General features: G+C 58.4%; 102 protein-coding genes and 6 pseudogenes (1 of these 108 cut by a window edge). 49 read left to right on the top strand and 59 right to left on the bottom strand.

Features of this window, described 5'->3' with window-relative positions; genetic code table 11:
- Window positions 1-88: 88 nt before the first annotated feature.
- Complete coding sequence (locus AO388_RS16065) at window positions 89-1,729, bottom strand: DNA cytosine methyltransferase (RefSeq protein WP_058416731.1); 1,641 nt, start codon at window positions 1,727-1,729, stop codon at window positions 89-91.
- 28 nt (window positions 1,730-1,757) lie between these two features.
- On the opposite strand from AO388_RS16065, the gene AO388_RS16060 reads away from it, so the two are divergent.
- Together AO388_RS16060 and AO388_RS16055 are read left to right on the top strand one after the other, a co-directional pair.
- Window positions 1,758-2,177, top strand: a complete 420-nt coding sequence (locus tag AO388_RS16060; RefSeq protein ID WP_058416730.1) for a very short patch repair endonuclease — start codon at window positions 1,758-1,760, stop codon at window positions 2,175-2,177.
- A gap of 339 nt (window positions 2,178-2,516) precedes the next feature.
- Window positions 2,517-3,071, top strand: coding sequence for a BRO-N domain-containing protein (locus tag AO388_RS16055; protein WP_058416729.1), 555 nt, complete (start codon window positions 2,517-2,519; stop codon window positions 3,069-3,071).
- 52 nt (window positions 3,072-3,123) lie between these two features.
- On the opposite strand, the gene AO388_RS16050 is transcribed toward AO388_RS16055, so the two are convergent.
- The 12 genes and pseudogenes from AO388_RS16050 to AO388_RS30315 form a co-directional block, all read right to left on the bottom strand.
- Complete coding sequence (locus tag AO388_RS16050) at window positions 3,124-3,414, bottom strand: hypothetical protein (RefSeq protein ID WP_058416728.1); 291 nt, start codon at window positions 3,412-3,414, stop codon at window positions 3,124-3,126.
- 322 nt (window positions 3,415-3,736) lie between these two features.
- Window positions 3,737-4,105, bottom strand: coding sequence for a hypothetical protein (locus AO388_RS27650; protein WP_222944501.1), 369 nt, complete (start codon window positions 4,103-4,105; stop codon window positions 3,737-3,739).
- Complete coding sequence (locus AO388_RS16045; protein WP_058416727.1) at window positions 4,086-4,766, bottom strand: hypothetical protein; 681 nt, start codon at window positions 4,764-4,766, stop codon at window positions 4,086-4,088. Before AO388_RS16045 ends, AO388_RS27650 begins: the two co-directional genes overlap by 20 nt.
- Before the next feature lie 98 nt (window positions 4,767-4,864).
- On the bottom strand, window positions 4,865-5,197 hold the full coding sequence (locus tag AO388_RS16040) for a hypothetical protein (protein ID WP_058416726.1): 333 nt from the start codon (window positions 5,195-5,197) through the stop codon (window positions 4,865-4,867).
- 42 nt (window positions 5,198-5,239) lie between these two features.
- Complete coding sequence (locus AO388_RS29380) at window positions 5,240-5,521, bottom strand: hypothetical protein (RefSeq protein WP_058416725.1); 282 nt, start codon at window positions 5,519-5,521, stop codon at window positions 5,240-5,242.
- A 133-nt stretch (window positions 5,522-5,654) separates the two neighbouring features.
- Entirely contained in the window at window positions 5,655-5,978 is a 324-nt protein-coding gene (locus AO388_RS16030) for a hypothetical protein (RefSeq protein WP_058416724.1), read from the bottom strand.
- A gap of 160 nt (window positions 5,979-6,138) precedes the next feature.
- Window positions 6,139-6,747: a GAD-like domain-containing protein gene (locus AO388_RS16025; RefSeq protein ID WP_024648680.1), complete on the bottom strand. Its 609-nt coding sequence runs from the start codon at window positions 6,745-6,747 to the stop codon at window positions 6,139-6,141.
- 11 nt (window positions 6,748-6,758) lie between these two features.
- The gene (locus tag AO388_RS16020) at window positions 6,759-8,105 is read right to left on the bottom strand and encodes a DUF6861 domain-containing protein (protein WP_058416723.1); all 1,347 of its coding nucleotides are present in this window, start codon (window positions 8,103-8,105) and stop codon (window positions 6,759-6,761) included.
- Between the two features lie 592 nt (window positions 8,106-8,697).
- The gene (locus tag AO388_RS16015; RefSeq protein WP_058416722.1) at window positions 8,698-11,814 is read right to left on the bottom strand and encodes an autotransporter serine protease; all 3,117 of its coding nucleotides are present in this window, start codon (window positions 11,812-11,814) and stop codon (window positions 8,698-8,700) included.
- 90 nt (window positions 11,815-11,904) lie between these two features.
- Window positions 11,905-14,919, bottom strand: coding sequence for an autotransporter serine peptidase EprS (gene eprS, locus AO388_RS16010; RefSeq protein ID WP_058416721.1), 3,015 nt, complete (start codon window positions 14,917-14,919; stop codon window positions 11,905-11,907).
- 640 nt (window positions 14,920-15,559) lie between these two features.
- A complete protein-coding gene (locus AO388_RS16005) occupies window positions 15,560-16,594 on the bottom strand; it encodes a methyl-accepting chemotaxis protein (RefSeq protein ID WP_442963821.1) in 1,035 nt (344 codons plus the stop codon).
- A gap of 249 nt (window positions 16,595-16,843) precedes the next feature.
- A pseudogene (locus AO388_RS30315) lies at window positions 16,844-17,113 on the bottom strand (PAS domain-containing protein); the annotation flags it as partial.
- 255 nt (window positions 17,114-17,368) lie between these two features.
- Between AO388_RS30315 and AO388_RS16000 the strand changes: the two are divergent.
- Complete coding sequence (locus AO388_RS16000) at window positions 17,369-17,716, top strand: topoisomerase DNA-binding C4 zinc finger domain-containing protein (RefSeq protein ID WP_054082171.1); 348 nt, start codon at window positions 17,369-17,371, stop codon at window positions 17,714-17,716.
- Between the two features lie 32 nt (window positions 17,717-17,748).
- Here AO388_RS16000 and AO388_RS15995 read toward each other — a convergent pair whose 3' ends face one another.
- The 3 genes from AO388_RS15995 to recQ form a co-directional block, all read right to left on the bottom strand.
- The gene (locus AO388_RS15995) at window positions 17,749-19,959 is read right to left on the bottom strand and encodes a FimV/HubP family polar landmark protein (RefSeq protein ID WP_058416719.1); all 2,211 of its coding nucleotides are present in this window, start codon (window positions 19,957-19,959) and stop codon (window positions 17,749-17,751) included.
- 95 nt (window positions 19,960-20,054) lie between these two features.
- On the bottom strand, window positions 20,055-20,489 hold the full coding sequence (locus tag AO388_RS15990) for a MarR family transcriptional regulator (protein ID WP_003363288.1): 435 nt from the start codon (window positions 20,487-20,489) through the stop codon (window positions 20,055-20,057).
- A gap of 93 nt (window positions 20,490-20,582) precedes the next feature.
- Window positions 20,583-22,712, bottom strand: a complete 2,130-nt coding sequence (gene recQ / locus AO388_RS15985; protein WP_003363290.1) for a DNA helicase RecQ — start codon at window positions 22,710-22,712, stop codon at window positions 20,583-20,585.
- Window positions 22,713-22,889: 177 nt separating this feature from the next.
- Between recQ and AO388_RS15980 the strand changes: the two genes are divergently transcribed.
- Window positions 22,890-23,477: a UPF0149 family protein gene (locus AO388_RS15980; RefSeq protein ID WP_003314545.1), complete on the top strand. Its 588-nt coding sequence runs from the start codon at window positions 22,890-22,892 to the stop codon at window positions 23,475-23,477.
- A gap of 10 nt (window positions 23,478-23,487) precedes the next feature.
- Window positions 23,488-23,901, top strand: a complete 414-nt coding sequence (locus AO388_RS15975) for a YbaN family protein (RefSeq protein ID WP_024661652.1) — start codon at window positions 23,488-23,490, stop codon at window positions 23,899-23,901.
- 38 nt (window positions 23,902-23,939) lie between these two features.
- Here AO388_RS15975 and pap read toward each other — a convergent pair whose 3' ends face one another.
- Window positions 23,940-25,436: a polyphosphate:AMP phosphotransferase gene (pap, locus tag AO388_RS15970; RefSeq protein ID WP_058416718.1), complete on the bottom strand. Its 1,497-nt coding sequence runs from the start codon at window positions 25,434-25,436 to the stop codon at window positions 23,940-23,942.
- 148 nt (window positions 25,437-25,584) lie between these two features.
- Here pap and mnmC point away from each other — a divergent pair, with 148 nt between their 5' ends.
- The 4 genes from mnmC (at window position 25,585) to AO388_RS15950 (ending at window position 31,959) form a co-directional block, all read left to right on the top strand.
- Window positions 25,585-27,567: a bifunctional tRNA (5-methylaminomethyl-2-thiouridine)(34)-methyltransferase MnmD/FAD-dependent 5-carboxymethylaminomethyl-2-thiouridine(34) oxidoreductase MnmC gene (mnmC, locus tag AO388_RS15965; protein ID WP_058416717.1), complete on the top strand. Its 1,983-nt coding sequence runs from the start codon at window positions 25,585-25,587 to the stop codon at window positions 27,565-27,567.
- A gap of 174 nt (window positions 27,568-27,741) precedes the next feature.
- Window positions 27,742-28,410, top strand: coding sequence for an ABC transporter ATP-binding protein (locus AO388_RS15960; protein ID WP_058416716.1), 669 nt, complete (start codon window positions 27,742-27,744; stop codon window positions 28,408-28,410).
- The gene (locus tag AO388_RS15955) at window positions 28,410-30,890 is read left to right on the top strand and encodes an ABC transporter permease (protein WP_024661725.1); all 2,481 of its coding nucleotides are present in this window, start codon (window positions 28,410-28,412) and stop codon (window positions 30,888-30,890) included. Before AO388_RS15960 ends, AO388_RS15955 begins: the two co-directional genes overlap by 1 nt.
- On the top strand, window positions 30,880-31,959 hold the full coding sequence (locus AO388_RS15950) for a lipocalin-like domain-containing protein (protein ID WP_058416715.1): 1,080 nt from the start codon (window positions 30,880-30,882) through the stop codon (window positions 31,957-31,959). Before AO388_RS15955 ends, AO388_RS15950 begins: the two co-directional genes overlap by 11 nt.
- A 16-nt stretch (window positions 31,960-31,975) precedes the next feature.
- Here AO388_RS15950 and AO388_RS15945 read toward each other — a convergent pair whose 3' ends face one another.
- Together AO388_RS15945 and AO388_RS15940 are read right to left on the bottom strand one after the other, a co-directional pair.
- On the bottom strand, window positions 31,976-32,380 hold the full coding sequence (locus AO388_RS15945; protein ID WP_024661723.1) for a type II toxin-antitoxin system HicB family antitoxin: 405 nt from the start codon (window positions 32,378-32,380) through the stop codon (window positions 31,976-31,978).
- 35 nt (window positions 32,381-32,415) lie between these two features.
- Entirely contained in the window at window positions 32,416-32,598 is a 183-nt protein-coding gene (locus AO388_RS15940) for a type II toxin-antitoxin system HicA family toxin (protein WP_054082163.1), read from the bottom strand.
- 283 nt (window positions 32,599-32,881) lie between these two features.
- Between AO388_RS15940 and AO388_RS15935 the strand changes: the two genes are divergently transcribed.
- The 4 genes from AO388_RS15935 (at window position 32,882) to AO388_RS15920 (ending at window position 37,977) form a co-directional block, all read left to right on the top strand.
- Window positions 32,882-34,654: an N-acetylglutaminylglutamine amidotransferase gene (locus tag AO388_RS15935; protein ID WP_024661722.1), complete on the top strand. Its 1,773-nt coding sequence runs from the start codon at window positions 32,882-32,884 to the stop codon at window positions 34,652-34,654.
- Window positions 34,655-34,657: 3 nt separating this feature from the next.
- Window positions 34,658-36,406, top strand: a complete 1,749-nt coding sequence (gene ngg, locus AO388_RS15930; RefSeq protein ID WP_054082162.1) for an N-acetylglutaminylglutamine synthetase — start codon at window positions 34,658-34,660, stop codon at window positions 36,404-36,406.
- A gap of 79 nt (window positions 36,407-36,485) precedes the next feature.
- Entirely contained in the window at window positions 36,486-37,682 is a 1,197-nt protein-coding gene (locus tag AO388_RS15925) for an osmoprotectant NAGGN system M42 family peptidase (protein WP_003412697.1), read from the top strand.
- Window positions 37,683-37,749: 67 nt separating this feature from the next.
- Window positions 37,750-37,977: a YheU family protein gene (locus AO388_RS15920; protein WP_058416714.1), complete on the top strand. Its 228-nt coding sequence runs from the start codon at window positions 37,750-37,752 to the stop codon at window positions 37,975-37,977.
- A 79-nt stretch (window positions 37,978-38,056) separates the two neighbouring features.
- On the opposite strand, the gene csrA is transcribed toward AO388_RS15920, so the two are convergent.
- The 4 genes from csrA to AO388_RS15900 all read right to left on the bottom strand — a co-directional run bounded on the left by csrA (window position 38,057) and on the right by AO388_RS15900 (window position 40,289).
- Complete coding sequence (gene csrA, locus AO388_RS15915; RefSeq protein WP_003363316.1) at window positions 38,057-38,251, bottom strand: carbon storage regulator CsrA; 195 nt, start codon at window positions 38,249-38,251, stop codon at window positions 38,057-38,059.
- A gap of 170 nt (window positions 38,252-38,421) precedes the next feature.
- Window positions 38,422-38,754: a YnfA family protein gene (locus tag AO388_RS15910; RefSeq protein ID WP_058416713.1), complete on the bottom strand. Its 333-nt coding sequence runs from the start codon at window positions 38,752-38,754 to the stop codon at window positions 38,422-38,424.
- Window positions 38,755-38,992: 238 nt separating this feature from the next.
- Window positions 38,993-39,808, bottom strand: coding sequence for an SDR family oxidoreductase (locus AO388_RS15905; RefSeq protein WP_003363320.1), 816 nt, complete (start codon window positions 39,806-39,808; stop codon window positions 38,993-38,995).
- 103 nt (window positions 39,809-39,911) lie between these two features.
- Window positions 39,912-40,289 carry a DUF2784 domain-containing protein gene (locus AO388_RS15900; protein WP_003363321.1) on the bottom strand — a complete coding sequence of 126 codons (378 nt, stop codon included), beginning with the start codon at window positions 40,287-40,289 and terminating at the stop codon, window positions 39,912-39,914.
- A gap of 315 nt (window positions 40,290-40,604) precedes the next feature.
- Between AO388_RS15900 and AO388_RS26790 the strand changes: the two genes are divergently transcribed.
- Complete coding sequence (locus tag AO388_RS26790) at window positions 40,605-40,763, top strand: DUF3309 family protein (protein WP_002552554.1); 159 nt, start codon at window positions 40,605-40,607, stop codon at window positions 40,761-40,763.
- Between the two features lie 117 nt (window positions 40,764-40,880).
- Here AO388_RS26790 and AO388_RS15895 read toward each other — a convergent pair whose 3' ends face one another.
- The 3 genes from AO388_RS15895 to AO388_RS15885 form a co-directional block, all read right to left on the bottom strand.
- A complete protein-coding gene (locus AO388_RS15895) occupies window positions 40,881-42,539 on the bottom strand; it encodes a cation acetate symporter (RefSeq protein ID WP_003363323.1) in 1,659 nt (552 codons plus the stop codon).
- Window positions 42,536-42,847 carry a DUF485 domain-containing protein gene (locus AO388_RS15890; protein ID WP_003314526.1) on the bottom strand — a complete coding sequence of 104 codons (312 nt, stop codon included), beginning with the start codon at window positions 42,845-42,847 and terminating at the stop codon, window positions 42,536-42,538. Before AO388_RS15890 ends, AO388_RS15895 begins: the two co-directional genes overlap by 4 nt.
- A 234-nt stretch (window positions 42,848-43,081) precedes the next feature.
- Window positions 43,082-43,936 carry a glycine betaine ABC transporter substrate-binding protein gene (locus tag AO388_RS15885; RefSeq protein WP_003434310.1) on the bottom strand — a complete coding sequence of 285 codons (855 nt, stop codon included), beginning with the start codon at window positions 43,934-43,936 and terminating at the stop codon, window positions 43,082-43,084.
- A 1,180-nt stretch (window positions 43,937-45,116) separates the two neighbouring features.
- On the opposite strand from AO388_RS15885, the gene AO388_RS15880 reads away from it, so the two are divergent.
- The 3 genes from AO388_RS15880 (at window position 45,117) to AO388_RS15870 (ending at window position 47,947) form a co-directional block, all read left to right on the top strand.
- The gene (locus AO388_RS15880) at window positions 45,117-46,415 is read left to right on the top strand and encodes a hypothetical protein (RefSeq protein ID WP_003363327.1); all 1,299 of its coding nucleotides are present in this window, start codon (window positions 45,117-45,119) and stop codon (window positions 46,413-46,415) included.
- Complete coding sequence (locus AO388_RS15875; RefSeq protein WP_003363329.1) at window positions 46,408-47,220, top strand: MlaA family lipoprotein; 813 nt, start codon at window positions 46,408-46,410, stop codon at window positions 47,218-47,220. The genes AO388_RS15880 and AO388_RS15875 overlap by 8 nt, the downstream gene beginning before the upstream one ends.
- A gap of 136 nt (window positions 47,221-47,356) precedes the next feature.
- On the top strand, window positions 47,357-47,947 hold the full coding sequence (locus AO388_RS15870; RefSeq protein ID WP_003434309.1) for a hypothetical protein: 591 nt from the start codon (window positions 47,357-47,359) through the stop codon (window positions 47,945-47,947).
- Between the two features lie 33 nt (window positions 47,948-47,980).
- Here AO388_RS15870 and AO388_RS15865 read toward each other — a convergent pair whose 3' ends face one another.
- A complete protein-coding gene (locus tag AO388_RS15865; RefSeq protein WP_003434308.1) occupies window positions 47,981-48,889 on the bottom strand; it encodes a LysR family transcriptional regulator in 909 nt (302 codons plus the stop codon).
- Between the two features lie 110 nt (window positions 48,890-48,999).
- On the opposite strand from AO388_RS15865, the gene AO388_RS15860 reads away from it, so the two are divergent.
- Both AO388_RS15860 and AO388_RS15855 read left to right on the top strand, forming a co-directional pair.
- Entirely contained in the window at window positions 49,000-50,202 is a 1,203-nt protein-coding gene (locus tag AO388_RS15860) for an MFS transporter (protein WP_054082160.1), read from the top strand.
- Window positions 50,203-50,499: 297 nt separating this feature from the next.
- A complete protein-coding gene (locus AO388_RS15855) occupies window positions 50,500-51,576 on the top strand; it encodes a diguanylate cyclase (protein WP_054082159.1) in 1,077 nt (358 codons plus the stop codon).
- Between the two features lie 4 nt (window positions 51,577-51,580).
- Here AO388_RS15855 and AO388_RS15850 read toward each other — a convergent pair whose 3' ends face one another.
- From AO388_RS15850 to AO388_RS15835, 5 genes are all read right to left on the bottom strand, one after another.
- A complete protein-coding gene (locus tag AO388_RS15850) occupies window positions 51,581-52,450 on the bottom strand; it encodes a hypothetical protein (RefSeq protein WP_003363341.1) in 870 nt (289 codons plus the stop codon).
- Window positions 52,451-53,144: 694 nt separating this feature from the next.
- Window positions 53,145-53,876 carry a hypothetical protein gene (locus tag AO388_RS15845; RefSeq protein WP_058416712.1) on the bottom strand — a complete coding sequence of 244 codons (732 nt, stop codon included), beginning with the start codon at window positions 53,874-53,876 and terminating at the stop codon, window positions 53,145-53,147.
- A gap of 182 nt (window positions 53,877-54,058) precedes the next feature.
- Window positions 54,059-54,328, bottom strand: coding sequence for a helix-turn-helix domain-containing protein (locus AO388_RS27635; RefSeq protein ID WP_003363345.1), 270 nt, complete (start codon window positions 54,326-54,328; stop codon window positions 54,059-54,061).
- Between the two features lie 486 nt (window positions 54,329-54,814).
- Window positions 54,815-56,131, bottom strand: coding sequence for an MFS transporter (locus AO388_RS15840; protein WP_003434304.1), 1,317 nt, complete (start codon window positions 56,129-56,131; stop codon window positions 54,815-54,817).
- 462 nt (window positions 56,132-56,593) lie between these two features.
- Entirely contained in the window at window positions 56,594-58,768 is a 2,175-nt protein-coding gene (locus AO388_RS15835; protein ID WP_058416711.1) for a TonB-dependent siderophore receptor, read from the bottom strand.
- 303 nt (window positions 58,769-59,071) lie between these two features.
- On the opposite strand from AO388_RS15835, the gene AO388_RS15830 reads away from it, so the two are divergent.
- Window positions 59,072-59,380, top strand: a complete 309-nt coding sequence (locus AO388_RS15830; RefSeq protein WP_003363351.1) for a PepSY domain-containing protein — start codon at window positions 59,072-59,074, stop codon at window positions 59,378-59,380.
- A gap of 93 nt (window positions 59,381-59,473) precedes the next feature.
- Here the strand turns inward: AO388_RS15830 and AO388_RS15825 are convergent, their stop codons facing one another.
- From AO388_RS15825 to AO388_RS15790, 8 genes are all read right to left on the bottom strand, one after another.
- A complete protein-coding gene (locus AO388_RS15825) occupies window positions 59,474-60,637 on the bottom strand; it encodes a PQQ-dependent sugar dehydrogenase (RefSeq protein WP_003431049.1) in 1,164 nt (387 codons plus the stop codon).
- A gap of 55 nt (window positions 60,638-60,692) precedes the next feature.
- A complete protein-coding gene (locus AO388_RS15820) occupies window positions 60,693-61,013 on the bottom strand; it encodes a hypothetical protein (protein ID WP_003431051.1) in 321 nt (106 codons plus the stop codon).
- Window positions 61,014-61,243: 230 nt separating this feature from the next.
- A complete protein-coding gene (locus AO388_RS15815) occupies window positions 61,244-62,428 on the bottom strand; it encodes a GAF domain-containing sensor histidine kinase (protein WP_054082156.1) in 1,185 nt (394 codons plus the stop codon).
- A 113-nt stretch (window positions 62,429-62,541) separates the two neighbouring features.
- Window positions 62,542-63,729, bottom strand: a complete 1,188-nt coding sequence (locus tag AO388_RS15810) for a PAS domain-containing sensor histidine kinase (RefSeq protein ID WP_003363358.1) — start codon at window positions 63,727-63,729, stop codon at window positions 62,542-62,544.
- Complete coding sequence (locus tag AO388_RS15805; RefSeq protein ID WP_003431055.1) at window positions 63,719-64,540, bottom strand: alpha/beta fold hydrolase; 822 nt, start codon at window positions 64,538-64,540, stop codon at window positions 63,719-63,721. Before AO388_RS15805 ends, AO388_RS15810 begins: the two co-directional genes overlap by 11 nt.
- 289 nt (window positions 64,541-64,829) lie before the next feature.
- The gene (locus tag AO388_RS15800) at window positions 64,830-65,267 is read right to left on the bottom strand and encodes a nucleoside deaminase (RefSeq protein ID WP_044309772.1); all 438 of its coding nucleotides are present in this window, start codon (window positions 65,265-65,267) and stop codon (window positions 64,830-64,832) included.
- A 31-nt stretch (window positions 65,268-65,298) separates the two neighbouring features.
- Window positions 65,299-65,799: a hypothetical protein gene (locus AO388_RS15795; protein WP_003349900.1), complete on the bottom strand. Its 501-nt coding sequence runs from the start codon at window positions 65,797-65,799 to the stop codon at window positions 65,299-65,301.
- A 133-nt stretch (window positions 65,800-65,932) separates the two neighbouring features.
- Complete coding sequence (locus tag AO388_RS15790; protein ID WP_058416710.1) at window positions 65,933-66,946, bottom strand: ABC transporter substrate-binding protein; 1,014 nt, start codon at window positions 66,944-66,946, stop codon at window positions 65,933-65,935.
- Between the two features lie 120 nt (window positions 66,947-67,066).
- Between AO388_RS15790 and AO388_RS15785 the strand changes: the two genes are divergently transcribed.
- Window positions 67,067-67,477, top strand: coding sequence for a GNAT family N-acetyltransferase (locus AO388_RS15785; RefSeq protein WP_003363364.1), 411 nt, complete (start codon window positions 67,067-67,069; stop codon window positions 67,475-67,477).
- A 24-nt stretch (window positions 67,478-67,501) separates the two neighbouring features.
- Here the strand turns inward: AO388_RS15785 and def are convergent, their stop codons facing one another.
- The 3 genes from def to AO388_RS15770 form a co-directional block, all read right to left on the bottom strand.
- Window positions 67,502-68,041 carry a peptide deformylase gene (def, locus tag AO388_RS15780; RefSeq protein ID WP_003363366.1) on the bottom strand — a complete coding sequence of 180 codons (540 nt, stop codon included), beginning with the start codon at window positions 68,039-68,041 and terminating at the stop codon, window positions 67,502-67,504.
- 50 nt (window positions 68,042-68,091) lie between these two features.
- Window positions 68,092-69,060: a YihY/virulence factor BrkB family protein gene (locus AO388_RS15775; protein ID WP_003363368.1), complete on the bottom strand. Its 969-nt coding sequence runs from the start codon at window positions 69,058-69,060 to the stop codon at window positions 68,092-68,094.
- 226 nt (window positions 69,061-69,286) lie between these two features.
- Window positions 69,287-69,478: a CsbD family protein gene (locus AO388_RS15770; protein WP_003363370.1), complete on the bottom strand. Its 192-nt coding sequence runs from the start codon at window positions 69,476-69,478 to the stop codon at window positions 69,287-69,289.
- A gap of 220 nt (window positions 69,479-69,698) precedes the next feature.
- Between AO388_RS15770 and AO388_RS15765 the strand changes: the two genes are divergently transcribed.
- Complete coding sequence (locus AO388_RS15765; protein ID WP_003363371.1) at window positions 69,699-70,079, top strand: hypothetical protein; 381 nt, start codon at window positions 69,699-69,701, stop codon at window positions 70,077-70,079.
- 93 nt (window positions 70,080-70,172) lie between these two features.
- Here AO388_RS15765 and AO388_RS15760 read toward each other — a convergent pair whose 3' ends face one another.
- Entirely contained in the window at window positions 70,173-70,574 is a 402-nt protein-coding gene (locus AO388_RS15760; protein ID WP_003363373.1) for a DUF2177 family protein, read from the bottom strand.
- Window positions 70,575-70,718: 144 nt separating this feature from the next.
- On the opposite strand from AO388_RS15760, the gene AO388_RS15755 reads away from it, so the two are divergent.
- On the top strand, window positions 70,719-71,351 hold the full coding sequence (locus AO388_RS15755) for a DsbA family oxidoreductase (RefSeq protein ID WP_024663706.1): 633 nt from the start codon (window positions 70,719-70,721) through the stop codon (window positions 71,349-71,351).
- 69 nt (window positions 71,352-71,420) lie between these two features.
- Here the strand turns inward: AO388_RS15755 and AO388_RS15750 are convergent, their stop codons facing one another.
- Window positions 71,421-72,257 carry a CvfB family protein gene (locus AO388_RS15750; protein ID WP_058416709.1) on the bottom strand — a complete coding sequence of 279 codons (837 nt, stop codon included), beginning with the start codon at window positions 72,255-72,257 and terminating at the stop codon, window positions 71,421-71,423.
- A gap of 306 nt (window positions 72,258-72,563) precedes the next feature.
- On the opposite strand from AO388_RS15750, the gene AO388_RS15745 reads away from it, so the two are divergent.
- The 4 genes from AO388_RS15745 (at window position 72,564) to AO388_RS15730 (ending at window position 75,238) form a co-directional block, all read left to right on the top strand.
- Window positions 72,564-72,752: a hypothetical protein gene (locus AO388_RS15745; RefSeq protein WP_002554403.1), complete on the top strand. Its 189-nt coding sequence runs from the start codon at window positions 72,564-72,566 to the stop codon at window positions 72,750-72,752.
- A 167-nt stretch (window positions 72,753-72,919) separates the two neighbouring features.
- Window positions 72,920-73,432 carry a hypothetical protein gene (locus AO388_RS15740; RefSeq protein ID WP_003363378.1) on the top strand — a complete coding sequence of 171 codons (513 nt, stop codon included), beginning with the start codon at window positions 72,920-72,922 and terminating at the stop codon, window positions 73,430-73,432.
- Window positions 73,433-73,576: 144 nt separating this feature from the next.
- Complete coding sequence (locus tag AO388_RS15735; RefSeq protein ID WP_003363380.1) at window positions 73,577-74,305, top strand: TorF family putative porin; 729 nt, start codon at window positions 73,577-73,579, stop codon at window positions 74,303-74,305.
- A gap of 69 nt (window positions 74,306-74,374) precedes the next feature.
- Window positions 74,375-75,238, top strand: coding sequence for a DUF6279 family lipoprotein (locus AO388_RS15730; RefSeq protein ID WP_003363382.1), 864 nt, complete (start codon window positions 74,375-74,377; stop codon window positions 75,236-75,238).
- 254 nt (window positions 75,239-75,492) lie between these two features.
- Here the strand turns inward: AO388_RS15730 and AO388_RS15725 are convergent, their stop codons facing one another.
- Window positions 75,493-75,795 (bottom strand): hypothetical protein, encoded by a 303-nt coding sequence (locus AO388_RS15725; protein ID WP_003349651.1) that lies wholly within the window; start codon window positions 75,793-75,795, stop codon window positions 75,493-75,495.
- Window positions 75,796-75,978: 183 nt separating this feature from the next.
- Entirely contained in the window at window positions 75,979-77,316 is a 1,338-nt protein-coding gene (locus tag AO388_RS15720) for a DEAD/DEAH box helicase (protein WP_003431067.1), read from the bottom strand.
- Window positions 77,317-77,604: 288 nt separating this feature from the next.
- Between AO388_RS15720 and AO388_RS15715 the strand changes: the two genes are divergently transcribed.
- Genes AO388_RS15715 through AO388_RS15685 form a run of 7 tightly spaced genes read left to right on the top strand, consistent with a single transcriptional unit; the run spans window position 77,605 to window position 83,910 of the window.
- Window positions 77,605-78,282: a thermostable hemolysin gene (locus tag AO388_RS15715; protein WP_003363386.1), complete on the top strand. Its 678-nt coding sequence runs from the start codon at window positions 77,605-77,607 to the stop codon at window positions 78,280-78,282.
- Window positions 78,272-79,753, top strand: a complete 1,482-nt coding sequence (locus AO388_RS15710) for an AMP-binding protein (RefSeq protein WP_058416708.1) — start codon at window positions 78,272-78,274, stop codon at window positions 79,751-79,753. The genes AO388_RS15715 and AO388_RS15710 overlap by 11 nt, the downstream gene beginning before the upstream one ends.
- On the top strand, window positions 79,750-80,439 hold the full coding sequence (locus tag AO388_RS15705) for a TenA family transcriptional regulator (RefSeq protein WP_024663476.1): 690 nt from the start codon (window positions 79,750-79,752) through the stop codon (window positions 80,437-80,439). The genes AO388_RS15710 and AO388_RS15705 overlap by 4 nt, the downstream gene beginning before the upstream one ends.
- Window positions 80,426-81,235, top strand: a complete 810-nt coding sequence (locus AO388_RS15700; protein ID WP_058416707.1) for an SDR family oxidoreductase — start codon at window positions 80,426-80,428, stop codon at window positions 81,233-81,235. Before AO388_RS15705 ends, AO388_RS15700 begins: the two co-directional genes overlap by 14 nt.
- Window positions 81,232-81,873, top strand: a complete 642-nt coding sequence (locus AO388_RS15695; protein WP_003431073.1) for a tetratricopeptide repeat protein — start codon at window positions 81,232-81,234, stop codon at window positions 81,871-81,873. Before AO388_RS15700 ends, AO388_RS15695 begins: the two co-directional genes overlap by 4 nt.
- A gap of 10 nt (window positions 81,874-81,883) precedes the next feature.
- Window positions 81,884-82,546, top strand: coding sequence for a response regulator (locus tag AO388_RS15690; protein WP_003393295.1), 663 nt, complete (start codon window positions 81,884-81,886; stop codon window positions 82,544-82,546).
- Window positions 82,543-83,910 (top strand): ATP-binding protein, encoded by a 1,368-nt coding sequence (locus AO388_RS15685; protein WP_058416706.1) that lies wholly within the window; start codon window positions 82,543-82,545, stop codon window positions 83,908-83,910. The genes AO388_RS15690 and AO388_RS15685 overlap by 4 nt, the downstream gene beginning before the upstream one ends.
- 39 nt (window positions 83,911-83,949) lie before the next feature.
- Here AO388_RS15685 and AO388_RS15680 read toward each other — a convergent pair whose 3' ends face one another.
- Together AO388_RS15680 and AO388_RS15675 are read right to left on the bottom strand one after the other, a co-directional pair.
- Window positions 83,950-85,185 (bottom strand): HAMP domain-containing sensor histidine kinase, encoded by a 1,236-nt coding sequence (locus AO388_RS15680; protein ID WP_054082147.1) that lies wholly within the window; start codon window positions 85,183-85,185, stop codon window positions 83,950-83,952.
- Between the two features lie 11 nt (window positions 85,186-85,196).
- Window positions 85,197-85,886, bottom strand: coding sequence for a response regulator transcription factor (locus AO388_RS15675; RefSeq protein ID WP_003363397.1), 690 nt, complete (start codon window positions 85,884-85,886; stop codon window positions 85,197-85,199).
- Between the two features lie 216 nt (window positions 85,887-86,102).
- Between AO388_RS15675 and bamA the strand changes: the two genes are divergently transcribed.
- A complete protein-coding gene (gene bamA / locus AO388_RS15670) occupies window positions 86,103-88,475 on the top strand; it encodes an outer membrane protein assembly factor BamA (protein WP_058416705.1) in 2,373 nt (790 codons plus the stop codon).
- 119 nt (window positions 88,476-88,594) lie between these two features.
- Window positions 88,595-89,008, top strand: a complete 414-nt coding sequence (locus AO388_RS15665; protein WP_058416704.1) for a hypothetical protein — start codon at window positions 88,595-88,597, stop codon at window positions 89,006-89,008.
- A 19-nt stretch (window positions 89,009-89,027) separates the two neighbouring features.
- On the opposite strand, the gene AO388_RS15660 is transcribed toward AO388_RS15665, so the two are convergent.
- A complete protein-coding gene (locus tag AO388_RS15660) occupies window positions 89,028-89,927 on the bottom strand; it encodes a LysR family transcriptional regulator (RefSeq protein WP_058416703.1) in 900 nt (299 codons plus the stop codon).
- 88 nt (window positions 89,928-90,015) lie between these two features.
- Here AO388_RS15660 and AO388_RS15655 point away from each other — a divergent pair, with 88 nt between their 5' ends.
- Window positions 90,016-90,816: an NAD(P)H-dependent oxidoreductase gene (locus tag AO388_RS15655; protein ID WP_044309759.1), complete on the top strand. Its 801-nt coding sequence runs from the start codon at window positions 90,016-90,018 to the stop codon at window positions 90,814-90,816.
- Between the two features lie 82 nt (window positions 90,817-90,898).
- On the opposite strand, the gene AO388_RS15650 is transcribed toward AO388_RS15655, so the two are convergent.
- Both AO388_RS15650 and AO388_RS15645 read right to left on the bottom strand, forming a co-directional pair.
- Window positions 90,899-91,927, bottom strand: coding sequence for an alpha/beta hydrolase (locus AO388_RS15650; protein ID WP_058416702.1), 1,029 nt, complete (start codon window positions 91,925-91,927; stop codon window positions 90,899-90,901).
- Complete coding sequence (locus tag AO388_RS15645) at window positions 91,924-93,186, bottom strand: MFS transporter (protein WP_058416701.1); 1,263 nt, start codon at window positions 93,184-93,186, stop codon at window positions 91,924-91,926. The genes AO388_RS15650 and AO388_RS15645 overlap by 4 nt, the downstream gene beginning before the upstream one ends.
- Before the next feature lie 106 nt (window positions 93,187-93,292).
- Here AO388_RS15645 and AO388_RS15640 point away from each other — a divergent pair, with 106 nt between their 5' ends.
- Window positions 93,293-94,186, top strand: coding sequence for a LysR family transcriptional regulator (locus AO388_RS15640; RefSeq protein WP_003363413.1), 894 nt, complete (start codon window positions 93,293-93,295; stop codon window positions 94,184-94,186).
- 15 nt (window positions 94,187-94,201) lie between these two features.
- On the opposite strand, the gene AO388_RS15635 is transcribed toward AO388_RS15640, so the two are convergent.
- Window positions 94,202-95,314: an XAC2610-related protein gene (locus AO388_RS15635; protein WP_058416700.1), complete on the bottom strand. Its 1,113-nt coding sequence runs from the start codon at window positions 95,312-95,314 to the stop codon at window positions 94,202-94,204.
- Between the two features lie 158 nt (window positions 95,315-95,472).
- Between AO388_RS15635 and AO388_RS15630 the strand changes: the two are divergent.
- The 3 genes and pseudogenes from AO388_RS15630 to AO388_RS15620 form a co-directional block, all read left to right on the top strand.
- Window positions 95,473-96,770: pseudogene (locus AO388_RS15630) on the top strand (mechanosensitive ion channel family protein).
- 525 nt (window positions 96,771-97,295) lie between these two features.
- Window positions 97,296-99,416, top strand: a complete 2,121-nt coding sequence (locus AO388_RS15625; RefSeq protein WP_058416735.1) for an alpha/beta hydrolase domain-containing protein — start codon at window positions 97,296-97,298, stop codon at window positions 99,414-99,416.
- A 16-nt stretch (window positions 99,417-99,432) separates the two neighbouring features.
- Window positions 99,433-99,695, top strand: a pseudogene (locus tag AO388_RS15620) (DUF1963 domain-containing protein); the annotation flags it as partial.
- A gap of 397 nt (window positions 99,696-100,092) precedes the next feature.
- Here AO388_RS15620 and AO388_RS15615 read toward each other — a convergent pair.
- Both AO388_RS15615 and AO388_RS15610 read right to left on the bottom strand, forming a co-directional pair.
- Window positions 100,093-101,223, bottom strand: coding sequence for a tetratricopeptide repeat protein (locus AO388_RS15615; protein ID WP_236713910.1), 1,131 nt, complete (start codon window positions 101,221-101,223; stop codon window positions 100,093-100,095).
- A 138-nt stretch (window positions 101,224-101,361) separates the two neighbouring features.
- Window positions 101,362-101,736: a hypothetical protein gene (locus AO388_RS15610; RefSeq protein ID WP_046719085.1), complete on the bottom strand. Its 375-nt coding sequence runs from the start codon at window positions 101,734-101,736 to the stop codon at window positions 101,362-101,364.
- Between the two features lie 560 nt (window positions 101,737-102,296).
- Between AO388_RS15610 and AO388_RS15605 the strand changes: the two genes are divergently transcribed.
- Both AO388_RS15605 and AO388_RS29660 read left to right on the top strand, forming a co-directional pair.
- On the top strand, window positions 102,297-102,755 hold the full coding sequence (locus tag AO388_RS15605) for a GNAT family N-acetyltransferase (RefSeq protein ID WP_046719084.1): 459 nt from the start codon (window positions 102,297-102,299) through the stop codon (window positions 102,753-102,755).
- 50 nt (window positions 102,756-102,805) lie between these two features.
- Window positions 102,806-102,981, top strand: a pseudogene (locus tag AO388_RS29660) (DUF3757 domain-containing protein); the annotation flags it as partial.
- A gap of 56 nt (window positions 102,982-103,037) precedes the next feature.
- Here AO388_RS29660 and AO388_RS29655 read toward each other — a convergent pair.
- Both AO388_RS29655 and AO388_RS15595 read right to left on the bottom strand, forming a co-directional pair.
- Window positions 103,038-103,115, bottom strand: a pseudogene (locus AO388_RS29655) (DUF1349 domain-containing protein); the annotation flags it as partial.
- A 749-nt stretch (window positions 103,116-103,864) separates the two neighbouring features.
- Window positions 103,865-104,440 carry a DUF1349 domain-containing protein gene (locus AO388_RS15595; protein ID WP_058416699.1) on the bottom strand — a complete coding sequence of 192 codons (576 nt, stop codon included), beginning with the start codon at window positions 104,438-104,440 and terminating at the stop codon, window positions 103,865-103,867.
- Between the two features lie 234 nt (window positions 104,441-104,674).
- Between AO388_RS15595 and AO388_RS15590 the strand changes: the two are divergent.
- A pseudogene (locus AO388_RS15590) lies at window positions 104,675-104,923 on the top strand (BRO-N domain-containing protein); the annotation flags it as partial.
- Between the two features lie 78 nt (window positions 104,924-105,001).
- Complete coding sequence (locus AO388_RS15585) at window positions 105,002-105,736, top strand: SDR family NAD(P)-dependent oxidoreductase (protein ID WP_003314465.1); 735 nt, start codon at window positions 105,002-105,004, stop codon at window positions 105,734-105,736.
- A 1-nt stretch (window position 105,737) separates the two neighbouring features.
- Here AO388_RS15585 and AO388_RS15580 read toward each other — a convergent pair whose 3' ends face one another.
- Window positions 105,738-106,616 carry a carboxylate/amino acid/amine transporter gene (locus tag AO388_RS15580; RefSeq protein WP_058416698.1) on the bottom strand — a complete coding sequence of 293 codons (879 nt, stop codon included), beginning with the start codon at window positions 106,614-106,616 and terminating at the stop codon, window positions 105,738-105,740.
- A 267-nt stretch (window positions 106,617-106,883) separates the two neighbouring features.
- Between AO388_RS15580 and AO388_RS15570 the strand changes: the two genes are divergently transcribed.
- A complete protein-coding gene (locus AO388_RS15570; protein WP_058416697.1) occupies window positions 106,884-111,716 on the top strand; it encodes a M10 family metallopeptidase C-terminal domain-containing protein in 4,833 nt (1,610 codons plus the stop codon).
- Between the two features lie 186 nt (window positions 111,717-111,902).
- Here AO388_RS15570 and AO388_RS15565 read toward each other — a convergent pair whose 3' ends face one another.
- Entirely contained in the window at window positions 111,903-112,217 is a 315-nt protein-coding gene (locus AO388_RS15565) for a hypothetical protein (protein ID WP_058416696.1), read from the bottom strand.
- A 67-nt stretch (window positions 112,218-112,284) separates the two neighbouring features.
- Here AO388_RS15565 and AO388_RS15560 point away from each other — a divergent pair, with 67 nt between their 5' ends.
- The 3 genes from AO388_RS15560 to AO388_RS15550 form a co-directional block, all read left to right on the top strand.
- Complete coding sequence (locus tag AO388_RS15560; protein ID WP_003363464.1) at window positions 112,285-113,208, top strand: LysR family transcriptional regulator; 924 nt, start codon at window positions 112,285-112,287, stop codon at window positions 113,206-113,208.
- Window positions 113,209-113,430: 222 nt separating this feature from the next.
- Window positions 113,431-113,994 carry a peptidylprolyl isomerase A gene (locus tag AO388_RS15555; RefSeq protein WP_003363466.1) on the top strand — a complete coding sequence of 188 codons (564 nt, stop codon included), beginning with the start codon at window positions 113,431-113,433 and terminating at the stop codon, window positions 113,992-113,994.
- 102 nt (window positions 113,995-114,096) lie between these two features.
- A protein-coding gene (locus AO388_RS15550) for an ABC transporter ATP-binding protein (RefSeq protein WP_058416695.1) crosses the window boundary here: on the top strand, window positions 114,097-115,343 show its 5' portion. Its footprint extends 586 nt past the window's final position; only the first 1,247 of its 1,833 coding nucleotides appear in the window; it begins with the start codon at window positions 114,097-114,099; its stop codon lies beyond the right edge, outside the window.

The raw sequence follows: 115,343 nt of genomic DNA, 5'->3' as shown, positions 1-115,343 counted from the left end.
TCCTCATATGCATGATCCGGGTGCTTCGCCCTCAAAAAAAGGAGTTTTGCACCTAATGTCAAGAGCCACCCTTTCGCCAGTATTCATCTCATAAAATAAGAGGGAGCGCAAGCTCATATTCGTCCTTAAATCCTATATCTGCGGCAGTGCTTTTCTGAGCGATAATGCGCTCAATCACGGTGGCGATTTTTCTTGCTAGGAGAGGGGGGACGGCGTTACCGACTTGATGGTATTGCTGAGTACGGTTGCCCAGGAAAAAGTAATTGTCTGGGAAGGTTTGAAGACGGGCAGCCTCTCTAACTGTCAAGCTCCTACATTGATTAGGATCATAATGAATAAAATAGTGGCCGTCTTTGGAAATATGACTCGTGATGGTGGATGACGTTTGGTTTTTCACTTGAACCCTAAAGCGGTCGCTAAACTTTCCAGTCTCCCAATTTTTGTGCAAAGGTGCTAAACCCGGCAAATCGAATTGATGATGACCTTTTGGCGATATGTTGTGCGCCTGAGCATATGTTGCGGCATATACATAACGCTTTAAATCTGCGCTCATATGACCGCGCGCTTCATGATTTAACCAAACCCCCAACTGAGAATCCAGAAACCACTCATTTAAACCGCTATCTTTTATACTACCATCCCAAAACTTGTCTTTCTTTACCCGTAAACCACCGTTATTAAGTCGCCCACCTGAGAATGACTCTCTTACAATTTTCAACTCTATTTCAAGTGAAAGATCACGCTTCCCCGATGCAGCTAAATCTTTATACAGGCCATCTAGGTGCGTTAGAATGTCACCACACCATACATCGGCGTTATCTTTTCCTCGGGATAAGATACTACGAAGTGGTGGTAAGGTACCAATCATCTCGCTTACGGTAGCACCCTTAGTTGGTACTAGCTTAAGGTTGTCCAATCCACTTACATAGTCTTCAGAAATCCCGACTAATATTACTCGATGTCGACTCTGAGGAATCCCGTAGTTTTCTGAGCGAACGACAAAACTGCTCAGGTTAATATCATCAGTATTCATCCCAGATTCATATACATCATCGGAAGCCAATGAAAAAATCTTATACTTAGAGCCGCTATCGGTTTTAACTCCTAGAGCAGCGTCAGGATCTGACAAATCTTTCAGTATCTGGGGAAATATTTGTTCTCCTGCTATTTTCGACGAGAGAATACCTTTTACGTTCTCCATCACAAATACGGCAGGCTTTTTACTTTGAATTATTCTCAAATACTCTCTATACAAAAAGTGGCGACTATCGTCCTCAGCTTTATATTCAGAGTTTCCTTTATTCCGTGCACGTCCTACAAGAGAATAAGCTTGGCATGGAGGCCCACCAATTAAAACCCATGGTTTGCTAGTATCTAACCTGTCCTCGAGTATTGCATCAAGTTCTGCATTTCCCTCAATGCTGCCCAACTTTATTTGACGCGCTTCGCTGTCAGCATACTTCCACTGCTCGAAACTATCTCCTGTCCATGGTTGGACAGCGCTGTTTGTTTCACAAAATCTATAATAGTCTTTTAAAGCATCCGGGTTTTGTTTTTTCAAAGCACGGTAAAAAGCCCTAAGTCTCAGCGTATTTCTTGCGAACGGATCCATCTCTGCGGAGACTAATACCTCAAAGCTTTTTCCATTATTTAGGGAAGAAAAGCCTTCGCCAAGGCCGCCAGGACCAGCAAAAAGGTCCACAACCTGCAAAGGTTCAACTGTTTTCATTTGTCAAGTCTGCCAAGGGGTGAACGTAATGGACATCGTAGACAGTGCGACGCGATCGAGAATGATGTCTGGTATCAGGGGGAAGAACACTCGTCCCGAGCTGTTGGTGAGAAAATTTCTTCATGCTCATGGCTTTCGATTCCGGCTCCATCGGAAGGACCTACCTGGAAATCCCGACATTGTACTGCCGAAACTAAAGACCTGTATATTTGTACATGGATGTTTTTGGCATCGGCACCCGGGATGCCGGTACGCAACGATGCCTAAGACAAGACCCGAATTCTGGGCAGAAAAATTTTCCAAGAACGTTGCTAGAGATGCTAAGTCAATCTTAGCTCTCAGACAGCTCGGCTGGAGGACAATAATAATATGGGAGTGTCAGCTCAAGGCGCCAGAGCTAACCACAAGCGCCTATCTTCAGGATTTAAAGAAGGCCTTGGACGAATGATTTCGCAGACCTCAGCATCACTCACGCTAGGCATTTGATACGACGATTTTTCAGAAAAATCCTACGCGTTAGCACCTTGTCCATCTATCTGATGCCTAATACCCTTACACCGCGCCTAAGAAACGCCCAAGAAACTCAAATGTAGCGGCCTGACCGCTTCCGATAAAATGCGGCTTTTTGTACCTGCGGCCTTCGGCTGCGCGTTCTAAAATCTCTGATATGTCGGGAGTGGACCAATACAAGACCCGCAAGGGGAATACGTCCGGCCTTTTCTACATTGGGGTTTCTTAGCTCCCGACGCCTAGCTCTCAAAAAGCTAAAAATGTAGAGATTACCTAGATGCCGCACATCACAAACCTAAATCAGACGACGCCCCTCACCCCAACCCCCTTCCACCGCCACAACCGCCAACTCCTCGCCCTCCTACTCGAAAACCAACCCTGGTTCAGCGCCCGCGATCTGGGTCGCATGATCGGCTGGCCTTTGAACGAGCGGACGCTGCGCAAGCTGGACGCTGACCAGCACCGGATGATCACGCTCGACCTGCACGGCGAAGCACAGTCAGAGCTGATCGTCAGTGAGTCGGGGGCGTACGCGATGATGGTGCATCACTATCACGCGGAGAATCGTGGGTTACGACAGTGGCTTACCCATGAGGTGGTGCCTGCGTTGCGGGATGGGCAGGTGCCGTTCGATGACCGCACGCCGAACCTGAGCATGCTGCAGTGGCCGGGGTTGTCGGTGAGTCTGTTGCACTGGCACAGCGAGCCGTGGATACGGTTGCGGGATATGCCGATGCTGTTGGCGCATCCGCAGATGCAGGTTGAGGGGCGTCCGCGCAGTTTAGGCAGGCCTTGGTGGCGGGCGGTGTTGCCTGCTTCTCGGTTGGGTTGAATGCGGCGTGATGGCCGTGCCGTGTGGGTGACGGCCATTGTGTCTCGTCGGATCAGTCTTTCAGGCGGCGTCGGTAGTCGTTGATCATTTCTTGGGTGACATCGTCCTTGTAGCAGATGGGCGCGTAGCCGCCTTTGCGGCTGTACGCACTGCGCTTGCCACATTGACTACCATTGCGGGCAGAGTTGTAGGGGCATGGGCAGTTGCCGGGGTAGCTGTCGATGGATTCCTGGATGATGGCTTTGACGATTGAGGCGTCTGTTACCTGGTTTTCTCTAGCCTGCACGGTGAAGGCGCAGAGCAATGCGAGTATGGCGAAGAGGCCTGTCCCTGTCTTTTTCATGGCTATTCCTTAGCGAGTACAGACGAGCGTCTGTTGCAAGGTTTTACCATGATGGTATTGAGCCATCAATTTTTTGTTTGCAGACGTCCGTCAAGGCCATCTACCAAGTCAATTTGTACGAAACTGGCATTGGCTTGAGGTGGGCAAGAAGAAAGCTCGCAACGCTTCACCATGATGAAATTTATAGTTTTTCTCCAGCGCTATGCTTGGTGAACCTGCATCCCTTGATGCATGTAAAAAAACTAAAAACAGTAGAGCATTTAATCCAGTTGCCGAATCTGTTGCAGCGATGGCGACACATCGGCAGCATCATCTTTAAAAATCAGGAAATCACATCTATACGCCCACAGCTGAAACTGATCATATCCCCGAGGCTTATGTCTCCAGGCAAAGGATCATCCAACTCAACAATGAATGTACCCGCAACCACTAAAGATTTTTCTAGATTAGTCACCTCAGCCAAAAACTCATGTGCCAAACTATCTCTAAGACATCGTATGTATGGTTGAGAGTCCGACCTCATCTTGGCTATGTTTTTTATTGATACGGCGAGTAGAGGTTCAAGCAGCACATCTCCAGCACTTCTATAACATGGATGAGAAAAAGCTGCGCAATGCATTTTACCGTCACTAATTATCAGCATTGCCTCTTTAGCATCTTTAGAGATCCACTCACACTGCTTGACTATCATTTAGAAGTCTCCGCACCTCAGTATTTATACCTTCCAGGTCTGACTCAGTAACCTCATGAGAGGTATAGATTAAAAGAATGCCATTCTCAAATTCACTAGCAATCTCAACGCCACCTCTTAAACGCTCGATTATTTGACTTGGAGTCAAATTAAACTCTAAGCGACACAGTGCATCATCAAAATAGTTGACTGAGTTTATTCGATAAATCCCATCTCTACCATTCACGTCCTTACCCGTGGCCTCGCATGCATCAAGAACCTTGGGCCAGTCGCGCCTTGTCAAAGCCCAGTTATGCAGGGTGGCACGATAGCAGCCGAATGCTTTAACGTATGAAGGAAATAGTCTTTTCACGACACCCGAGAAATCAACTCTCTCCGATGAGAACTCTATGAAAAGCGTATCGTCGTACTGAGCGTTATTTTCTAGATAGCCTTCATGTCTATATTGATAACTCAACCGACCTCTGATGCCTGGCGGAAGGGAACTATCAAGAATCACGGACAGAACAAGCTCGGAGCCTATATCAGGCAACTTACCCAACTCCTTCAAATCCCAGCCGTTACCTAATGTAGAGATTTCTTTAATGAACCGCATATGGCGAGTTTCGATAGAATCGCCGTGATAGGCTCTATGACGAAATTCTAGCTTATGCATGGCCATTGCTGAGCAACCCTCGTTTTAACACTCTATTCAACCAAGGCATTTAGCGCCTTCCCAGCTTTCAACCGAAGCGGTCAAGTAGTTCCTTTTGAAGACTCTTATTTTTCAGGTATAAAGATTTCTGCATGACAAGCAACCTCTTCGATTTCGCAGGCTTCAGAAAGCAAAGCCAGACCGTTATCAAAAGTTTGGAAATAAATGCTCTCTACTTCATTAGCGCTGTCAAAAAAAATCGACATGTTTACCTGATTACTTATATACCTTCTGATGCCCGTATACTCCTCTATAAACTCAAGATTTAGAAGCTCAGCTAAATATCCTCCCGTGCTTTCAGGAAGTCGCTCACCGCTATCAAACTCCCACCCATCATCACCTAAAACCTTGGATGCCCCAAGAGGGATTATGAAAGCAGCTTGGTAATTTCTCTTCATAAGGCCGCGCCCAAATTTTTATCGAAAGCTTGAAGCCCTGACTTAGATTTTTTCATCTAAGGATGCCCAGAGCACTCTCCTTATGTAAGCTTTGGCTTCCTGCTCGGTTTCGAAATTTAACACTTCATATTCATCATTCGCAAGCAGGCCCCGCCAAGATATATCCTGATCATCGAAGCAGTCAGCCAGCTCTCGCATCATCTCGTGTTTTTTGCTGCTGGAATTCAGGCTATTAATATATATGTTTATGGCAACATTTTCTGGCAGATTGAAGTCGGAGCAGAAAACTGTTTTTAGCATGTGTCGGATATTTTTATGTTTCACAGATATTTGACATCCTAAAATAGCAGAGCCTAAGCACCCAAGTCACCCCTCAAAACACATCACCAATTAAAATAAAACCTGCCTGCAATCTTACATACGCACTGAACCATCTAATAAAAACCCTTAAAGCAAGTCACTTACCCAATTTACAATCACGCCTATCGAACTTCATATCTACTTCCATCTCTGTCTTGAACCCAAAGATCAAGCCAACCTCCAATAGCTTTACCGATGCCCTCCCAGACAATTTAAATGGCAACCTCTCAAGCAGGGACACAATACTTTCGTAAACCAACCCATACTCTCCAGCATCGTGCAGCCACTCAGACAACTGTTCAACCTGATCACTATAGGAAAGCGATTCGCTCGAAGTATAAAAAGCAATTTCCGGCTGGCTTTTAATTTCGTTAAGCAGTAACACGAGATTATTCTCGATGAGCCTGTAATCAAATTTCATGGTTTAGGACACCTTAAAAAACCCAATAAACCTCGTGACTCAACACCTATCCGCTCTAACTCCGGCACATCAATCTGTGGGAGCACAGATTAAAAATAGATACTAAGCCACACAGAACATCATCAAAATAATTGATCCTATCTAATCGTTTTACATTGCATTAAAAATCGTACACTTCAAGGTCAGAAAGTTGAGATAGGAAAACAAGATGCTCTACTGACCTTACTTTCTTCAAATTATCTAGCGCATCACTCCCACCCAGCATAATAGCAGGAACAAAACCGTACATCTCATCGCGACTCAAAGTACCCAGCTTCTTCTTCGCAGGCTGAAACAGATCATCAAAATCGTTGTACTCCACTTCCGCCGACAATAAAAAATTTTGAAACCGTTTATCCATTTGATCTTTGGGCAGACTGGATACAAAGGTCGTGCAGCGGGAAACAATGCTAGTTATTTTAAGCGACGCTCCTGTCTCTTCTCCCCAAAAATAAAGTTCGCCAAACGCGCTTCGAGCGATCAAATGATAAGTGTCTTGATTTTCAAACTCGGTGCCTTGAATCCATGATGCTGTCACACCCTCATATTCCTGCGGGTTCACCATCCAGAAAATCCCCTCGCCGTAGCCGCACCAGCCGTGCTCGCTCCAGTAATGCAACAGCAGGTCAGGTAATTTCCCCTTATAGCGCTCGATACTAGATTTTGGCACTTCTTGTCGACCAACAGGTCCGCCGAATGTTTTTAGAAAAACTGAAAATACTTCGTCCATTGCCTTCCACCCTAACACTTATGAAGTTCGACATTAAGATACGTTTTACTGCGAAGATGCATAGGTATCGCTTCTACAGCCTCTTTCAAACTTGCAATTCTTGGTTTCCATTGAGGGCCGATGCTAGAATTAACTTGACGATCACCAAAGTCCCGGACTAAATCTTCCCCACCCGCACTAAGATCAGGATTATGGAGACCAGCTAAACTTGCCATAGTCTCTTTGGCTTTTTTCAAGCTCTCAGCCTTGGCAATCACTGGATCCATATATTGCGAATACTCATCTTGAAATCTTGATTGCAACTTGGCTTGAAAGTTTTTACGTGCGATTTTTGCAACTGTCCGGTTACGCTTAACTGGGTTGGCAATGTTTTCCAGATACTCATCCACGGTCAAACGATTCAGCCCGTTCTCCTGCCCTTTTAACTGCCGTTTGAACTCAACGATTTTTGATGCCGGCAATTTACCAGCTTCAAAGCAATCAACTTTAAAGAACGGCATGGTATTCGGCTTTGCGCCAGAAGGCTCTCTATCTTTTTCAGCTGGCCGGTGTGGCGACTGCGGCGGCTCCTGCGTATCAAGCGCCCCCCTACGCGGCTCCGGCCTCTGCAAATCAGGTCGCTTCTTCAGGTCATCTTCATGCTCAAGCATCCACTGGCCCAGTCGCTCGCCTTTGGCGCTGGCCCGCATTTCATTTGCCAAAACACGAGCGTTACCGCGGCCGCGTGTGATGTACTGAACCATCGCGCCCAATAGCAGAATCACTACTTCAACGTGCCCTTGTGCGATTTCCTGAACCGCGCTGTTCTGTGCGACCGGGTCGTCTCCCATGAAGGAGCTCCACCCTTGTTCGCGGGGGCCTTGCCATGCTGTGCTGATACCGCGAGTGTAGTAATGAATGATGCGCGGAAAGCCATCGATGACGGATTCAGCGATGGACTCCAGACCAAGAATCCCCAGTATGAAAGTACTGGCCTGCGCCCCTAATGTAGCGCCCATTAAACCACCGGGAGCAGCACCCACCCCGAAAAAAAGCGCGCCCGCGCTTGCACCGGCTACCCCTCCGACAAAAGCACTGCCCACGACGATCATGGCCATCTGGGCGACTACATCGATCAAGTCCTTGATGATGCTGGAGATGTCGAGGTCAACGAAACGTTGTCCCAGTATGCGACAAGCCTCCGATTCGGCGCGGTCGAACGCGGACCTGACACAATTGAAGCGGCGAATGATCAGCGCGGGCGACGGGACGGGTTCATTTCGATGCGTGCGAAAATGGCCACCTCTGTAGGGCGCGATATCACGGTCAAGCTTTCGCCGTATGTCATCCCATGAGGGCAGCATGTGAAAAAAGAGCATTCAGTGTCTCCCTGACAACTCTTGATACAGCTCTGCCTGAGCAACTTAACAGAAGAAGTGTAAAAAAATCCGAGGGGTACATGAAGCCCGCAAAAATTCGGAAAATTCGTACAACCGCTTTGGCGGCTCAAAAGCAGCCGTTGACTGACTCCGGTTTCCCGCGTGTGGTGCAGGTGTGAAGCTGAACTTGGCCAGAATTTCCGCGCAGTCTGTATACGAGCCTTGGCAAGCCCGGAGAGCAGGCTTCTACCCCTCAAAATAGGGAGTTTTGGGAAGAAGTTACGACGGTTGCGAAGCGGCCCTGAAAAGGTCACCTCGGTTGTGCCTGATGTACCGCATGCACAGGTTTTTCTGCCGGTTCCCGGCATATCGCGAGCAATGCGGATCGCCGCCCCGGTTGCTCCCACGCCCTGCGGGCAGAAGCTTGGACTTATGAGTGATCCAGCATTCGCGTGATGGCTTGGATGTGACGCAGAGCGTCACGAGGTGCGTGCCAACGCGGAGCATTGTCACGATAGTCATACGGTACGTATGGGCACGATAGTTATTACCGAGTGCCTGCGGGGCTACTGCACCCCGCAGGCATCCTCCATCAGAACTGCCAATCCAGCGACAGGCCCACGCCGTGGGTTTTATCCCGTGCACCGAGCAAGCCGTTGTAGTCCAGGTTGATGCGTGCGTCCCTGCCCAAGGCCAGGCTGGCGCGGGCGCCGACTACGGCGGCGTCGCGGTCCATTGAGACGCTTTGCACGTTGAAGCTGTTGCCGGTGCTGGCGAAGGCCAGGTGTTGTTCCGACGAGGTGTCGCTCAGGTTGTGCTGCCAGCCGAGGGTGGCGGAGACGTCGAGTTTTTGTGTGTCGTTGAGGTTGAAGCGGTTGCCGGCGCGCATGCCCAGGGTCGAGAGCACGGTGTCGCGGGTGTCGTCGCTGCCTTTGAGGGCCGTCGCACCGCCTTTTTCGGTGAAGCTGTCGCTGTCGAAGTGTACGTAGGCCAGGTTGGCGAATGGCTCCAGTGCCAGCGGTTGCAGGTTCAGGCGGTAGGCGGCTTCGGTGAAGACCTGGCTCGACTGGGCGTCACGCTTGACCTTCTGACGGTCGGAAAACGCGCCGAATTGCAGATCGCGTTTCACGTCGATGCGGTGCCAGCTGTGCGACGCGCCTGCGGTGAGGCGCAGTGCGCCCTGTTCGTGGCCGATGTAGGCGCCCAGGTGGTAGCTGTCTGCCGAGGCCCGCGAGTGGGTGTCGTCGCCCAGGCTCAGCGAGGTGTCGCTGTAACCTGCCATCGCGCCCAAACGGGTGTGTTCGCTGATCAGGCCGTCGACGCCTGCCAGCAGGCCACCCAGCGATGAGGTCGAGCTGGCGCTGTCACTGCTGCCGCTGTTTTTGCCCCAGGCACCCAGCGCTTTGACCCACACCGAGTTGTCTTCAGTGCCCGGTGCTGGCTGGTCGTACAAGCCTTCCACGCGCAGGCGATCACCCACGGCGTCGCGCAGTTGGCGGCTGTCGTTGATCAATTGCGTGGCGATGGCCGGGTGCACTTCGCCGGACAGTTGGGTGAATGCGCGGCGTGCGCTGGCGGCGTCCTGGCTGAGGATGATGCTCTCGTAGACCGAGTTGCCTGCACTCAGTTGCTCAATGGCTTGGGCCACGCTGCGTTGGTTGGACGTTTGCGCCGCGCTGGCGAAGCTGTCGCCATTGCGCTCCAAGGCCAGGGTTACGCCAGTGCCGGTGTAATTCAGGTTGCCGTCGAGGAATGCGTAGTTATCCGTCACCGAACCGAACTGACCCTGAATGCCGCCAGCCGCTTGCAGTACGTTGAACTGCTGACCCAGAACGCTGCGGGTCTGGTTGCTGCTGAGCAGTGCTGCGTTGTCGTTTTCCAGGGACAGGGCCATGTTGGCGCCGCTTACGGTCGCGGTGCCGCCGACCACGATGCGGTCGCTGGCAGTGGGCGAGAATTCAACCGCGTAGGTCGAGCCCGGTGCCAGGTTGAGGTTGCCCGCCACCTGCAGGGTGCCGATAGAGTTGCCCGGTGCAATTGTGCCGCCACGGTTGGCGGTCAGCGACGCGACGCTACCGTTGCCACCCAGAATGCCGCCGTTGTTGACGGTGACGGCAGAGGTCAGCGAGCCGTTGATGGCCAGGCGTCCTTGATTGACCAGCGTTGGGCCGCTGTAGCTGTTGGCCCCGCTCAACACCAGGGTGCCGATGCCTTGTTTGGTCAGGCCGCCGTGGCCGGAGATGTTGTTGCTCCACACATCCAGCCCGCATTGCGGCCCGGTGCAGGTGCGCTGCGTCGGTTTGCCGGCATCGACGATCGCACCGACGCCAGGCAGGTCAGCCACGAACTGGCTATCGCCGTAGGCGCCGTCGATACGGAATTCGGCAGGAATATCTGCCTCGGTCACGAACATGCTCGGGCCGTTGATAGCCTTGCCGAGGTTGATCATGCCCCAGCCGTATAGCGCGTCGACGCCCGGTGCGCCAAGGTCGGTGGCGGTGGTCTTCAGCACGTCGGCAACCTGCGCGCCGGTCATGTACGGGAAGCGCTCCATCAGCACAGCCATGCTGCCTGCCACGTGTGGCGCGGCCATTGAGGTGCCGTTCTTGTTGGCCCAGCCGACGGTCAGCTCTGCAAGGCTGGTGCCGTTGAGCACCGAGCTGTAGATGCGCGTGCCTGGCGCCGAGACGCAGAAGCTGGCGGTGTAGCCGCAGCGCGACGAGAAGGTGCTCAGCGTGTAGGGCGTGGTGGCGGCCGCTGCGGCATCCGGGTTTTGTTGCAGGGCGGCGACGGTCAGCCAGTTGGGGGCGATCTCCGGTACGAAATAGCCGAGCCCGGCCATTGCGTCGGGGTTGTTGAGGTTGTAGTCGTTGCCTGCGGCGAAGATGGTCACCACGCCGCTGCGTGCCGCGTCGATGGCCCCCTGATACGCGCCACCCGGACGCGTGCCGAGGATCTGGCGGATCTGGTCGAACTGCACCTGTGCGTCCTGCACGGTGAAGTGCGGGAACGCCGGATCGCGACCGCCCTTGCTGAAACGGTCGGTAATGCCGATGCCCCAGCTGTTGTTGATGACCCGCGCGCCGCTGTTGACCAGCGCGTTCCAGCCGGCCTGATACACAGCGCCGTCGTTGCCCAGCACGATGCCGTCTTCCGGGCCTGGGTCGCCGTTGTCGGCGCTGATGATTTGCGCGTTGTAGGCCACGCCGTGCATCGGACCACCATCGCGATTGCCACCGGCGATGCCGCCGACGTGGGTGCCGTGGTTACCGAGTTTGCCGCCGGAGTCCAGGCTCGGTGCGCCGTCGTAGCGGAAAGCGTCGCCCGCCTTCACCGGGATATACGGGTCGGTGTACTCGCGGATGCCGCTGGTGACCAGATTGACCACCTTGTTGGGGCTGTCGAATTCCGGATGCGGGGCATAGACCGGCTGGTCGAAGATGCCCAGTTTGATGTCCTTGCCCGAGTAGCCTGCAGCGTAGGCCTGATCAGCATTGATCGCGCCCAGGCCCCAGTCGGCATTGAATTCGGCACTGCGCCAGCTGGCCGCATTGCCCGCCTGCCCTGCTTCCACATACGGTGCGGCATGCGCCACGCCCAGTGTCGCCAGGTAGCAGGCGAGCGCGCCGCAGGAGGCGCGATTGATCGCCCGAATGGCGTGGCCCAGGGGTTTGACAGAGGTGTGTCGGGTGTTGAATACATCTTTCATCAAGCTACCGTCCTTAGTTAACGCGCACGAATCTCCGCGCGCATGCATTTGCATGCGCGTCGTTCTTTTGGTTTTAGGGTTGCGTACTGCTTAGAACTGCCAGTTCAGACTCAGGCCCACACCGTGACTTTTCTCACGACTGGCCAGTTGACCGCTGTAATCGAGGCTGATCCTCGCCTCTTTGCTCAACGCCAGGCTGGCATGAGCACCCACCAGCGCAGCGTCACGCACCAGTGGCGAGCTTTCGATAGCGAAGCTGCTGCCACCGGAGGCAAACGCCAGATGCTGTTCGGAGTTGGTGTTGCTCAGGTTGTGCTGCCAGCCGAGGCTGCCGGACAGGTCGACCTTCTGGCGGTCGCTGATCGCGATGCTCTTCAGGGCACGCAGGCCCAGGGTACTGAGTACCGCATCACGGTTGTCGCTACCGGCAGACAGCGCTGCAGCGTCGCCCTTCTCGGTGAAGCCATCGGTGTTCAGGTGGACATAGGCCAGATTGGCGAACGGCTCAAGCGTCGCGGGTTGCAGATGAATGCGATACGCCGCCTCGGTGAACACTTGGGTGCTCTGTGCGTCGTGTTTGGTTTTCTCCTTGCCCGCTGCACCGCCGACCTGCACGTCGCGTTGTGCGTCGATACGATGCCAACTGTGCGCGCCGCCGAGGGTCAGGCGCAGTGCGCCGATTTCATGGCCGAGGTAAGCGCCCAGGTGGTAGCTGTCCACCGAAGCCCGGGAATGCGTGCCGGAGCCCATGTTCAATGAGCTGTCGCTGTAGCCCGCGACCACGCCCAGACGTGTGTCATCGGTAAGGTTGCCATCGACACCGGCGAGCAGCCCGCCAATCGAGGAGGTGTAACCGGCGGTGTCGTCGCGCGAGTCGGTCTTGCCCCATGCGCCCAGGGCTTTGAGCCAGACGTTATCTTGTGCGGCAGTGTTGCCATCGGTGCCAAACACGCTGGCGCCCAGGCGCTCACCCACCGCATCGCGGACCTGGCGGCTGTCGTTGATCAGCATGCTGCCGATGGCCGGGTAAATTTCGCCGGACAATTGCTGGAAGCTGTCGCGTGCGGAGGCGGCGCTCTGGGTAAGCAGCAGGTTTTCGTACACCGCGTTACCGGCGCCGAGTTGTTCGGCGGCAGTCGCCACGGCAGCCTGATTAGGAGTTTGCGCCACGCTGTTGAAAGCGGCGGTTTGCTCGACGTTCAGTGCCACGCCGGTGGCTGAGTAGTCGAGTCGGCCACCGAGGAAGGCGTAGTTGGAAGAGACGCTGCCAAACTGGCCGTTGATACCGTTGATACCGTTGGCAGCTTGCAGCACGTTGTACTGGCGACCTACCACGCTTTGGATCGGTGCAGAACTCAAGGCCACTGGCGTTGTATTCTCCAGAGCCAGCGTCATGTTCGCGCCTGACACGGTAGCGCTGCCAGTGGCGACGATGCGGTCACTGGCGGTCGGTGAAAGCTCCACGGCGTAGGTCGAACCCGGCTCGAGGGTCACATCACCATTGACCTGCAATGTACCGATGGAATTGCCCGGCGCGACGATACCGCCGTTGCGCGCTGTCAGCCCGCCGATCTGGCCATTGCCGCCCAGTGTGCCGCCGGCATTGACCTGCACGGCTGACACCAGCGACCCATTGACCGACAGCACGCCGCCATTGACCAGCGTGTCACCGCGATAGGTGTTGGCGCCGTCGAGAATCAGGCGGCCTGCGCCGGATTTGATCAGGCTGCCCTGATACTGGCGTTGCGCAGCAGCAGCGGCGCGAGCGGTGCCGGTGGCGTAATCGGCCTGATCCTGCTGGCTGGCGGTGCTGGCAACGCCGTTCTGCCAGCCTTTGCTGATCAGGGTTTGCTGCCAGGTGGCCTGCTCGGCGCTGTCCTCGGCCTGACGCTGGATCAGCGCCTGATCGGAAATATCGTTGCTCCACACATCAGTCAAACCTGCGCCCAGATTGGCATCGAAGGTGCCGAGCAATTGGCCGGGACCGCGCATCGCCCGCTCCAGGTTTGCCACACCCCAGCCGACGCTGTTGGTCGGTGCCTGGGTGATCGAACCGTCGAGCTGGGTGGCGGTGGTCAACAGCACTTGCAGCGCCTGCTCGTTGTTCATGTACGGGAAGCGCTCCATCACCAGCGCCAGCGCGCCAGTGGCATGCGGCGCGGACATGGAAGTGCCGGATTTAATGCCGTAGCCACCGCCCGGCACGGTGCTGTTGACCAGCCGACCGGGCATGGTGATGCACCAGTATTTGGACAGGCCGCACTGGTTGTAGCGTTGACCGTTGCTGCTGTCGAGGCCCGACACGGCCAGCCAGTGGCCTTCGAGGTCCGGCTCGAAAAACGGCAGCGACGCCCGCACGCTGGCATTGGCGTAACCGCTGTTGCCGGCGCTGAACACGTTGATCACACCCTTGCGCGAGACATTCGCCGCTTCGTCCAGCCAGGTGCCGCGGTTGTAGTGCTGAGCGTAGGCAGCGCGCACGCCTGCTTCGGTGGCGTAGGTCACGTCGGCCGGCTGGCTGCCCCAGCTGTTGTTGATGGCGCGCACGCCGGCATCCGCCAAGGCGCCGTACACCGCCTTGAAATACTGCGGGTCGGGGTTGGGGCCGAACAGGAAGCTGTCATTCTGGTTGGTGTTGCCGACGTAGATCTGAGCGTTATACGCCACGCCGTGCATGCCGACGCCATCGCGCGCCGCGCCCATGGTGCCGGTGACGTGCGTGCCGTGGGTGTCGTTGTTCGGGTTGATGGCACCGGTGATGCTGAACGGCGAGCCGTCAACGTAAGTACCGGTAGCGGTGACTGCGTGGTAGCGGGATGGCGTGGCTTCCGGGTGGGACGGGTCGAAACCCGAGTCCAGCGCACCGATCTTGACGCCGGCCCCGGTGATGCCAGCGGCGTAAGCCTGATCAGCCTGGATACGGCCCAGCCCCCAATCGCTCTGGAATTCTGCCGACCGCCAACTGGCCGCGTCACCCGGCTTGCCCTGTTCGACATAGTCAGCATAAGCCGAGCAGCCAAACGTAAAAGACAGCGCACAAAGCGCGCCTGTTGCTACAGGCTTGAACGAATAACGGACAACACCCACGCACTTCGACTTTTGCATCCCTGCACACCTGATACTGGTTGGCTCTTGATTGAGCGATTCCAGAACATAGTCTGCAGTTATGCACTTGGCAACAGATTTATTTCAATTCTGATACAAGTTTAAGTACATAAGGATAATGCATTACTGGATATATAGTTCAGTGATATCCGTTTGAATGTATTGAGTTTTTTTTGATATGGAGGTAATTGAATTGAGTAGTGGCAATTTAATTGCACGCTCTCCACTTTTTCTAGTTTTCCAGCCCATATCTTCAACAACTTCAGTTAAGCGCCTTATTTATTCGGATATACCAATAATTGTCCGACAATAATTGATAATCACCCAAATGGAGTCTGCGTTACGGCAAACAGATGACGCGGAGCGTCATGAACTGCATGCCCACGCGGAGCGATGGGCACGATAGGTGGTGGGGTTGGGTTTTGCGTAAACGCACGCAGCCGCAATACCCCCGACTCTCGTTACCAGGCTGCGCGTGGTAATGCCGCTCAGGACGCTCTGTGTCCAATCCAGAGAGTGCGGAACAGCGCAAGATTCCGGGGTCTGCGATCAGCGTACATGGCCAAATCCAACGCAGATCATCGTTACCACGCTCCGCGTGGTAATGCCGTTCCGGACGCTCTGCGTCCTCTGCGCATGCTTAGCGACTGAACCGCTCGGCCAGGCTGTGCAGGTAATGCGCCATTTCTTCCAGCTCGCTGCTGATCTGCGAGCCTTGCTGCGCCTGGCTGGCACTTTCATCGCAGAGTTGCGCGATGCGGGTGATTTGCTGGCTGATGGTTTCCGCAACGTGGCTCTGTTCTTCAGACGCCGACGCCATCTGCTGGCTCATGCCGGTAATGCGGGTCACCGACTGGCTGATGCCATCCAGCGCCCTCTGCACGGCTTCAACACTGGCGACACTCTCCTGAGAGATCTGCTCGCCCTTGCTGGCGGTCTGTACCGCTCGATCGGCGCCATCGCGCAGCGAGGTGATGATTTGCTGGATCTGCTCGGTCGACGACTGCGTGCGAGACGCCAGTGAGCGCACCTCATCAGCTACCACTGCAAAACCACGTCCCTGTTCACCGGCACGCGCCGCTTCGATGGCCGCGTTGAGCGCCAGTAAATTGGTTTGCTGAGCGATCGAGGTGATCACATCGACCACACTGCCGATCGATTGGGTCGCGTCAGCCAGTTCCCCCACAGCGTTGCCAATGTCGGTCACCGAGGTGGCCATGTGTCGAATCGCCAACAGGCTTTCATCGGCCAGACCACGCCCCTGCTGTGCCAGCTTGTCGGCTTCTTCGGCAGCATGGGCAGTGTTCTGCACGTTGTGGGTGACTTCCTGAATGGTCGCCGCCATCTGATTGATGGCCGTGGCTGACTGATCGGCCTCACTGCGCTGCTGATCCAGCGACTCGGCCTGGCGCAGGGACAATTGCGCTGACCGCCCGGCATGCTGGCGCATGCTTTCCCCGGTATCCGCCAGACGCGTCAGGGCCGTTTGCAGGCGCGCCTCTTCGCTGAGCATGGCCAGGTCGAGCTGCGCCTGCGGGCCGCGATTGTCGCTGTAGGTCAACGCAATCAGTGCGCTGGTGAAGGCCTTGGGGTGTTCTTCAAGGGTTTTGCGGATGCTGCTGCGCTGGCGCACTTCAAGAAAAACGCCCAGCACAACCATCACAATCGGGATCATGATGATCGACGGCAAATCGTCGAGCAGGTAGACACCCACAGCCAGCGCAAGCGCGCAGAGGATCATCGGTAACTGACGAATCAGGTGATAGGTCGCTGAGCTGCTGGCGGAAACTGCCGACTTGCCCGCCCGCAACCGCGCATACAGCGCTTCGGCGCGCCGCACCTGATCGCGGGTCGGCAGCGAGCGCACCGACTCGTACCCGATGATCCGGCCGTTTTCGTACACCGCCGTCACATAAGCGCTGACCCAGTAGTAATCGCCCTGCTTGGAGCGGTTCTTGACCACGCCCATCCACGGCTTGCCCTGCTTGATGGTTTCCCACATATGCGCAAACACCGAGGCTGGCATGTCCGGGTGGCGCACGAGGTTATGCGGCTGCCCGACCAGCTCTTCGCGAGTGAAGCCGCTCAGCGTGACGAAGGCGTCGTTGCAATAAGTAATGTGGCTGTTGAGGTCGGTGGTGGAAATGAGGCGTTCAGAGGCAGGGAAAGTCCGTTCAGTCTGCGTGATAGGCATGTTGACGCGCATTGATAATCGCTCCGTGATGATGCTGATACTCCGGGCAGCTGTTGAAGGTGTAGCACTGCCTTTCAAAGTGACAACCGATCGTCATGATGCACTGTTATCGCCCACACGACTCAGGGATTTAACAGCTAGCGGGAATACGCTGTTCAAGAAACGTCAGGCATGGTGGCGAAATCAAGTGTTTGCGCCACGACGAGGATGCCTGCACCATGCTGCCCTGATCGCGACCCGACCCAAGGCACTCCAATGGCACGCAACGCAGCCTCTGCGCTGAACGCACTGATCAAGACACTGCGCGAGTTATTGAGCCGGGTTGCAGGAGGCACGCCGCAGCGACAGCACCCGGAGCCCGCTGCGCCTGAAGCGCTCCCGCCTGAACCGCAAGTGCCTGTCAAAACCCGCCGTGCCAAACCCGGCAAACAGCCCCGCACACCTGCGCCGCCAACACCCACGGCAAAGCCGGCGGCGCCTGCGTGTCCGCATTGCCGGAAAACCATGGTGATCAAGGTGGCCCGCACCGGCAAGAACGCCGGAGAATTCTGGGGTTGTGTGGCCTATCCGAAATGTCGGGGGATCCGACCGATCTTTCGCTAAACGCCAGACCGGTCGCGCCTCGACAGCGTCGCTCAGGTAATGCTGGCCAGCAGCTCGCGCGCCATGCGCTGATGCTCTTCGTCGGACTCGTCAATGACTTGCTGGAGGATTTCACGGGCCGATTCGAGATCGCCGTCCTCAATCAGCACCTGCGCCTGATTGATCTGGCTGAGGGGCGGTTCTTCCAGATCCAGCAGGTCGAAATCGGCGTCATCGTTCATGAAGCTGTCGAGGAAATCGTCGCTCAGGCCGTCGGCGGCAGAAGGCGCAATGACCTCGACAGGCTCCACGATTTCGGGCTCGGAAAAATCACTGAGGAACTGTTCGTCCGAGAGTTCGAAGACTTCCGGCAGCTGGGTCAGGTCCGATGAAAAACCGGGGTCGACTTCAGCGGGCGCTGGCGCAGCGGCAGGCTTGGCACGCGGCGGCGGGCTGTCGAACGGGTCGACCAGATCCCAGTCGGCGTCCATCGACAGGTCATCCAGGTTCAACTGAAACTCGTCGGTATGCTGTGGATTCAGCGCCGCAGCGGCGCTTTCATCCAGCTGCGCGGCGGGTTTTGGCTCAGGCTCGGGCTGCAGGTAGAGCGCAGGCTCGGGTTCGGATTTGTCGAACGACAATGTGCTGGCCGCCACTGTGACAGCCGGGACGACCGCCGCCAAGGGAGCGACCTCGGCAGCCTTGAGCTGTGGGAAGCGATCACGAATATCCTGAATGGTCTGCGGGTCGACACCATGCTCCAGCGCGGCCTGTTCTTCGCGAACGAAACCGCTGCCATCGCCCTGCTCCGCCAGCAACTCCAGCAGGCGGATGCGAATGTCATCACGCTCGGGCTGGGTTTCCAGGGCGCTGCGCAGAATACCCATCGCCTCGGTGAAGCGTCCGTAGGCAATGTAAATGCTCACGCCATCCAGCGCATCCGGAGCAGAGCCTGGCGAGCGTTGCGCTGGCGACGGTTTGGCCGGTGCCGGTGACGGGGTCTGCACCACGGGTTGCGGCGCCACCGCAGGAACTTCGAACACAGGAAGCATGGCGGCCTGCGCGGGCTTGATCAACGGGTCATCCGGGGTAACGGCGGGCGCTGCTGAGTCCTTGCGCTGCTGACGTCGTTTCGAATAAGCAAACGCCACCAGCAGAAGCACGATCAATACGGCAGCGAGCAGTATCGGCAGGCTCAGGAATGAGTCGTCACCCGATGCAGCAACAGGCTGAGCAGGAGTGGCCGGCGCAGCCGCAGGTGTTGCGGGTGCAGGCGTGGCTGTTGCAGGTGCAGATGGCGTGGCAGCGGATTGCGCGGCGGCCAGATCGCTGCGCAAGGCGATGATCTGTTTGTCCTTGCCGCTCATCTGCTCTTGCAGTTCCTGAGTCTGAGCCTTGAGCGCCTCCAGCGACTGAGCCAATTGCTGGTTTTCGATGGCCGCAGCTGACAACTGCTCGGCGGTACGCTGCAATTCAGCAGGTTTTGGCGACGGCGCAGCAGCGCTTGCGGCAGGCGCTGCGGCGGTTGGCAATACGGCTGCGTCCGGCAGCAACAGGTCCTGACCGACTTTAAGCGCAGAACCGGCGCCTGCGGCAAATACCTGTGGGTTGAGCGAACGAATACCGTCCGCCAGCTGGCTTGCCGACACCTTATTGCCCGGCCCCTGCAAGCGGCTGGCGATACCATTGAGCGTGTCGCCACTGGCGACCGTATAGTGTTTGCCCTGCACGGCCGCCGGTGGCGCGATCGGCATGCGGCTTTCCGAAGCGGAGGTGGCCGAGCGCTGCTGGTTGCGACTGCGCGTGGCGGCCAGACCTTGTGCCGAAGTGGCAGGATCAAGCAACACCGTATACTCGTGCAGCAAATCGCCATTCGGCCGCGCCAACTGGACGAGAAAACTCAAGTAGGGTTCGGTAACCGGCTTGCTGGAAACCACCCGGATCACGCCGCGGTCACCGCGCAGTACCGGCGTGAAGCGCAGGTCATTGAGAAAGAACACACGTTCTATACCCGCCTTGGCGAACGCTTCAGGCGATGCGAGCCGGGCGATCACGTCTTCATTGCTCAGACCGCCGGTTTCCAGCAACTGGATCTCGGCATTCAATGGCTGGTTGAGCGCCGAGTGCAAGGTGATTTCACCCAGGCCCAACGCAGACGCCAGCGTAGAGCAGGTCAGCAACGAGACCGCCAGCACGCCCTTGCCCAACGCCATGCGCGCCCTGCGACCTGCACCTTCGACAGCAGCCAGTGAACTCTTCAGCATGCGAACCCTTATGGAAACCACGGCAGGCTTCTCACGTAATCAGATGGACGTCAGTATCCGTTGAACGATTATGGTTGAGAATGCGCAGCTTCGTCTCAGGATCTTTCCAGATTGGCGAGAATCTGCGAATGCACGCGCATGCTGACGCGCAAATCCTCTTCGCTCACACCCTCGAACAGCTCGATGCGCAAGACATTGGCGATGTTTTCAATTTTTTCGATCAGGGGCAATGCCGTGTCACTGAGCAGGATCTTCTTCGCACGTCGATCCTCGAGCACCGCCTGACGCTGAACCAGGCCCTGTTTTTCAAGACTGTCGAGCAACCGCGCCAAGGTGGGGCCTTCTACGCCTACACTTTGCGCCAGCTCGCGCTGGGTGGGCGGCTCGGTGAAGCGCGCGAGGTGCAGCAGGACCAGCCAGCGAGCCTGAGACAGGCCAAGATCGGCCAGCCTGCGATCTAGCTCGGCACGCCAGCCTCGCGTGAGGTGTCCGAGTTGCATCCCGAAACGATGTTCATCAGTCATTGGCATAAGGAAACTCGTGATTCAAACTAATTATTAGCGAGCTAAGCATGGTCCTTATGTTCAAGCAAGCACGGGACGGTGACGCTCCGCCGCACGCTGTTATACCTCAAACTCCGATTGCAGCGCTGCACGCACGCAATACAGCACGCCCTCAGGCACCCGCCCGGCGAACTGCTCGGCAATCGCCGACACCGGCGGCAGTTCTCCTTCGCCATCGAGAAAGGCGTCCTGCACCTCACCCAGCAGGTCCTCCGGCAAGTCCAGCGCCTGCTCGATGGATAACTGCTGCTTGCCGATGGCCTCGGCCAGCAGGGTGTAGACATTCTTTTCCGAGCACTGCAACTGACCGGCGATCTGCGTCGGGGTCATGCCCGCGCGCGCCAGGCTGATCAGTTCGTGACGCACATCGGCGACCACGCGTGGAGCCTCGGCCTTGCCACTGAGCACTTCAAGAAAGGCTTCGCCATAACGCTCCAGCTTGCGCGCACCGACGCCGCTGACCTTGGCCATCTCGGCCATTGATCCGGGCTTGCTGCGTAGCATTTCCAGCAGGGTCGAGTCCGGAAAAATAACGTAAGGCGGGACGCCGTGCTCTTCAGCCAGCTTGCGGCGCAAGGCACGCAGGGCTTCCCACTGCTCGCGCTCTTCGCCACGCACCAGTTGACTGGCCGGGCTGCCGGAGCTGCTTCGCGACGTGGTTTGTGGTTTGAGGTCCTTGCGCAGTTCCAAAGAAACTTCGCCACGTAGCAGAGGGCGGCACGTCTCGCTGAGGCGCAGGCCGCCATAGCCTTCAAGGTCGATGTCCGCCAGACCACGCGCAACCAGCTGGCGGAACAGCGAGCGCCACTCGGCCTCGGTGCGCGCCTTGCCCACCCCGAATACCGACAGGTGCTGATGGCCGAAGCTCTCTACCTTGTCGTTGGACTTGCCGAGCAGCACGTCGACCAGATGACCGACGCCATAACGCTGGCCGGTCCGGTAGATGGCCGACAGCGCCTGACGCGCAGGTTCGGTGGCATCCCAGGTCTGCACGCCATCGACGCAGTTGTCGCAATGGCCGCACGGGTTGGGCATGTCTTCGTCGAAATAGGCCAGCAGGGTCTGTCGACGGCAACGGGTTTCTTCGCACAGGGCCAGCATGGCATCGAGCTTGTGCTGCTCCAGCCGCTTGTGACGTTCGTCGCCTTCGGAGTTCTGCAGCATCTGCTTGAGCATCAGCACGTCTTGCAGACCGTAGGCCATCCAGGCATCGGCGGGCAGACCGTCACGCCCTGCCCGGCCGGTTTCCTGGTAATAAGCCTCAAGCGATTTGGGCAGGTCCATGTGCGCCACGAAGCGCACGTTGGGCTTGTCGATGCCCATGCCGAACGCGATGGTGGCGACCATGATCAGCCCTTCCTCGTTGAGAAAGCGCTTCTGGTTGGCCGCTCGGGTTTCGGACGGCAGACCAGCGTGATAAGGCAAAGCAGGGTAGCCGTTTTCACTGAGGAAGACGGCGACCTCATCGACTTTCTTGCGCGACAGGCAATAGACGATACCGGCATCGCTGCGGCGCTCGGAAAGGAAGGCCAGCAACTGTTTGCGCGGCTGTTCCTTGGGCACGATGCGATAGAAGATGTTGGGCCGGTCGAAGCTGGACAGAAAGCGCTCGGCGTTCTGCAGGTGCAGACGCGTGACGATTTCCTCCCGGGTGCGCTTGTCGGCGGTGGCGGTCAGCGCGATGCGCGGTACATCCGGAAACAGCTCGGCCAGTTGCCCCAGTTGCAGGTACTCAGGGCGGAAGTCATGGCCCCATTGCGACACGCAGTGCGCTTCGTCGATGGCAAACAGGGCGATCTTGAGGTTTTGCAGGAATGACAGCATGCGTGGCTGGACCAGACGCTCCGGGGCGAGGTACAGCATTTTGACTTCGCCCAGACGAATGCGATTGGCCAGGTCACGCTGCTGCTCGGCGCTGAGGGTCGAGTTGAGTGCAGCGGCCGACACGCCCAGTTCATCCAGCGTCGCAACCTGGTCGTCCATCAGCGCGATGAGCGGCGACACAACCACGCACAGCCCGTCACGCAACAGCCCCGGCACCTGAAAACACAGGGACTTGCCGCCACCGGTGGGCATCAGCACCAGCGCATCACCACCGCTGGCTACACGCTCAATAATGGCACCCTGGCGACCACGAAAGCTGTCGTAACCGAAGATGTCTTTAAGTACGCGTTGTGCCTGCTCAAGCATAAAAAACCCCGGAATATCCTGCTGCACTGCAAAACGGAGGAGTATACCCGAGCGCTCGGGAGCAATGGATGACTGGGACATGAGCGGTCGAAATTAACTGCAATTGGCCTGCGCGCTGGCGCCACGGACGCTCAGGGCCTAGAATCCAGCATCGTTTATTTTCAAGGTAGCGCTTCCATGTCCTTCGCTGAGCAATTAACCCGCCTGCAAGTCTTCCTCGATGCAGATGAACTGCACGAAGAAGCACTGGACTACGTGGCCGCGCATGGCTACCTGACCGCCTTGTCCATCTGCGCTGAAGAGGTGCCGGAGCGCGAGTGGATCGACGCACTGTTCTCCGAGCCGCCGCAGTACTCCAGCGAAGCGCAACAGACAGAAGTCGAAGCGACGCTGATTGCCCTCAAGGCTCACATTGCCCGCCAATTGGCCTCGGACGAAGAGTTCGAGCTGCCGTGCGATCTGGACCTTGGCGACGACCCGGATGATTCCGATCTGCGCGGCTGGTGCATCGGCTTCATGGAAGGCGTGTTCCTGCGTGAAAACGCATGGTTCGAAAGTGCTGAGGAAGAAGTCAGCGAAATGCTCCTGCCGATCATGGTCGGTTCGGGTCTGTTCGACGAGCAGCCGGAGTTCGCCGACATCGCCCAGGACGCCAACCTGATGGACGACATGATCGTGCAGATCCCCGAAGCGCTGACCGCCCTGTACCTGCTCTGCCAGGCACCCGACGAAAAGCCGGCGATCCTCAAGCCCCGCCATCACTGAGTCGGCGCCTATGGCGCAAGGCTCACCGCGCACCAGCCGTCACAGAGCGGTGCGCTATCTGCTTGTAGCGGTAGGCTGGCTGAGCGTGGTACTGGGCGTCGTCGGTATTTTCCTGCCGGTGCTGCCCACCACGCCCTTTCTGCTGCTGGCCGCTGCCTGCTTCGCGCGCAGCTCTCCGCGCTTCTACGACTGGCTGGTCAACCACCCGCAGCTCGGTCCGTGGATTCGTGATTACCTCGAAGGCAACGGTATCCCGCTCAAGGGCAAGGTGTACGCCATCGGTCTGATGTGGCTCAGCATCAGCCTGTCCTGCTACCTGGTTCCATCACTCTGGGCACGAGTCTTTATGCTGACCAGCGCAGTGCTGGTGACGATCTATATCCTCAGGCAGAAGACGCGAGCACCGGGCAGTTGCAAGAGGTAGCGCCGAGCAAAGCCGACGCCACCGCAACACTCGGACCATCACCTCTTCTTGTCCTTGTCGAACGCCGCTTCCAGCGCTTCGTTGAGGGTGCGCAACACCTTGACCCTGGCCCAGCGCTTGTCGTTGGCCTCAATCAATGTCCACGGCGCGATTTCGGTGCTGGTGCGATCCACCATGTCGCCGACTGCCTGGCGGTAGTCAGGCCATTTCTTGCGGTTGCGCCAGTCGTCCTCGGTGATCTTGTAGCGCTTGAAAGGGATCTTTTCGCGCTCCTTGAAGCGTTCCAGCTGGGTCTGCTGATCGATGGCCAACCAGAACTTGACCACCACAACGCCTGCATCGGTGAGCTGCTCTTCGAAGTCATTGATTTCCGAGTAGGCGCGCTTCCAGTCCGACTCGCTGCAAAAGCCCTCGACCCGCTCGACCAGCACACGGCCGTACCATGAACGGTCGAAAATAGTGAATTTGCCGCGCGCCGGTATCTGCCGCCAGAAACGCCACAGATACGGTTGCGCGCGCTCGTCCTGGGTCGGCGCGGCGATCGGTACGATGGCGTATTGGCGCGGGTCCAGTGCCGCCGCAACGCGACGGATCGCACCGCCCTTGCCTGCCGCATCGTTGCCTTCGAACACTGCCAGCAGCGCGTGGCTTTTCATGCGCTTGTCGCGCATGTTGCCGGACAGCCGCGCCTGCTCGGCAATCAACTGCTGCTGATAGTCGTCCTTGCTCAGGTTCAGGCTCAGGTCGAGGCTGTCGAGCAGCGTCAGCTCGTTACTGTGAATCGCCAGCGGCCCGACCGTCAGCGCAGCGGTCTCGGGCTCGGCCTTGTTCAGCGCGGCCTGCATGCCTTCCAGCAACAGGCGGCCGACGGTCAGGCTACGGTAGTTGGCGTCCACACCCTCGATCACATGCCAAGGGGCGTATTCGCGGCTGGTGCGACGCAGGACCCGTTCGCCGAAGCGCACGAACTTGTCGTAGGTCTTGGACTGCTGCCAGTCCAGCGGGCTGATGCGCCAGCTGTGCAGCGGATCATCCTTGAGGGTCTTGAGGCGCAGCTTCATCTGTTTTTTGGACAGGTGAAACCAGAACTTGAAGATCAGCGCGCCTTCATCGCAGAGCATCTTTTCCAATCGCTCGGCACCGCTGATGGCCTGATCGAGTACCGCGTCCTTGAAGCGACCGTGAACCCGGTCCTGGAGCATCTGGCTGTACCAGTTGCCGAAGAAAATACCCATGCGTCCCTTGGCCGGCAATTGCCGCCAGTAACGCCAGACGGGCGGGTGAGCGAGTTCTTCGTCGGTCTGCTGATCGAAGGTGCGCACCTCGATCAGGCGCGGGTCCATCCATTCACTGAGCAGTTTGACGGTCTCGCCCTTGCCTGCGCCCTCTATGCCGTTGATCAATACGATGATCTGTCGACCGGCCTGCTCGTGCAGGTCTATCTGAGCTTCCAGCAAGGCTTCGCGCAACTCGGGCAAAGCAGCTTCGTAGGTCTCGTCGTCAATGGCATGACCGATTTCAGCGGATTCAAACATGCACAACTCCTGATTGATGTTGGCTCAGAGAACGCCTGATGGAGATTGTGACCATTGATTGCAGGCATCGGTCAATCCGCACGTCCTTGATAGCACTTTTCTCTGCGCAGACGGCTAAAATGCCGCCACTGCCTCTGCCGAGCCCGACATGACCATTACCCGCCACGCCCAGATCGACTGGGACGAACACGGCAACCCGCGTTCCCGCGAATTTTCCGACGTGTACTTTTCCACCGAGTCCGGTCTGGACGAGACGCGCCACGTGTTTCTGGTGCAGAACGACCTGCGCCGACGCTTCACCGAATTGCCGGACGACGGCAGGCTGATCATTGGTGAAACCGGCTTCGGCACCGGGCTGAATTTCCTCTGTGCCTGGCAGTTGTTCGACGAGTGCGCGCCCGCCAATGCGCGCCTGCAGTTCGTCAGCGTCGAGAAATACCCGCTGAGCCGCGCCGACCTGCAGCGTGCCCTGGCGTTGTGGCCAGAGCTGTCGCCGTTCGCGGGTCAATTGCTCGATCAATATGTGGCTGTGCACGAAGGCTTTCAGCGTCTGGTGTTCGCTGGCGGCCGTGTAACCCTGACGCTGCTGATTGGCGATGCGCTGCAGATGCTGCCGCAACTGGACGGGCAGATGGACGCCTGGTTTCTCGACGGTTTTGCGCCAGCGAAAAACCCGGAAATGTGGACCCCCGAGCTGTTTGCCGAACTGGCGCGCCTGTCCACATTGAGCACCACGATTGGCACCTTCACCAGCACCGGCTGGGTGCGCCGCTCGCTGAATGCGGCAGGTTTCAAGATGAAGCGCGTGCCGGGCATCGGCCATAAATGGGAAGTGCTGCGCGGCACTTTTATCGCCTGGCCAGAGGACGTGGCGCACCCGCCTGCCTCCAAGCCCTGGTTCGCCCGCCCCGCGCCGATTGGCGGCGAGCGCAAAGCGCTGGTGATTGGCGCGGGGCTGGCCGGCTGCGCCACCGCGCAGAGTCTGGCGCAACGCGGTTGGCAGGTCAGCCTGCTGGAGCGCCACGCCGCACCGGCACTGGAAGCATCCGGCAACCCGCAGGGCGTGCTGTACCTGAAACTGTCGGCGCACGGTACAGCGCTGTCACAGTTGATCCTCAGTGGTTTCGGTCATACGCGAAGGCTGCTTGAACGCTTGCAGCGCGGCGTCGACTGGGACGCTTGCGGGGTGCTGCAACTGACCTTCGATGACAAGGAAGCGCTGCGTCAGAAACAGCTGGCCGATGCCTTCCCCGAATCACTCCTGCACCTGCTGGACCAGCCTGCGGCCGAAGCGCAGAGCGGCGTTGCGCTGAACAGTGGCGGGCTGTTTTACCCCGAAGGCGGCTGGGTTCATCCGCCTGCGCTGTGTCACGCACAGGCCGCGCACGCCAATATCCGTCTGATCGCTCATCAGCAGGCATTGGAGCTGAGACGCGTCGATGATCAGTGGCAGGTCTGGAGTGACGAACAGTTGATCGACAGTGCTCCGGTCGTGGTGCTGGCCGGGGCAGCTGATATCCAGCAGTTTTCGCAGAGTGCCGACTTACCGCTCAAACGCATCCGCGGACAGATCACCCGTTTGCCGCAGACTCAGGCCAGCACGGCATTGCGCAGCGTGGTGTGCGCCGAGGGTTATGTGGCTCCGGCGCGTCTGAGCGAACATACGCTGGGGGCCAGTTTCGATTTCAACAGCACTGACCTGACGCCGAACCTGGCCGATCATCTGGACAATCTGGGGCTGTTGCGGGAGATCTCGGAAGACCTCAGTTCGCGCCTTGGGGCCGCCGAATTGGCGCACGAGCAATTGCAGGGGCGCGCGGCGTTTCGCTGCACCAGCCCGGATTACCTGCCCATCGTCGGCCCACTGGCCGACCGCAAGGCGTTCATGCAGACCTATGCCGCGCTGGGCAAGGACGCACGTCAGGTGCCGGACATCGCCTGCCCGTGGCTGGACGGCCTGTACGTCAACAGCGGCCACGGTTCGCGCGGGCTGATCACCGCGCCGCTGTGTGGCGAACTGATCGCCGCCTGGCTCGACAACGAACCACTGCCTTTGCCACGCAGCGTGGCCGAGGCCTGTCACCCCAACCGCTTTGCCCTGCGCGGGTTGATTCGCGGCGGCGGGAAGTAGCTTTATGATTGTCGTTCGGGAATGCTGGTCGCGACGCTCTGCGTAGCAAAGAGGACGCAGAGCGTCCTGAACGGCATGACGACGCGGAGCGTCGCACGATAGCTGATATCTGGTCGCGACGCGCTTGCGCTCAGGCGCTACTCTTTGAACTCAGTCAAGCATATAGAGCCGCTCATGCTGCAAGTGCGAAACGTATTCAAGCGCTACACCACGGCACAGGGACCGCTGGATGTCTTGCGTGGTGTCGATCTGCATCTGGCACAGGGCGAAAGCCTGGCGTTGATGGGTGAGTCCGGCAGTGGCAAGAGCACCTTGCTGCATTTGGTGGCGGGCATGGATCAGGTCGACGATGGCAGCATCGAGGTTGCAGGCCAGCGTCTGGACCTGATGAACGAAAGCCAACTGGCCAACTGGCGGCGTACCGAGATCGGTCTGGTGTTTCAGCAGTTCAACCTGATCGGCAGCCTGAAGATAGCCGACAACCTGGCGTTTCAGGCACGACTGGCCGGGCGCGTAGATGCAGCCTGGCAGGCGCATTTGATCGAGCGCCTGGGTCTGGCCGCACTGCTGGATCGCTACCCCGAACAGCTCTCCGGCGGACAGCAGCAACGAGTGGCAATAGGCCGCGCGCTCGCCTCTCGACCCGGCCTGCTGCTGGCTGACGAACCCACCGGCAATCTCGACGAAGCCACCAGCGACGAGGTGCTGCAACTGCTGCTGGATATTCTCGCCGACAGCCCCACCAGCCTGCTGATGGTCACCCACAGCCCGCGCGTCGCGCAGCGCCTGTCGCGTAAAGTGGTACTGCATATGGGGCGCCTGGCTGACGAAGGCGAACGCTGATGCGGGTTTTCTATTGGACGCTGCGCGCCCTGCTGAGCCATTGGCGCCGTCATCCGGTGCAGTTTTTCAGTGTGCTGACCGGCTTGTGGCTGGCCACCGCGCTGCTTACCGGTGTGCAGGCGCTCAATAGCCAGGCGCGGGAAAGCTACCAGCGCGCCAGCCAGCTGATTGGCGGCGAGCCGCAGACCCGTATCGCCGCCAGCAGCGGCGGGCTGTTCCCGCAGGCATTGTTTATCGAGTTGCGCCGCGAAGGCTGGCCCGTATCGCCCATGCTGCAAGGCCGTATCGTGCTTCAAGGGCGCGAAGACCGTCGCCTGCAACTGATGGGTATCGAGCCGGTGACCTTGCCGACCGGCTCGGCACTGGCCGGGCAGACGCTGAACGCCGAACAGGTCGTGGACTTCCTCACGCCGCCGGGCATGACCTGGATTGCACCGCAGACCCTGCAAGCGCTGGGGCTCGAAGAAGGCCAGCAGCCGTTGACCGAAACCGGTGTTCCGCTGCCCCCCTTGCACGCCAAACCCGACATGGCGCCCGGCGTTTTGCTGACTGACATAGGCTTTGCGCAACCGTTGTTGGGCCAGCCAGGGCAGTTGTCCGGAATGCTGCTGGCCAAGGATTTTGCCCGGCAGAACCCTGCGCTGCCGGCAGCCCTGAATGACCTGCTGGTGATCAAGAAAAGCGGCGAAGAAAACAATCTGGAGCGTCTCACCGAAAGCTTCCACCTCAATCTGAATGCGCTCGGGGTGCTGTCCTTCATCGTCGGCCTGTTCATTGTCCACGCGGCCATTGGCCTGGCACTCGAACAGCGCCGTGGGCTGTTGCGTAACTTGCGTGCCTGTGGCGTCAGCGCACGCCTGTTGATAGCTGCGCTGGGAGTAGAGCTGGGCGCACTGGCCCTGTTGGGCGGTATTTTTGGCGTGGTCAGCGGCTACTTGCTGGCCAGCCTGTTATTGCCGGATGTCGCGGCCAGCCTGCGCGGCTTGTACGGCGCGGAGGTCGCCGGCCAGTTGAACCTCAGTCTGTGGTGGTGGCTGAGCGGTATCGGCCTGAGTCTGCTTGGCGCGTTGCTGGCCGGTGCCAACAGTCTGTTGCGGGCTGCGCGCCTGCCGTTGCTGGCGCTGGCCGATGCACAGGCATGGCAGCAAGCCCATGCACGCTGGTTGCGGCGTCAGGCGTGGGTGGCGGTGCTGGGCGTTGTGGTTGGCGTGAGCGCGCTGTCGTTCGGCACCAGTCTGATGCTGGGGTTTGTGATGATGTCCGCCCTGCTGCTCAGTGCCGCACTGGCCCTGCCGGTTTTACTGGACGCCATGCTTGGCGGTCTGTTGAAGCGCAGTCGCTCGGTGCTTGGGCAATGGTTTCTGGCGGATTGCCGTCAACAGTTGCCCGCCCTGAGTCTGGCGCTGATGGCCCTGTTGCTGGCGATGGCCGCGAACATCGGCGCAGGCAGCATGACGTCGGGTTTTCGTCAGACGTTCAACAGTTGGCTGGAGCAACGCCTGACCGCCGAACTGTATGTCAGCCCGCAGAATCCGGAGCAGGCCGAGCCGCTGAACACCTGGCTGAGCCAGCAACAGGATATCCGCGCCGTGCTGCCCAACTGGCAAGTGCCGGTGCAAGTCCAGGGCTGGCCAGCGGACCTGTTTGGCGTGATCGATCACGACACCTATCGCCAGCACTGGGCGTTGCTGGAATCCGTCGCCGGTGATCCGTGGAATCTGTTGCGCGATGAAGACACAGTCATGCTCAGCGAACAATTGGCCCGCCGCCTTCAACTGGGGCTGGAAGATACGCTGAATATCCCGGTGCCCACTGGCAAGTGGACCCCACGCATCGTCGGGATCTATGCCGACTATGGCAACCCCAAAGGCCATCTGCTGGTCAATGCCCGGCACCTGCTCGCCCACTGGCCGCAATCGATGCCGGTGCGTTTCAACCTGAGGGTCGATCAGGCGACAATCCCGTCGCTGGTCACCCGGCTGCAAGCGCGTTTCAAGCTGGACGACAATCACATCATCGATCAAAGCCAGCTCAAGGGCTGGTCGAGCCAGGTCTTTGAACGTACGTTTGCCGCCACTGCCGCACTCAACAGCCTGACACTGGGCGTGGCGGGCGTGGCGCTGTTCATCAGCCTGCTGACCCAGAGCCAGAGCCGCCTCGGGCAGCTCGCCCCGTTGTGGGCGCTGGGCGTCACGCGACGGCAACTGATGCTGCTCAACCTGGGGCAGACCTGGCTGCTGGCGGTCCTGACACTGGTGCTCGCGCTGCCACTGGGGCTGCTGCTGGCCTGGTGCCTGGATGCGGTGATCAACGTTCGCGCCTTTGGCTGGCGCCTGCCGCTGCAGGTGTTCCCGCTGCAACTGCTTCAATTGATGGCGCTGGCGATGCTGGCGACTTTGCTGGCCTCGGCCTGGCCGTTGCTGAGGCTGTACCGTAGTCGTCCAGCGGATCTAATCAGGACATTCGCCAATGAACAGTAAATGGCTGGTGCAGCTGGTCATCGCAGCGCTACTCACCGCCTGCGACGACAAACCGCAGCCTGAAAGCGGTTTCGCCGGTCTGGGCAATACGGCCGACAGCTATGCGCAGGTGACACCCGGCAAGGTCTTTTCATTCCCGCAGGACCACGGCCAGCACCCCGGCTTTCGTATCGAGTGGTGGTACATCACCGCCACCCTCAAGGATGACGCGGGCCAGCAGTTCGGCGTGCAGTGGACGTTGTTTCGCAATGCCCTGCGCCCCGGCCAACAGACCGGCAGCGGCTGGAATGACGGCACGATCTGGCTGGGCCATGCGGCGGCGACTTCAAGCAGCGGCCATTATGTGGCGGAGCGTTATGCGCGCGGCGGTATCGGTCAGGCCGACGTGACACTGGCCCCCTTCTCGGCGCGGATTGATGACTGGGCCTTTACCAGCAATGTCCGCAGCGGTGATCCGCTGACTGCCATGCAACTGAAGGCCAGCGGCAAGGACTTTCGCTACGACCTGAACCTGACATCCAGCAAACCGCTGGTGCTGCAGGGTGAACAGGGCTACAGCCAGAAATCGGAGGCGGGCCAGGCGTCGTACTACTACAGCCAGCCCTTCTTCGACGCCAAAGGCAGCGTGGAAATACAAGGCAAGTCCTATCAGGTCACCGGCCACGCCTGGCTGGACCGGGAATGGAGCAGCCAGCCACTGACCGCCAACCAGAGCGGCTGGGACTGGTTTTCGCTGCAACTTGCAGATGGCGATCGCCTGATGCTCTATCGCATCCGCCACAAGAACGGCGCCCCCTACCTGACCGGTAACTGGATAAGCGCCGACGGCACTACCCGGATGCTGCACGCCAACGAGATCAGCCTGGAGCCATTAAAGGAAACCGTGATCGGCGAGCATAAAGTGCCCACCCGCTGGAGAGTCAGGGTCCCGGACCGAAACCTGGACATCACCACCGATGCGCTGAATCCGGCCGCCTGGATGGGCGTGAGTATTCCCTACTGGGAGGGGCCGGTGAGGTTCAGCGGGAGTCAGGAAGGCGTTGGGTATCTGGAGATGACCGGGTATTGAGCACTCCGATTAGCCGTCATGCCCGGCCCAGTTTTTCCAGCGCCGCGTCGGCCAGGAAGGTGGAACGACTCTTGATGCTGTGATCCCGTACATAGCGATCGATCTGCTTGATCACGAAACCAGGCAGTGTGACGTTGACCTTCTCCGTCTTACCAAGATAAGGCGTTACGTCAATCTCGATCATGCCCCAGCCCATTCCGGCGAAATCGGCATTCCTGGCGTGCTCGGCAACAGTGCCGGCCTTGGGTATGGTTCCACCACCAGCTGCTATTTCCTGAAGCATGATATGAGCAATCTCCACCGCCGCGGCGTGGGCTTCCTCGAACGTATCCCCTGCGGTTACGGCACCTGGGATATCGGGAATCTGGATACCAAACGCCGTGGTTTCGCTTCCCCATTCTATGCACATTGGATATTTCATTTTTTTCTCCAAAAGGGTATCAGGGCAAAACTGGACTAAACCAGCCCGGCAAGCTTTTTGATGGCCCGCACCGTTCCGAATGGCAAGTCTTTCTTGGGATGCGGTACGGGGACTGTCTGAAGTTTTTCAGGATGCTTGAAAATATGGTGACTGCCTGAAACACGATCCAGAATCCATCCATCTGCTTCAAGCTCCTTTATCAATTGCCTGCTCTGCACCCCCACCTCCAGTCATTCGACTTAAAAAATATAACCCTGGGCGCATGTTAAGACAATACAAAAAAGGCACCCAGAGTTATCTTTTTTATTCCTTCACAACTTATTTCGCGAAGACTAGCCTGTGGTTGCCTGGCTCGACGAGGGAGCCAGCCAATGCAGCCAAACCAGCTGAAAACAAACGCTTATAACTTTTTGATCTAAAACTACCATGCCCTCACTGGGTCAGTTTCTGGGTGACTGCACTTTCTCAGTCACCTCCCCAACGGAAACCCGGTAAGGACTTATGTGCGGATTAGCAGGTGAATTACGTTTCGACCATCAACCAGCGGACCTAGCCGCTGTTGAACGCATTACCCATGAGCTGGCGCCTCGCGGCCCGGATGCGTGGGGGTTTCATAGTCAGGGGCCAGTTGCCCTTGGTCATCGTCGCCTGAAAATCATGGACCTGTCGGATGGCTCGGCGCAGCCGATGATCGACAGCAATCTGGGCCTGTCCATGGCCTTCAACGGCGCGATCTACAACTTCCCTGAATTGCGTGCCGAGTTGGAAAGCCTTGGCTATCAGTTCCATTCCGGCGGTGACACCGAAGTGTTGCTCAAGGGCTATCACGCCTGGGGCGCAGACATGCTGCCCAAGCTCAATGGCATGTTCGCCTTTGCCATCTGGGAACGTGACAGCAAGAATCTGTTCATCGCCCGTGACCGCCTCGGCGTCAAGCCCTTGTATCTGTCGAAAACCGACAAGCGCCTGCGTTTCGCGTCCTCGCTGCCTGCCCTGCTCAAGGGTGGTGACATCAGCGGGATGCTTGATCCGGTGGCGCTCAACCATTACCTCAACTTCCACGCGGTGGTGCCTGCGCCGCGCACCTTGCTGGCCGGCGTCGAAAAACTTCCGCCAGCCAGCTGGATGCGTATCGACGCCAGCGGCAAGGTCGAACAGAAAGTCTGGTGGACCCTGCCCTACGGCCCGCACGAAGACGAGAAAAATCTCACCCTCGAAGACTGGCGCGACCGCGTACTGGACAGTACGCGTGAAGCGGTAGCGATCCGTCAGCGTGCTGCCGTGGACGTCGGTGTTCTGCTGTCCGGCGGCGTCGACTCGAGCATGCTGGTAGGTCTGCTGCGCGAAGTGGGTGTCGAGGACCTGTCGACCTTCTCTATCGGTTTCCAGGATGCCGGCGGCGAGCGTGGCGACGAATTTCAGTATTCCGACCTGATCGCCAAGCACTACGGCACGCGCCATCACCAGCTGCGTATCCAGGAACGTGAGATCATCGAGCAGTTGCCTGCGGCGTTCCGCGCCATGAGCGAACCGATGGTCAGCCACGACTGCATCGCCTTCTATCTGCTGTCACGTGAAGTGTCGAAACACTGCAAGGTGGTACAGAGCGGTCAGGGCGCTGATGAACTGTTCGCCGGTTACCACTGGTACCCGCAAGTCGACGGCGCGAGCGATCCGGTGGCGGCCTACCGCGACGCATTCGTCGACCGCAGCTACGCGGAATACGCCGAGACTGTGCAGCCGAAGTGGCGCACTGCCAATGACGCCGCCGGTGATTTCGTTCGCGATCACTTTGCCCAGCCAGGCGCCAGCGCCGCCGTCGACAAGGCCTTGCGCCTGGACAGCACGGTGATGCTGGTCGATGACCCGGTCAAACGTGTCGACAACATGACCATGGCCTGGGGCTTGGAAGCGCGCACGCCGTTCCTTGACTATCGTCTGGTCGAACTGTCGGCTCGCATCCCCGGCAAATTCAAGTTGCCCGACGGTGGCAAACAGGTGCTGAAAGAAGCTGCGCGCATGGTCATTCCTTCGGAAGTGATCGACCGCAAAAAAGGCTACTTCCCGGTGCCTGGCCTCAAACACTTGCAGGGCGACACGCTTAGCTGGGTGCGCGAGTTGCTGACCGACTCCAGTCAGGACCGCGGCCTGTTCAACCCTGCCATGGTCGACAAGCTGCTGACCAACCCCGAGGGCCAGCTCACGCCATTGCGCGGCTCCAAGCTGTGGCAACTGGCAGCGCTGAACCTGTGGCTCAGCGAACAGGGACTGTGATCGATGAAACAGAACGCGACGACTTATAGCCAGCGCCTGTTGCGCGGCCAGTCGCCCTCGTACGAACGTCTGCAGGCACGACTCGCCGAAGACGGCAGCCAGATAGATGCAGACCCTCTGGCGCTGCATTGTGGCTGGGGACGCTTGCTGATCGGTCATACCTACCCTGATCCGGCCGCGCTGGCTCAGGACCTGCTCAACGAAAAACCCGGCGAGCGCGACATCGCCCTGTACGTGGCAGCGCCGCAACAGGTGTTGGCGCAGTCTCCGCAGCAGTTGTTTCTCGACCCGTCGGACACGTTGCGCCTGTGGTTCAGCGATTACCGCCCGGCGCACCGTGTGTTTCGCGGCTACCGCATACGTCGTGCGCACAATGAAAGTGACTGGCAGGCCATCAACAACCTGTATCTGGCGCGCGGCATGCTGCCCATCGACCCCGAGCTGCTGACCCCACGCCACGAAGGTGGCCCGGTGTATTGGGTGGCCGAGGATGAGGGCAGCAAAACGATCATCGGCAGCGTCATGGGCCTCAATCATCAAAAGGCCTTCAATGACCCGGAAAAAGGCAGCAGCCTCTGGTGCCTGGCCGTCGACCCGCAATGCACGCGTCCGGGCGTGGGCGAAGTACTGGTCCGGCACCTGATCGAGCATTTCATGAGTCGCGGCCTCAGCTACCTCGACCTGTCGGTGCTGCATGACAACGATCAGGCCAAGGCGCTGTACGCCAAATTGAATTTCCGCAACCTGCCGACCTTCGCCATCAAGCGCAAAAACGGCATTAACGAGTCATTGTTTCTCGGCCCTGGCCCGCAGGCGGACTTCAATCCGTACGCGCGGATCATTGTCGAGGAAGCCCACCGGCGCGGCATTGACGTGCAGGTGGATGATGCGGATGCCGGGCTGTTCACTCTCAGCTACGGCGGTCGTCGCATCCGCTGCCGCGAGTCGTTGAGTGATCTGACCAGCGCGGTGAGCATGACCCTGTGTCAGGACAAGAGCCTGACACATCGTGCCCTGAAGGCCGCCGGCCTGCGCTTGCCCGAACAGCAAAGGGCGGGCAACGCAGACGATAATCTGGCGTTTCTCGAAGCGCACGGGCAAATCGTGGTCAAGCCGCTGGACGGAGAACAGGGCCAGGGCGTGGCGGTTGATCTGCGCACTATCGAGGACGTGCAAGCCGCCATCGAACAGGCTCGTCAGTTCGATACTCGCGTGATCCTGGAAAGCTTTCACGAAGGCCTGGACTTGCGCATCGTGGTGATCGGCTTTCAGGTCGTGGCTGCTGCGATACGCCGTCCGGCTGAAATCATTGGTGATGGTCGCCACACCATCAAACAGTTGATCGAAGCCCAGAGCCGACGCCGCGCCGCGGCAACGGATGGCGAAAGCCGCATTCCGATGGATCAGGAAACCGAGCGCACGGTGCGCGAGGCCGGTTTTGACTACGCCGATATTCTGCCGATGGATCAGCGCCTAGCCGTGCGCCGTGCCGCCAATCTGCACACTGGCGGCTGCCTGGAAGATGTCACGGCCATTCTGCACCCGGTGCTCAGCGACGCAGCAGTACGTGCTGCACGGGCGCTGGATATCCCGGTCGTCGGTCTGGACCTGATGGTGCCGGCCGCCGATCAGCCTGAATATGTGTTCATCGAAGCCAATGAACGCGTAGGCCTTGCCAATCACGAACCACAACCCACCGCCGAACGTTTCGTCGATCTGTTGTTTCCGCACAGCCTGCCTGTGCATATCTGATCGCAGCTGCGGGCACGGCTGCAAATGGCGCATCAGCCTTTGCAGCCCGTGGCTTGCAACTGTTCCATGAGGAGCATCCATGACCCCTGCAAATATCCCCGATCCGGATCTGAAATACCTGCAGAAAGTTCTGTTGGAAATGCTCGCGATCCCAAGCCCTACCGGCTTTACCGACACTATTGTGCGTTACGTGGCCGAGCGCCTCGAAGAACTCGGCATCCCGTTCGAACTGACCCGCCGCGGCACGATTCGCGCCACGCTGAAGGGCAAGCAGAACAGCCCCGACCGGGCCGTATCGGCGCACCTGGACACCATTGGTGCCAGTGTTCGGGAAGTCAAAGACAACGGCCGCCTGGCGCTGGCTGCAGTCGGCTGCTGGTCGAGCCGCTTTGCCGAAGGCAGCCGGGTCAGCGTGTTCACCGACACCGGCGTAATCCGTGGCAGCGTTCTGCCGCTGATGGCTTCCGGACATGCGTTCAACACCGCCGTGGACGAAATGCCGATCAGTTGGGACCACGTCGAGCTGCGCCTGGATGCCTATTGCACCACCCGCGCCGACTGCGAATCACTGGGCATCGGCATCGGTGACTTCGTGGCTTTCGACCCGCTGCCGGAGTTCACCGAGAGCGGACACATCAGTGCCCGTCACTTGGATGACAAGGCCGGTGTGGCGGCACTGCTCGCCGCGCTGAAATCCATTGTCGACAGCGGTGCCGAGCCGTTGATCGATTGCCACCCGCTGTTCACCATCACCGAAGAAACCGGTACGGGCGCAGCCGGTGTGCTGCCTTGGGATGTGAGCGAATTCGTCGGCATCGACATTGCACCGGTTGCGCCGGGTCAACACTCCAGCGAGCACGCCGTCAGCGTGGCGATGCAGGACTCGGGCGGTCCTTACGACTACCACCTGTCTCGTCATCTGCTACGGCTGGGCGTGGACAACGAGCTGCCGGTGCGTCGTGACCTGTTCCGCTATTACTACAGTGATGCGCACTCGGCGGTGACCTCGGGGCATGACATCCGCACCGCCCTGCTGGCCTTCGGCTGTGACGCGACGCATGGCTACGAGCGCACGCATATCGACAGTCTGGCAGCGCTGAGCAAGTTGCTCGGTGCCTACATGCTCAGCCCACCGGTATTCGCCAGCGATGCCAAGCCTGCGCAGAGCTCGCTGGAGCGCTTCAGCCATCAGATCGAGCACGATGCGCAGATGGAATCCGACACCCGCGTGCCACCGGTCGACAGCCTGATCGGGCAGAATCGCGAAGAGAGTTGAGGCCCTGTGAATTGCGGTGCATGGCACCGCAGTTCTATCATCGCCGCTCATCGACACGAGAACCGCCATGCTGATCCCCTACGACCAACTGGAACCTGACACCCTCACTCGCCTGATCGAGGATTTCGTCACCCGTGAGGGCACCGATAATGGCGATGAAACACCGCTGCAAACCCGGGTACTGCGCGTGCGTCATGCGTTGACCAAGGGTCAGGCGGTGATCTTTTTCGACCTGGAGAGCCAGCGGTGTCAGCTGATGCTCAAGCACGATGTACCCAAGGAGTTTTTTGAATAACGCCTACGGTGCCTTAGTCGGGTTTTCGACAGGCCGAGTCAGGTCATCTGCCCATAAGATCGCTTGCTGACAACGCCGCTCACTGAAGCGGCGTCGTTGCCTGTTGCGAAAGCGTTCTGGCAATGCGCTTGTAGACCTCGGCGCGGTGCACCTTGACGTCTTTCGGGGCATTGATCCCGAGCCTGACCTGATTGCCGTTGATCCCCAGAATCTGCACGGTGATATCATCACCGATGGAAAACGTTTCGCCAATTTCCCGCATCAGTACCAGCATTTTTCCCACCCTTGCGTTGCGCAAAAGAGGCAGGGTGCATGGCGAAACGTGGCGCTTCAATGCGCTGATGGCAAATCAGTAATGTCCTGCAACAGCACCGGAAAAGACTGAAGGAAACGTCTTACTTTCCGGCCAAATCCGTGGGAAATTTCGTTCGCGGCGGTGGTTACTCAGGAGGCAGCCCAACGTGGCCCCAGCAGAATGATAGTCGCACCGAGGACGCAGAACGCCAGACCCAGCCAGTCCGTGCCCAGCGGCCTGACCCGCTCGACCAGCCCCAACCAGGCGATCGACGCAATAATGTAGATCCCGCCATACGCCGCATAGGCACGCCCCGCGTAAGCCGCCTCCACACGTGTCAGCAACAGTGCAAACAGCGTCAGGCTGACCAGCGCAGGGATCACCCACAGCGCGCTCTTGCCCTGGCGCAGCCATAGCCAGAAGGCATAGCAGCCGAATATCTCGAACAGGGCGGCGAGGAAGAACCACAGATAATTGAGCATGAAAGGTTCTCAGGACAGAGCTGAAAGATGCGCGCAACCCTACCAGAAAACCGTGCGGTCATGACCTTGATAACCTTGAACAGGCAACGCCGTACCCCCAAGAGGACGCGGAGCGTCCGGAAAGGCATGCGACGCGGAGCGTCGCACGATAGTTGCGGTTATCGTTCCCTACGCTCCAGCGTGGGAATTCAGGTCTCGACGCTCTGCGTCGCAAGAGGACGCGGAGCGTCCGGGCTAGTCAGGCATGCCCCTTTTGCGCCTTGGCGCGCATCTTGGCGCACATGACGGTCATTTCGTCATACATCGCCTGTGGCTGTTTGCGCTTCAGGTCCCAGGCCATACGGCCCTCTTCGTGGGGCAGGATCATGAATTCGCCTTCGCCCACCTGCCTGAAGATGTAGTCGGCGATATCTGCGGCGGTGATCGGCGACTTCTCCAGCAACCTGCCGATCTGCGCCTTCATCGCGGGCGTAGGGCCACGGAAGGAATCCAGCAGGTTGGTTTGAAAGAACGATGGGCAGACCACATGAACACCAACGCCCTGGTCATGCAGTTCGACCAGCAGGCTCTCGGAAAGCGCGACGACCCCGGCCTTGGCGACGTTGTAATTGCTCATCGCCGGGGCCTGCATCAGCGCTGCCATCGAGGCGATGTTGATGATCCGGCCCTTACTGGCCAGCAGCATTGGCAGGAACGCCTTGCAGCCTTTGACCACGCCCATCAGATTGATCGCAATCTGCCAGTCCCAGTCCTCCAGCGACAATTCGTTGAAGAAGCCACCGGAAGCGACACCCGCGTTGTTGACGATGATGTCGATACCGCCAAAGCGCTGTTCGCACGCTTGGGCAAACGCGGTGAGCTGGCTGTAGTCGCGAACGTCGCAACGCTGCACAAAACCGTCACCACCCACCTCGCGTACCAGCGCAAGGGTCTCCTGCAGGCCTGCATCGTTGACGTCCGACAGTGCCAGCCGCCACCCTTCGCGCGCCCAGCGCAGTGCAATTTCACGGCCCAGACCTGAGCCGGCGCCAGTAATCATGATGCGGTTTTGCATAGCCGAGAGCCTTGTGATGTGCAGGAGTTGCCTGAGTGTAATCACAGCGGAAGCGCCACAACCCCACCATCAAGACGCTGAATGCCTGGTGCAAACCGCAGCCCTATGAACGCCTCGCTCGTGTCACATACCGCACCAGCAACAGGCCATACACCGACACATTGAGCAGCACGACAATGCCGCCCAGCCAAAGCTGTATGCCCGGCGTAAGCCCGGCCGGGTAAATCAGCGGGATCAGATAATGCTCCACGAAGCCCCCGGTGTAGCCCTGCCCTCCAGCGTTGCTGCGCAGGGTGTTTTCCAGCGGTGTCAGCGGGCAATACAGGTGCAGAAACTCGACCGCTGTCCCCCAGGCCGCAGCAGGAACGTGCAGCAGTGCCAGCCAGGGCCTTCTCAATACCAGCAGTCCGCCGAACAGGACGAACACAATGAACAGTAGATGAAACACGACCACGGCATCCGCCGCCACTCGATAAATCATCACGGTGTCCTCTTGTGGGCCATGCCTCAGGTAGAAAGTTCACGCCGCGAGGAGACTTTCCAGGGTGTTTAGTTCAATGATTTTTAAGACTGAATCAAACGCATCAGGTCAAAAAAGACTGAGTTATTGTCAGACAAAAATGCGACAAACCCATGATTTTCAATGATTTTCAAATATGTAATAAATTATTAAAAATAGATCGAACCTTTCTCCGACGCCCAGAGTCCGATGAGTCAAGCAGGCAACTTCATACCGTCCGGCATGACGTTTCAACTGCATCTGTTAATTAACACTAATGTAAAGAGGGAACTCACCATGGGCATCGGCACTATTCTTATCATCGTTCTGATTCTGCTGCTAGTTGGCGGTTTGCCAGTATTCCCGCACTCGCGCAGCTGGGGCTACGGTCCGTCGGGCATCATCGGTACGATCCTGGTGATCCTGCTGATTCTGGTGTTGCTCGGCAAGATATGACCTGCTGCTCCACGCAGCAGCGCATGTAGCCAATAAAAACCCCGCTTTTTCAAGCGGGGTTTTTTATCGGCCATGAAAAAGCAGCCCGAAGGCTGCTTCGTTCACAACAACCTGAACTTAGTGCGAAACCGCACCACTGGCACCCAGCCCCGTCTGCGAGCGGACGAATTGCGGGAAGAACAGCGCGCGCTCGCCCTCTGCCGCTTTCGACTTGTCGGTAATGGAGAAGAACCAGATACCTACGAAGGCGATGGCGATGGAGAACAGCGCCGGGTATTCGTAAGGGAAAATGGCTTTCTCGTGATGCAGGATCTGCACCCAGATGGTCGGACCCAGCACCATCAGCACCACTGCACTGATCAGGCCCATCCAGCCGCCGATCATGGCGCCACGGGTGGTCAGGTTTTTCCAGTACATGGAAAGCAACAGGATCGGGAAGTTGCAGCTTGCCGCGACCGAGAACGCCAGGCCCACCATGAAGGCGATGTTCTGGCTTTCAAAGGCAATACCCAGAAAGATCGCCACGACCGCCAAAGCGATGGTGGTAATTTTCGAGATACGGATCTCGTCCTTCTCGTTGGCTTTGCCTGCCTTGATGACGCTGGCATACAGGTCGTGGGAAACCGCCGAAGCACCCGCCAGAGTGAGACCGGCAACCACTGCCAGAATGGTGGCGAAGGCTACTGCCGAGATGAAGCCCAGGAACAGACTGCCACCGACCGCGTCGGCCAGGTGAACCGCTGCCATGTTGTTACCGCCCAGCAAGGCGCCCGCTGCATCCTTGAACGCCGGATTGGTGCTGACCAGCAGGATCGCGCCGAAACCGATGATGAAGGTCAGGATGTAGAAGTAGCCAATAAAGCCGGTTGCGTAGAGCACTGACTTGCGGGCTTCCTTGGCATCGCTCACGGTGAAGAAGCGCATCAGGATGTGTGGCAGGCCTGCGGTACCGAACATCAGGGCCAGACCCAGCGAGAACGCCGAGATCGGGTCTTTCACCAGCCCGCCAGGGCTCATGATCGCCTCACCTTTGGGGTGAACCTTGATCGCTTCGGAGAACAGCATGTTGAAGTCGAAGTTGACGTGCTTCATGACCATCAGTGCCATGAACGAAGCACCGGACAGCAACATCACCGCCTTGATGATCTGCACCCAGGTCGTGGCGAGCATGCCGCCGAACAGCACATAGAGGCACATCAGGATCCCGACCAACACCACCGCAACGGCGTAGTCCAGACCGAACAGCAGCTGGATCAGCTTGCCGGCACCGACCATTTGCGCAATCAGGTAAAACGCCACCACCACCAGCGAGCCGCAGGCAGACAGGGTACGAATTTCCTTTTGCTTGAGGCGGTACGAGGCCACGTCGGCAAAGGTGTATTTACCCAGGTTACGCAGGCGTTCGGCGATCAGGAACAGGATGATCGGCCAGCCCACCAGGAAGCCGATCGAGTAGATCAGGCCATCGTAGCCGGAGGTGTAGACCAGTGCGGAAATCCCCAGAAAGGAGGCTGCCGACATGTAGTCACCGGCAATCGCCAGCCCGTTCTGGAAACCGGTGATCTTGCCACCTGCCGAGTAATAGTCCGACGCGGTCTTGTTCTTTTTCGACGCCCAGTAGGTGATGTACAGCGTGAAGGCTACGAAGACCACGAACATGACGATCGCGGCGACGTTCAGGGGTTGCTTCTGCACTGCACCCGTCAACGCGTCTGCCGCCCAGAGGGTCGGCGCGAAGGCGGCCAGGCCAAGTGCTGCTGATAGGCGCCGGATCATTGCTGAGCCTCCTTCAGGATCGCGTTATTCAGGTCATCGAATTCACCGTTGGCACGGCGAACATAGATGGCGGTCAATATAAACGCGGAAAGGATCAGCCCTACGCCTATCGGCATTCCCCAGGTAATGGTCGAAGTGGGACTCAGTTTGGCCCCCAGAATATGGGGTCCGTAAGCAATCAAAAGAATAAAGGCCGCATACAGGCCAAGCATGATCGCCGAGAGAATCCAGGCGAACCGCTCTCTTTTGGATACCAGCTCCTTGAAACGCGGGCTGTTTTGAATCGAGAGGTAAATGCTGTCGTTCATTGTTTTTGTCCTCGCAGCACAGATGAGATGTCACGTAATGCACTTTAGTCGGGTCCGGCGCGCACTCCAGACGACCTTAGTATTAGAACGACATTAGCTGCAGATAGCTCTTCTCGCACGGCCTGGACCCGCCGGCAGTCGGTCGCACCGAAAACACTCCGGGGCAGGAAAACAAAAGGCCGTCTGGCGATAACACCAGACGGCCTCGAGAACGGCTGTTCAGACACTTTGAGACTATTTGGCAGTCCATGCAGCAACACGGTCCGGGTGCTTGGCTACCCAGTCCTTGGCTGCAGCTTCAGGTTTGGCACCGTCCTGAATCGCCAGCATCACCTCACCGATTTCATCCTTGGATGCCCACTGGAATTTTTTCAGGAAGGCCACGACCTCAGGGGCTTTTTTCTCCAGGCCCAGGCTGCCAACGTTGTCTACGGTTTCAGCCTCACCGTAGACACCTTTCGGGTCGTCGAGGAAACGCAGCTTCCATTTGGCGAACATCCAGTGCGGCACCCAGCCGGTGACGACGATGGATTTCTTCGCCTTCTCGGCGCGGGTCAGCTCGGCAATCATGCCTGCGCCGGAGCTCGCCTGCAGTTTATAGCCGTCCAGACCATAGTCCTTGATAGCCTGATCGGTCTTGAGCATCACGCCCGAGCCCGCATCGATCCCGGTGATCTTCTTGTTGAAGGAAGCATCGGTCTTCAGGTCTTCGATGGTTTTGGCCTTCACGTATTCAGGCACGATCAGGCCAATCTTGGCGTCCTTGAAGTTGGGGCCATAGTTGACGACCTGGTCCTTGTACTTGGCGTAGTACTCGCCATGCGTGCCTGGAAGCCACGCAGACAGCATCAGGTCGAGCTTGTCGGTGGCCACCGCCTGCCACATGATCCCTGCAGCGACAGACTGCAACTTGACGTCATAACCAAGCTTTTGCTTGATCACTTCGGAGGCCACGAAGGTGGTGGCGACACTGTCGGACCAGCCTTCCACATAGCCGATGGTCAGGGTCTTGGTTTCAGCAACCGCCAGCGTGGAGCTGACCGCAAGTACCAGAGCGGCACCCGCCCCCAGTATTTTTCGCATCATCATTGTCGCTTCCCCGGAAGTCTGCACCGACGGGTGTCGGGGCATGGTTAACGTTGTTCTCCAGACCGCCCCGCGCCCGACCTTGGGGCACGCGGCGCCTTGCACGTTTTTATCGCTGCCGCGCGCAATCAAACGCACTACAACGCCACACTGATCATCGACCTGCCGGACAGGCGGGCATGCTCTGTCTGCGACACCGGGGCAATGGGAAACGACAACATCGAGCCATCAACGACAACGCACAGCGAAAAACGCTTTGATCCAGCCATCAACGGCAGGAGACACACCGTTGTGTCCAATGGCGATCGCCGGCCCCCATACCATCGTCGTATAGACGACAGAGACTTGCGGCGCACCATTCCGGCTCATACTGCGAAGGAAACACGATGTGTTACCGCAGGTTTACGATCACCACCGTGAACGGGTAACACGGAAACATTTTTTCCGGCTCTATGACTAACCGACAACCATCAGAATTCATAAATAACTGATTTAAAAGGAATTTCAAAAACTGGCACGGGTCCTGCTATATCTCTGGTACAACAAAAACAAGAAATGATGCAGCAAACCAATAAAAATAAGACGTAACGGCTCTGACACAACAAGAACAAAACGGACAGAGGCGCAGCTAACAGATTTTTTTGGAGTGGACCCGCTTTACAGGGACCTTTCAATGGAAGGCCTCGCGACCGGACCGAGAACAATAAAACTACCGTCAGGTAGCTCCAGAACCGGTGGGATCAACCCGTTGTGCAGACAGGTGATTAAAGCGAATCAGCGCTCAAAAAAATACGTTTGCTCTTGACCCCGGATGGGGGTCGCACAACAACGCTGTAAAGGGACTGGCCGCCAACAACAATAACAGGCCGCCCTATAACAATAAAAAGAGCACGTGAACCACATTGGAGGAGAGCTACGGCTCTCCTTTGTGCTTTCCGCAAGCCGAAAAATTCGCCGCCAGGCCAGGGCCTGCCTACCTTTCCCAGCCCGTGTAAACGTCGCGCCGGGGCAGCAAATACACTAGCCATGCAAAAATAAACCGCATATCTGCATTGCAAAATCCAAAGAACGTGTATTGTTCCGTCATATTTACAGGGTTAACCGGTGGATGGGGCACTTTGGCACTACACCTTGGTCATAGCCTGCGTATCTCATCAGCACTTCTTTCCCAAGGGATTTAGTCATGCTCCGTTTTCTGCGCCTCGCCACCGTTATAGGTGGCTTGTGTTTAAGTGCGTCCGCTCTGGCAACCAATGTCGACTCCGCCACCTATGGCTACCCGCTGACTAATCCGTTTGAAGCGACCATTGCGACCACACCGCCCGATCTGCGCCCCGACCTGCCTGACGATGAAGATATCGATCAGGATGTCTACACCCTGAACCTGCATCCCGAGCGCGAGTTCACCCTGCCCGACAACTTCTGGGCAGTGAAAAAGTTGCACTATCGCCTGGCCAAACAGGACCACGCTGCACCGCTGATCTTCCTGATCGCCGGCACCGGCGCGCCGTATAACAGCACCATCAATGAATTCCTGAAAAAGCTCTATTACGGCGCGGGCTACCACGTCGTGCAGCTGTCTTCGCCCACCAGCTATGACTTCATGAGCTCGGCCTCGCGCTTTGCGACTCCCGGCGTCTCCACCGACGACGCAGAAGACATTTATCGCGTCATGCAGGCCATTCGGGCTCAGCAGGCGCAACTGCCGGTAACCGACTATTACCTGACCGGTTACAGCCTCGGCGCACTGAATGCTGCATTCGTCAGCAAGCTTGACGAAACCCGTCGCAGCTTCAATTTCAAGAAAGTCCTGCTGCTCAACCCGCCGGTCAATCTCTACACCTCGATCAGCAACCTCGACAAACTGGTGCAAACCAACGTCAAGGGTATCAACAACACCACTACGTTCTATGAACTGGTGCTGGCCAAGCTGACTCGCTACTTCCGCCAGAAGGGCTACATCGACCTCAACGATGCACTGCTGTTCGACTTCCAGCAGTCCAAGCAGCACCTGACCAATGAACAGATGGCGATGCTGATCGGTACCTCGTTCCGCTTCTCGTCGGCGGATATCGCGTTCACCTCCGACCTGATCAACCGTCGCGGTCTGATCACGCCACCGAAATTCCCGATCACCGAAGGCACCAGTCTGACGCCATTCCTCAAGCGTGCCCTGCAGTGCGACTTCGATTGCTACCTGACCGAACAGGTCATCCCGATGTGGCGCGCACGCACCGACGGCGGTAGCCTTCTGCAACTGGTCGACCAGGTCAGCCTCTACGCCCTCAAGGATTACCTGCACAGCAACACCAAGATTGCCGTCATGCACAACGCCGACGACGTGATTCTGGGCTCGGGTGACCTCGGCTTCCTGCGCAAGACCTTTGGCGATCGCCTGACCGTTTACCCGTACGGCGGGCATTGCGGCAACCTTAATTACCGCGTCAACACCGACGCCATGCTGGAGTTTTTCCGTGGCTAAACGTCTTTTACTTCTTGCCGCTCTGCTCTGTGCCGGCACAGTCCAGGCCGCTGACGCGGATACCAGCAACAAGGCTCAGCACCCGGCCACTGTGGCCCGTCAGACCGATGCTGACGGTTTCACCCAGCCGCTGAAGTCGTTGCAATTCAACCCGGGGCTGGATCAGCGTGAGTTCGAGCGCGCCTCCATCAACGCACTGGAAGTCTATGATCCGCTGGAATCCTGGAACCGCCGGGTTTACCACTTCAACTACCGTTTCGATGAATGGGTATTCCTGCCGGTCGTGGACGGCTACCGCTACATCACCCCTGGCTTCGTGCGCAGCGGTGTGAGCAACTTTTTCAGCAACCTGGGCGATGTCTCCAACCTGCTGAACAGCCTGCTGCAGTTCAAGGGCGAGCGCTCGCTGGACACCACTGGCCGTCTGCTGCTCAACACCACCATCGGCATCGCCGGTCTGTGGGACCCGGCGACCATGATGGGCCTGCCGCGTCAGAGCGAAGACTTCGGCCAGACGCTGGGCTTCTACGGTGTGCCTGCAGGGCCTTATCTGGTGTTGCCATTGTTCGGTCCATCGAACCTGCGTGACACCGGTGGCATGCTGTTCGACTACACGGCTGAAAACCAGATCAACTTCCTGAACGTGGCCGAAGTCAGCAACGACCATCCGGAAATCACCGTGTTGCGCGCCATTGACCGCCGTTACGTCACCAGCTTCCGTTACGGCCAGCTCAACTCGCCGTTCGAGTATGAAAAAGTGCGTTACGTCTACACCGAGTCGCGCAAACTGCAAATCGCCGAATAAGCGTAACGCAGCAAAACGACGGCCAGCCTGAGTGATCGGACTGGTCGTTTTTTTATGGGCACTTTTACCTGCCCGGTCACTCACATGCCTCAGGCGCAAACGCCTGTGTCATTAACAGACAAAAAAAGGAATTTCCATGCGTTCTTTCGGTTTCAAGGCAATGGCTGTGTGTGTCGCACTGGCAGCATGTCAGAGCATGGTCAGCGTTCAGGCTGCCACCAAGCCGCAGGCTGCTGCGCCTACCGCTGCTGCGGTGCAAAACGCTTCGCTGCTGGGCGGCAAACTGACCTTCACCATTCCTGCGGGCTACGTACAGGGCGAGATGCCCGAGATTGACGCAAAAGCCAAGGCCCAGGGTGTGACGGGGTCGCTGTACACCAATGCGGCTGAAAAGCGCGTGTTGATCGTTACCGAAACGCCGATGCCAATGGGCGTGCAGGCCAGCGATAACGACGGTGTAGTACTTGATGGACTGGTCACCGGCATCCTTGCCCAGCAGAGTACCGGCTACAAGGACTTCAAAAAACTGGGTGACAAGAAGATCGTCAAGAAGAACGGTCTTGGTGTGCGCCAGCTGGACACCTCAGCGACCATGAGCGACGCCCAGGTGCTGAGCACATCGATCGTCGCTGCATCGGGTACCCGCGCAGCGGTGCTGAACGTGGTCTCCAATGCAAAGAATCCGAAAGAGCATGCTGCGCTGGTGAAGACTGTCATCGGCCAGTGATCTGCGCGGACCGGTCAGCCGGTCCGATACGACTCAGTCCACCCGCAACGCCTCTGACAACCGCTCGACCAGCACCTGCACCTTGGGCAGGGACTCGCGGTTACGCGGCCAGGCCAGGTGCAAGGCCAGGCCATCGGTGGCCAGTTGCGGGAGGATCTCCACCAATTCGCCGCGCTGCAGCTGCTCCCTGATCAACCAGGTTGCCAGCTGGGCAATTCCCCATGCCGACGTCACCGCTGCCACCTGGGCCTCTGCGTTGCCGATAACCAGTCGTGCTTCTACAGCGCGTGCCTCCCGCTGCCCCTGCTCATCGACAAACAGCCAGGGGCTGGTACTGCCATCGCCACGGCCAAACAGAATGCAGGCATGACTGGCCAGGTCCTCGAACGTATGCGGGGTGCCGTGACGCTGCAGATACGCCGGTGCAGCGCAGAAGATCACCCGCTCGGTGCCCAGATACCGGTGCGCGACGCCTGCGGGCCAGACCCGTGGACCACCGATACGCACGGCCAGGTCGATGCCCTCTTCAAGGATATCGACGAAACGGTCGGTGAAGGTTATTCGCGGGCGCAACTTATGATGCTGCCCGGTGAAGGCAAGAATCAACGGCAGCGCATGCAAACGGCCGAAGGTCGCAGGCAGATCGATGCGCAATTGTCCGGCGGGCTCTGTGCGTTGAGCCGCCAGCGCAGTTTCAGCAGCCTCCAGGTCGGCAAGCATCCGCACGCACACGGTGTGATAGGCCGCGCCCTCCTCCGTCAGCGCCAGACTGCGAGTAGTCCGCTCGAACAGGCGCATGCCGAGACGGCTTTCCAGGCGCGCCACACTTTTACTGACCGCAGAATTGGTCAGGTTCAAGCGCTCAGCGGCTGCGGTAAAGCTTCCCGCGTTGGCAACGGCAACGAACGTTTCGATACCTTTGAGGCGGTCAGTCGACAGCACATGAAACCTCGATTAGTGAAATTCAATCCATAATGCAGGGAAAATTTACCAAAGATAGGAATTCTTTTCTGCAATAAGCTGGCGGACTTATTTTTTACGGGGTCTGTACCATGCCTTCTCTGGAAACCACTGCTGCCGGCACCCGCAGCGAAAGCTCGACCGGTGCCGGTTTGTCCATCGCGATTCTGGCCTTGGCCGGCTTCGTGATCGTCACCACAGAATTTCTCATTATCGGTCTGCTGCCTTCAATGGCCCGCGATCTGGGAATTTCCATATCAACTGCCGGTTTGCTGGTGACGCTGTTCGCCTTCACGGTGATGCTCTTTGGCCCACCGCTGACGGCCATGCTCTCGCACCTGGACCGCAAGCGCACGTTCATCGTCATTCTGCTGATCTTCGCCGCCTCCAACGCACTGGCGGCGGTGTCGAGCAACATCTGGGTGCTGGCGCTGGCGCGGTTCATTCCGGCATTGGCCTTGCCGGTGTTCTGGGGCACGGCCAGTGAAACGGCAAGTCTGCTGGCCGGACCCAAGCGCGCCGGCAAGGCCGTTGCGCAGGTGTACCTCGGCATCTCGGCTGCCATGCTGTTCGGTATTCCGCTGGGTACAGTATTTGCCGATGCCGTGGGCTGGCGCGGCGCATTCTGGGCGCTGACGCTGCTATCAGCGTTGATGGCCCTGTTGCTGGCACTGTCGATGCCCCGTATCGAACCTACTGCAAAGGTCGGCCTCGCCGAGCAGGCAAAAATTCTCCGGGATCCGTTTTTCCTCTTCAACCTGCTGCTGTCCATCCTGCTGTTCACGGCCATGTTCGGTGCCTATACCTACCTGGCTGACACGCTGGAACGCATCGCAGGCATCGAATCGGCTCAAGTGGGATGGTGGTTGATGGGCTTCGGCGCGGTCGGCCTGATCGGTAATGCACTGGGGGGACGTTATGTGGACCGCAGCCCCCTCGGCTCGACCATGGCCTTTGCGCTGCTGCTCGCACTGGGCATGACCGCAAGCGTACCCGCCGCAGGCTCCATGCCGCTGCTGGCCGTGGTGCTGGTGATTTGGGGCATCGCGCATACGGCGCTGTTTCCAATCTGCCAGATCAGGGTGATGAAAGCAGCGCCTCAGGCCCAGGCACTGGCAGGGACCCTGAATGTCTCGGCCGCCAATGCCGGCATCGGCCTGGGCTCGATCATCGGAGGCCTTACCATCGAGCATCTGGGCCTGGGTGCCGTAGGGTATGTCGCCGCTGTTGTTGCGCTGCTGTCCATTGCCGTCGCATGGATGACCAGCATTCAGAAAAACAAGGCACCGTTATAACCGCCTGACTGTCGCTTTATTGAACTCGCCGGGCAGTGTGTCTGCAAACACCCAGACACCCTGCCCCGGTTATTTACCGTGTGTTGAATTATATATCGTCATATTTTTGAACAGGCTTTAGCACTGTTTCTGTCATTTAATTGACTTTTAAACAGTGATCTTTCCTCACCATGTAGCTATTTGACACCTCCAGGCAAAATACACTTCCCTTGACACTAGCGAACGCTCAAACTCCAGCCTTTCGGTCAGGTGGTGGCGGTTTCTGACCGATTCAAAAGTAATGTCCGGTAAGCACCTATGAGCACCTATCACCGCAAAGGGATGGCATTCGCCAAGCGGATCTACGCCCCGAGATCACTCGGTGTAAGCGTTGGTTTTGTGACGGTTGCTGTGTCTTTATATTACGTGAATGCTGCACACTGGCTGTGGTTGTTGGCGCTGTTCAACGCTCTGGTATGGCCGCACGTTGCCTACCAGATTGCAAGAAAGTCGCGCGAGCCCTATGAAGCCGAATGGCGCAATTTGCTTTTCGATTCGCTGTTGGGCGGTTTCTGGGTGGGTGCGATGGGTTTCAGTGCGGTTCCCGGGGTCACCGTCCTTGCCATGATGGCCATGCATAACATGGCCGCCGCCGGGCCACGCCTGATGCTCCAGGGCTTGTGCGCACAGGCACTGGGCGTGCTGATTTCACTGGCCGCGCTCAACCCTGTGGTCAATCTGCACGGCAACATGGCGCAGATCTATGCCTGTCTTCCTGTACTGGTGATCTACCCCATTTTCATTGGCTGGCTGAGCCATCAGGTCACCCTCAAGCTGTGGGAACACCGCAACATCCTGCGCAAGGTAAGCCGCACAGACAGCCTCACCGGCCTGCTCAATCATGGCGCATGGAAGGACCTGCTTGACCTGAAGTACGCCAGTAACCAAGGCGCGTATCAGGAGTGCGTCATCGCGCTGATCGATATCGATCACTTCAAGGTCATCAACGACACTTATGGCCACCTGATGGGCGACACGGTGCTGCAGAGTATCAGCGAAGCACTGATAGAAAACCTGCGCGACTCCGACTTGATCGGGCGTTGTGGCGGCGATGAATTCTGCGTCATTCTGCCCGATACCAGCTTGTTTCAGGCAAAGGAAATCCTTGAGCGCCTGCGCCTGGCGATAGATGAAATGACCTATACCCTGCATTGCGATCTCAAGGTCAGCCTCAGTATCGGCATTGCCGCCTACTCCCCTGAAATGCAGGATGCCTCCTCGTGGCTGCATGAAGCAGACAAAGCCCTGTATCTGGCTAAAAGCACCGGTCGCAACCGCGTAGTCAGCCCTCAGGATGCACCGTCAGACCACCATTCGCTTGGCGCACAGGCCTGATCCGTCAACGCTTGTGCTTGAACAGCATGTCGAACAGGGATGAGAAACTCTTGACCCCCATCGCCTTGAAGAACGCCTCGCGCATATCGGCACGCAGGCTTTCCAGAGTTATTTCCTTGGGTTTGGTGGATTTTTTTACGGCGGCCGTTTCTCGAGAGTCGCCTTCGCCAGGCGTGTATTTTTCCTTGGACAGCGTCCTTACGTAGTCACTCTTCTGGCTTTTGTAAGTAGTGAAATCTGTCCCCAGTTGCTCGTCCCTTTCCCCTGCCGTTGAAAACCTGTTAATGACTTTTTCCATGAAATCAAAATTATTGTGACCTATGGACCCGTAGTCCTTGTCAGTGATGAAGCGAACAAACCCCTGATCCAGCCGCGTTGTTTTTAACCCATCGCTTTCGGTAATACGCTTGGCGGTGGCCGCGTGCGACTCGGTAAAACTGTAGAACACCTTGTGGCCTTCCATGTCATATGTTTTGCCCTGGTTCTGGCGGCCCCATATTCTTCCATCATCTTTCTCTCTGTACGAGGCCAGTCCAAAAGCCAGATCATCAACATAGCCTAGATCAGCTCCCTGAGCGCTCGCCCACTCGTAAACATCACCCAGCAGCCTGCGATCATCCCGGGTTAAAAAAAACGCCTCGGGCATGGACATTCCACATTCGGCTTTTCCCAGCATGGGCGCAGAACCAGCAGAGTCCGCGCCCCCAAATACCCTGTGTTTCAGGAGGGCCTGGCCGCTGATGGTCACCGCAGAGTCTGGAGAGGTTGATCGGAGGGGGGAATTGGCAATTGAGGGCATGTTTTTTGCCGCTCTTTTATCGTCAAGTTGTTGCGCGGCTATCAGTGCATCTGCTCCGGAACTTATGACTCGCATGACGTTGGCTCCTGCCCCGAAAGATCCCTGGCGGTTCTCGCCAGGGATTAACAATCAATACGTTAAATGAAAGGTGACTGTTTCTGGCCCGGCAGGCTTGCTTTGCCAAGGTCCACTTTCAGCGCTGTGCCTAATCATGACGTCGGAGGCATAGCTAAAACCAAGACTGTTGAACCTCTCAGTACTGCCAGGCACGCCTGGCGTTATAGAGATACAATCAGAATCATGTACACCGCCTCTCCTAAAACAAAGATTTGCGCGTTCGTTCACGCTTTCCGGAAAAGTAGTCGCGGTCCAGGAAATCTTTTGCAACCGAGAGTTACTCGCCGCGCCGCGGGGGTAGTCAGCCAATCTCAATTGGTGTCGAGAAAACGCACTGTGACCAGGCCCATTGATAAACGTCGGCGTTCGGGTAGTCGTAACAGAATAATCGCCCGCCTGGCTGGCAGCCGACACTAACAACACAAGCAAGGGTGCTATTTTTTTCATGGATATTACTCCAATATTTATAAATCAAATTCATCGACTGTGCGAAAGCCGCAGGCTTGAAAGCATCTGCACGAACCGTTATCTTTTATCATTCACCGAGCGCGCTAACGCGCACTCTGATTAAACATGTTTTTTTAGAAAAGACCTGAAGCGCTTGTAAAACCTCATCAACCGACTGGTATAAATACCCACGTCCGAGACCTGATTAGCCACACGCTTGATCGATGGAAAGTTCAAATGAGGACAGGTTATCCAACAGCCACTCAGGCGTATGCCTCTCAAGCAATGTGCCGATGGGCTGCTGCTTTATCAGCGCGCCATAGAGCGCTTCTTCATGATCGAGGTACGCTTGCTGAACAGCGCGATAGTTGAGCGGATAGATGCTCTTCTCGATGGGCAACAGCCGGTCGAAGTGTTCGAGCAGACCATGAAAGACGATTCGCCGTTCGACGGTATTGCGCGTGGTAGCAATGAGTTTGACGAAGTACTCACTGTCGTGAGCTCGCAGCGCTTCGCTGGCGGCATAACGCTCGACCAGCGTGTGCGGCGATGGCTCATCGAATACGATGCAGCACAGGTCTTCGCGCACCAGGCCCTTGAACGGGTTCTCGGCTTCTGACCGACGGCCGTGCAGGCCCAGTGCGAATTGTACGGCGCGCTCGGCCAGCCATTGACGCTTACGGCCCTCAAGTCGGGTAACCTCTTCGAGTAACGGTGCCTGACGCCCCTGCGAACGAAGCTGCCGACAGAGTTTGGCAAACAGGCCAACAGGGCCGGACAGCTTTGCCTGTTGCTCGGCAAGTTGCGTCACCGAAAGCGCGGACTGCCGGGTTGCCAGATGCTGGAAGTCCGTTGTCATATTAAAATCAGGCCGCTGCGGATCCAGCCGCAACGCCGTGTCGGCACCTGACTCGCCCCGAACAAAACAAACAGTCATGAGTGGCTCCTTTTTTATTGTTTACAGTTCGTCGTGCGAGCAGGTTTCGGATATTCCTTTCTGCAGACAGCCGGGAAACAGTGGCCGACAGCAGTCACAGAGCAGCACGGTATTATTGATTGCACCGCAAAACGTCAGCAGTGCTCATTGCATTAACACGTTACAGGTTGCGACAAGACACATTATGTATGTGCTGGCTCGCTACGCAATCCGACAGATGTAGGGGGTCGGGCAGTGTTCCCCGGAAGCAATAGAGATACGCACCTGGCCATGAGCTCGGCACGCGTCCTTACCTGATTCTTTCTTAGCAGCGAAGATACGTGATCGCGAACGGTGTAGTCACTGATACTGAGCTGCCTGGCAATTTCCTTGTTCGTACATCCCTGCAACAACAGGCCAAGAACCTCCTGCTCTCTCATTGTCACCCACATGATACTTCCCCTTGCCATCATTTTGCCTAATAGGCAAATTTGTAGGATGTTTCTTACATTCGTCTTCCATGACCCAAACAGTCAATCGGCACAGAAATCATTTTATTTAGTCTTGTTTGCATAAACACGAGATACACCTTAAAAGTCCTGCAATACAGCCGAAAGCTGTAAGAAAAATCTTTAATAATAAAATATTGAGGAAAGCTCCTACATGAAACGCGGAATAATTACGCCTACCAACGTATCGACACTGCGAATGATCCACCTGAAGAAACATTTTCCACAGGCACGAGCCAAGAGCACATTAGATAAATAACGCAAACAGTATAGAGAGGCGCAAGATAGACTTGAGGAAACGGAATTACAATCACTTGTTACAATTGAAAGCGTCGGGTGCCAGGAACTTTGCGCTCATATTTGAACGGCTACTCACCCCACAGCAGAGGTGAGCAGCGGATGTCGCCGGTCTCTGCGAGAACGGCATTCGCCGTGTCAACCGGCCTGGTGTTATCCGGCTTTACCGCTTGCCAGGTCATCCACCACCACGCCCCGGCGCAGACCGAATACCGCAGCGGTCATCAGGCCTGTGGCACCCATGATCAGGCTATACAGCACGCATACCCAGATATTCCAGGGCATCAGAGCAATCAGCATCAATGGCGTGGTGCTGGCCCAGAAGGCGTAGGCGATGTTGTAAGTGAACGAGATGCCTGACACCCGGATGTTCGCCGGGAACAGTCCGACCATCACCGACGGCACCACACCGACAATCCCGCACGCCAGCCCGGCAATCGCGTAGGCGATGCCCAGTGGCATCCATTGCTCGATGAGGCTGGTGTAAAGCACGCCAATGCCCATCGGCATCAGCAGGCTGTAGAACATGATGCCGCGCCAGGCGCCGATGCGGTCGACCAGCATGCCTGCCAACACACAGCCTATATTGAGAAACACGATGCCGACGGCGCTCAGGGCAAAGGTATCGCTGGCGCTGATACCGAAGCGCTGCTGCATGACGGTCGGGGTGATCACCACCAATACCACCACTGCGGAGGTCAGCACAAAGGTCAGCAGCGCAGCAGGCAGCAAGGATTGGCGGTGCTCACGCAGGACCTGGCCAAGTGGCAGCGTTGTCAGATGTTCACGTTGGGCATGCATCGCGATAAATACCGGGGTTTCGTTCAACCAGCGGCGCAACCAGACGCCCACCACGCCGAATACGCCACCGAGCAGGAACGGAATACGCCATGCCCAGTCGAGGATTTCGCCAGGGCTGAAGACCCGTGCCAGCCATGTCGCGGTCAGTGCACCCAGCAGGTACCCGAACGTCAGGCCGGCTTGCAGTACACCCAGTGCATAGCCGCGGTGCCCCTTGGGCGCGTGTTCTGCCACGAATACCCAGGCGCTTGGCACTTCGCCGCCCACAGCGGCCCCTTGCAGGATGCGCAGCGCCAGCAGCACCAGCGGCGCCCAGTAACCGATCTGTGCGTAGGTGGGCATGATGCCGATCAGCAGACAAGGCAGGGCCATCATCAGAATGCTCAGGCTGAACACGCGCTTGCGGCCCAGCCGGTCGGCGAAGTGCGCCATGAGAATCCCGCCCAGCGGGCGCGCCAGATAGCCGGTCACGAAGATCCCGAAGCTTTGCAGCAGACGCAGCCACTCGGGCATGTCGGGTGGGAAAAACAGCTGGCTGAGGGTCAGTGCAAAGAATACGAAAATGATGAAGTCGTAGATTTCCAGCGCCCCACCCAGCGCCGCAAGACTCAGGGTCTTGTAGTCGCCTTTGGTAAAAGGTTGCGGAGTGGATTGAACGATGGCCGTCATGACGCCCCCGAAACATGGCTGAAAAAAGCGCCTGGCGCTCACAGGGCGCGAAGAATAGCAAAGCTTGCGGGCGCACTGATACGAAGCTGAGGCCTGTAGCGGGAACGATGATCGCAACTATCGTGCGACGCTCTGCGTCGCATGCCGTTCCGGACGCTCCGCATCCTCTTGACGACGCAGAGCGTCGAGAACTGCAACTATCGTGCGACGCTCTGCGTCGCATGCCGTGCCGGACGCTCCGCGTTCTCTTGACGACGCAGAGCGTCGAGAACTGCATTCCCACGCTGGAGCGTGAGGAACGATCACTTCAACTATCGTGCGGCGCTCCGCGTCGCATGCCGTTCCGGACGCTCCGCGTCCTCTTGACGACGCAGAGCGTCGAGAACTGCATTCCCACGCTGGAGCGTGAGGAACGAGAATCCCGACGATCGTGCCAACGCTCCGTGCAGTAGAGCCCGTCCACTAAAAGTTGACGGTGGCCGACAATCTCGCCGTTCTGGGTGCGCCCATGAACAGGTAGTCGTCACCCAGATACTCCCCGGCATCACGCCAGTAGCGTTTGTCGAAGAGGTTGTCGACGGTCAGGCGCAGGACCGTGTCGTAGCCGCTGATTCGGGTGCTGTAACGGCTGCCGATATTGAACAGTGTGTAGTCATTGACCTGCACGGAGCCTTCACGGTCAGCGTACTTGCTGGCGCTGTACTGCATCCCGCCGAGTAAGGCGAGCCCGGGCACCGGCAGGCTGTAGTCAGCTTGCAGGGTGCCACGGTATCTGGGCACATTGAGGGCCTGATGATCGTCATAGGCCTCGGTGCCGCTGTCTTCAACGCGCGCCCGGATGGCCGCCGCACTGGCGGATATCTGCAGGCGGTCGGTCACCCAGCCACTCGCCCCCAGTTCAAGCCCGGTGTTTTTCTGCTCGCCTTGCTGCACATAGGTAAACGTGCCGTCATCGTTGGGCCTGGAGTACTGATACGCCTGGCGCGCCTGAAACACTGCGGCGGTCAGGCTCATGCGCTGCCAGTCATACTTGATACCGGCTTCCAGCTGTCGGGATACGGTCGGCGCAAGAATTTCACTGGCATTGGTGGTGAACCACGCCGCTGTCCCGCCCAGCGACAGGCCCTTGCTGTAGCTGGTGTAGAGCGAAACGTTGTCCACCGGCTTGTAGATCAGCGCCGCCTGAGGCAGAAACACATAGCGCTCGGTGTGTCGCGCATCGCTGCCGTCCTCGTTGAACGCCTGTTCGTCGAGCCGCACCCCGCGTCCGCCCAGCACGGTTTGCCAGTGCTCGTTGAAACTGATCCGGTCGGTGGCAAACAGCCCGTACTGGCGGCTGTCCAGACGACGCTCGGTGTGCGCAAGCGCCAGAGTCGAGGGGGCCACTTGCTCGGGCGCCTCATTGATATTGCCCGAGCCGACGAATTCGTTGAAGGTCCCGCGCGTATCGACCGTTCGGCGGTAGGCACTGCTGCCGAAGGTCAGTTCGTGCCCCAGCGATCCGGTAGTGAATGTGCCGGACATGGCCGCTTCGACTTCATCGTTGCGACGCGTGTCGTCCGGGCTGCGGAAATCATAGATGTCATAATCACCCTCGGCACTGAAGTGGTTGGGCACCGCTTGCCCTGCGCAACTGGCCGAGCCGTAGCAACCCCACGCAAAGGCACTGTAGTCATCGATGACCACACGACTGCGTGAAGCGCTGAGACTGCCCTTCCAGCTGTCATTGAATCGATATTCGAAACGTCCGTTCATGTTCAGCGAGTCGATACCGACCGGATTGGACCAGTTCTGGTAGCCCAGCAGTTTACGTGGTGAGGCATCGTGAGGCAGCGCAGTACCGCCCAGAAGCTGATAACCGGGCACCGAGCGCTGTTCTTTGGTCTGGTACTCGACGTCGAGTTGCAGCAGCGCGCGCTCGCTGATGTTCCAGTCGAACGCCAGCGAGGCGAAATCGCGCTGACCATCGGCGTGTTCGACATACGAGCGAATGTCTTCGTGGGCAAGGTTGGCGCGCAAGCCAAACTGTTGCTCGCTGCCGAACCAGCCACCGACGTCGGTGGCGATGTAACGTTCACCGTGCTCGTTGGTCGAGACCGTGACCGACCGGACGTCCTGCGCCCGCTTGGTCTGATAGTTGATGACGCCACCGGGCTCGGCCACACCGCTCTGCAGGCCGGAGAGCCCTTTGAGCAACTCGACCTGCTGCTTGTTCTCCAGCGCTACATTCTGCTCACCGGCAATGCTGCGGCCGTTGATGCGATAACTGTTGGCGGCGTTCAACGAAAACCCGCGCACCACAAAGTTTTCGTAATAGCCCACTGGTGCATAGCCGTCGCCGACCGACGCATCGTTGCGCAGCACTTCACTCAGCAGCTTTGCCTGACGGTCCTCGATCAGCGCAGCGCTGAACACCGACACCGAGGCCGGCGTGTCCAGCAGAGAGGCCTGATCCAAGCCGAAGATCGACGCCCGCTCTGCTTTATAGTCGCCGGTGCTTTCCGGCTCGCTGAACCCAGTGACATTGACCGCATCCAGGCTGACCACTTCTGCGGCCAGCAACGGCGAGGCAACCGCCATACCCAACGGTAACAATCGCCAGGCGTGGCGCATGGCAGGTCGGTAAGGCGTTCTCATCGAGCAGACTCCGAAAGGACAGATGCCTGGACAGACGCGACGCACCTTCCGGCAGGGGGCCAACCTTTTACGTTCACTGCCGGTTTTTTTCAACCTTTACGTGACGCTCTGCCTGTAAACGAAGTGCAGGGGAAAACTTTACTTGCGAATCGGCAGAGCGAGACCGGCTTCATAACGTTTCGCACACTTGAATAATTAAGCGTGAATTAAGTAAGCGCGGATAATCTGAGTTCAACAAAACCGCTGAACCAATCAGCCTGTGATGAATCCATCAAGACAGATCAATCAGAAAGGAAATACCCCATGAAACTTATGCCTGCCGTTTTCGCCGCTGTTGCCCTCACTGCTGTTGCAGGTGCCGCCCAGGCTGACGTTGGTCCCGATGAAGTGATCCGCCTGTACAAGTCTCAGGCGCTGGGTGACTTTGAACAGTTCAACAAGAACGCTGTTGCCAAGCACCAGGGCTTTACGGTCAGCGATACCGAGCTGGAAAAAGACCGCACCGGCCGCCTGATCTACCAGATCGAACTGAAAGACGCCAAGGGTGTAGAGTGGAACTACGACGTCGATGCCAAGACAGGCGAAGTGGTACGTGACGCAAAGGATAATTGATCCGACGGCTTTAACGGTTACCACCGCAAGCAACTCATAAGAAAATTCCCACAACATTGTGGGAATTTTCTTTTTCAAACGATTAATAGTTTATTACTGAGCCAAGCCGACTTTCAGCAGGCTTCCCTTATCGTCGTCGGTCAACAGATACAAGTAACCGTCCGGCCCCTGACGCACATCACGTATGCGCTGTTTCATGTCTTTCAACAGACGCTCCTCATGAACGATCTTGTCATTCTCGAACTGCAGCCTGATCAACTCCTCAGTGGCCAGCGCACCGATGAATACACTGTGATCCCATGCCTTGAAAAGGCTGTGGTCATAGAACGCCATGCCACTCAAGCCCGGCGACACTTCCCAGACCTGGAACGGAATTTTGGTTCCTTCGACAACCTTGCCCTTGGACTCCGAAATCGGCTGACCCGAGTAGTCGATACCGTGGGTCGCGATCGGCCAGCCGTAATTCGCGCCACGTTCGATGATATTCAACTCATCACCGCCCTTGGGACCATGCTCGTTGGTCCACAACGTCCCGGTCCAGGGATCCAGCGCGGCCCCCTGCTGATTACGATGGCCATAGGACCATATCTCGGGGCGTACGCCCTTCTGGCCCACGAACGGATTGTCTTTCGGTACGCTGCCGTCCGGATAGATGCGCACAATCTTGCCCTGCAGCTTGTCCAGATCCTGCGCAGTGGGGCGCTGATTGTTCTCGCCCAGCGCAATGAACAGGTAACCGTCGCGATCGAAGACCATCCGCGCGCCGAAGTGGTTGCCCACTGACAGTTTCGGTTCCTGGCGGAAGATGACTTCGAAGTCTTCCAAGCGGGTCATGTCTTTGGACAGGCGACCACGCCCTGCGGCAGTGCCGGCGGTATCACCCTCGGCGGCGGTCTTGCCGCTGCCCTCGGAATAGGTCAGATACACCATGCGGTCCTTGGCGAAATCCGGTGACAGCACGACATCAAGCAGACCGCCCTGCTTCTGCGCCCAGACTTGCGGTACCCCGGAAAGCGGCGCAGACAATTTGCCATCTGCCGACACCACGCGCAGGTTGCCGGAACGCTCTGTCACCAGCATGCCTTGCCTGTCAGGCAGAAAGGCCAGCGCCCACGGATGATCCAGACCTTCGACAACAGGCGTCACCGTGACGGTGCCCAGTTCGCTTTTGTAGGTTTCCGTAGCGGCGCTGGCCGTCAATGGCAGGCTCAGAATGGCTGCAGTACACAATGTCGCGATCAGGGTTTTTCTAAGCATGAGCGTTTCCTTATGCATTGAGTCGACGTCCACACGGGTTCGCCGGGTTGAAAATTCAGTTGTTGCGCTTGGGGTCGATTGTCGGTGTAGAAGGACGTGGCGTGTTCTGGCGCGTGGGGTAGCCGTTGCCGATGCCACCGTTTTCCAGGGTAGGCTTGCGCACCGGCGGCGCGATGTTGGGGCCACGAGACGGGGGCACGCTGGACTCGGTGCCCTGGCGACTGTTGGGGTTGGCACGGTGGATCGGGCTGTTATACGGGTTGCTGCTGGCACCGTTGTTGAGGGTGCTGTTGGGCAGCGTCTGCGCCTGGGCTGCGCCGATGCTGCATGACGCAACAAGCACGCCCCCGACAAGATTGCGCACAAAACTGTTCATCACTACCTCTGGGCAAGGTGAAAACTTCGGAGTAACCGTGAAGGCTCAGGCCTTTGATGGCAACCCGAGCCTCAGGTTCGACGCGACACTGCCGATGAGCAAGCAAAGCGATGGACGAGTTTGTAACAAGGATGGTCAGGGCTGTCGCAACCGAACGACGCGACGGCCTGCAGCGCGAGGTTTTCCGGAGGCGGGCAGCCTGCGCTCAGGCGTTGGCTGACGCAGAATGCTTACGCAGACTTCAACGGCATGCTGAAGGTAAAGACCGTGCCCTGCTCACGCGTGGAGCACACCTCGAGCGTACCTCCATGAGCAATGGCGATCTCACTGGCGATGTACAGACCCAGTCCGAGCCCGGCTTGCGGCTCATCGGTGATGGGTCTTGAGTACGGCAGGAACAGTTGCGCACGAACCGATTCAGGTATCGGCTCCCCCTGATTGGTAACGCTGAGTACAAACAGCTCGCCATGCACACCTGCCGTCACTTCGACCGGGCTCTCGGCATCGCCATGACTGATCGCGTTGGACACCAGATTGGAGAGCAATTGCGCGATCCGCTCGTGATCGCAGCGGATACGCTCCAGCACGCCTATGTCCGAATGAATCGGCCGCGACGGATGAACACGCTGCACCTCGGAAATCACATGTTCCAGGGTTTTATCCAGGCCGTGCGCCTCATGGATACTGAGAGGAATGCCGTGGCCCATGCGGCCTCGGGCAAAATCGAGCACGTCATCGACCAACTGCGAAGCACGCTGGCCAGAGGTCAGGATGTGTTGCACAACCTGCAGGGCCTTTTCATCCAGCGAACGACGCAACAGCAATTCGGCACTGGCATTGATGGCAAACAGGGGGTTGCGCAGGTCGTGCCCCAGCACGGCGATAAACTGCTCGCGCAGCTCAGCCACCTCACGTTCGGCGAGCAGGTCTTCACGCGCCTGTTGCAGATTTTCCTCGGCCTCGATCTGCAGCGCCAGAAGACGTGCGAACGACACCATCATTGCCTCGATGGGCGTACCGGTCAGCTTTGCAGGCTTGGGATCCAGCGCGCAGATGGTGCCGAAAAAAGAGCCGTCGGAGAGAAAGATCGGCACCGAGATATAGCTCTGAAAGCTGTACAGACGTGGAGTGTCATGCGTACAGAACAGCGGATCCTCAGCGACATGATCAATCACCACAGCCTTGTGGGAGTTGCGAATCTCATGGCAGATGGTGCTGCTTACGTCCAGTTCGCCGCCAGGTTTCAAACCGAAATCGAGCTTGTCCAGAACCGCACAGGCCGTCCAGGTATTTTCGGTTACACGCGCCACGGCGGCGAACCCCAGCCCTGTGGATTCGGCAATGACCTGCAGGATGGCCGGCACCGCACTGATCCGACTGATCGTGGCCACATCATTTGAAATGGATCGCCGCATGTAGAACCTGTATGAGCCTTGATGTGATGACGCAGCACGCTAGTTTAGGACTGTAACGATTTTTCTGCACCCGTGAATAACACGGGTTGATCGGCAATCTGCATGAAACCTGATCAAACCTCGGATTTCGCCGGGGGACGCGGAAACGCCACCGTGAACGTCGTGCCCTCTTCAGCCGAAGAACGAACCGTCACATCGCCCAGATGGGCTCGAACGATCTCGCGCACGATAAACAGGCCGAGCCCGACTGTACGGGTCTCGTCACTGTCGCTGACCACGCGTACGACGGGCTCGTAGAGGTCGTCTACTTTCTCCATCGGTATCGGCTCACCGACGTTGTGCACCGACAGTTTGATCATCCAGGTGTCGAACGACGACGTAATCAAAACCTCACCGTCGTCGGTGCCGTAATTGATGGCATTGCTGACCAGATTGCCGAGCATCTGCAGCAGGCGGTCAGGATCAGCCGAACATGCGCCCTGCCCTTCGCTGCGATGGGTCAGCACCCGATCCGGGAAAACCTGGCGCAGCTCTTCGACGCCGCGGGCGACCACTGCGTGAAAATCGACAGGCTGAGGAACGACGGTAATGCCGCTGCCCACGCGGGCGTGAGTGAAATCCAGCAGATCGACAATCATGCGATCGGCACGGTCGGTGGAATGATTGATGTGTCCCAGAATCCGCTCCTGGCGCGACTCAAGCGATGTGCGCTCCAGCAGTCCGGCAGCCATCTTGATCGCGGCCAGCGGGTTGCGCAGGTCGTGGCTGACGATGCCAATCATCTGTTCGGCAAAAATAGCCCGGATCTCCGCCTCGGCATGCGCCAGACGCAAGCGATTGCGCGCCGAAGTCAGCTCGCTCTGCACGGTCATCTGCTGTTGCAGGAGCTCTTCGGCGATCTTGCGGGCCGCCAGCAGTTCGCGCTCGTACTTGTTGCGCTCTTCGGCCAGGAACACGGCCACTTCATGCAGATACCCCGACGGGTACTCGCGGCGTACGGCATTGAGCATCATCGGAATGGGGCGGCCATCGGCATGAATCAGCTCGACCTTGACCTCGGCAATTGAACCTTGCGACTGCAGCGTAGGCGCCCAGTGAGTCTGCAGAAAGGCCTTGCCTGCCAGGCTCAGCAGATCCTGAAAGCGGCGGCCCACAACAGCGTCGCGCTCCAGACCCAGCCATCGGCAAAACGTCAGATTGGCGCGCTCGATGGTGCCGTTGGGCAGCGTGATCAACAAACCACAGGGCGCCTGTTCATAGAGCTCTTCGGTGGCGGGCAGGCTTACCTGTTCAACGGTCATGTGCGGCGCTCTCGTAAGAGGCCAGAAACTGATTCATCGCAGTAATGCATTCCTGTGCTGCGCTCATGTGCGGGTAATGCCCTACGTTGTCGATCATGTGCAGGGTGCTGTCGGCGATGACACGGTGCAGGTACTCACCCACCTCGACCGGCACCACCATATCGTCGCTGCTTTGCAGAATGAGTGTTCTGCTCTTGAGTTGCACGACATCGGCACGATGGTCGGATAAAAACGTCACGCGGGCAAACTGTCTGGCGATCTCGGCATTGGTGCGACAGAAACTGTTGGCGAGCTCTTCGCTCAGCTCAGGCTGGTCCGAGGCGCCCATGAGCGTCGGCGCGATGGTGCTGGACCATCCCAGATAATTGCTTTCCAGTGTTTCAAGCAACGAATCGACATCGGCGCGAGTGAATCCCCCCACGTAATCTGCCTCGTTGAGGTAATGCGGGGATGGGCCGATCATGATGTGGCCGTCGAAACGACCGGGTGACTGAAGCTCGGCAAGCACGGCAATCATGCAACTGACCGAGTGGCCGACATGCACAACCGGCCCCTGTGCGGCGAACTCGTTGACCACCTCCAGCAAGTCGGTTGCATAACCCTTGAGCGACGAATACTTGTGCGGATACCAGGCCGACACATCCGAATTGCCGTTGCCCACCAGATCGAACAGCACGACCTTGAAGCGCTCTGCAAAGTGCGGCGCCATAAAACGCCACATGTTCTGATCGCAGCCGAATCCATGAGCAAAAATCAGAGTGATCGGTCCGTCGCCCACAATGTTGACGTTGTTACGCTGCTGGACCGACATATCGGGCTCCGAAAATGGCCTGGTAAACGGCTGGGTATGCATACCGTGATAAAGATGGGAGGAGGTTATCACCGTTAAAGGCACATTAGTGGCACAAACCGCACTTTAAGGCAGGAGCCGAAGAAGATTAATGACGGGCAGTATTCTGAAGCAAGTCTGAACGTTGAGGGTATCAGGGAGGTGTCAGGCGACGAAGAGCGTCACGAACTGCATGCCAACGCGAGCATTGGCACGATAAGCAGTTAGATTTACGATGAGCGCGGAGCGTGGGGCTGATAAGACGCGGGATTCACTCGCCGATGTCTTCGTTCCACAGCTCGGGCTTGCTGGCGATGAAGCCCTGCATCATGTGCTTGCAATCATGGTTATCCAGCACGTCGATCTGCACGCCACGCGAGCGCAGCAGGTCTTCCTCGCCCATGAACGACTCATTCTCGCCGATGATCACTTTGCGAATGCCGTAGAGCAGAATCGCACCGCTGCACATCGCACAGGGCGACAGTGTGGTGTAGAGGACCGAGTCACGGTAGACACTGGCCGGCTGGCGACCGGCATTTTCCAGTGCATCCATCTCGCCATGCTTCGTCGCACTGCCCTCTTGTACACGACGGTTGTGGCCTCGACCGATGATTTTGCCGCCGTGGACGATGACCGAGCCGATAGGGATTCCGCCCTCCTTCAGCCCGAGTTGCGCCTCATCGAATGCTGCCTGCATGAATGCGTCCATGTTTTTTTGCCTCGTATCGTCAAAATAGCTGTCAGTGTTGCAGTGCTGCCTCGGCGTTGCCCAGCGCACGGCTGACAAATTGTCCCAGCAGTTCCGATGATCGGGCTTTCATATCGGTGCTGACCTGGGTGTTTCTGGCCCTGAATCTGTTCCCCAATGAAGGCGAATCCGCCCCCTGATTGAGCGAACGCAACTCCTCGGCGGTAAAGGAATGAGCATATGCGGCTGCCAGATTGCGGTCCCACTGCGCCTGATATTCCGGTTTCAGGCGCTGCAGTTCCTTCTGCACCAGTTCCTGGGCTTCAGTCTTGCCAACCGCCTGCACGATACCGGCAAACGTCGCAGTGCGCGAGGCGACCTGATACCCCAGCCAGGCGAGGCCTTCGCCCAGGTTTCGTTGTTCCACCAGCGCCAGCGCCATGTCGTCGGCCTCTTCGGCACTGGCCGGCTGCATCGCGTCCAGCGACAGACAGGCCAGCAATGCCAGGCAAGTCTGCCACGTGCCGCGCGAGCCACGAACGTGACCAGTCATGACGCCTCCCGAGCATCGATTGACCCAGACATGAACTTATCAGCTCGGTGACGCTTTACCACTCGGCGCGTCGCATACCGGTCATCGATGCCGTTATCAGCTATGCGCCTCGTGTCATTCAGCAGGGCGTTAGTCAAAGACTGCTGCTGACCCGCTCGGCCACATCGGCAGGCAACCAGGCTTTCCAGACGTCGGGATGCTGCTTCAGAAAGCGTGCAGCCACGACCTTGGCATCCTCATGCTTGTCACTCATTTCACCCAGGGTCTTGTTCAGCAGGTCAATCGGGAAATCCACGCCTTTGAAGACACTCACCAGCTCAGGGTATTGCTTGCTGAATTCTGCCGACACACCGATCGACAGGGTTGCCGCCAGCGAAGACGTGCCGCGCGGATTGGGGTTGCTGGCGTCGGTCAGGGTTTTCCAGGCTTCGGCATCAAAGGCTGGCTCGTCCAGTTTGATCAGCTTGTACTTGCCCAGCAAAGGCGTAGGTGACCAGTAATAAAACAACACAGGCTTGCGGCGCCGGATAGCCGATGCGACCTCGGCGTCCAGTGCTGCGCCCGAGCCGGTGCGGAAGTTGACGAAACTGTCAGCCAGGCCATAAGCCTTGAGCTTCTGGGTGTTGACGATTTCCGAAGTCCAGCCGCTCGGGCTGTTGAGGAATCGGCCCTTGTCCGGCGACTCCGGGTCTTTGAAGACATCCTTGTAGCGTGCCAGATCCGCGACAGACTTCAGGTCCGGCGCCAGCGGCTTGATGCCTTTGGCGGCGTCGCCCTTGATCACGTACTCAGGCACCCACCAGCCTTCGGTCGCGCCTTTGACGATGTTGCCCAGGCCGAGCACCTTGCCTTCCTCTTCAGCCTTGACCCACACCGGGCTGCGTCCGGTCCACTCTTCGGCGATCACCTGAATGTCATTTTTCGCCAACGCGGTTTCCAGGCTGACGGTACTGCCTGGCAGGGTATCGGTCGGGTAGCCATAGCCCTTCTCGACGATGGTACGCAGGACTTCAGTAATCAGGCTGCCACTTTCCCAGGTCAGCGCGCCGAACTGGATAGGCTTGGTCTTTTCAGCCGCTGTCGCGGTCTGCCCAAGCAGGCCCAGCGCCAGAAGTGAACAGCCCAGTAGTCGTGTTATTGATTTCATGCTCACCTCAAATGGCGCGGAAGAAACGGGTCTGGAAGTATCGACACCAGCCAGCGCCGATTAGTTGTCACGGTTTGAGCCTCTGTATGATGCGAGGCCCCTGTTTCAAGCGCCGCCGCGATGTCCGAAATCCAGTTCTACCCGCTACCTGATGAATGTCGCCCGTTACTGGGCAAGTTCTACCGTCAGCACCAGTCGTCAATGCGCGCTGCCAGCAAGGGCCAGGCGTGGGTTGCAAGGCGGGCAGAAATCATCGGTGCGTTGTGCCTGACACCTGTCGCAGAGGGGCATTGGCTGACCGGGCTGTTCGTGGCGCCGGCGCTGCGCGGACAAGCCGTGGCGCAGGGCCTGATCGAAGCGGCATTGCAACCGCTGAACGGGCCGGTGTGGCTGTTCTGCCATCCGGATCTGTTGGGCTTTTACCAACGCTCGGGGTTCGAGACGGCACAGCGTCTGCCACAGGCACTGGGCGAACGATTCATGCGTTACAGCCGCAGCAAGCCGCTGGTCGCACTGTGCCGCGAAGCCTGACGGCTTCGCAACGAAACGCCACCATCACTCGTCGGCGTTGGGGTCCATGTCCGGAAACATCACGTCCATGAAGCCGAATTTGCTGAAATCGGTGATGCGCGACGGGTAAAGCCGACCGATCAGGTGGTCACATTCATGCTGGACGACCCGCGCGTGAAAACCGTGGGCAACGCGCACGATGGGCTGGCCTTGAGGATCGAAGCCTTCGTAACGAATGCTCTGATAACGGTCCACCATGCCGCGCAATCCGGGCACTGACAGACACCCTTCCCAGCCCTCTTCCAGCGTCGGGCTCAGCGGGGTAATCAGCGGGTTGATGAGAATCGTCTGCGGAACCGCCTCGGCCTGGGGATAGCGCTCGTTGCGCTCGAAGCCGAAAATCACCAGCTGCAGATCGATGCCGATCTGCGGTGCCGCCAGGCCCACACCGCCGACGCTGTGCATGGTTTCGAACATGTCGGCGATCAGCGTATCGAGCTCGCTGCTGCCAAACATGTCTGCGGGCACCGGAGGGGCGATGCGCAACAGGCGCTCATCGCCCATCTTCAGGATGTTATGGATCATGACTGCCTGTCCCTCGCCGACTTAAAAGGCGATCTTGCCACAGAAAGCGATCAGGCTTCGTCCGCCTTCTGCAGCGGCACCGAATGGTCGCGGCCCAGACCGGAGACATGCTGCTTGCCTGTCTCGCTGCTTTCCTCGCCAAGGCCGTCGCCGGCTTCCTTCTCGCCTGCGTCCTTGCCTTCAGCGGACATGTGCTCGATCACCGCATTCATTTCCGCACCCAGCAACAGCACCGCCGCCGAAATATAGAAGTACAGCAACAGCACGATGATCGCGCCGATGCTGCCGTACATGGCGTTGTAGTCGGCAAAGGTCTTGACGTAAAAACCGAAGGCCAGGGAAGCGACGATCCACACCACCACGGCCAGCACCGAGCCTGGGGTGATAAAGCGAAACTCCTGTTTGACGTCGGGCATCACGTAATAGATCAGCGCCACAGCGACCATCAGCAGGATAATGATCGCGGGCCAGCGCAGGATGGTCCACAGCGTCACGATGAAGTCTTCCATGCCGATCTGCGCGGCAATCCAGTTCATGACCTGCGGCCCCAGCACCATGAAGGCTGCTGCTGCCAGCAACATGCCGGCAATGCCTACGGTATAGAGAATCGACAGCGGCAAACGCTTCCAGATAGGGCGTCCTTCGACGACGTCGTACGCAGCGTTCATGGCGCTCATCATCAGGCGTACACCTGCTGACGCGGTCCACAGCGCGATGACGATACCGATCGACAGCAAGCCACCCTTGGACTGCTGCAACTGGTCGATGACCGGGTTGACCTGCTCGAGGGCCTGCGGCGGCAAGAGGAACTCCGATTGCAGTCGCAACCAGGAGAAAAAGTCCGGCAGGTGCAGAAAGCCGATCAGCGCGATCAGAAACAGCAGGAACGGAAACAGAGAAAACAGCATCTGGTAAGCCAGTGCCGATGCATAGGTGGACATCTCGTCATCGAGGAATTCGTTGACGGTTCTCACCAGCACCTTGCCGACTTTCAATTTACGCAAATGGGGGAAAATCATGGCGCTTCCTCTCGCTCCCTTACTGGAAAACCTTACATCCTGAAAACCGGCATGTCCTAGATGACATATCGCGCTGACGGAGCCGATACGCGAATACCGATGGCACATTGACTGGACAGGCCATGAAAGGTTTCAGTCCCGCAGAGCAGAAAGCATAACGGCCATCCGTGGATGGCCGTTATCGGTAATGCCTGGTCCCGGCGCCAGGGCGCCGGAAACGATCGACTCAAGCCTTGTCCACGCCCTTCTTGATCGCGTCCTTGACTTCGCCTTTCGCCTGCTGGCCTTCGCCTTTCAGCTCTTGTACCTTGCCTTCAGCCCGCAGTTTGTCGTTGTCGGTAGCCTTGCCAACAGCCTGCTTGACGTTACCAACTGCTTCGTTGGCCATACCTTTGGCTTTATCGCTGGTGCTGCTCATCGGAAATCTCCTGGGTCTGAAGACCGCACTGGATCGGATGTCGTACTCGACAAAGGATTGACCTGTGCCGGTGGCGAAGAGTTTCAACTATTTTCCGGGCCGCTGTTGCCATTCATCTGCCGTGCATTGGGGCAGGTTTGCAGCAGAGTTTGTGCGAGAATGCGCGCCACCGTTGTCCGGCAGGGCCGACACGCTGAACACACCGATTCACAGGAACGTTATGAAACTCGATAAAAAGCTGGCCATTGCACGCAGAAACCAGGATCTGGGTGGCGCAGTGCTGGGCGTCAACAACACGCATTTCGCCGTGCTGGACCACAAACGAAACATCTGGTGGTTCGACCTGCCTGTCCCGCGCCTGCAAGTAGGTCAGTACGAGTGGCTGCACCTGCTGCTGCACACGCCTGAAACCGACCAGTTATTGCATTTGAAAGTGACCACGGTATTCATGCGCGACCACATGGAAGGCCTTGAAGTGCGCAATGCCGACAAGCGCAAACCGACCGTCAGCCTGGAACTGAGCGCTGACAAGGACTCTTTCCTCAAGGACATGCGCCCCAAGGGCAGCAACCTGAGTTTTGCCGGCTTCCTGCAGAAGTAGCTGTCAACGCAGCAGCAAAACAACTGCTGCCTTCCCGCACTGCACCGGGTGAGCGTCGCGCGCCGGCAACGCTCATTCCGGCACACCGCCGCTTCAGGCGAATCGACGTACCGCCAGATAGCCCGCCGTACCGGCCAGCGCTGACACCACCGTGCCCCACGCATGATCGACCAGCGCCAGCTGCGCAGGCCAGCCCTGCAAGGTGGCCCAGTTGGTCAGGTCATAGGTGCCGTAGGCAATCAGCCCCAGCAGACCGCTGCACAATGTCGCGTGGCTCAGTCGTTGCGCTCTGAGCGCAGGCATGACGCCGAAAAACACCACCCCCGCTCCGTACAGCAGATAAAACGCGATGGCAGGTCCCAAGACCGGCGTATCGAGCATCATCGGTCCAAGCCATTCACGGTAGGTCGGCCCCATCAAAACGCCCAGCCACACTCCGTCGAGGATCAGAAACGCCAGTAATGTGCCGAAGTAAGCGATCAGTATTTTTTTCATGGCGCGTCCTTGATGAAGTTCCAGGGCCGGGAAAGCCCGCTTGAGGGTATGACCGACCAAAGGTAGACATTGATCCATCCACCTTCAGGACTTTTAAAAGGTTAAGGGAGTCAGTGTTAACTAGCGTTATGGAGTTTCAAGCACATGAACACTGTTGGTCCCCTGAAAATAGATGTCTGGAGCGACTACGTCTGCCCGTTCTGCTACCTGCAACTGGCCGTCCTGGAACAGCTTCAGCAAACCTACGGTGAACGGCTCGAATTCAATTGGCATGCCTTTGAACTGCGTCCTGACCCGCTGGCACTGCTCGACCCGAGTGCCGATTACCTGCGTGAAACCTGGTCTCGGTCAGTACTGCCGATGGCCGACAGGCGTCAGGTGATGATGAAGATGCCCAGCGTCCAGCCGCGCAGCCGCAAGGTTCTGGAAGCCGCGGCGTTTGCCAGGAATGCAGGAGGTTTTGAGGCGTTTCACAAAGAGGCTTACCGGGCGTTCTTCGAAAAGGGGCTGGATATCGGCGAGACGCACACGCTGCTCGACCTCGCCACCTCCACCGGGCTGGATCGGCAAGCGATGGAGCAGGCACTTAACGCCGGCCACTTCGAAAAGGACGTGATGGACGACCAGCAATTGGCGCAGAAACTTGGGCTGAGGGCTGTGCCAGTCGTCCTGCTGCGACGCAGTGACGAGGCGCTGGAAGACGCCCGGGTATTCAACGGCACCTTGCCATTCGATCGCTTGAGCCAGGAAATAGACGCGCTCGCCACCTGGGCTTGAGGTGCCGCGAGCTGCGTCGATTGCAGCTCACATCGATGACCTCACGTGCACCCAGGCTGCGATGCCGTATCAGACCAACTCGATACGGTCGGCGTGAATCACGATCTGGCCCTGCTTGTACAACGCACCAATGGCCTTTTTGAAGTTGCCCTTGCTGACGCCAAACAGACCGCTGATGACCTGCGGATCACTTTTATCGCTGACCGGCAGCGTGCCGTCGTTCTCGCGCAACTTGGCGAGAATCTTCGAATTCAGGCTGCTGGCAGCCTCTGCACCGACGGGCTGCAGGCTCAGGCTGATATTGCCGTCGCTGCGGATTTCCTTGATGTAGCCTTTTTCCTGCTTGCCGGCGCGCATGAACTTGAACACTTCGTTCTTGTGAATCAGGCCCCAGTGCTTGTTGTTGATGATCGCCTTGAAGCCCATGTCGGTGGCTTCAGCCACCAGCAGATCGACTTCCTGCCCCACGCTGTAGTTGACGGGGGTCTTGTCCAGGTAGCGGTCCAGACGCGCAGTGGCGGTAATACGCCGTGTGTGCTTGTCGAGGTAGACGTGAACCACGCAGTAATCACCGGCCTGCAAGGTGCGCTTCTCTTCGGAGTACGGCAGCAACAGGTCCTTGGGCAGGCCCCAGTCGAGGAACACACCGATGCTGTTGACTTCAACCACCTTCAGGCTGGCGAACTCACCGACCTGCACCTTGGGTTTTTCAGTGGTGGCGAGCAGCTTGTCTTCGCTGTCCAGATAGACGAACACATTGAGCCAGTCTTCATCTTCCGTAGGAACGTCCTTGGGGATGTACCGATTGGGCAGAAGGATTTCACCGTCCTGCGCGCCGTCCAGATACAGACCGAAGTTCGTGTGCTTGACGATTTGCAAGCTGTTGTAGCGCCCGATTAAAGCCATTTCCAGATACCCTCATTACGTGGGCGGCATTCTACCCGACTTTGAGTCCGGGTTCGCGTTGCGTGGCAGAAGGTGTCGGCACAGCCTCCACTCGTCAGTTTCCCGGGTGCTCAGCGGCCTGCCCTGATGCGCAGCGGCGCGGCCTCTCATCGAAATTTTATATCTGAAAACAGTCGGTTAGCGCTGTGTCAGACAAATCCACCAAGCCGACGAGTACAGGCTCGGCTCGGGCGATTGCCACATTCGCCAAGCAATAATCAAGCGTTTCCTGTACTCTGGCTGGCCGTATTACGTTTATGAAGGTAAATGGCAGCCATGCGTATCAAAGCATCCCACTCGAAAGCCAAACCCGCCCCAGCCGTTGAAACGAGCGACTCGATCAACGCGCAGATTGCAGCTTTCCTGAAGTCCGGCGGTGAAATCCAGCAAATTGCCAAAGGCGTGAGTGGCCAGACCTTCGCACCGTCCAAGCAGATCAATCTCGGTAAAAAGTAAAACCGCGCTCTGCCTGTCGATCTCTATGCGCCTTGACGCTCAAGGCGCTAGATTGACCATCCTTCGCTGGATATTCTTCCGGTCACGCTGCTACTCTCTCCTCTGATATCACTATGACCACGAGCTGGATCACGCTCTGGACGTTATCTTCTTTGTGGAATGCTCGAATGAAGAACTGGATGCTTTTCGGTGCACTTGTCTACCTTGGCGGCTGCGCGTCGCACCACTGCGAAAACGGCCCTAACGACAGTCAGCTCACCGACAGCCCTTGCCGGGCGGAGCACCTGCTTTATCAGAACGACATGCTGCAGGCCAAACTGCTGATCAGCGAAGACAACCGCGAAAACTATGAGCTGGCCGAAGCCATGCTGCGTCGTGCCGCACTTGACGACGCGTCGGGCGAAGCCGAGTTCTATCAGGCCGTGTTGCTGATTCGCCAGCAGGCCGACCAAAAGCAGATCATCGATTTGCTGCAAACCGCTGCGAAACACAAGCATCCGTTGGCCATTGCCCTGCTCTCCCAGCAACTGAGTGTCAGCGACCCAAAACTTGCTGAACGTTACCAGGCCGAATACGCCCAACTGGACGTCGCCAAGAGCGGCTACCCGTCGTTCGAGCAGGCGCTGGTGGTGATTCGCGGGCTGATCATTCCGTCTGCACGCACCACTGCGGCCAACTGACACACAACGGATCGACGAACGGTCCGCCCTCAGCTGATTTCGACGGTATGCTTGCGAGGCTCTAGCTCGCGGCTTGTGTCGGCTCCTGAGCCATTTTCGATACGCCATCCCTGACCACACTCCTCGCAGATCAAGGAGTGAGCCATGCTCAGCCATCGCTTACATGTGCTGTCTTTCAGCGCCATGCTTGTTTGTCAGTCCGTCTCTGCCCAGGTTCTGGAGCGGGATCTGGGCGATTTCGACCTGAAACTCGCCACCACGCCTACGCGCAGCATGGCCCAGGGTCTGGTGACGCCCACCGGCGGTTCCGGCTCCTTTCATGGCGGCCTGGACCTGACCCACGAGAGCGGTTTCTATTTCGGACAATGGGCGCCCGACATGGGCCTGACCTCCGATACCGGGATGGAGCTTGATTCCTACATGGGCTTCAAGAAGCCGTTCGATAACACCCTTGGCTACGAGCTGGGGATGATTCGTTACAGTTACCCCGACACCAGCCAGATCGACAGCCACGAGTTCTATGCCGGTCTGCGCATGCTCAACAGCCGCATCGGCGCGGCCTTCAGCAACGATGTCGGCAGCCGCGACAGCACGGTATTCGTTGATCTGGGTGCCATCGAGCAACTGGGGGTCGGAGTGCGCATGCAGTACGCCAATCACCAGTTCGATACCCCGCAGTCCTCAGCCGACGGCGGATTGATCAACGGCTTCAACGACTGGTCGCTGAACCTGTCACGCCCCTGGCTGGGCATCGACATGAACCTCATCTACAGTGGCTCAAGCCTGAGCGGCGGCGATTGCAGCGTCTACAGCGGCCACAACGCGCGCTGTGAAGGGACGTTCACGCTCAAAGCGGTGCGTTCATTCTTTTAAAGGCCCAAACCGGTTGAACTGCCAGACGCTACACTCCTCTACTGCACGTCAGTACGCCAAGGAGATGTCATGCAGTCTTTATTCAAAGCATTCGTCACGCTGTTGATGACCGTTGCACTGCTCGCAGGATGCAATCAGGTAGGACTGGCGTATCGCAACCTCGACGTGATCATTCCGTGGACGCTCAGCGACTACCTGGACATGAATTCGGAACAGAAAAGCTGGCTGGACGTGCGCCTCAAACAGCATTTGAGCTGGCACTGCAGCACCCAGCTGCCGGAATACCTGACCTGGCTGGACAAGCTTGAAGACATGGTCAAGACCGACCAGGTGACTTACGAAGGGCTGCAAGCCCGTACCAGCGAAGCCAAAGAGGCGATCGCCAAGATCTCGAAGGAAATCACCCCGTCTGCCGTGGAGTTGCTGTCGCGCTTTGACGACAAGCAAGTGCAGGAGATGCAGGAGTCGTTCGCCAAGGACCAGCGCAAGCGCGAAAACAAGTACCTCGACCAGCCACTGGAGCGCCAGATTGCAGAGCGTGCCGACCGGATGGAAAAACGCGTGACACCGTGGGTCGGCAAGCTCAATCAGGCGCAGAAGGACCGCATTCAGGTATGGTCTGCATCACTGGGCGAGCAGAACAAGGCGTGGATTGAAAACCGTACGCGCTGGCAGAACCTGTTCCTGGCCACGGTCCAGCAGCGTCAGGCCAGTGACTTCCCGCAACGCATCGCCGCGCTGCTGCAGGACCGCGAGACGTTCTGGACCCCTGAATACCGCAAGGCCTACGACCAGACCGAGAAGGCCGCGATATCGCTGATCGTCGACATCACCGCCCTGAGCACCCCGGAACAGCGCGCCAAACTGCTGAGCCGCATCGCCGACATGCGCAAGGACTTCACCGACCTGGATTGCCTGAAGTCGCAGAAGTAGTCCGCTAGCCCTATCACCATGACTATCGTGCCCATGCTCTGAAGTGGGCATGCCGTTCCGGACGCTCTGCGTTCTGCCTTGAGTGCGCGGCGCAGGATCGTGACGCAGAGCGTCACCCAATGCATTCCCACGCTGGAGCGTGAGGAACGATGGTCATTTCAGCACAACGATGACTATCGTACCCATGCTCTGCGTGGGTATGCCGTTCCGGACGCTCTGCGTCCTCAGAATCGGCATGTGCAGTGTCAGCGGTTTCAGGCGATCTGCGGCTTTTTGGCGATGGTGTCGAAGAGCGCGGGGTCAAGGGGGTCGCCGGCCTGCTCATTGAGCACCTGACGGGGGTGATCATTCCCCGGAATGCTGCTGTCGATCAAAGCCAGCAGACTTGCGCCGCGCTTTGTCAGCATGTACGTCGAGCCATCTCCGCCTTCCTCGCGAGGACGCGGTTCGATGTAGCTGCGATTCAGCAGTGTCTCGAATTCAGTGGATGTCGATGGGGTGCCGTTGTTCTGCACATCGTGCAACAAACGCTCGATAAGGTCCCAGTTATAAGTCATTTTTCTAAACCTCCGTCCAGCATGGAATGATCACCCATGACCTCCAGCCACGGGCATGTGACTCAAGGGTGTGACCCGCGAGGTGTGTGACGGTTCAGAGAAGCTGGCGGACGGTGTGACGAGGCGTTGTCAGTACTGCAAAGAGGTCGATCGCTCCCGAATGCTCGGGAGCGATCACGGCAATCACTCGGCAGCCGGAGCCGGGGTGCTGCGTTTTTTCAGCGGGGCCATGCCGTCCTGGCTGACCAGGTCGGACTTGGGACGGTTGACCGTCTTGCGTTTGGTCGGCCCTTTGGCCGCGACCTTCTTCTTGTCGCCCTTCGCGTCGGTCTTTTTCTTCTTGACGCCTACTGCCTTGCCGGAGGCCTTGACCTTCTTCGGCCCGCCGTAGGTGCCTTTGACTTCCTTGATGACGCGACGCTCGAAGCTCTGCTTGAGGTAGCGCTCCACGCTCGACATCAGGTTCCAGTCGCCATGACAGATCAACGAGATCGCCAGACCGTCGCTGCCTGCGCGACCGGTACGCCCGACGCGGTGGACGTAGTCATCGCCGCTGCGTGGCATGTCGAAGTTGATCACCATGTCCAGACCTTCGACATCAAGGCCGCGAGCCGCCACATCGGTGGCGACCATGACTTTCGCGCCGCCTTGCTTGAGACGGTCGATGGCCGCCTTGCGGTCCTTCTGGTCCTTGTCGCCGTGCAGCACGAACGCCTTGTATTCCAGCGCCACCAGACGGCCATACAGACGGTCGGCCATAGCCTTGGTATTGGTGAAGATAATGGCTTTCTGGTAAGTCTCGTTGGCCAGCAGCCAGTTGAGGACCTGCTCTTTGTGCACATTGTGGTCGGCAGTGATGATCTGGTGGCGTGTGCCGGAAGCCAGTTCGCTGACGCTGTTCACTTGCAGGTGCTGTGGATCTTTGAGCACCTTGCCGATCATTTCCCGCAGGCCAGCGCCGCCGGTGGTCGCCGAGAACAGCATGGTCTGCTCACGACCGGCACATTCGCCGGCCAGACGCTCGACGTCTTCGGAGAAGCCCATGTCCAGCATGCGGTCGGCTTCGTCCAGTACCAGCACTTCAACGTGCTTGAGGTCCAGATTGCCTGCGTTCAACTGCTCCAGCAAACGACCCGGCGTGCCGATCAGAATGTCCGGCACCTTGCGCAGCATCGCGGCCTGAACCTTGAAGTCCTCGCCACCGGTGATCAAACCGGCCTTGACGAATGTGAACTGCGAGAAGCGCTCGACTTCCTTGAGCGTCTGCTGAGCCAGCTCACGGGTAGGCAGCAGGATCACCGCACGGATGTCGACGCGAACCTTGGCCGGACCGATCAGACGGTTGAGGATCGGCAGCACAAATGCGGCGGTCTTGCCGCTACCGGTTTGCGCAGTCACCCGCAGGTCGCGCCCTTGCAGTGCGAGCGGAATGGCGGCCGCCTGCACGGGCGTAGGCTCGACAAATTTAAGCTCGGCCACAGCTTTGAGCAGGCGTTCGTGCAGGGCGAATTCGGAAAACACGGGTGCTACCTCGACGAAAAACAAAAATACAGCCGCATAGCGTAACGGTTTCGAGCGCCGGGGCCGAGTTTCTTTACCAACAAAGGCCGATTTTGTTTACCAACGGGCGCATAAAGGCCATTCGCAAGTTTGCCGGGCAACGCCGCAAACCCGCGCCTCGTGCCTCTCTTTCCCCCCTCTTGCGCGCAAAAAACCGAAGGTCGTGATTTCTTTTTCTACCTTCAGATTCGGTTAAGAAAGCGCTTCGATACTCCACCCTACTCGCTGACCGGGGGAGGAGCCTCGCCAATGCCTGATATCGATTCGAACATTCGTCTACCGCTGAGTTTTGGCAATGCCGGGGCCCCCACCCTGACCCTCTTCCGCGCCTTGGCGCATGAACAGCCGCGTGAGCCTCTGGAACGGTTCGTTCAGCAACAATTTCGCAAGGCCCATAACGCCGACGTCAGGCAATTCATGCCGGAGCTTTTCGGGCTTCAGGACGGCAGCGGCGCGCTGTGTGCGGTTGCCGGCATTCGTCACGCCAGCGCCGGCACATTGTTTCTGGAGAACTATCTGGATGCGCCCATCGAACAGCAGGTCAACGCTGCAGCAGGGCGACTGATCGAGCGCCAGGGCATTGTCGAAGTCGGCAACCTGGCGGCCAGCAGCCTGGGCAGCGCCCGGCTGAGCATCATCACAGTGACCTGGTTGCTGGCGATGGGCGGTTTCGAATGGGTCGCCTTTACCGGCAATGCGGCGCTGGTCAACAGCTTCAATCGTCTGGGCCTGAATCCGGTCACGCTGTGCACTGCCGATCCGGCACGCCTGGGTGAAGAACGTCACACCTGGGGCTCGTATTACGACTCACGGCCCAGCGTGCATGTCGGCGACATCCGTGCCGGTTTTCTGCACCTGAGCAGCATGGGCATCTTCGAGCGCTTTGGACTGCCACAGACACTGGAGCCTGATTGCCATGTCGCATGAACGTGAAGCCTTTTGGCAAAGACTGCAGACGCTGGCCGATGAGCAGCCCCGGGCGATCGCCCTGCAAGGCGAAGACCGGACGCTGGATTACGCCGCACTGATCGAAGAGGTTACGCAGCGCCGCGAACAATTGCGCGTCGCCAATGCGCGGATCGTGGCGCTGCTGCTGGACAACAGCCCCGACGCCCTGCTCTGGGACCTGGCCGTGCTGTTCGAAGGCCTGAGCTGCGTGGCGCTGCCGCCGTTCTTCAGCGCCGCTCAACGACAACACTGCCTGGAACGAAGCCAGGCGGACACGGTGATTACCGGATCGATCTTCGCCCAAGAGCTGCAGGCCTCTGATTACAGGCAACACGGCGCACTCTGGCAACGCCGCGCTGCCGAGCAACCGTACATGCCGGCGGGCACCGCCAAACTGACCTTCACGTCGGGCACCACGGGCACCCCCAAGGGCGTGTGCCTGAGCGCCGACAGCATCCTCAGGGTAGCTCGAGGGCTTCATGAAGCCAGTCAGTCGGTACACCCCGTGCATCATCTGAGCCTGTTGCCGCTGGCGATCCTGCTGGAAAACATTGGCTGCTACGCGGCCTTGTATGCCGGCGCACGCATCAGCCTGCCTAGCCAGCAGGACCTGGGTATCCAGGGTGCCAGTGGCGTCGATGCGTCGCGTCTGCTGATGTTTTTACAGCAGCGCCGCCCGGACAGCATGATTCTGGTTCCGCAATTGTTGTTGCTGCTGGTGACGGCCTGCGAAGCGGGCGCGTTCGATGCGTCGATGCTGAGCTTCGCCGCAGTCGGTGGCGCACGCGTCAGCCTTGATCTGCTGTCACGCGCTCAAGCGGCGGGCCTGCCGGTCTTCGAGGGCTATGGCCTGTCGGAGTGCGCCTCGGTCATCACCCTCAATCGACCGGACGCGCAGCGTGCCGGCAGTGTCGGTCGCCCACTGCCGCACATCTGGCTACGGCTGGCGGCTGACGGCGAAGTGCTGGTGGCCGGCAGCCCGATGCTCGGCTATCTGGGCGACACGACACCCGCACCGGCCTGGTGGCCTACCGGCGATCTGGGTGAGCTCGATGCTGACGGCTACCTGTACTTGAAAGGCCGCAAGAAACATCAGTTCGTGACCAGCTTCGGACGCAACGTCAATCCGGAATGGATCGAAGCCGAACTGACCCAGAGCCTCTGCATTGCCCAGGCGTTCGTGTATGGCGAGGCTCTGCCGTCCAACCACGCCCTGCTCTGGCCATCGCGCCCCGGCACCACTGACCTGCAGATCGACGAAGCCGTCAACCGGGCCAATCAGGCGCTGCCCGACTACGCCCGCGTCACGAGCTGGACCCGTCTCGACGAGCCTTTCAGCCCGGCAAACGGCTTGTCCACCGCGAATGGCCGGCCTCGCCGCGAGGCCATTCTTGAACGCTACCAAACCCTTTTCACGCCCTCCAACCTGACCCAAGGTGCCTTGTCATGAGCTTTTTTCAGACCCTGCAGGATGCGACCCAGGAACAACGCGAAACCCTGTTCAATCTGCCGATCATCCGCCAGGCAATGGCCGGCCAGGTCAGCCTGGAAAGTTACCGGGCGTTTCTGACTCAGGCCTACTACCACGTGCGCCATACCGTGCCGTTGATGATGGCTTGCGGCGCGAGGCTGCCGTCGCGCATGGAATGGCTGCGCGCGGCCGTCTGTGAGTACATCGAGGACGAATACGGGCATGAAAAGTGGGTACTCAACGACCTGCGTGCCTGCGGCGGTCAGGCTGACGCCGTGGAAAACGGCCAACCCGGCGCGCCTATCGAACTGATGGTCGCCTACCTTTACGACCTGATCGCACGTGGCAACCCGGTGGGCCTGTTCGGCATGGTCAATGTGCTGGAAGGCACCAGCATTGCCCTGGCTACGCACGCAGCAGACAGCATGCGCAAAGGGCTCGGCCTTGGGCCAGAAGCGTTCAGTTACCTGAGCTCTCACGGCAGCCTGGACATCGGCCACATGGAAACCTTCCGAAAACTGATGGACAAGGTCGATGATCCGGACGATCAACAGGCCGTGATTCATGCATCGCGCATGGTTTACCGCCTGTACACCGAGATGTTTCGCGAGTTGCCGGGCGCTGCGCTGACCGTGCACAAGGGGTCCGATCATGCGGCTGCCTGACGCGCACGTCGTTCTCACCGGTGCCAGCGGCGGCATCGGTCTGGCAATCGCCGAGGCACTGTGCAGCCAGGGCGCCAAGGTGCTGGCAGTGTCGCGGCACGTGCATCCGCTGCGTCAGTTGCTCGAGTTCTACCCGGCCAACCTGCACTGGGTCGAGGCGGACCTGTGCACGGCACAGGGTCGTCAGCAAGTAGTCCGTGCGGTTGGCGCCGTGCCTGGCGTCAACCTGCTGATCAATGCGGCGGGCACCAACCATTTCGCGATGCTCGAGCAGCTGTCAGCCAGCGAAATCGATTCCATGCTGACCCTCAACGTGCATGCACCGATCCAGTTGACCAGCCTGATGCTGCCGGTGCTCAAGCAGGCCAGCGAAGCCATGGTGGTCAACGTCGGTTCTACCTACGGCTCCATCGGCCATGCCGGGTATGCCACCTACTGCGCCAGCAAGTTTGCGTTGCGAGGGTTTTCCGAAGCGCTGCGTCGCGAGCTGGCCGACACCCGGGTGGGCGTACTGTACGTCGCCCCGCGTGCCACCAGGACCAACATGAACAGCGCCGCAGCACAGGCACTGAACGACGCGCTGAGCTCGGCAGTCGACGACCCGCAAGACGTCGCCCAGGCGGTGCTCCAAGCCATTGCAGGTAACCGCAGAGAGCTTTACCTGGGGTGGCCGGAGCGTTTTTTCGTCAGGCTCAACAGCCTGTTGCCGACCCTCGTGGACCGCGGCCTGCGCAAGCATCTCCCGTTGATCCGCCACCACAGTTCACCCATTGCGCAAGAGAAGCACATACCATGAAAAGAATCGCTTTCGTCGTCATGAGCCTGATCAGCCTGCCGCTCTGGGCACTCGATGCACCCGACCAGCAACGTCTGGCCGGTATCCAGAAAGAATGGGCGCATATTCAGTACGGCCTGCCCGAGAAGCAGCGTGTCGACGCATTCGAGAAGCTGGCCACGCAAACCACGGCCTTCACTCAGGATCGTCCCGACGCAGCAGAAGCGTGGATCTGGTCGGGTATCGTCACCAGCAGTTGGGCCGGGGCACAAGGCGGCCTTGGCGCGCTGGGCAAAGCCAAACAGGCAAAGGCCGACCTGGAAAAGGCCATGACCCTCGACGCCAATGCCTTGCAGGGCTCAGCCTACACCAGCCTGGCAGCGCTGTATGACAAAGTCCCCGGCTGGCCGATAGGCTTCGGCGACTCGGCCAAGGCCGGGCAATTGCTGGAGCAGGCGTTGAAAATCAACCCGAACGGCATAGATACGCTATTTTTCTCGGCGCAACATCAGTTCGATCAAGGCAACTATGCTCAAGCACAGCAAGCCCTGAACAAAGCGTTGCAGGCACCCCCCCGTCCGGGCCGTGAAGAGGCCGACGCCGGGCGCAGGAAAGACATTCAGTCGCTGCTCGCCAGCGTGAACAAGAAGCTCAACTGACGGAGACACCATGCGTCTGCTGCTTATCGAAGACGACGTTGCACTGGGCGAAGGCATTCAGCAGGCACTCAGCCGGGAAGGCTACACCGTTGACTGGATCAAGGACGGCAGCAGCGCCCTGCATGCCCTGCTCAGCGAGAGCTTCGATCTGGCCATTCTCGACGTCGGCCTGCCGACGCTGAGCGGCTTTGAAGTGTTGCGTCGACTGCGTCACAGCGGCTCGACGCTGCCGGTCATGATCCTGACCGCACGCGACGCCACCGAAGACCGGATTATCGGCCTGGACAGTGGCGCTGACGATTACCTGGTCAAACCCTTCGATGTGTCCGAGCTGAAAGCCCGCTTGCGCGCCCTGCTACGCCGGAGTGCCGGGCGCGCCAAGGTGCTGATCGAACACAACGGCATCCGTCTGGACCCCAGCACGCAACAGGTCAGCTATCACGATGCTGCAGTTGCGCTGACGCCCAAGGAATACCAATTGCTGTATGAATTGCTCTCGCCACCAGGCAGGGTCATGACCCGCGAACGGCTGATGCAGCTGCTCTATGGCTGGAACGAAGAGGCCGAAAGCAACACCCTTGAAGTGCACATTCATCATCTGCGCAAAAAGTTTTCCAGCACCCTGATCCGTACCATTCGAGGCGTGGGTTACCTGGTGGAGGAGCGTTCTTGAAGTCGATACGCCGCCGCACACTGACACTGATCATCGGCCTGCTGCTGAGTGGTCTTCTGGTCCTGACGCTCTTCAACGTGCATGACAGCAATCACGAAATCGCAGAAATCTACGATGCCCAGCTGGCGCAGAACGCAAGACTGCTGGAAGGCGTGATGCGCATGCCCATGGAGCGCAAGGAGCACGCGCAGCTCTATCAGGCCTTCAATCAGGCGCTCGCCCAGGCCGAACCGCGTGTGGACGGCCATCCTTACGAGGGCAAGATCGCCTTTCAGGTCTGGGACAAGGACAACAATTCGCTGGTACACACCGCCAGCGCACCGACCTTCACTCATCCGCCACAGAGCACCGGGTTCAGTGATTTCAATGACATGACCGGCCATCAATGGCGAGCCTTCGTGCTCAGGGACCAACAGCACGGGCTGCTGGTCTGGGTCGGTGAGCGCGATGACGTGCGCTCGGATCTGGTCAACCGCATTGTGCGTCACACGGTCTTGCCGAACCTGATCGGCAGTCTGGTGCTGATGATCGCCATCTGGCTGGCGATCCGCTGGGGGCTGAGGCCACTGGCCGATTTCGCCAATACCCTGCGTGGCCGTAACGCCGGCTCTCTGCACCCTCTGCAACTCAACGCCCTGCCCGCTGAACTGGAGCCCATGCAGGCCGCCCTGAACCGCCTGCTGGGGCAGATTCAGGACCTGCTCAAACGCGAGCGACGCTTCATTGCCGATGCGGCCCACGAAATGCGCACGCCTCTGGCGGTCCTGCGGGTGCACGCGCAAAACGTCCTGGAAGCGCACAACGAAGAGCAGCGGCAACAGTCGCTGGGCTACCTGATCATCGGCGTGGACCGTACTACGCGGCTGGTCAACCAGTTACTGACCATTGCGCGCCTGGAGCCCGGCCCTTCGCCAGCGGGCAAGGTAACGGTGGATCTGGTCAGCGCCGTGCGCGACAGTCTGGTGCAGCTGACGCCGTGGGTGCTGAGCAAGCATCTGGAGCTGTCCTTTGAATGCACTGAAGTCAGCCGCGAAGTCATGGTCGACTTCCCCGCGCTGGACATTGCCTTGCACAACCTGATCACCAATGCCGTCAACTTCTCACCCGAAGGTGGCCAGGTCACGGTGGGGCTGACGTTCAGTGAGCATTGCTTCCGGCTCAACGTCGACGATCAGGGCCCCGGTATCGACGAGCAGGAGCGCGAGCGCTTGTTCGAGCCGTTCTACAGCCGTGGCAACGATCAAGGCGTGGGTCTGGGACTGGCCATCGTGCAGAAAGTCGCGCTATTGATGGGTGGCAACGTGAGCCTCGACAATCGTCCGCAGGGTGGGCTCAGGGCCAGTCTGCAGGCGCCGCTGCTCTGAATATTAAGCAACGCGCCGAGGGACGGTCATCGAGCGCAGTCACGACACCGGCAGCAGTACATCGACCACCAGACCGCCGCCCGGCCGATTGCGTGCGGCGATCTGCCCGCCGTGCATTTCGATAGCCCGCAGGGCGATGGCCAGGCCCAGACCAAAGCCCTGCGCGGCATTCTCCGGACCGCGCTCGAAGGGCTGGAAAATCCGTTGCAGACACGCCTCGTCCACACCTGGCCCCTGATCGATGACATTGACCATCAGGCACAGCGGCTGGGCCTGAACGTTGGCGACCACCACCACATCCGTGCCGACCGCCGTGTGGCGAACGGCATTGCGGATCACGTTTTCGAAGGCCCGATAAAGTAATTCGCTGTCGACCTGGGCGACGAAAGATCCGGGAGCCTGCAGCCTGACCCGACACTGCTTCAGTCCGGCCTCGAATTCGGCATCTTCGACGATGGCTGCCAGCAGGCTGATGACATCGACCTGGTCGCGCGTCAGGCTTTCGACATCGCTCTGCATGCGCGCCAGGGTCAGCAATTCTTCGATCAGTGAGTCCATGCGCTCCGATTCGCGCTCGATGCGTTCGAGCATGTCCAGTTGGGTCGGCTCCTGGCGCAGCAGGCCGATGGCGGCACTCATGCGCGTCAGCGGCGAACGCAGCTCATGGGAAATGTCATGCAGCAGTTGTTGCTGGGAGTCGGCCATGACCTTGAGCTGATTGGCCATGCGGTCGCAATCCTCGGCGAGGTCGACGATTTCATCGCGCCGGCGGCCCATGTCGGGTTTCACCCGTGTGTCGAATCGGCCTCTGGCGACCTTGCCCATCGCCTCGCGCAATTTAATCAGCGGTGCCACCAGATAGCTGCTGAGAAACCAGCTGAACAGCGCGCTCATGACCGTGCCGGTGATCAGCGGATTGAGGTGAGAGGGTTGATCGTCATGGTTGGGGCGCTGGGTAGAGCGGATATGCACGATTGCACCTTCGCGCGTACGCACGGCGAGTTCGAAGCGAGGGTTTTCCAGCAAATCGCCCGCCAGCAGCATCCCCTGGCTGTCGTACAGACCGACCTTGCTGTGACCCTCCGGCTGCCAGGCATCAAGCAACGCCTGCCCTGCGGCAATGCCCGAGCGCTGCAAAATGCGCACTTCGTTGTCGAGCACCGTGCTGAACGAAGGATCGCCACGCCCCGACTGGGTGAACATGAACAGGCCGGCACCGACCATGAAGGTCAGGCTGGTCGCCAGCCAGAACGCCAGAAACAGCTTCCAGAACAACCGGCTCGGCCTCATGGCGTGATCAACATATAGCCCAGATTACGCACGCTCTGTATCCAGCTCTGGTTATCGTTGCGCGGGCCGAGCTTGTGGCGAATGCTGCTGATGTGCACGTCGATACTGCGATCGTAGCGGGCCAGCGGCCGTCCCAGCGCGTTCATCGACAGGTTCTGTTTGCTGACCAGTTGCCCGGCATGCCGCGCCAGCTCTTCGAGCAGGCAGAACTCGTTGCCGGTCAGTTCAAGCGTCACGCCCTGCCAGCGCGCTTCACGCTTGCCTGGCCAGAGCATCAGCTCTCCGGCCTGAATCACCTCCCTGACCGTCTCGATCACCGGCACCGCACGCACCCGGCGCATGATCGCCCGCAGACGCGCCACCAGCTCACCCGGCGAGCTGGGCTTGGGCACGTAATCGTCGGCGCCCAGTTCCAGACCGGAAATACGGTCGATATTGTCGCCGCGTGCGGTCAGCAGAATCACCGGCACCTGGCTTTGCGCACGGATCCGCCGCAGCACCTCAATGCCGGAGATGCGCGGCATCATGATGTCCAGCACGACGATGTCGTGACGCCCGGACAAGGCTTCAACCTCGCCCTCTTCAGCGCTGTTGGTGCAGGTCACGTCGAAGCTTTCACGGGTCAGGTACTGGCTGAGCATTTCCGTCAGTTCCCGATCATCGTCGACAAGCAATACGGAAGTCATGGCAGGCCCTTGATTGGTGGTTGCCGATTATCCCGGCGCTGCTGCGGCGTGTCAGCCGGGCTCGTTGATCTTTACCTAACCTTACACGGCGTTAACCGTCCCCAACATGCCCTCCCCCTATGCTGCGCAGCCAACAGCGCCCGCCGGACCGGCCCTTTCTGGCGTGTCATCGGCAGCGCTCAAATGCCTTTGTCGCAGCTTTCTGGAAAGGGTTTGATGATTTCTTCGCGTCTGCTTCTATCGTTCTGCCTGTTATTCAGCGTCCCGCTGGTACACGCCGATACTTTTGCCATCTCGGACATCCGCGTCAACGGCCTGCAACGCGTATCTGCCGGCAGCGTATTCGCTGCGCTGCCGCTCAATGTCGGCGATCAGGCCGATGAGCAGCGTCTGGCCGACGCGTCGCGCTCACTGTTCAAGACCGGTTTCTTTCAAGACATCAACGTTGCACGCGATGGCAATGTGCTGGTGATCAATGTAGTCGAACGCCCTTCTATCGCCAGTATCGAGATTGTCGGCAACAAGGTCATCAGCACCGACGACCTGATGAAGGGGCTCAAGCAGTCGGGGCTCAGTGAGGGCGAGATATTCCAGCGCGCCACGCTGGAGGGCGTGCGCAATGAACTGCAACGGCAGTATGTCTCCCAGGGCCGCTACAGTGCCTCGGTCGATACTCAGGCGCTGCCTGCACCACGCAACCGCATCGCCCTGAAAATCACCATCGACGAAGGGACGGTGGCGTCGATCCAGCACATCAACGTGGTCGGCAACACCGTGTTCTCCGATGAACAACTGGCTGATCAGTTTCAGCTCAAGACCAGCAACTGGCTGTCGTTTTTCAAGAACGATGACAAGTACGCCCGCGAAAAACTTTCCGGCGACCTGGAACGACTGCGCTCCTGGTACCTGGACCGCGGCTACATCAACATGGATATCAACTCGACGCAGGTATCGCTGACACCTGACAAGAAAGGCGTGTTCATTACCGTCAACATCACCGAAGGCGACCGGTACACCGTGGGCAGCGTCAAACTGGGCGGCGACCTGAAAGTGCCGAAGGACCAGCTCGAACAACTGATTCTGGTCAAACCGGGTCAGGTGTTTTCACGCAAGGTCATGACTGACACCACCAACCTGATCACCCGTCGTCTGGGCAACGATGGCTACACATTCGCCAACGTCAATGGCGTGCCGAAAGCCAACGAGGCCAATCACACCGTCGATATCAGTTTCGTGGTCGACCCCGGCAAGCGCGCCTACGCCAACCGCATCAACTTTCGCGGCAACACCAAGACCGCCGATGAGGTGCTGCGTCGTGAAATGCGTCAGATGGAAGGCGGCTGGGCCTCGACCTACCTGATCGACCAGTCGAAGGTGCGCCTGGAGCGTCTCGGTTTCTTCAAGGAAGTGAACGTCGAAACGCCAGCGGTCCCCGGCACCGACGATCAGGTGGACATCAACTACGCCGTCGAAGAACAAGCCTCGGGCAACATCACTGCCAGCGTGGGCTTTTCGCAAAGCGCCGGGCTGATACTGGGTGGCTCCATCTCGCAGAACAACATCCTCGGCACCGGCAACTTCGCCAGCCTTGGCATGACCCGCTCCGAGTACCAGACCAAGTACAACTTCGCGTTCACCAACCCGTACTTCACGCCTGACGGGGTGAGCCTGGGCTACAACGTTTTCTACAACGCGACCGACTACAGCAAGTACTACGACGATGACGACGAGGTCTCCTACTATTCGCTCAACAGCGTGGGCGCCGGGGTCAACCTCGGCTATCCGATCAGCGAAACATCGCGCCTGACCTACGGGCTGTCGATCCAGCGTGACACCCTCGACGCCGGCAGCTACAGCGCTGACGAGATCTACGACTTCATCGAGCGCGAAGGTGATGCGTTCACCAACCTCAAGGCCAGCGTCGGCTGGTCGGAATCGACCCTCAACAAAGGCGTACTGGCCACCCGCGGTCACTCGCAAAGCCTGACCCTGACCAGCACCGTGCCGGGCAGTGACCTGCAGTTCTACAAACTCGACTACAACGGCCAGACCTTCCTGCCGCTCAGCGACACCACCTCGCTGCGCCTGCATACCAAACTCGGCTACGGCAACGGTTACGGCGATACCGACGGCCTGCCCTTCTACGAAAACTATACGGCGGGCGGCCAGGCCACCGTGCGTGGCTTCAAGGACGGCACGCTGGGGCCACGCAATACCCCCGCCACCGGCACCTACGCCAGTCAGGGGCAGATCTACTATTCCGACCGCGACACCGAAGCCCTGGGCGGCAACATCCTGGTCACCGGCGGCATGGAATACCTGTTCCCGATGCCCTTCGTCAAAGACCAGAAATCCCTGCGCACCTCGCTGTTCTGGGACTTCGGCACGGTTTACGCGGACAAGTGCTACCTGACCACCACGCAGAACTGCGGCAACATCAATATCGACCAGATGGCCAGTTCGGTCGGCGTCGGCGTGACCTGGTACTCGCCGCTCGGCCCCCTGAGCTTCGACCTCGCCGTGCCGATCAAAAAGCCCGAAGACGCCGAGACCCAAGTGTTCCAGTTCTCGCTGGGCCAGACCTTTTGAGGCGGACCTTTTACAGCATGAACAAGGCGGTCTTTACCCAGCATTACCTGGCCCGGACCGCGCTTTACATCCCGTCGTTGAATACTGCCTGCACTACTCATCAGGTCAGGAGTCGTTACATGAGCCGCGAAGTCAGACAGATCACCCCCGATGTGCAGGAAATAATCCAGCACGCCTTGCGCTCACTGCTGGGCAAAGGCTTCGTCATCGCGCTGTTCGGCAGCGAGGATGCAACCGGGGCCATGCACTACCACCTGCGTATCGACCACGACGCCACGGGGCTGGGCATCGAGCATCACGACAACGTCGAAGACGGTTTCATCGACGATATCTTCATGCTCGCCACCCGCATGAAAGCCATGCTCAAGCACCGCGAAACCCTGTCTCGCATGCACGGCGGCAGCCAGGCGACGGGGCAGGTCCGGCTGCTGACCTGGATCACCGAGGACAGCAGCCAGACAGTCATGCAAACCGCCGAGGCTGCGGGGCGCGAGTGTTTGAGTGCGTTACGCGAACGCAGGCTGCGGGCTTGAATCATGAGCGCCGCACGGCTCAATCAATGGCCGAAGCCATCAGTTCTCGTAACCACATATGAGCCGGATCACGGTGCAAACGCTCAGGCCACAGCATGAGCATTTCAAACCCGGGAATCGAAAGCGGCGGTTCCTGAACCACGAGCGTCAGCTGGGCGCGCACCAGCCGTTCGGGCACCACTGCAACCAGGTCGCTGCTGGTCAATGCAGACACCAGCGAGCCGAAATGCGGCGCCGACAACACGACCCGTCTGCTTAACCCCTGCGCCGCCAGGGCCTGATCGGTGCTTCCGGCGAACCCGCCGCCGTTGGGAGACATGACCGCATGCTCCAGCTCACAGAAACGCGTCAGCGATACGGGCTGCGCAAAATCCGGATGATCATGCCGGGCAGCAAGCACATAACGTTCATGGATCAACGACCGCTGACGCAGCTTGGGCGGTGCCTCATCGCGGGTGTGCAACGCCAGATCCAGTCGACCGCTTTCGAGATCCGCGGCAAGGCTGACCGGGTGCTTGTTCAACAGGGCCAGGCGCGTACCCGGAGCACTGCTGCGCAACCTGCCGAGCGACGGCCATATCAACGCGATGGTCGCGTAGTCGCTGGCGGCCACGCGCCAGGTGTGATCGGCCCTTGCCGGATCGAAATCCCGACCGGGCAGCAAAGCGGACTCCAGCGCTGCAAGCGCCTGCCTGAGCGGTTCGCGCAGTTGTTCAGCCCGCGCAGTCGGGGTCATGCCCCGCGGTCCCGGCAACAGCAATGGATCATCCAGTACCTGCCTCAGCCTGCCCAATTGCAGGCTGACCGTCGGCTGAGTCAGGTTCAGCCGATGCGCCGCGCGGGTCACGTTCTGCTCCGAGAGCAATGCATCCAGCGTGATCAGCAAATTGAGGTCGATACGCCGCAAGGTATTGTTCATGCACATACCCAGTGTTTGGGAGATTGATTTCCAGCATACCCGATCGAGTCTGTAGCGTTGCCTCATGACAGACAAACCGGAGCCCCTCATGAACGTACTTATTGTCTACGCCCACCCCGAACCGCGCTCGCTGAATGGGTCGTTGAAAGACTTCGCAGTCGATCATCTGCAGAGCAAAGGCCATCAGGTGCAGGTGTCCGACCTTTACCAGATGGGCTGGAAGGCGACAATCGACGCCAACGATGCACCTGGCCTTGAGAGCAGCAGCCGCTTTGACCCTGCCCTTGAGTCGCAACGCGTATTTGCCGCCGGTATTCAACCGCCGGACATCGAGGCCGAACAGGCCAGATTGCTCTGGGCAGACGCCGTCATATTTCAGTTTCCGCTCTGGTGGTTTTCGATGCCGGCGATCATGAAAGGCTGGATAGAGCGGGTGTACGCCTGTGGCTTCGCCTACGGCGTGGGCGAGCACAGCGACCAGCACTGGGGTGATCGATACGGTGAGGGAACGCTGGCAGGCAAGCGCGCCATGCTGACGGTGACCATGGGTGGCTGGGAGTCCCACTACAGCGAGCGTGGCGTAAACGGAGCGCTGAACGACGTGCTCTTTCCTATCCAGCACGGCATCCTGTTCTATCCAGGCTTCGAGGTGCTCGCGCCCTTCCCCGTGTACCGGGCAGGCAAAGTGGACAGCGCAACATTTGCCCGCATTTGCGCCGACTACGGCAACCGCCTGGATACCCTGTTCACCCTTGAGCCCTTGCCGTTTCGCAGGCAGAACGACGGTGACTACGAGATCCCGGCGCTGACATTGCGTCCTCATCTTGCAGCGGGTCGGCAGGGGCTGGACATTCACCTTCGCGATGAGGATGAGCCTGCGGATCTTTAGGTAGATTTGAAACCACCAGTGACCGATAACAAAAAAGCCCTGCTTGTGCAGGGCCTTTTCATGCGTAGCGCTTTCAGGCGGATTACTTCAGGTTGTTCTTGAAAAACTCGCCCAGCTTGTCGAACGGGATCAGATCGACCCGATCGTAAAGATCCACATGCCCGGCCTCTGGCACGATGATCAATTGCTTGGGCTGGCCGGCCAGTTTGTACGCTTCCTCGCTGAACTCCAGCGAGTGCGCCTTTGAACCGGCGATGAACAGCATCGGGCGTGGCGAGATGGTCGCGATGTCGTTGAACGGATAGAAGTTCATGAACTTGATGTTGCTGGTCAGCGTCGGGTGAGTGGTCAGTTCGGGGGACTGGCCTTCAGGCGTGAACTCGCCCCGTGGCGTGCGATAGAAATCATAGAACTCGCGTTCGATCGGGCCGGATGTGTCAGTCAGTTTGTGTACGGTGCCGCTGGTGTAGGCCGTATCACCGCCGCTGTATTCCACGTCGCGCTGCAGTGCCGCCTGCTCGATGATCTTCTTGCGCTGCGCCAGCGTCTGCGAGTGTTTCAGGCCGTTGCGGTTGGCGGCGCCCATGTCATACATGCTCACCGTGGCGATGGCTTTCATGCGCGGGTCGATCTTCGCGGCACTGATGACAAAGCTGCCGCTGCCGCAAATCCCCAGAACGCCGATTCGTTTTTTGTCCACGAAGGTCTGCGTGCTCAGGAAGTCCACTGCGGCGCTGAAGTCTTCGGCGTATAGATCGGGGGAAACGGCGTTACGTGGCTGGCCTTCGCTCCCGCCCCAGAACGACAGGTCCAGCGACAAGGTGACAAACCCTTGCTCGGCCAGTTTCTGCGCGTAGAGATTGGCGCTTTGCTCCTTCACCGCCCCCATCGGATGGCCGATGATGATGGCCGGAGCTTTAACGTTCGGGTTCGAGCCTTTGGGTATAAACAGGTTGCCCGCGACTTTCATCTTGTACTGGTTGTTGAACAGCACTTTTTGCGCAACGACCTTGTCGCTTGTGTAGAAATTATCGGCACCGTGAGACATGTCTGCTCCTGTCGCAGCGTATGAGCTGATTAAAAGCCCAAGCATCAAAAGAATCTTTTTCATGGCGTGTTACCTCTTTGATAAATTGACCCGCGTTTATCTGCCCGGCCCTGACCGGTGTTGCTTTCCTGCAGGGACGCGTTGTCGCGTGCCGTCCAGGCCAGCGCGGCCGAACACGCCAGTAACACGCCACCGAATGCGAACGGGCTCCACCAACCGAGGCTGTCGAACAGCGCGCCACCGATGCCGGCACCGGCGGTGATCGCCAATTGAATGGTCGCCGCCATCAGGCCGCCGCCTGCCTCGGCATCGTCGGGCAGCGTGCGGCTCAACCACAGGCCCCAGGCGACCGGTGCAGGTGTGGCAATCAGCCCCCAGACGGCAAGCACAATGGCGACGGACTGAGGTGAATGGCCCAGGCCGGTCAGCGCCACGGCCAGCACCGCCATCAGCAACGGAATGGCGATCAGGCAGGCATACAGGCCTGTGTGCAGCAGCCTGCCGATCAGGTAGGTGCCGACCAGCCCGCTGGCCCCCAGCGCCAAAAGCATCAGGGACAACGTGTTGACGCTGACCCCGGTGATCTCTTCCAGAAACGGGCGCAGGTAGGTGAAGACGGCGAACTGGCCCATGAACAGCAACAGGATCGCGCTCATGCCGACGGCCACTTGCGGGTTGCGCAGCAGGCGGAACGGATTGCGTGCCCGGTTGTTCGGCTGACTGCGCATGGCCGGCAGGCTCAGCCACTGCCAGGCAAACGCCAGCGCCGCGAGCGGGATAACCAGGAAAAACGCCCCGCGCCAACCGATGTACTGGCCCATGAAGCTGCCCAATGGCGCGGCGACCGTCGCCGCCAGCGCATTGCCGCCGTTGATCAGTGCCAGGCCCTTGGCGACCGATTGCTTCGGCACCAACTTCATCACGGTAGCGGTCGACATCGACCAGAAGCCGCCAATGGCAATCCCGAGCAATGCACGGCCTGTCATGAACAACCAGCCGTTGGAGGCCAGCGTGACGATCACCCCAGACACCAGCAGCAACAGGCTGAAGCCCAGCAGGACAGGCTTGCGATCCAGATGCCCGGTCAGTGGCGTGTTCAGCAGACTGGTCAGCACGGCAAAAAAGCCGGAGATCGAAATCGCCTGCCCTGCCTGCCCCTGGCTGATGCCGAGGTCCTGCGCGATGGGTGTCAGCAGGCTGACCGGCATGAACTCTGACGCAATCAGCACCACCACACACAGCGCCATCGAGAACACGGCGCCCCAGGCTGGCGGATGAGTGGTTATTTCGGACTGCTTCAGAGTTGAATCAAATGCTTGCATGCGTCCTGACCTGGCGACGTTAAAAATGAGTCGGCACAGGTTAGGGCAAAGGTATTAGCATGATTAGACACCACAATTTATACGCGCTTGTGAGAAGGATTCAGTAATGAGCACACCCAAACTTAATGATCTGCAAGCCTTCCTGCAGGTGGCACGCGATCAGAGCTTTACCAAGGCCGCGACCAGACTGGGCGTTACGCCTTCAGCCCTGAGCCACACCATGAGGGGCCTTGAAGAGCGCATGGGCCTGCGCCTGCTGGCGAGAACCACCCGCAACGTGGCCCCGACCGAGGCTGGCGAACGGCTGATGCGCTCGATCGGGCCGCTGCTGGATCAGATTGCCGCAGAAGTCGAAGTGCTGGGCGAACTGCGCGACAAACCCGCCGGCACCATTCGCATTACCTGCTCCGATGACGCCGCAGAAGGCATCATCCGCCCGATGCTTGCAGGGTTTCTGGCGCAGTACCCGGATATCCAGATCGAGATCTGCATCGACTACGGCTTCACCAATATTGTCAGCGAACGTTTCGATGCGGGCATCCGTCTGGGGGAGTCCATCAGCAAGGACATGATTGCCGTGCGCCTGGGGCCTGACTGGCGCTTGTCAGTGGTCGGCTCGCCGGCCTACTTCGAGCGACATCCCGTCCCGCTGCAGCCTCAGGACCTGACTCAACACACCTGCATCAACATCCGTCACTCGCCAAACGGCAGTTGCTACGCCTGGGAGTTCGAGAAGGACAGCCGCAAGCTCAACCTTCGAGTCAACGGGCAATTCACGTCGAACAGCATGATCCATGTGCTCAACGCCGCACTGGACGGCGTGGGCCTGGCCTACGTGCCGGACTCCATGGCCGAACCGCACATCGCCAGCGGCCGCCTGAAAGAAGTGCTGGTCGACTGGAGCCCTTACTTCGAAGGTTTTCACTTGTACTACCCGAACCGGCGACAAGCGTCGCCGGCGTTCAGCGCGTTTGTTGAGGCGGTGAGGTATCGGGGCTAGCACCCCGCCGCCTTATTACTGCGCGGCCTTCAACGCATCCGCGACCTTGTTCAGCGAACCTTGAGCAGGCTCGGCAAGCAGTTTCAGGTCGGTGGTCTTGCCACGCACCACCACTTGCATGGCGGTGGGCGCACCCTTTGCGTCACCCACGATCCGGTAAACGGTGTCGCCGCGCACAAAGCTCAATACGTGACTGGCAGCGTCGTACTTCAGTTGCTCACCGTCAGCCTGGGGAAACAGCAGCCCGACCTGATTCTTGCTGTCCACGGCCGCGTAGAAGACCGGGCTTGCGTCCCCTGAGCGGAACAACACAATGCGCTTGCCGGACGGCGCGAGCCTGAACGACAGAAGAATCTCACGCTGCTGGTCTTCCTCCCAGACGATGCTGGTGGTGTGCGTCATCTTGCCATTCTGATTGCGACTGACTGTTTCAGTCGGCAGTCCCGACCCACCGGTATGGTCAAGGACCGTCTGCGTTTCCAGAACCGGCTCGCCATTACGGATGCTGTACGTAGACATCTGGTGCCAGCAGCAACCGTCCTTGGTCATGGTCTCGATCTTGCGGGCTTTCTCATCCACGCTGAACAGGCCGCAGTTGTTTTGCGCCAGTTCGGTGAACGAATCGCTGTGCCGAAAACCATCGGCCGTGCCGAGAAAGACCTGATACGAGGGGCCGTGATAGCAGCTGTTCTGCCCGTCCATCAAGGCCAGATCCTTGATGCCATCGAAGTTGAAATCCTGATAGATCAGTACGCTTTGTTCGCCATAGGGCAACTCGTGCACGTTGGTTTTGACCTTGCCGGTTTTCGGGTCAGTGCCGAGCACCAGTTCGTCGGACTGCACGCGGATCAAAGCCGCACCGCTGGCCTTGTCGTACACGTTGATCACGCCGGGACGAAACACATCGTCCTTGGCTGAAATATCCAGCGTCGCACGGTATTTATCGGAAAAGTCCTGCAGGGCGTAGTTCTCCCGGGGCGAGCCCGCGAACCCTGCAGCGTCCATTTCACCGTAGGTCGGTAACGCGCCGGCGGCACTGACCAGTGTCGACGAGGCCAGACCGACCAGTACCCACAAGGCCTGCAACCAGAGACGTGACGCACAGCGTTGAACGATGGATAGGTGCAAGACGCAACTCCTTTGATAATGAGCGACGAGTCTACTTCAGCGATCGATACAATTTGAAATCATTGCCCAACGTACACTTCGTGCTCACGGGCCGCCCTGTCCGACCCGGTAAATGTTCTAATCACGCCCCCTCTTCGCTTAACGGGCCCGATGCTTTTATGGATATTCACTCGCTTTGGCTCAAGACCCAGGAAATCTGGGACATGCTCGACCAGCATCCGTGGGTACGCACCGGGCTGGCGCTGATCCTGTTGCTGACCGCCGCACTGGTGCTTGGCCGCGTGGCGCGCTTTCTGGTGCTGTACGCCGTCAGGATGCTCGGCCGTCAGCCGTCCCTGCACTGGGTCAACGACTTCCGCCACAACAAGGTCTTTCACCGACTGGCGCAGATGGTGCCGTCACTGGTCATTCAGTTCGGCCTCACGCTGGTCCCAGGCCTGAGCACTGCGGGCCGGAACGTGATCGGCAACATCGCCATGGCGTTCACCATCCTGTTCATGACATTAGCCATCGGCACCCTGCTCAACGCCCTGCTGGACATCTACGCGCGCACCGAACACGCCCGCACGCGCTCCATCAAGGGTTACGTGCAACTGTCGAAGATGATCCTCTACGTCTTCGCCGGGATCATCATCGTCGCCACCCTGATCGACCGTTCGCCCCTGCTACTGCTGTCCGGCCTCGGCGCCATGTCGGCGGTCATCCTGTTGGTCTACAAGGACACCCTGCTCTCCTTCGTCGCCAGTGTGCAGCTGACCAGCAACGACATGCTGCGCGTCGGCGACTGGATCGAAATGCCGCAGGTCGGCGCGGATGGCGACGTGGTGGACATCACCCTGCACACCGTCAAAGTGCAGAACTTCGACAAAACCATCGTCTCCATCCCCACCTGGCGCCTGATGTCCGAGTCGTTCCGCAACTGGCGCGGCATGCAGCAATCAGGCGGACGGCGCATCAAACGCAGCCTGTTCATCGACGCCAGCGGCGTACGCTTCGTGCGCGACGATGAAGAACAGCAACTCATGCAAATCCACCTGCTCACCGACTACATCGGCCGCAAACAGGCCGAATTGCTCGCCTGGAACCAGGCACAAGGCAACGTCGCACAAATGTCCGCCAACCGCCGGCGCCGACCAACATCGGCACCTTCCGCGCCTACGCCCTGGCGTACCTGAAGAGCCACGTCGACATCAACCCGAACATGACTTGCATGGTTCGCCAGCTCGAACCCACCTCACAAGGCATCCCGCTGGAAATCTACTGCTTCACCCGCACGACGGTGTGGGTGGAGTACGAGCGGATACAGGGGGATATTTTCGATTACCTGATTACGGTGATGCCGGAGTTCGGGTTGAATTTGTATCAGCAGCCTAGTGGGGCGGATATGCGGGTGGGGTTGCGGGGGGAGGTTCGGCACCAGACTGCAGATACGTTTCCTAAAGAACGTTTAGGCTGAGGAGTACACTCAATGCAAAAAATGAAGCTGACTTGAGACTTACCTATGTGCAGACGATTCGGAGGCGAAAGAATGCTTCGCCGTATCCCCGCCGCCTGACCTCACCCGCAGGGGCTTGGCCAGTACAAGAGCGCTGTTTTTCGTCCATAAGGAGTGCTATATCTAATCGAGAATTTGGGTGTCTAGTTGCGGCAATTTTCGTGCTACTCGCTGTTTTCCAGCGGCAACTGATTGGTTGGATTGATGTCGACGGATTCTGGTTTTTGGTCTTTCTTGTCGCAGTGATCACGGGCCGCTTGAGCCTGTACGGCTACAGGAAATCGCTAGGTCGGAAAGACAGTCTTGATACTCGTCGTTGGTGGGATATCTTTTGATCTAGGAAACGCACGTCTGCGTTCGGAACGCTTACGATTCATGATAACCGAGCTACCTGCGGGCTATGCTTGAAGCCTTTTGATCTGTACAAGCATTGCTATCAGCGCATCAAAAACCATCCATAAAAAAAATGACAAATTGGGGGTAAGGATGAATCGCCTATTTCATGCTGCAGCGTTTGCAAGCTCAATGATGATCGTTGCAGCACCCGCCCAAGCCCGTATCACACAGTTGGAGATCCTGCGGACCGAACCCGCTTTCGGAGGCGAAAGCTTCGGGAATACAGGGGCTTACGAACGCGTCTTTGCGCGCGCTCATGGTGAGTTAGACCCAGGAGCGTCTGAAAACAAGATTATTCAAGACATCGAACTTGCCCCCCGTAACGGGCGTGGGATGGTCGAATACACGACTGATGTTGCAATCCTGCGTCCCGCTGACGTGGCCAAATCGAATGACATTCTTCTATTCGACGTGCCAAATCGCGGCTCTAAGCGCGCGATGTTATTGTTCAACGCTGATATGCAGGGTAGTCCAGCAGCGTTCAACAACTTCGAAGTCGCCGGGGACGGTTTTTTACAGCGCCAGGGTACGACGCTGATCGCGTTTGCCTGGCAGGGGGACGTTGCACCGGGCGACAACCGCATGATGGTGCAATTGCCGACGGCCATAAATACTGATGGGGCGCCGGTAACAGGTGTGGTGCGCAGTGAGTTGACCACGCTCTCACCGACCGCCAGCCTTAACCTGTCCGCAGGTTGGTTCACCTCCACGCCGCCTCATACAAGCTACAAATCTGTTGAAACCGACAACACCAAAGTGCTCGCAGATGGCTTTCGTCCGACGTTGACGGTGCGTTCGCGGGCAAATGCGCCCCGACAGGAAATTCCAGTGAATGACTGGAGTTTTGGCGATTGCAACACGCCAAGCGAAACCCAGATATGCCTACCCGCAGGTTTTCAGCCCGGTAAGCTTTACGAGCTGATTTACCGGGCCAAGGAACCGACGGTAATGGGTATTGGTTTTGCGATCGCACGGGATGTTGGTGCGTTTTTCCAGCAGGCTGAGCATGACGATACCGGTGTGCCCAACCCTGTAGTGCATGGGCCCAAGGTCAAGTCGATTATCACTGGCTCATCACAATCCGGCCGATTCATCCGCAGCATGATCGCACTGGGTTTCAACCGCAGCGAGGAAGGTCATCGAGTCTATGATGGTGCGATGCCGCATATCGGTGGCGGCCTGATGCCGCTCAACATCCGGTTTGCTCAGCCTGGCCGGGCTTGGGGCCAGCAGGTCGATCATGACTACCCTGCTTACGATTTTCCGTTTACCTATGGCCGGGAAACCGATCCGATTACCGGACGCTCGCAGGGTTTGCTGGATCGCTGCAACGATAACAACACCTGCCCTCTGATATTCCACATGGCAACGGCCCTTGAACTTTGGGAGGGACGCCAGTCGCTTGGCCTTACCGACCCACTCGGCTTGCGCGATACACATGAACCGGAAAACGTCCGCACTTTTATTATGGCAAGTACACAGCATGCCCCGCCGTCTTTGCCACTCCCGGTTAACCCACCCTTTGGGCTTTGCCAGGTTCAATCAAATCCAAACCCACACACCTGGACAATGCGCGCAGCGTTCATCAACCTCGTTGGCTGGGTTCGTGATGAGACAACACCGCCCGCTTCGATAAAGCCCTCTGTGGCGGACGGCACACTGGTGCCGGCGGACAGGGTCAGTTTCCCGCTCATCCCCGCGACCAATTATGGCGGCGTCACGCGCCCCGCGCTCCGCTACACCGGTGCCGTCAACAGCCTGCAAGTGCTTGATTTTGGAACTGGTTTTCGTCCCGAAGACAGCTCTGGCATTCTCACAAACGAGCCGCCGAAATCGGGGGTCGGCAGTTACGGCCTCTTGGTACCTCAAGTGGATGCAGACGGAATTGATGTGGGTGGCGTTCGGGATGTGTATCTAGGCGCTCCCATCGGAACTTACACGGGTTGGAATACCTTCCGGCCCGAATTTTTTGATGGTGGCTTTTGTAACTTCCAAGGCAGCTTCCTCCCGTTTGCCGCGACGAAGAAAGAGCGAATCGTGGCCGGAGACCCTCGCCTTTCCCTGGAGGAACGCTACCCCACGAAAGAGGCTTATGTGTCTGCAGTGAGTAAAGCTGCAGACTCGCTGGTTGAGGCGCGGATGCTGCTTCCTGAAGATCGTGAGCGGCTTGTGAAGGAGGCGCAGGAGAAAGGTGTGCGTGTAGGGCCTTGAGCAGGGGTGATCGGCGGACCTTGAGCAAGAGATATTGAAGCTGGAAAGCACGGGCGCATACAAAGCTATTACGACCTGATCACCCACACCTACGAACACAAAATCGGTGGCTACTCCTCGTTTTGCCAATCAGGGGTGGATCCCGACAAAGGCTTCGAATTTGTGTTCCAGATTTCGTCGGACGCGAAGATCAACCTGAACGTAATCGACAGCGGCAGCCTGATGTTCTGGAAGAATGTCGAAACGGGGAAGTGGGCGCTTTATTATGATTTTTACTAAAGGCAGGTATGCAGTTCGCGTAGGCGATGAGCTCAGTGATGGCCGCTATGGGTCGATAGTAGCCCCTCCCCGACGATCCCTCCCAATAACTGCTGGCCTTCAGGTGCCTAAAGAAATCGTTTTCGTAAACTTGGGAGACGACATACCAGAAGCGGACCTTGGGCACCCTGCATATAATTAGCTAAAGAGAACTGATTACACGCTGAGTAAAAAAATGAATCGTTATAAAAATCAGCTAGTAAAAGCTCAAAACAAAGAGGCCAGCGTTGAACTGGGACCTGCAGCAACGATAAATATCCATTAGAAGGCTGACTGGCTGAAGCTGGCTGCTGAGTCTGTTGAAAGAGGCTTCTGTGTCCTCTGAGGGCTTTCCAAGTGTCTCAAGCACCAGCGGCATTCACGAGTTGGGTGGAGTAGTAACCTCCGTTACATCACCTTCTAGTTCGCTTAAACCCTTAGGGTTCGAATAAAGGGCTTCCCAGACAGATACGTCAGCCAGTTGCTGCACCGAAAGCGCTTTTTCTTCCTCTTTAAGCTGCACACGGAGGTCCTCTGCCATATTGTTTGGTAGCTCGCGTTTCAGCGCCACACGCAATAGCCCGCACGCCTTGACCTTGTTACGTTCGAAACCCTGCCCATTATCGAGATGAAAGGCGAGTGCGACAATTGCGGGCGCGCTTCCTTGTTTTGCGGCCTTTAAAAACCAATGGTTCGCCAGCGAGTAATTGAACGCGACATCACCGCCACTGCTGTATAGGTAGCCAAGGACGAATTGAGCGTTAACCCTGCCTTCCTCGGCAGCACGGGTATACCATTGCAATGCGGCGGAAGGATTTTTGGGAACACCAGTGCCATGTAGAGTGGACGCTCCCAACATTTCGTATGCAAGGCTGTTCCCGGAGTTGGCCGCTTCGGTGAGCAGTTTCACTGCGTGTTGAGGATCTACCTGAGTACCTTTGCCATAGAAATACAGTGTAGCCAGAAGTGGTTTGGCCTCCGCATCGCCTTGAGCACTTGCCCTGCTGGCCCATTTGAAAGCTTCCTGATCGTCTTTTTCAACGCCGCTGCCGTTGAAATAAAGGGAAGCGAGCTTTTGTTGAGCTTTAACATGACCTTGCTCAGCGGCCTTGCTGAACCATCTCGCCGCTTGACCAAAATCTGTCTCAGTCGCTACGCCCGCAGTGATTGCGATGCCCATAAAATACTCGGCATCAGCGTTCCCGCGTTCGGCCGACTCAGTTACCCACTGAAGGCCTTTGGCTCGATCAATATCAACACCACGTCCATAGAAATGAATGAGGCCGAGCTTATACTGAGCAACAGGATCGCCATTTTCTGCGGCGCGTGAATACCAAACCATGGCTTTGCCAGGATTTTTGCCAACGACGAGTCCATCTTCATAGGCTGAGGCGATCAACACAGTGAGGCTATAGGGGCTACGCCAGAAAGTAATGCTGAGGGTGACAAAAACAAATGCTGCAACGCAAAGGTATAGAGCAACTAAAAACCGGCGCAATTTCAAATCCATCCTTGAAGCGTAGGCGTGGAGTTTATCGAAGCTTATGAGTGCTTTCCATAAACGTCCGCTTTTGGCCGAGAGCTGCCGCTAGTGCCAACAGTTATGTACGACTCGCGATGATGCCACACTTGGACGCAGTGCTTGCTCTCAACCTGGCCGAACAGCTGTCCACCCCTTGCCTGTACTCGACGATGTTTTATCACCTGCCATGCAAAAGCTCACCTGAAGTTCCTTCATTTTTGCAAGGACCTGAGGGCTCAGCGCTTGGCCGTACAATTGCGACAGTTGGGCACTGCGAGCGATTGACTCCTGATAGTGTCGGCTGGCCTCGGCTTCGCAGCTATCGATGTCGGCTTTGAAGGCGGCTTTCTGGGATTCGACATTCATTACCTGCTTTTCGAACCTGGTGCCTTCATAGCTTTGGCGGTTGTAGTCGATTTTGGCCGTTGGCGTAGGGGGTGTTGAGGCACATCCGCCAAGCATTACGGAAATGAGAGCGGCAATTAGGTGGGCTTTGCGCATGGTTATTCCTCGGGGTTACGGCTAGGCGATCAAGCATCATTAATCTGAGGATGGTATCGGCGCTGAGTGTCAGATTCTTGAGCATTTGCCTATACTCAAGGCAATCCAGTGTTTAACCTAGCCGCGACGCAGTTCGAGCTGTTGCTACTGGTATTCGGATGCTCTCGGCCGATACTGTTGAAAAAGTCGGTTTTCTCAAACTGCCAGCATATTGATCGGTGAAAGCGCCTTTTTGTACGCTGCCACGTGAAATCTGAATCCGAATACCTCTGCGCAGACTCTAGATTTTAAGCCCAGGCGCGTACTTTTCTGCTGTGAAAACCATTCCCGACTTTTTCAATAGATTCGATCAAAAGTGAACATTTGTCAGAGATTCCAGAAATCGTCAAGGTGGCGAGCTTCTTATTGGATAAGACCTATGCCTATCGTCAGCGCAACACGATATGCTTACCTGAAAAACGTTTTGACTCGTCTGCCCACCCAGCGGGCAAGTGACGCTACCAACTTGTTACCACATCGTTGGGCGCCCGTTTAATCAAAAACTACTCAAGGAGAAAGCTGTGGACTTACGGATAGAGATAAATGAGGCGCCTCAAGAGGCGGATTACCAAGCGATTTTGACACCATTGCGCGAATACAACCAAGTACAAACGGGGCTCATCGGAACTGAAAAACTTGCGATCTTAATCAAGAATGACGCGGGGGCTACGCAAGGTGGGCTATACGCAAAAATTTCTGGGCAGTGGTTATTTGTTGAGTTGCTGGTAGTACCTGAAGTTGCCCGAGGGCAAGGGTTGGGCGCAAAGTTGATGGACAAGGCGGAAGCTCTGGCGCGTGAGAAAGGCTGTCAAGGTATCTGGCTGGACACGTTCTCTTTTCAAGCTCCGGACTTTTGCCTCCGGCACGGCTTCAGCATATTTGGAGAACTTAAAGATTACCCGGTCGTTGGATACCACCGGTTTTTTATGCAGAAAAGATTTGATATCAACAAGCATAACGCCATTAATACTCAGCTTTGAGGCAATAACAGCAAAAAACTAAGCAAGGAGTGTTACCCGGACACTTACCCTACAACATCGGTGGGCGCGAGGCGCTGGACATGCGTTTCATCGCTAAAAACAATAAGTATTTCACTATAAAAACTGCAGGCAGTGCCTGGAAGAAAGAAGATGGGCCCTTTGGTCTTGTCTATAACGTGTGTGAAAAACATCAGCTGAAAACTGCAAGTTCACTGTCATTCAGTAACACGAAATAACCCTGTCGCTCTTCAGCGATCCTGCAATGGTTCGCTGAAGAGTCACTCACGTCAAATCATGCAAATCCTTGCCCAGTGCAGGCATGACCTCGAAATGAGAGAACACCACGTCCAGCGCAGCCCGTCGCTCGAGTGCTTAATACGCAGCACATGCTAGGCGTTGAGTATTCATCATCAACCCAGCGGGTCGTTTTGGTATAGGCCTGTTAAAGCCCACACTCCTTCCTTACAGGCTCGACCATGAGCGAAGCTGGCGGCTTCCCTGTCTGCCGATCTATCACCGCTAACGAACATTCGCCTTCGAAAGCTGACGGAGTCACCTTATAGGTCGCTCCCTCCTTAGGAATGAAGCTGCTGACGTTCAAACAGCTTATCTGCACCCAAGTCCGGTTGCGATCCTCTAGTCGTTTGACCCCTACAATGAGTGAATTCAGATAAATGCGTTTCTCCGGCTTAATTAGAAAGCGATTCTTTTCAGGGTCGGTTTGAGAGACACCACCCAGAGCGCCGGTCTCATCTGTGTCTTGGCAATGAGCATCGTAGTAAGCCCAGTACCCTTGGAACCCTTCGTGGAGAAAGTCAGTTTTACCCCACCCGGCCTCTATCGTGGCGTGGGGCTCCGTCAACTTAGCTTGCTGATAGTGGCCCACACATCCGGTAAGAAAAGCCAAGCAAAAAATCAGGACAGGTCTATTCAAGGTCACACCAAAGCAAAGAAGAAAAGCACATGAAGGTATCGACTGCTTATAGCTAAACTACAGCTGCTTTCTATAGAAAGTTAAGGCGGAGGAATCAGAACTATGCGCAACTGAAGTCCGAAGGTAGACCCACTCAGAGCCAGCAGAGGCCGGTAAGAGCCTACCGGTAAGCCACTCACGTCAGATCATGCAAATCCTTGCCCAGTGCAGGCATGACCTCGAAATGAGAGAACACCACCTCCAGCCCTCCCCGTTCCGGACTGCAGCACATTGGGCCTACGGCATAAGACTCACTCACGGGAAATGGAGCTAAGCGCAGCAGCGGCCAGCGCAGGCCGTCGCTGGAGTGCTGAATGCGCAGCACGCCCTTGGCGACGGTGACTCGCAGCCAGAGGCCGGATGACGAATCATCAAATACACCCGTGGCCCAATCGGATTGTCCGCAGGTTAGAACGCTGCCCAGCATCAGCGCTCCATCACTGACTTCAACACCGGTTTTGACCCAGTTGCGCTCGTCAATGCGAACCATCAAACCCGCCTGATCGTAAAGCGTCTTGAAGTCACCCTGCACATGGACTTGCGCAGTGAAATCACCGGTCACCGAAACACCTAGAAAATGACCCGTGTCACGGCAGAAGCCGTAGTGCGTCTGCTGCCAGAAATCGGTTTGCGGGTCTGTGGTGACTGTCAAACGCTCGTCCGTCACGCCGCATTGCCGGGGTTGGTTCAGCCAGATGCCTTTGTCGAACATGTTGCCTCCAGTGTAGGGTTGTCGAGGGTGATGGAGGCGTTACCTCATCTAACCCATGCAGATGGGCGCGCTTCAATAATAAACATCAACCGACAACACACTATCTGAACACAACCTAAAATCTAACGCATCGCAGCCGCCCCAAAAAATGCCGTTTCCTACGCTTCAGCCCCACACCTTTCCCCCCACACACCCCATTTCGAAGCCACCCTAGTCCTCCGTCACAGCCATATGCTGCGTCAGTGGCTGACGCATGAGGTGCTGACGACCTTGCATGATCAACAGAACGTCACGCTGGATAACCCCAGAATGAGCCAGCTGCAATGGCCCGGCACGTCGATGAGCGTGCTGCACTGGCGCAGTGAAACCTGGATTCGCTTGCGCGACATGCCGAATGTGGTGGCCGAGGCAGCTCCTCGTCCGAAGCGGCCGTTATGGCGCAGGGTGTTGAAGCGCATCAACACAATGCGCACTGCCGCCTGACCGGTACTGCCTGAACCCCGTTGACACCCCTCCCACCAAAAAACATGATGCATCCACCCTAAAAACCGGAACGCACTCATGAGCGACAAGAAAAAGCTGTTGCTGACTGGCGCAAGCCGGGGTATCGGTCATGCCACGGTCAAGCATTTCAATGCCGCTGGCTGGGAGGTGTTTACCGCGTCGCGGCAGAATTGGGTCGCTGACTGCCCGTGGGCTGAAGGTCTGCTCAACCACATTCACCTGGACCTGGAAAACATCGACAGCGTCAGCGAGAGCATGGCGGCGATCAAGGACAAGCTCGGCGGGCGGCTCGATGCGCTGGTCAACAATGCCGGCGTTTCCCCAAAGACCGAGGACGGCGGGCGCATGGGGGTGCTGGAGTCGGATTACAGCACCTGGATCAAGGTGTTCAACGTCAATTTGTTCTCTACCGCGCTGCTGGGTCGGGGTTTGTTTGACGAGTTGAAGGCAGCCAAGGGCAGCATCATCAATGTCACCTCGATCGCCGGCTCAAAGGTCCACCCGTTTGCAGGCGTCGCCTACGCCACGTCCAAGGCGGCACTGTCGGCGCTGACCCGGGAAATGGCCTTCGATTTCGGCCCGCACGGGATACGGGTCAATGCCATTGCGCCGGGTGAAATCGATACGTCGATTCTGTCACCCGGCACCGCCGAGATTGTCGAGCGGCTGGTGCCGATGCACCGGCTGGGCAAGCCCGAGGAAGTCGCCTCGCTGATCTACTTCCTGTGTACGGCTGGCGCGTCCTACGTGAACGGCGCGGAGATTCACGTCAACGGCGGCCAGCACGTCTGACTCAACGTGTGCCGGAAACGCTCTCCGGCACGCGCCGCACGCCCAGGCGGCTGATCCACACCGACGCCACGATCACCCCGCCGCCGATCAGCAGGCGGGTGAAGTCCTCATGCTGGTTCCAGATCAACAGATTGATCAACAGCCCCAGCGGCACATGCAGGTTATTCATCACCGCCAGGGTGCCGCCGTTGACCATGCACGCGCCTTTATTCCACCAATACATGCCCAGCGCCGTCGAACACAGGCCGAGAAATAGCAGCACGATCCATTGGGTCGGCGCTTCGGGCAGGTGTTGCGGGTTACCGAATATCAGGAACGCCGGCAGTACCACGGCCAGTGCGCCGAGGTAGAAGTAGCCGAAGCGTCGGTAATGCGGCAGGTCGCTCGGATAGCGCGCCACCAGATGCTTGTACAGCACCTGCCCGGCGGCGTAGGTGAAGTTGGCCAGTTGCAGCAGCAGGAACCCGCCCAGGAAGTCGCCGTCCAGGCCATCGTAACGAATCACGCCAGCGCCCAGCACCGCGACCGCCGCCGCCAGCAATGCCCAAGGGTTGAAGCGTCGGTTCAGCGCGTCTTCGATCAGGGTCACGTGCAAGGGCGTGAGTATGGTGAACAGCAGCACTTCCGGCACCGTCAGCACCCTGAAACTCAGGTACAGGCAGACATAGGTCACGCCGAATTGCAGCGCGCCGATCAGTAGCATGCTGCGCAGGAAGCGGGGTTCGACCTGGCGCCAGCGGGTCAGCGGAATGAATACCAGACCCGCCAGCACCACGCGGATCAGTACCGCGAAATAACTGTCGACGTGCCCGGCCAGATAGACACCGATCAGGCTGAACGAAAACGCCTGAATCAGTGTGACGAAAAGTAGATAACCCATGCCCGCCCCCCATTTTTGAAGGGCGCGACCATAGCGGTTGCGTCACTCACTGTCCACTCGACGGCCGCCAATTTTTGACGCCAACCCGTCGCCGCGCTCCGCGTTACCCGTCACAAATATGACAGTCGCATTATTGACGTACATGTCGTCGGTTTCGACGAAAATATAGCCTATATCGGCAACTTTTCCACAGAAAAAGGTCTTATCATCTCGACGCTGCAATATTGACTCATTTCATCCACATTCGTCGTCGCCTGGAGTAACACCATGATATTCAACACAAAAGACTTCGGAGCAGTGGGCGACGGCGTCACTGACGATACAGCTGCCATTCAGGCCGCAATCGATGCGGCGGCTGCGGCAGGCGGCGGTGAAGTGGTCATGGGGGCCGGCACATACATCGTGTCCGGTGGCGAAGAGCCTTCTGATGGCTGCCTGATGCTCAAGAGCAACGTCACCCTGTCGGGTGCAGGCATGGGCGAGACGGTCATCAAGCTTGCGGATGGCTCGGACACCAAGATCACCGGCATCGTGCGCTCGGCCTATGGCGAAGAAACCCACGACTTCGGCATGAAGAACCTGACGCTGGACGGTAACCGGGACGCCACCACCGGCAAGGTGGACGGCTGGTTCAACGGTTACATTCCGGGCTCTGACGGCAAGGATTCGAACGTCACTCTCGACAGCGTCGAGATCAAGGATTGCTCGGGCTACGGCTTCGACCCGCACGAGCAGACCGTCAACATGGTGATCAAGAACAGCGTGTCGCATGGCAACGGCCTGGACGGCTTCGTGGCCGATTACCTGAGCGACAGCGTGTTTGAAAACAACGTTGCGTACGACAACGATCGTCACGGCTTCAACGTGGTCACCAGCACCCACGACTTCACCCTGAGCAACAACGTTGCCTATGGCAATGGCAGCACCGGCATCGTGGTGCAGCGCGGCAGCGAGAACATCCCCTCGCCCGCCAACATCACCATCACCGGCGGCGCGGTGTATGGCAACGCAGCAGAAGGCGTACTGATCAAGCTGTCCAGCCAGGTTTCGGTCAGCGGCGTGGACATCCACGACAATGGCAACGCCGGCGTGCGCATTTATGGCAGTTCCGGGGTGGATATCTTCGATAACACCCTGAGCAACAACGCGCTGGGTTCAGCGGTTCCGGAAATCATCATTCAGTCCTACGACGACACCACGGGCGTGTCCGGCAAGTTCTTCAGCGGCAGCGACAACCTGATCCGTGGCAACACGATCACCGGCAGTGACAACTCCACCTACGGCGTCGCCGAACGCAACGAAGACGGCACCGACCGCAACAGCATCGTCGGCAACACCATCAGCCACACCAGCAAGGGGCTGACCCTGGTGTATGGCGACGGCAGCTTCGCAGGTGATGCGTTCCCGCTGGTGACCGTCAATGGCACCGAGGCCAACGACGTCATCACCGGTGGCGCGGCCCACGAGCAGATCTTCGGTCTGGCGGGCAAGGACACCTTGAACGGCGGTGCGGGTGACGACATCCTGATTGGTGGTGCCGGAGCCGACAAGCTCACCGGTGGCGCGGGTGCCGACACCTTTCACTTCGATCAGTTGACCGACAGCTACCGTACAGCGACCACCAGTTCCACCGATCTGGTCACCGACTTCGATATCAGCCAGGACCGCATCGACCTGAGCAACCTGGGCTTCACCGGGCTGGGCAGCGGCAAGGGCGGTACGCTGAACATCAGCTACAACGCCACGCTGGACCGCACCTACGTCAAATCACTCGACGCCGATGCCAGCGGTAACCGCTTCGAACTGGGCCTGAGCGGCAACCTGAAAGACACGCTCAATGCCAGTCATTTCATCTTCCAGCATGTCGTGGAAGGCACGGCGGGCGGCGATACCCTGACCGGCACCGACGGCAATGACGTGATCAACGGCAACGCCGGTACGGACCGTATCGATGGCGGCGCGGGCGCCGACACGATCACTGGCGGAGCCGATGCCGACACCCTGACCGGTGGCGCGGGCGCGGACCTGTTCATCTACAACTCGCGTCTGGACAGCTACCGCAATTACACCGCCAGCGGCACCAAGCAGAGCGACACGATCACCGACTTCAACCCGGCCGAAGACCGCATCGACCTGTCCAGCATCGGCCTTCGCGGCCTGGGCGATGGCAGCGCCAACACCATCTACCTGTCCGTCAATGCCGACGGCAGCAAGACCTACATCAAGACCGATGCGGTCGACAGCACAGGCAATCGCTTCGAGATTGCCTTGCAAGGCAATCTGGCCGACAAACTGAGCGCGTCCAACTTCATCTTCTCCACCGCAGCCGCCGCCAATCAGGCACCAGTGCTCAATACGCCGCTGATGGACCAGAACATCACCGAGCTGAAGGCGTTCTCCTACGCTGTGCAACCCGGCAGCTTCAGCGACCCGGACAGCAACACGCTGACCTACAGCGCGACCCTGGCCGATAACAGCGCCCTGCCCGACTGGTTGAAGTTCGACAGCAAGACCCTGACCTTCAGCGGCACACCGGGCGGCACGGCATCGGGGCTTTACTCGGTATTGCTGACCGCGAGCGACGCCACCGGCGCATCGGTGGCCGACAGTTTTGCCATCAATGTGGGCAACGTCACGCCGGGGACCCTCACCGGCACCGAGAACGCCGAGGCGCTGTATGGCACCGAAGGCAACGACACGATTCTGGGCCTGGGCGGTGACGACACGCTGCGCGGCGATACCGGCGCCGACATCATCAACGGTGGCGCAGGACGCGACGCCCTGTACGGAGGAGCCGATGCCGACACGTTCGTCTACAGTGCACTGACCGACAGCTACCGCGATTACGACGCTGGCGGGCTGACCGCCACCGACACGATCTATGACTTCACCCCCGGCCAGGACAAGATAGACGTCTCCGCCCTCGGCTTTCTGGGGCTGGGCAACGGCGAAGATCACACGCTGTACATGACCCTCAACGAAACGGGCGACAAGACTTACATCAAGTCCGCTACGGCGGATGCCGACGGCAATCGCTTCGAAATCGCCCTGAGCGGCAACCTGATTAACACCCTGACCGATGCGGACTTCGTCTTCGGCCAGCGTGAGGCGCAGGAGATTCTCTATCTGCCGACGCTGGGCCAGTCCAATGCGCGCCTGCTGCGCATGACCGAAGACGATAACCAGTCCGGCACCTCGGAAATGGTCAAGGACCTGACCCGCTACACCGATTACGACGTGCGCAGCCAGTTCACCGACGCCAACGGCGATGGCATCGACCTCGCCGTGGGCGGCAGCACCGTGGTCGGCTACTCGACCGGCACTCAGGAAGAACAGCGTGTTTCTTGGTGGCTGGTCGACACCGATGAGCCGGGCCCTGCGCTGTTGCGCGCCACCGAGTTGCTCAAGTCGCAACTGGCGTCGCTGACCGCCATCGACAAAGTGACCACCGGGATCATCTGGGGTCAGGGTGAAGAAGCCGCTCAGGAAATCGCCCGCGCCACTGACAAGCAGGCGGCAGCCGAGCTGTACAAGGCCTCGACCCTGAAAGTGTTCGACTACTTGCATGCGCAGATCGGCGATTTCACCGTATACATCGCCGAAACCGGGCACTACCAGACCGACGCGGCCAAGGCCCGCGGCTACACCGATGAAAAGATCAACGCCATTGTCGAGGGTACCGGGTACGTCAGAAGCGTTCAGGAAGCCATTGCCACTGAGCGCGCCGACGTCAAGCTGGCGGTTGACTACACCGACCTGCCGCTGCGTTACGAGGTCAACCCGCTGGTTTACCCCGATGACGTCTGGCACTTGCATGAAGAGTCCGCCGAGATCGTCGGCCAGCGCCTGGCCGATTTCATCGCCGATGACCTGGGTTTCCACGGCAACGCCGTTGACAACAACGACCCGGCGGCCATTTTCGAGAGTGGCCAGAACGAAGGTGGCCACATCTTCGGCACCAGTGACGACGACACACTGGTCGGCAGTTCCGGCAATGACGTGCTGGACGGCGATCAGGGCGCGGATGACATGAGCGGCGGCGATGGCAACGACATCTATGTCGTCGACAACGCTTTCGATACCGTCACCGAAAGCAACGACTCGCCCTCGCAGGTCGACACCGTGGTGTCGTCTGTCAGCTGGACGCTGGGCGCCAACCTGGAAAACCTGGTGCTTACCGGCGTGTCTGCCATCAACGGCACCGGCAACGCCGTGAAGAACGTCATCATCGGCAATGCCAGCAACAACATTCTTGACGGTGCTGCAGGTGCCGACATGCTGACCGGCGGCGATGGATCGGACAGTTATTACGTCGACGATGCCGCCGACAGGGTGGTCGAAACCAATGCCGATGCACAGGTGGGTGGCGTGGATACGGTGTACAGCTCGCTGGCCACCTACACGCTGGGGGCCAATGTGGAAAACATCGTCATCAACAGTACCGGGGCCGCCAACGCCACCGGCAATGCCCTGGACAACCTGATTTACGCGGGCGCTGGCGACAACGTCATGGACGGCCGCGACGGCAATGACACCGTGTCGTATCTGTTCGCCACCGCAGGCGTCACCGTTGCGCTGAACACCAGCGCCCAGCAAGCCACCGGGGGTTCGGGCCTGGACACACTGAAATTCACTGAAAACCTGATCGGCAGCCAGTTTGCCGACACGCTGACCGGCAACAAGAACGCCAACACCCTGAGCGGCGGCGATGGCAATGACACCTTGTCCGGCGGTGCGGGTGATGACGTGCTGATCGGCGGGTCAGGCGCTGATACGCTGATCGGCGGCACCGGCGCGGACCACTACGTGTTCAACAGCATCACCGATACGGGCCTGGGCGGACTGCGCGACATCATCAATGGCTTCAAGACAGTCGAAGGCGACAAGCTGGACTTCTCCGGCTTCGATGCCCGACCGCTGACCGATGGCCACGATGCGTTCGTATTCATCGGCAACGCGGCGTTCAGCGCCAACAACAGCGGTGAACTGCGTTTTGCCGACGGTGTGCTGTACGGCAATATCGATGACAACGTCGGCGCGGACTTCGAAATCCAGCTCACGGGCGTGCAAACGCTGCAGGCCGCCGACATCATTGTCTGATCGTCCCAAAGCACATAACTCATAAAAAGCCCTGGAAACGGGGCTGCACCCTCAGAACATCAGCAAGAGCGACCGGGGTGAGTACCATCCCCCGCAACCCCGGTCCTACACCAACGCGTTGCACAAAAACGCGAAGCCTCTGTGCTCCCCCCATAAATTTGTCTTATCCATAAGAGCGCTCTACTCTCAGGCGGGCTGACAGCTGAGCCTGATTCGCAACTTTATGATGCTGCGATTGAATCGGGATGAAACGTCGAGACTCTTGCCTGCGCCGACCTGCACATGTCGGGTGCGCGGTGCCTCCGGCCCGTTGATGAACACCACCGAACATTTGGCGTCTACTTCACCGTAGTTGTTGACGGTGATTGACCCGGTATCGTGATAGACGTCGTGGGCAACATAATCGATCTTCACGCTCTGGTACTGTTTTTCCACCTCGATGGGGTACGCCAGGGCTGTCAACGGCAACATGACCAGCAGCGCACAACACAGTCGATTCATTCGGCAATCTCCGAGTCGGGATTGTCAGAGTAGAACAATAAGCCCGTACTTTAAGAGGAATTACAGCATGAAAGCGCCCCGCGTGACTCTCGACCAGTGGCGCACATTGCAGGCCGTGGTCGATCACGGTGGTTTTGCTCAGGCCGCCGAAGCGTTGCATCGCTCGCAATCATCGGTGAGTTACACCGTGGCGCGCATGCAGGAACAGCTCGGCGTGCCGTTGTTGCGTATCGACGGGCGCAAGGCGGTGCTGACCGAAGCCGGCGGCGTACTGCTGCGCCGCTCGCGGCAACTGGTCAAACAGGCCAGCCAACTGGAAGACCTCGCCCACCATATGGAGCAGGGCTGGGAAGCGGAAGTGCGCCTGGTGATCGACGCGGCGTACCCTTCGGCGCGTCTGGTCAGGGCGCTGACCGCGTTCATGCCGCAGAGCCGTGGCTGCCGGGTGCGACTGCGTGAGGAAGTGCTCTCCGGCGTCGAGGAGGTCTTGCTCGAAGGCGTCGCGGACCTGGCCATCAGCGGCTACAGCATTGCCGGGCATCTGGGCACCGAGATGAGTTCGGTCGAGTTCGTCGCCGTCGCTCACCCGGACCACGCCCTGCATCAGGCCAATCGCGAGCTGACCTTTCAGGACCTGGAAAGCCAGTTGCAGGTCGTCATCCGTGATTCCGGCAGGCAGCAACCCAGGGACTTCGGCTGGCTGGGCGCGGAACAGCGCTGGACCGTCGGCAGCCTGGGTACCGCTGCGACCTTCGTCAGCAACGGCCTGGGCTTCGCCTGGCTGCCTCGGCACATGATCGAGCGTGAACTGCGCGAAGGCCTGCTCAAGCCCCTGCGCCTGGACAAGGGTGGCAGCCGCAACCCGACCTTCTATCTTTACTCCAGCAAGGACCGACCGCTGGGCCCGGCCACGCAGATTCTGATCGATCTGATCCGCAGCTTTGACACGACCCCGCTCACCGCTGCACTCGGCACGCCGCAAAATGCCTGACCGGCGCAGGCACTTGGCGCTCTTCACTGTATGCAGCACGTCAATCGCACGCGGCTGGAATTCATCGCCAGCAACGCAGTCTGAAAATCCTGTGCGGTCCATGGACGTGCAGCCTGATCGTCTGAAGTGCTGCAAACCCGCCAATACGCTGGGCAAAAAAAGCCAAACGTGGTTACCTTGCCGGTCACAGTCGATATCTCTTAATGAAGGACGTGTTGCCACATGCTGAAAAAAATCGCTCTCGCCGCCTGCTCCGTACTGTTCGCCGCCAACCTGATGGCTGCTCCGGATAAAGCCACGCACGTGGTACTCGACACCAGCTTCGGCCAGATTGAAATCGAACTTGCAGACACCAAGGCGCCGATCAGCACCCAGAACTTTCTGGGCTATGTCGACAGCGGCTTCTATACCAACACCATCTTTCACCGGGTGATTCCGGGTTTCATGGTGCAGGGCGGTGGCTTCACCCAGCAACTGGTTCAGAAGCAGACCAAGGATCCGATCAAGAACGAAGCCCAGAACGGTTTGCATAACGTCCGCGGCACCATTGCCATGGCGCGTACTTCGGACGTGAACTCGGCCACCAGTCAATTCTTCATCAACACCAACGACAATGCCATGCTCGACAACGGCGCGCGCGACTTCGGTTACGCGGTGTTCGGTAAAGTCGTCAAGGGTATGGACGTCGTCGACAACATCGTCAACGCCCGCACCACGACTCAGAAAGGCATGCAAAACGTGCCAATCGACCCGATCCTGATCAAGTCCGCCAAACGCGTCAACTGATCGGGAAACCTGCACCGCATGGAGCCTTCGGGCTTCGTGCGGTCCGGACGGGAGAGCCTCCACTTATCAAGGAGAACCCACGTCGCGTGGGTGTGATAGCCAATGCTTTATCGTCGTTTCGAAAAACTGATCGATATCTTCAAAGACGCTCCTACCGCTGCCCCGCCCAATACCGTCTTCGCGTTTTATCTCTACTACCTGCGTCAGGTGTGGCCGACGTTTACCGCGCTGCTGGTGGTCGGGCTGATCGGTGCGCTGATCGAAGTGTCGCTGTTCAGTTACCTGAGCCGCATCATCGACCTGGCGCAAACCACGCCGCCGGAGAACTTCTTGAGCATTCATGGTTCCGAGCTGATCTGGATGGTCGTCGTGGCCCTGCTGCTGCGGCCGATTTTCGTCGGCCTGCATGACCTGCTGGTACACCAGACGATCAGCCCCGGCATGACCAACCTGATTCGCTGGCAGAACCACAGTTACGTGCTCAAGCAGAGCGTCAACTTCTTCCAGAACGACTTCGCCGGGCGTATCGCTCAGCGCATCATGCAGACCGGCAACTCATTGCGCGACTCGGCCGTACAGTCGGTGGATGCGCTGTGGCATGTGCTGATCTACGCGATCAGCGCGATGGTGCTGTTCGCCGAGGCCGACTGGCGCCTGATGATCCCGCTGGGTACCTGGATCGCGGCTTTCATCCTCTCGCTGATGTACTTCGTGCCGAGGGTCAAGCAGCGCTCGGTGGATTCGTCCGATGCGCGCTCACGACTGATGGGCCGCATCGTCGACGGCTACACCAACATCACCACGCTCAAGCTGTTCGCCCACACCAACCACGAGCAGCAGTACGCTCGCGAAGCGATGCGCGATCACACCGAAAAAAGTCAGCTGGCCGGCCGCGTGGTCACGTCGATGGACACCACCATCACCACCATGAACGGCATACTGATCGTCACGACGACCGGCCTGGCCCTGTGGTTGTGGACTCAGTCGATGATCTCGGTGGGGGCGATTGCACTGGCCACCGGTCTGGTCATCCGCATCGTCAACATGTCCGGCTGGATCATGTGGGTGGTCAACGGCATCTTCGAGAACATCGGCACCGTGCAGGACGGCCTGGAAAGTATCTCGCAGCCCGTCACGGTCAATGACAAACCCGGCGCCCTGCCGCTGAAGATCGAAAACGGCGGCGTCAGGTTCGACGGCGTCGATTTCCATTACGGCAATGGCAACGGGATCATTCACAACCTCAACCTGGACATCAAACCGGGTGAGAAGATCGGTCTGATCGGGCCTTCCGGCGCGGGCAAGTCGACGCTGGTGAACCTGCTGCTGCGCATGTACGACGTGCAAGG

Origin of the sequence: Pseudomonas sp. ICMP 10191, assembly GCF_001467335.1 — a bacterium.
In the GTDB taxonomy this organism is placed as follows: domain Bacteria; phylum Pseudomonadota; class Gammaproteobacteria; order Pseudomonadales; family Pseudomonadaceae; genus Aquipseudomonas; species Aquipseudomonas cerasi.
The sequence above is the reverse complement of the archived record's forward strand: the minus strand, read 5'-3'. Positions and strand labels throughout refer to the sequence as shown.

Coding starts and splice junctions, on each gene's coding strand:
- AO388_RS16065 (WP_058416731.1), bottom strand. CDS start 1,729: ATGAAAACAGTTGAACCTTTGCAGGTTGTGGACCTTTTTGCTGGTCCT.
- AO388_RS16060 (WP_058416730.1), top strand. CDS start 1,758: ATGGACATCGTAGACAGTGCGACGCGATCGAGAATGATGTCTGGTATC.
- AO388_RS16055 (WP_058416729.1), top strand. CDS start 2,517: ATGCCGCACATCACAAACCTAAATCAGACGACGCCCCTCACCCCAACC.
- AO388_RS16050 (WP_058416728.1), bottom strand. CDS start 3,414: ATGAAAAAGACAGGGACAGGCCTCTTCGCCATACTCGCATTGCTCTGC.
- AO388_RS27650 (WP_222944501.1), bottom strand. CDS start 4,105: ATGATAGTCAAGCAGTGTGAGTGGATCTCTAAAGATGCTAAAGAGGCA.
- AO388_RS16045 (WP_058416727.1), bottom strand. CDS start 4,766: ATGGCCATGCATAAGCTAGAATTTCGTCATAGAGCCTATCACGGCGAT.
- AO388_RS16040 (WP_058416726.1), bottom strand. CDS start 5,197: ATGAAGAGAAATTACCAAGCTGCTTTCATAATCCCTCTTGGGGCATCC.
- AO388_RS16030 (WP_058416724.1), bottom strand. CDS start 5,978: ATGAAATTTGATTACAGGCTCATCGAGAATAATCTCGTGTTACTGCTT.
- AO388_RS16025 (WP_024648680.1), bottom strand. CDS start 6,747: ATGGACGAAGTATTTTCAGTTTTTCTAAAAACATTCGGCGGACCTGTT.
- AO388_RS16020 (WP_058416723.1), bottom strand. CDS start 8,105: ATGCTCTTTTTTCACATGCTGCCCTCATGGGATGACATACGGCGAAAG.
- AO388_RS16015 (WP_058416722.1), bottom strand. CDS start 11,814: ATGAAAGATGTATTCAACACCCGACACACCTCTGTCAAACCCCTGGGC.
- eprS (WP_058416721.1), bottom strand. CDS start 14,919: ATGCAAAAGTCGAAGTGCGTGGGTGTTGTCCGTTATTCGTTCAAGCCT.
- AO388_RS16005 (WP_442963821.1), bottom strand. CDS start 16,594: ATGATCCCGATTGTGATGGTTGTGCTGGGCGTTTTTCTTGAAGTGCGC.
- AO388_RS16000 (WP_054082171.1), top strand. CDS start 17,369: ATGGCACGCAACGCAGCCTCTGCGCTGAACGCACTGATCAAGACACTG.
- AO388_RS15995 (WP_058416719.1), bottom strand. CDS start 19,959: ATGCTGAAGAGTTCACTGGCTGCTGTCGAAGGTGCAGGTCGCAGGGCG.
- AO388_RS15990 (WP_003363288.1), bottom strand. CDS start 20,489: ATGCCAATGACTGATGAACATCGTTTCGGGATGCAACTCGGACACCTC.
- recQ (WP_003363290.1), bottom strand. CDS start 22,712: ATGCTTGAGCAGGCACAACGCGTACTTAAAGACATCTTCGGTTACGAC.
- AO388_RS15980 (WP_003314545.1), top strand. CDS start 22,890: ATGTCCTTCGCTGAGCAATTAACCCGCCTGCAAGTCTTCCTCGATGCA.
- AO388_RS15975 (WP_024661652.1), top strand. CDS start 23,488: ATGGCGCAAGGCTCACCGCGCACCAGCCGTCACAGAGCGGTGCGCTAT.
- pap (WP_058416718.1), bottom strand. CDS start 25,436: ATGTTTGAATCCGCTGAAATCGGTCATGCCATTGACGACGAGACCTAC.
- mnmC (WP_058416717.1), top strand. CDS start 25,585: ATGACCATTACCCGCCACGCCCAGATCGACTGGGACGAACACGGCAAC.
- AO388_RS15960 (WP_058416716.1), top strand. CDS start 27,742: ATGCTGCAAGTGCGAAACGTATTCAAGCGCTACACCACGGCACAGGGA.
- AO388_RS15955 (WP_024661725.1), top strand. CDS start 28,410: ATGCGGGTTTTCTATTGGACGCTGCGCGCCCTGCTGAGCCATTGGCGC.
- AO388_RS15950 (WP_058416715.1), top strand. CDS start 30,880: ATGAACAGTAAATGGCTGGTGCAGCTGGTCATCGCAGCGCTACTCACC.
- AO388_RS15945 (WP_024661723.1), bottom strand. CDS start 32,380: ATGAAATATCCAATGTGCATAGAATGGGGAAGCGAAACCACGGCGTTT.
- AO388_RS15935 (WP_024661722.1), top strand. CDS start 32,882: ATGTGCGGATTAGCAGGTGAATTACGTTTCGACCATCAACCAGCGGAC.
- ngg (WP_054082162.1), top strand. CDS start 34,658: ATGAAACAGAACGCGACGACTTATAGCCAGCGCCTGTTGCGCGGCCAG.
- AO388_RS15925 (WP_003412697.1), top strand. CDS start 36,486: ATGACCCCTGCAAATATCCCCGATCCGGATCTGAAATACCTGCAGAAA.
- AO388_RS15920 (WP_058416714.1), top strand. CDS start 37,750: ATGCTGATCCCCTACGACCAACTGGAACCTGACACCCTCACTCGCCTG.
- csrA (WP_003363316.1), bottom strand. CDS start 38,251: ATGCTGGTACTGATGCGGGAAATTGGCGAAACGTTTTCCATCGGTGAT.
- AO388_RS15910 (WP_058416713.1), bottom strand. CDS start 38,754: ATGCTCAATTATCTGTGGTTCTTCCTCGCCGCCCTGTTCGAGATATTC.
- AO388_RS15905 (WP_003363320.1), bottom strand. CDS start 39,808: ATGCAAAACCGCATCATGATTACTGGCGCCGGCTCAGGTCTGGGCCGT.
- AO388_RS15900 (WP_003363321.1), bottom strand. CDS start 40,289: ATGATTTATCGAGTGGCGGCGGATGCCGTGGTCGTGTTTCATCTACTG.
- AO388_RS26790 (WP_002552554.1), top strand. CDS start 40,605: ATGGGCATCGGCACTATTCTTATCATCGTTCTGATTCTGCTGCTAGTT.
- AO388_RS15895 (WP_003363323.1), bottom strand. CDS start 42,539: ATGATCCGGCGCCTATCAGCAGCACTTGGCCTGGCCGCCTTCGCGCCG.
- AO388_RS15890 (WP_003314526.1), bottom strand. CDS start 42,847: ATGAACGACAGCATTTACCTCTCGATTCAAAACAGCCCGCGTTTCAAG.
- AO388_RS15885 (WP_003434310.1), bottom strand. CDS start 43,936: ATGATGATGCGAAAAATACTGGGGGCGGGTGCCGCTCTGGTACTTGCG.
- AO388_RS15880 (WP_003363327.1), top strand. CDS start 45,117: ATGCTCCGTTTTCTGCGCCTCGCCACCGTTATAGGTGGCTTGTGTTTA.
- AO388_RS15870 (WP_003434309.1), top strand. CDS start 47,357: ATGCGTTCTTTCGGTTTCAAGGCAATGGCTGTGTGTGTCGCACTGGCA.
- AO388_RS15860 (WP_054082160.1), top strand. CDS start 49,000: ATGCCTTCTCTGGAAACCACTGCTGCCGGCACCCGCAGCGAAAGCTCG.
- AO388_RS15855 (WP_054082159.1), top strand. CDS start 50,500: ATGAGCACCTATCACCGCAAAGGGATGGCATTCGCCAAGCGGATCTAC.
- AO388_RS15850 (WP_003363341.1), bottom strand. CDS start 52,450: ATGCGAGTCATAAGTTCCGGAGCAGATGCACTGATAGCCGCGCAACAA.
- AO388_RS15845 (WP_058416712.1), bottom strand. CDS start 53,876: ATGACTGTTTGTTTTGTTCGGGGCGAGTCAGGTGCCGACACGGCGTTG.
- AO388_RS27635 (WP_003363345.1), bottom strand. CDS start 54,328: ATGATGGCAAGGGGAAGTATCATGTGGGTGACAATGAGAGAGCAGGAG.
- AO388_RS15840 (WP_003434304.1), bottom strand. CDS start 56,131: ATGACGGCCATCGTTCAATCCACTCCGCAACCTTTTACCAAAGGCGAC.
- AO388_RS15835 (WP_058416711.1), bottom strand. CDS start 58,768: ATGAGAACGCCTTACCGACCTGCCATGCGCCACGCCTGGCGATTGTTA.
- AO388_RS15830 (WP_003363351.1), top strand. CDS start 59,072: ATGAAACTTATGCCTGCCGTTTTCGCCGCTGTTGCCCTCACTGCTGTT.
- AO388_RS15825 (WP_003431049.1), bottom strand. CDS start 60,637: ATGCTTAGAAAAACCCTGATCGCGACATTGTGTACTGCAGCCATTCTG.
- AO388_RS15820 (WP_003431051.1), bottom strand. CDS start 61,013: ATGAACAGTTTTGTGCGCAATCTTGTCGGGGGCGTGCTTGTTGCGTCA.
- AO388_RS15815 (WP_054082156.1), bottom strand. CDS start 62,428: ATGCGGCGATCCATTTCAAATGATGTGGCCACGATCAGTCGGATCAGT.
- AO388_RS15810 (WP_003363358.1), bottom strand. CDS start 63,729: ATGACCGTTGAACAGGTAAGCCTGCCCGCCACCGAAGAGCTCTATGAA.
- AO388_RS15805 (WP_003431055.1), bottom strand. CDS start 64,540: ATGTCGGTCCAGCAGCGTAACAACGTCAACATTGTGGGCGACGGACCG.
- AO388_RS15800 (WP_044309772.1), bottom strand. CDS start 65,267: ATGGACGCATTCATGCAGGCAGCATTCGATGAGGCGCAACTCGGGCTG.
- AO388_RS15795 (WP_003349900.1), bottom strand. CDS start 65,799: ATGACTGGTCACGTTCGTGGCTCGCGCGGCACGTGGCAGACTTGCCTG.
- AO388_RS15790 (WP_058416710.1), bottom strand. CDS start 66,946: ATGAAATCAATAACACGACTACTGGGCTGTTCACTTCTGGCGCTGGGC.
- AO388_RS15785 (WP_003363364.1), top strand. CDS start 67,067: ATGTCCGAAATCCAGTTCTACCCGCTACCTGATGAATGTCGCCCGTTA.
- def (WP_003363366.1), bottom strand. CDS start 68,041: ATGATCCATAACATCCTGAAGATGGGCGATGAGCGCCTGTTGCGCATC.
- AO388_RS15775 (WP_003363368.1), bottom strand. CDS start 69,060: ATGATTTTCCCCCATTTGCGTAAATTGAAAGTCGGCAAGGTGCTGGTG.
- AO388_RS15770 (WP_003363370.1), bottom strand. CDS start 69,478: ATGAGCAGCACCAGCGATAAAGCCAAAGGTATGGCCAACGAAGCAGTT.
- AO388_RS15765 (WP_003363371.1), top strand. CDS start 69,699: ATGAAACTCGATAAAAAGCTGGCCATTGCACGCAGAAACCAGGATCTG.
- AO388_RS15760 (WP_003363373.1), bottom strand. CDS start 70,574: ATGAAAAAAATACTGATCGCTTACTTCGGCACATTACTGGCGTTTCTG.
- AO388_RS15755 (WP_024663706.1), top strand. CDS start 70,719: ATGAACACTGTTGGTCCCCTGAAAATAGATGTCTGGAGCGACTACGTC.
- AO388_RS15750 (WP_058416709.1), bottom strand. CDS start 72,257: ATGGCTTTAATCGGGCGCTACAACAGCTTGCAAATCGTCAAGCACACG.
- AO388_RS15745 (WP_002554403.1), top strand. CDS start 72,564: ATGGCAGCCATGCGTATCAAAGCATCCCACTCGAAAGCCAAACCCGCC.
- AO388_RS15740 (WP_003363378.1), top strand. CDS start 72,920: ATGAAGAACTGGATGCTTTTCGGTGCACTTGTCTACCTTGGCGGCTGC.
- AO388_RS15735 (WP_003363380.1), top strand. CDS start 73,577: ATGCTCAGCCATCGCTTACATGTGCTGTCTTTCAGCGCCATGCTTGTT.
- AO388_RS15730 (WP_003363382.1), top strand. CDS start 74,375: ATGCAGTCTTTATTCAAAGCATTCGTCACGCTGTTGATGACCGTTGCA.
- AO388_RS15725 (WP_003349651.1), bottom strand. CDS start 75,795: ATGACTTATAACTGGGACCTTATCGAGCGTTTGTTGCACGATGTGCAG.
- AO388_RS15715 (WP_003363386.1), top strand. CDS start 77,605: ATGCCTGATATCGATTCGAACATTCGTCTACCGCTGAGTTTTGGCAAT.
- AO388_RS15710 (WP_058416708.1), top strand. CDS start 78,272: ATGTCGCATGAACGTGAAGCCTTTTGGCAAAGACTGCAGACGCTGGCC.
- AO388_RS15705 (WP_024663476.1), top strand. CDS start 79,750: ATGAGCTTTTTTCAGACCCTGCAGGATGCGACCCAGGAACAACGCGAA.
- AO388_RS15700 (WP_058416707.1), top strand. CDS start 80,426: ATGCGGCTGCCTGACGCGCACGTCGTTCTCACCGGTGCCAGCGGCGGC.
- AO388_RS15695 (WP_003431073.1), top strand. CDS start 81,232: ATGAAAAGAATCGCTTTCGTCGTCATGAGCCTGATCAGCCTGCCGCTC.
- AO388_RS15690 (WP_003393295.1), top strand. CDS start 81,884: ATGCGTCTGCTGCTTATCGAAGACGACGTTGCACTGGGCGAAGGCATT.
- AO388_RS15675 (WP_003363397.1), bottom strand. CDS start 85,886: ATGACTTCCGTATTGCTTGTCGACGATGATCGGGAACTGACGGAAATG.
- bamA (WP_058416705.1), top strand. CDS start 86,103: ATGATTTCTTCGCGTCTGCTTCTATCGTTCTGCCTGTTATTCAGCGTC.
- AO388_RS15665 (WP_058416704.1), top strand. CDS start 88,595: ATGAGCCGCGAAGTCAGACAGATCACCCCCGATGTGCAGGAAATAATC.
- AO388_RS15660 (WP_058416703.1), bottom strand. CDS start 89,927: ATGAACAATACCTTGCGGCGTATCGACCTCAATTTGCTGATCACGCTG.
- AO388_RS15655 (WP_044309759.1), top strand. CDS start 90,016: ATGAACGTACTTATTGTCTACGCCCACCCCGAACCGCGCTCGCTGAAT.
- AO388_RS15650 (WP_058416702.1), bottom strand. CDS start 91,927: ATGAAAAAGATTCTTTTGATGCTTGGGCTTTTAATCAGCTCATACGCT.
- AO388_RS15645 (WP_058416701.1), bottom strand. CDS start 93,186: ATGCAAGCATTTGATTCAACTCTGAAGCAGTCCGAAATAACCACTCAT.
- AO388_RS15640 (WP_003363413.1), top strand. CDS start 93,293: ATGAGCACACCCAAACTTAATGATCTGCAAGCCTTCCTGCAGGTGGCA.
- AO388_RS15625 (WP_058416735.1), top strand. CDS start 97,296: ATGAATCGCCTATTTCATGCTGCAGCGTTTGCAAGCTCAATGATGATC.
- AO388_RS15615 (WP_236713910.1), bottom strand. CDS start 101,223: ATGGATTTGAAATTGCGCCGGTTTTTAGTTGCTCTATACCTTTGCGTT.
- AO388_RS15610 (WP_046719085.1), bottom strand. CDS start 101,736: ATGCGCAAAGCCCACCTAATTGCCGCTCTCATTTCCGTAATGCTTGGC.
- AO388_RS15595 (WP_058416699.1), bottom strand. CDS start 104,440: ATGTTCGACAAAGGCATCTGGCTGAACCAACCCCGGCAATGCGGCGTG.
- AO388_RS15585 (WP_003314465.1), top strand. CDS start 105,002: ATGAGCGACAAGAAAAAGCTGTTGCTGACTGGCGCAAGCCGGGGTATC.
- AO388_RS15580 (WP_058416698.1), bottom strand. CDS start 106,616: ATGGGTTATCTACTTTTCGTCACACTGATTCAGGCGTTTTCGTTCAGC.
- AO388_RS15570 (WP_058416697.1), top strand. CDS start 106,884: ATGATATTCAACACAAAAGACTTCGGAGCAGTGGGCGACGGCGTCACT.
- AO388_RS15565 (WP_058416696.1), bottom strand. CDS start 112,217: ATGAATCGACTGTGTTGTGCGCTGCTGGTCATGTTGCCGTTGACAGCC.
- AO388_RS15560 (WP_003363464.1), top strand. CDS start 112,285: ATGAAAGCGCCCCGCGTGACTCTCGACCAGTGGCGCACATTGCAGGCC.
- AO388_RS15555 (WP_003363466.1), top strand. CDS start 113,431: ATGCTGAAAAAAATCGCTCTCGCCGCCTGCTCCGTACTGTTCGCCGCC.